The sequence below is a fragment of the Clostridium sp. Marseille-QA1073 genome, from assembly GCF_054863625.1.
The window spans coordinates 1-115,343 of the sequence record NZ_JBSVQM010000012.1; the positions used below are offsets into that span (position 1 = coordinate 1).

General features: G+C 27.6%; 99 protein-coding genes, 2 pseudogenes and 4 other annotated features (1 of these 105 running past the window's edge). Of the genes and pseudogenes, 18 read left to right on the forward strand and 83 right to left on the reverse strand.

The window, feature by feature from the left end; genetic code table 11:
- The 5 genes from ACY1IQ_RS11915 to ACY1IQ_RS11935 form a co-directional block, all read left to right on the forward strand.
- A partial coding sequence (locus tag ACY1IQ_RS11915) for a hypothetical protein (protein WP_461614127.1) occupies positions 1-507 on the forward strand: 507 nt, incomplete at its 5' end.
- Positions 508-581: 74 nt separating this feature from the next.
- Positions 582-1,157 carry a hypothetical protein gene (locus ACY1IQ_RS11920; RefSeq protein WP_461614128.1) on the forward strand — a complete coding sequence of 192 codons (576 nt, stop codon included), beginning with the start codon at positions 582-584 and terminating at the stop codon, positions 1,155-1,157.
- 98 nt (positions 1,158-1,255) lie between these two features.
- Entirely contained in the window at positions 1,256-1,705 is a 450-nt protein-coding gene (locus tag ACY1IQ_RS11925; RefSeq protein ID WP_461614129.1) for a hypothetical protein, read from the forward strand.
- 286 nt (positions 1,706-1,991) lie between these two features.
- Positions 1,992-2,216 carry a hypothetical protein gene (locus ACY1IQ_RS11930; protein WP_461614130.1) on the forward strand — a complete coding sequence of 75 codons (225 nt, stop codon included), beginning with the start codon at positions 1,992-1,994 and terminating at the stop codon, positions 2,214-2,216.
- A 142-nt stretch (positions 2,217-2,358) separates the two neighbouring features.
- Positions 2,359-6,714 carry a hypothetical protein gene (locus ACY1IQ_RS11935; RefSeq protein WP_461614131.1) on the forward strand — a complete coding sequence of 1,452 codons (4,356 nt, stop codon included), beginning with the start codon at positions 2,359-2,361 and terminating at the stop codon, positions 6,712-6,714.
- A gap of 314 nt (positions 6,715-7,028) precedes the next feature.
- On the opposite strand, the gene ACY1IQ_RS11940 is transcribed toward ACY1IQ_RS11935, so the two are convergent.
- The 11 genes from ACY1IQ_RS11940 to ACY1IQ_RS11990 all read right to left on the reverse strand — a co-directional run bounded on the left by ACY1IQ_RS11940 (position 7,029) and on the right by ACY1IQ_RS11990 (position 18,376).
- Positions 7,029-8,036 carry a proline racemase gene (locus tag ACY1IQ_RS11940; RefSeq protein ID WP_461614132.1) on the reverse strand — a complete coding sequence of 336 codons (1,008 nt, stop codon included), beginning with the start codon at positions 8,034-8,036 and terminating at the stop codon, positions 7,029-7,031.
- A gap of 3 nt (positions 8,037-8,039) precedes the next feature.
- Positions 8,040-8,510: a glycine/sarcosine/betaine reductase component B subunit gene (locus ACY1IQ_RS11945; RefSeq protein ID WP_461614133.1), complete on the reverse strand. Its 471-nt coding sequence runs from the start codon at positions 8,508-8,510 to the stop codon at positions 8,040-8,042.
- 20 nt (positions 8,511-8,530) lie between these two features.
- Positions 8,531-9,289, reverse strand: a complete 759-nt coding sequence (prdD, locus tag ACY1IQ_RS11950) for a proline reductase cluster protein PrdD (protein WP_461614134.1) — start codon at positions 9,287-9,289, stop codon at positions 8,531-8,533.
- A 142-nt stretch (positions 9,290-9,431) separates the two neighbouring features.
- Positions 9,432-10,157, reverse strand: coding sequence for a D-proline reductase (dithiol) protein PrdB (prdB, locus tag ACY1IQ_RS11955; protein WP_461614135.1), 726 nt, complete (start codon positions 10,155-10,157; stop codon positions 9,432-9,434).
- A gap of 1 nt (position 10,158) precedes the next feature.
- The gene (locus ACY1IQ_RS11960) at positions 10,159-10,410 is read right to left on the reverse strand and encodes a CBO2463/CBO2479 domain-containing protein (RefSeq protein ID WP_461614136.1); all 252 of its coding nucleotides are present in this window, start codon (positions 10,408-10,410) and stop codon (positions 10,159-10,161) included.
- A gap of 24 nt (positions 10,411-10,434) precedes the next feature.
- Positions 10,435-12,546 carry a D-proline reductase (dithiol) proprotein PrdA gene (prdA, locus tag ACY1IQ_RS11965; RefSeq protein WP_461614137.1) on the reverse strand — a complete coding sequence of 704 codons (2,112 nt, stop codon included), beginning with the start codon at positions 12,544-12,546 and terminating at the stop codon, positions 10,435-10,437.
- A 101-nt stretch (positions 12,547-12,647) separates the two neighbouring features.
- Positions 12,648-13,940: a proline reductase-associated electron transfer protein PrdC gene (gene prdC, locus ACY1IQ_RS11970; RefSeq protein WP_461614138.1), complete on the reverse strand. Its 1,293-nt coding sequence runs from the start codon at positions 13,938-13,940 to the stop codon at positions 12,648-12,650.
- A gap of 261 nt (positions 13,941-14,201) precedes the next feature.
- Positions 14,202-15,983 carry a sigma 54-interacting transcriptional regulator gene (locus ACY1IQ_RS11975; RefSeq protein WP_461614139.1) on the reverse strand — a complete coding sequence of 594 codons (1,782 nt, stop codon included), beginning with the start codon at positions 15,981-15,983 and terminating at the stop codon, positions 14,202-14,204.
- A 275-nt stretch (positions 15,984-16,258) separates the two neighbouring features.
- Positions 16,259-16,798 carry a phosphatase PAP2 family protein gene (locus ACY1IQ_RS11980; protein WP_461614140.1) on the reverse strand — a complete coding sequence of 180 codons (540 nt, stop codon included), beginning with the start codon at positions 16,796-16,798 and terminating at the stop codon, positions 16,259-16,261.
- A gap of 246 nt (positions 16,799-17,044) precedes the next feature.
- Positions 17,045-18,229 carry an SH3 domain-containing protein gene (locus tag ACY1IQ_RS11985; protein ID WP_461614141.1) on the reverse strand — a complete coding sequence of 395 codons (1,185 nt, stop codon included), beginning with the start codon at positions 18,227-18,229 and terminating at the stop codon, positions 17,045-17,047.
- An 18-nt stretch (positions 18,230-18,247) separates the two neighbouring features.
- Positions 18,248-18,376: a hypothetical protein gene (locus ACY1IQ_RS11990; RefSeq protein ID WP_461614142.1), complete on the reverse strand. Its 129-nt coding sequence runs from the start codon at positions 18,374-18,376 to the stop codon at positions 18,248-18,250.
- A gap of 309 nt (positions 18,377-18,685) precedes the next feature.
- Positions 18,686-18,894 (forward strand) — a binding site (T-box leader).
- Between the two features lie 68 nt (positions 18,895-18,962).
- Positions 18,963-19,173: a binding site (T-box leader), on the forward strand.
- Positions 19,174-19,282: 109 nt separating this feature from the next.
- On the opposite strand from ACY1IQ_RS11990, the gene thrS (ACY1IQ_RS11995) reads away from it, so the two are divergent.
- Positions 19,283-21,190: a threonine--tRNA ligase gene (thrS, locus tag ACY1IQ_RS11995; protein ID WP_461614143.1), complete on the forward strand. Its 1,908-nt coding sequence runs from the start codon at positions 19,283-19,285 to the stop codon at positions 21,188-21,190.
- A 172-nt stretch (positions 21,191-21,362) separates the two neighbouring features.
- Positions 21,363-21,572: a binding site (T-box leader), on the forward strand.
- 115 nt (positions 21,573-21,687) lie between these two features.
- The gene (thrS, locus tag ACY1IQ_RS12000; protein WP_461614144.1) at positions 21,688-23,625 is read left to right on the forward strand and encodes a threonine--tRNA ligase; all 1,938 of its coding nucleotides are present in this window, start codon (positions 21,688-21,690) and stop codon (positions 23,623-23,625) included.
- Positions 23,626-23,928: 303 nt separating this feature from the next.
- Here the strand turns inward: thrS (ACY1IQ_RS12000) and ACY1IQ_RS12005 are convergent, their stop codons facing one another.
- The 6 genes from ACY1IQ_RS12005 to ACY1IQ_RS12030 form a co-directional block, all read right to left on the reverse strand.
- Positions 23,929-24,057, reverse strand: a complete 129-nt coding sequence (locus tag ACY1IQ_RS12005; RefSeq protein WP_461614145.1) for a cyclic lactone autoinducer peptide — start codon at positions 24,055-24,057, stop codon at positions 23,929-23,931.
- 21 nt (positions 24,058-24,078) lie between these two features.
- Entirely contained in the window at positions 24,079-24,639 is a 561-nt protein-coding gene (locus ACY1IQ_RS12010; protein ID WP_461614146.1) for an accessory gene regulator ArgB-like protein, read from the reverse strand.
- A 307-nt stretch (positions 24,640-24,946) separates the two neighbouring features.
- Positions 24,947-25,507: an accessory gene regulator B family protein gene (locus ACY1IQ_RS12015; protein ID WP_461614147.1), complete on the reverse strand. Its 561-nt coding sequence runs from the start codon at positions 25,505-25,507 to the stop codon at positions 24,947-24,949.
- Between the two features lie 141 nt (positions 25,508-25,648).
- Complete coding sequence (locus tag ACY1IQ_RS12020; protein WP_461614148.1) at positions 25,649-26,368, reverse strand: sensor histidine kinase; 720 nt, start codon at positions 26,366-26,368, stop codon at positions 25,649-25,651.
- Between the two features lie 145 nt (positions 26,369-26,513).
- Entirely contained in the window at positions 26,514-26,948 is a 435-nt protein-coding gene (locus tag ACY1IQ_RS12025) for a hypothetical protein (RefSeq protein ID WP_461614149.1), read from the reverse strand.
- A gap of 10 nt (positions 26,949-26,958) precedes the next feature.
- Positions 26,959-27,696, reverse strand: a complete 738-nt coding sequence (locus ACY1IQ_RS12030) for a LytR/AlgR family response regulator transcription factor (protein WP_461614150.1) — start codon at positions 27,694-27,696, stop codon at positions 26,959-26,961.
- A 247-nt stretch (positions 27,697-27,943) separates the two neighbouring features.
- On the opposite strand from ACY1IQ_RS12030, the gene ACY1IQ_RS12035 reads away from it, so the two are divergent.
- Entirely contained in the window at positions 27,944-29,401 is a 1,458-nt protein-coding gene (locus ACY1IQ_RS12035) for a Sapep family Mn(2+)-dependent dipeptidase (RefSeq protein WP_461614151.1), read from the forward strand.
- A 99-nt stretch (positions 29,402-29,500) separates the two neighbouring features.
- Here ACY1IQ_RS12035 and ACY1IQ_RS12040 read toward each other — a convergent pair whose 3' ends face one another.
- The 13 genes and pseudogenes from ACY1IQ_RS12040 to yaaA all read right to left on the reverse strand — a co-directional run bounded on the left by ACY1IQ_RS12040 (position 29,501) and on the right by yaaA (position 42,694).
- Positions 29,501-30,775 (reverse strand): L-cysteine desulfidase family protein, encoded by a 1,275-nt coding sequence (locus ACY1IQ_RS12040; protein WP_461614152.1) that lies wholly within the window; start codon positions 30,773-30,775, stop codon positions 29,501-29,503.
- 359 nt (positions 30,776-31,134) lie between these two features.
- Entirely contained in the window at positions 31,135-31,857 is a 723-nt protein-coding gene (locus tag ACY1IQ_RS12045) for a gamma-glutamyl-gamma-aminobutyrate hydrolase family protein (RefSeq protein ID WP_461614153.1), read from the reverse strand.
- A gap of 187 nt (positions 31,858-32,044) precedes the next feature.
- Positions 32,045-32,995 (reverse strand): ABC transporter ATP-binding protein, encoded by a 951-nt coding sequence (locus ACY1IQ_RS12050; RefSeq protein WP_461614154.1) that lies wholly within the window; start codon positions 32,993-32,995, stop codon positions 32,045-32,047.
- 17 nt (positions 32,996-33,012) lie between these two features.
- Positions 33,013-33,984: an ABC transporter ATP-binding protein gene (locus ACY1IQ_RS12055; protein WP_461614155.1), complete on the reverse strand. Its 972-nt coding sequence runs from the start codon at positions 33,982-33,984 to the stop codon at positions 33,013-33,015.
- Positions 33,985-34,008: 24 nt separating this feature from the next.
- Positions 34,009-34,878 carry an ABC transporter permease gene (locus ACY1IQ_RS12060; RefSeq protein ID WP_461614156.1) on the reverse strand — a complete coding sequence of 290 codons (870 nt, stop codon included), beginning with the start codon at positions 34,876-34,878 and terminating at the stop codon, positions 34,009-34,011.
- Between the two features lie 11 nt (positions 34,879-34,889).
- The gene (gene nikB / locus ACY1IQ_RS12065) at positions 34,890-35,819 is read right to left on the reverse strand and encodes a nickel ABC transporter permease (RefSeq protein WP_461614157.1); all 930 of its coding nucleotides are present in this window, start codon (positions 35,817-35,819) and stop codon (positions 34,890-34,892) included.
- Positions 35,820-36,062: 243 nt separating this feature from the next.
- The gene (locus ACY1IQ_RS12070; protein WP_461614158.1) at positions 36,063-37,625 is read right to left on the reverse strand and encodes an ABC transporter substrate-binding protein; all 1,563 of its coding nucleotides are present in this window, start codon (positions 37,623-37,625) and stop codon (positions 36,063-36,065) included.
- Between the two features lie 607 nt (positions 37,626-38,232).
- Entirely contained in the window at positions 38,233-38,400 is a 168-nt protein-coding gene (locus tag ACY1IQ_RS12075) for a hypothetical protein (protein WP_461614159.1), read from the reverse strand.
- A 183-nt stretch (positions 38,401-38,583) separates the two neighbouring features.
- Positions 38,584-39,927: a Na+/H+ antiporter NhaC family protein gene (locus ACY1IQ_RS12080; protein WP_461614160.1), complete on the reverse strand. Its 1,344-nt coding sequence runs from the start codon at positions 39,925-39,927 to the stop codon at positions 38,584-38,586.
- Between the two features lie 15 nt (positions 39,928-39,942).
- Positions 39,943-40,515 carry a 5-formyltetrahydrofolate cyclo-ligase gene (locus tag ACY1IQ_RS12085; RefSeq protein ID WP_461614161.1) on the reverse strand — a complete coding sequence of 191 codons (573 nt, stop codon included), beginning with the start codon at positions 40,513-40,515 and terminating at the stop codon, positions 39,943-39,945.
- Positions 40,516-40,685: 170 nt separating this feature from the next.
- Positions 40,686-40,891 (reverse strand): annotated as a pseudogene (locus ACY1IQ_RS12090) (cold-shock protein).
- Positions 40,892-41,004: 113 nt separating this feature from the next.
- Positions 41,005-41,874: a radical SAM protein gene (locus tag ACY1IQ_RS12095; RefSeq protein ID WP_461614162.1), complete on the reverse strand. Its 870-nt coding sequence runs from the start codon at positions 41,872-41,874 to the stop codon at positions 41,005-41,007.
- Between the two features lie 58 nt (positions 41,875-41,932).
- On the reverse strand, positions 41,933-42,694 hold the full coding sequence (gene yaaA / locus ACY1IQ_RS12100; RefSeq protein WP_461614163.1) for a peroxide stress protein YaaA: 762 nt from the start codon (positions 42,692-42,694) through the stop codon (positions 41,933-41,935).
- Between the two features lie 205 nt (positions 42,695-42,899).
- Between yaaA and adhE the strand changes: the two genes are divergently transcribed.
- Positions 42,900-45,509, forward strand: a complete 2,610-nt coding sequence (gene adhE / locus ACY1IQ_RS12105; RefSeq protein ID WP_461614164.1) for a bifunctional acetaldehyde-CoA/alcohol dehydrogenase — start codon at positions 42,900-42,902, stop codon at positions 45,507-45,509.
- Positions 45,510-45,610: 101 nt separating this feature from the next.
- Here the strand turns inward: adhE and cutA are convergent, their stop codons facing one another.
- The 3 genes from cutA to ACY1IQ_RS12120 form a co-directional block, all read right to left on the reverse strand.
- The gene (cutA, locus tag ACY1IQ_RS12110) at positions 45,611-45,961 is read right to left on the reverse strand and encodes a divalent cation tolerance protein CutA (protein ID WP_461614165.1); all 351 of its coding nucleotides are present in this window, start codon (positions 45,959-45,961) and stop codon (positions 45,611-45,613) included.
- 281 nt (positions 45,962-46,242) lie between these two features.
- Positions 46,243-47,241: a C39 family peptidase gene (locus ACY1IQ_RS12115; protein WP_461614166.1), complete on the reverse strand. Its 999-nt coding sequence runs from the start codon at positions 47,239-47,241 to the stop codon at positions 46,243-46,245.
- A 167-nt stretch (positions 47,242-47,408) separates the two neighbouring features.
- The gene (locus tag ACY1IQ_RS12120; protein WP_291579019.1) at positions 47,409-47,678 is read right to left on the reverse strand and encodes a TIGR04076 family protein; all 270 of its coding nucleotides are present in this window, start codon (positions 47,676-47,678) and stop codon (positions 47,409-47,411) included.
- Positions 47,679-48,535: 857 nt separating this feature from the next.
- Between ACY1IQ_RS12120 and proS the strand changes: the two genes are divergently transcribed.
- Together proS and mscL are read left to right on the forward strand one after the other, a co-directional pair.
- Positions 48,536-49,972, forward strand: coding sequence for a proline--tRNA ligase (gene proS, locus ACY1IQ_RS12125; RefSeq protein ID WP_461614167.1), 1,437 nt, complete (start codon positions 48,536-48,538; stop codon positions 49,970-49,972).
- A 235-nt stretch (positions 49,973-50,207) separates the two neighbouring features.
- Entirely contained in the window at positions 50,208-50,606 is a 399-nt protein-coding gene (gene mscL, locus ACY1IQ_RS12130) for a large-conductance mechanosensitive channel protein MscL (protein WP_461614168.1), read from the forward strand.
- Positions 50,607-50,963: 357 nt separating this feature from the next.
- Here the strand turns inward: mscL and aspS are convergent, their stop codons facing one another.
- Together aspS and abc-f (ACY1IQ_RS12140) are read right to left on the reverse strand one after the other, a co-directional pair.
- On the reverse strand, positions 50,964-52,250 hold the full coding sequence (gene aspS, locus ACY1IQ_RS12135) for an aspartate--tRNA(Asn) ligase (RefSeq protein ID WP_461614169.1): 1,287 nt from the start codon (positions 52,248-52,250) through the stop codon (positions 50,964-50,966).
- 271 nt (positions 52,251-52,521) lie between these two features.
- Positions 52,522-52,853 (reverse strand) — a binding site (T-box leader).
- Between the two features lie 789 nt (positions 52,854-53,642).
- Complete coding sequence (abc-f, locus tag ACY1IQ_RS12140; protein ID WP_461614170.1) at positions 53,643-55,433, reverse strand: ribosomal protection-like ABC-F family protein; 1,791 nt, start codon at positions 55,431-55,433, stop codon at positions 53,643-53,645.
- Between the two features lie 833 nt (positions 55,434-56,266).
- Between abc-f (ACY1IQ_RS12140) and ACY1IQ_RS12145 the strand changes: the two genes are divergently transcribed.
- Positions 56,267-56,818 (forward strand): sugar O-acetyltransferase, encoded by a 552-nt coding sequence (locus ACY1IQ_RS12145; RefSeq protein WP_461614171.1) that lies wholly within the window; start codon positions 56,267-56,269, stop codon positions 56,816-56,818.
- Between the two features lie 92 nt (positions 56,819-56,910).
- On the opposite strand, the gene ACY1IQ_RS12150 is transcribed toward ACY1IQ_RS12145, so the two are convergent.
- The 10 genes from ACY1IQ_RS12150 to ACY1IQ_RS12195 form a co-directional block, all read right to left on the reverse strand.
- On the reverse strand, positions 56,911-57,990 hold the full coding sequence (locus tag ACY1IQ_RS12150; RefSeq protein WP_461614172.1) for an ABC transporter permease: 1,080 nt from the start codon (positions 57,988-57,990) through the stop codon (positions 56,911-56,913).
- A gap of 2 nt (positions 57,991-57,992) precedes the next feature.
- Positions 57,993-59,129 carry an ABC transporter permease gene (locus ACY1IQ_RS12155; protein ID WP_461614173.1) on the reverse strand — a complete coding sequence of 379 codons (1,137 nt, stop codon included), beginning with the start codon at positions 59,127-59,129 and terminating at the stop codon, positions 57,993-57,995.
- A gap of 2 nt (positions 59,130-59,131) precedes the next feature.
- Positions 59,132-60,076: an ABC transporter ATP-binding protein gene (locus tag ACY1IQ_RS12160; RefSeq protein ID WP_461614174.1), complete on the reverse strand. Its 945-nt coding sequence runs from the start codon at positions 60,074-60,076 to the stop codon at positions 59,132-59,134.
- Between the two features lie 249 nt (positions 60,077-60,325).
- Entirely contained in the window at positions 60,326-60,982 is a 657-nt protein-coding gene (locus tag ACY1IQ_RS12165; protein WP_461614175.1) for a response regulator transcription factor, read from the reverse strand.
- Between the two features lie 25 nt (positions 60,983-61,007).
- The gene (locus ACY1IQ_RS12170; protein WP_461614176.1) at positions 61,008-62,174 is read right to left on the reverse strand and encodes a sensor histidine kinase; all 1,167 of its coding nucleotides are present in this window, start codon (positions 62,172-62,174) and stop codon (positions 61,008-61,010) included.
- Positions 62,175-62,196: 22 nt separating this feature from the next.
- Positions 62,197-62,355, reverse strand: coding sequence for a hypothetical protein (locus ACY1IQ_RS12175; protein ID WP_461614177.1), 159 nt, complete (start codon positions 62,353-62,355; stop codon positions 62,197-62,199).
- 4 nt (positions 62,356-62,359) lie between these two features.
- Entirely contained in the window at positions 62,360-62,620 is a 261-nt protein-coding gene (locus ACY1IQ_RS12180) for a TIGR04076 family protein (RefSeq protein ID WP_461614178.1), read from the reverse strand.
- A gap of 201 nt (positions 62,621-62,821) precedes the next feature.
- Complete coding sequence (gene aac(6'), locus ACY1IQ_RS12185; RefSeq protein ID WP_461614179.1) at positions 62,822-63,268, reverse strand: aminoglycoside 6'-N-acetyltransferase; 447 nt, start codon at positions 63,266-63,268, stop codon at positions 62,822-62,824.
- Positions 63,269-63,358: 90 nt separating this feature from the next.
- Positions 63,359-64,354: an aromatic acid exporter family protein gene (locus ACY1IQ_RS12190; RefSeq protein ID WP_461614180.1), complete on the reverse strand. Its 996-nt coding sequence runs from the start codon at positions 64,352-64,354 to the stop codon at positions 63,359-63,361.
- 227 nt (positions 64,355-64,581) lie between these two features.
- A complete protein-coding gene (locus tag ACY1IQ_RS12195) occupies positions 64,582-66,765 on the reverse strand; it encodes a DNA topoisomerase III (RefSeq protein ID WP_461614181.1) in 2,184 nt (727 codons plus the stop codon).
- Between the two features lie 440 nt (positions 66,766-67,205).
- Between ACY1IQ_RS12195 and ACY1IQ_RS12200 the strand changes: the two genes are divergently transcribed.
- Entirely contained in the window at positions 67,206-67,775 is a 570-nt protein-coding gene (locus tag ACY1IQ_RS12200) for a DUF4352 domain-containing protein (protein WP_461614182.1), read from the forward strand.
- 91 nt (positions 67,776-67,866) lie between these two features.
- Here ACY1IQ_RS12200 and ACY1IQ_RS12205 read toward each other — a convergent pair whose 3' ends face one another.
- The 12 genes and pseudogenes from ACY1IQ_RS12205 to rsgA all read right to left on the reverse strand — a co-directional run bounded on the left by ACY1IQ_RS12205 (position 67,867) and on the right by rsgA (position 85,612).
- Complete coding sequence (locus tag ACY1IQ_RS12205) at positions 67,867-69,918, reverse strand: methyl-accepting chemotaxis protein (protein ID WP_461614183.1); 2,052 nt, start codon at positions 69,916-69,918, stop codon at positions 67,867-67,869.
- Between the two features lie 147 nt (positions 69,919-70,065).
- Positions 70,066-71,014: pseudogene (locus ACY1IQ_RS12210) on the reverse strand (IS982 family transposase).
- Between the two features lie 415 nt (positions 71,015-71,429).
- Positions 71,430-74,000 carry an FtsX-like permease family protein gene (locus ACY1IQ_RS12215; RefSeq protein WP_461614184.1) on the reverse strand — a complete coding sequence of 857 codons (2,571 nt, stop codon included), beginning with the start codon at positions 73,998-74,000 and terminating at the stop codon, positions 71,430-71,432.
- Complete coding sequence (locus ACY1IQ_RS12220) at positions 73,997-74,680, reverse strand: ABC transporter ATP-binding protein (protein WP_461614185.1); 684 nt, start codon at positions 74,678-74,680, stop codon at positions 73,997-73,999. Before ACY1IQ_RS12220 ends, ACY1IQ_RS12215 begins: the two co-directional genes overlap by 4 nt.
- Before the next feature lie 132 nt (positions 74,681-74,812).
- Positions 74,813-76,063: a sensor histidine kinase gene (locus ACY1IQ_RS12225; protein ID WP_461614186.1), complete on the reverse strand. Its 1,251-nt coding sequence runs from the start codon at positions 76,061-76,063 to the stop codon at positions 74,813-74,815.
- A gap of 2 nt (positions 76,064-76,065) precedes the next feature.
- The gene (locus ACY1IQ_RS12230) at positions 76,066-76,761 is read right to left on the reverse strand and encodes a response regulator transcription factor (protein ID WP_461614187.1); all 696 of its coding nucleotides are present in this window, start codon (positions 76,759-76,761) and stop codon (positions 76,066-76,068) included.
- Positions 76,762-77,153: 392 nt separating this feature from the next.
- On the reverse strand, positions 77,154-77,813 hold the full coding sequence (locus ACY1IQ_RS12235) for a M15 family metallopeptidase (protein ID WP_461614188.1): 660 nt from the start codon (positions 77,811-77,813) through the stop codon (positions 77,154-77,156).
- A gap of 417 nt (positions 77,814-78,230) precedes the next feature.
- Positions 78,231-78,803 carry a TetR/AcrR family transcriptional regulator gene (locus tag ACY1IQ_RS12240; RefSeq protein ID WP_461614189.1) on the reverse strand — a complete coding sequence of 191 codons (573 nt, stop codon included), beginning with the start codon at positions 78,801-78,803 and terminating at the stop codon, positions 78,231-78,233.
- Positions 78,804-78,858: 55 nt separating this feature from the next.
- Positions 78,859-81,228, reverse strand: coding sequence for a YhgE/Pip domain-containing protein (locus ACY1IQ_RS12245; RefSeq protein WP_461614190.1), 2,370 nt, complete (start codon positions 81,226-81,228; stop codon positions 78,859-78,861).
- 527 nt (positions 81,229-81,755) lie between these two features.
- Positions 81,756-83,504, reverse strand: coding sequence for a ribosomal protection-like ABC-F family protein (gene abc-f, locus ACY1IQ_RS12250; RefSeq protein ID WP_461614191.1), 1,749 nt, complete (start codon positions 83,502-83,504; stop codon positions 81,756-81,758).
- 492 nt (positions 83,505-83,996) lie between these two features.
- Positions 83,997-84,464 carry a methylated-DNA--[protein]-cysteine S-methyltransferase gene (locus ACY1IQ_RS12255; protein WP_461614192.1) on the reverse strand — a complete coding sequence of 156 codons (468 nt, stop codon included), beginning with the start codon at positions 84,462-84,464 and terminating at the stop codon, positions 83,997-83,999.
- A gap of 74 nt (positions 84,465-84,538) precedes the next feature.
- The gene (gene rsgA, locus ACY1IQ_RS12260) at positions 84,539-85,612 is read right to left on the reverse strand and encodes a ribosome small subunit-dependent GTPase A (protein ID WP_461614193.1); all 1,074 of its coding nucleotides are present in this window, start codon (positions 85,610-85,612) and stop codon (positions 84,539-84,541) included.
- A gap of 500 nt (positions 85,613-86,112) precedes the next feature.
- Between rsgA and ACY1IQ_RS12265 the strand changes: the two genes are divergently transcribed.
- Entirely contained in the window at positions 86,113-87,057 is a 945-nt protein-coding gene (locus ACY1IQ_RS12265) for an NAD-dependent epimerase/dehydratase family protein (RefSeq protein WP_461614194.1), read from the forward strand.
- Between the two features lie 138 nt (positions 87,058-87,195).
- Here ACY1IQ_RS12265 and ACY1IQ_RS12270 read toward each other — a convergent pair whose 3' ends face one another.
- From ACY1IQ_RS12270 to ACY1IQ_RS12295, 6 genes are all read right to left on the reverse strand, one after another.
- Entirely contained in the window at positions 87,196-87,663 is a 468-nt protein-coding gene (locus ACY1IQ_RS12270) for a hypothetical protein (RefSeq protein WP_461614195.1), read from the reverse strand.
- Positions 87,664-88,042: 379 nt separating this feature from the next.
- Positions 88,043-90,181: a M1 family metallopeptidase gene (locus ACY1IQ_RS12275; RefSeq protein WP_461614196.1), complete on the reverse strand. Its 2,139-nt coding sequence runs from the start codon at positions 90,179-90,181 to the stop codon at positions 88,043-88,045.
- 223 nt (positions 90,182-90,404) lie between these two features.
- Entirely contained in the window at positions 90,405-90,851 is a 447-nt protein-coding gene (locus ACY1IQ_RS12280; protein WP_461614197.1) for an NUDIX domain-containing protein, read from the reverse strand.
- Between the two features lie 856 nt (positions 90,852-91,707).
- Entirely contained in the window at positions 91,708-92,328 is a 621-nt protein-coding gene (locus ACY1IQ_RS12285; protein ID WP_461614198.1) for a DUF3793 family protein, read from the reverse strand.
- 36 nt (positions 92,329-92,364) lie between these two features.
- On the reverse strand, positions 92,365-92,790 hold the full coding sequence (locus tag ACY1IQ_RS12290) for a flavodoxin (RefSeq protein WP_461614199.1): 426 nt from the start codon (positions 92,788-92,790) through the stop codon (positions 92,365-92,367).
- Positions 92,791-92,943: 153 nt separating this feature from the next.
- Positions 92,944-93,723, reverse strand: a complete 780-nt coding sequence (locus ACY1IQ_RS12295) for a GNAT family N-acetyltransferase (RefSeq protein WP_461614200.1) — start codon at positions 93,721-93,723, stop codon at positions 92,944-92,946.
- A 148-nt stretch (positions 93,724-93,871) separates the two neighbouring features.
- Here ACY1IQ_RS12295 and ACY1IQ_RS12300 point away from each other — a divergent pair, with 148 nt between their 5' ends.
- The 3 genes from ACY1IQ_RS12300 (at position 93,872) to ACY1IQ_RS12310 (ending at position 96,273) form a co-directional block, all read left to right on the forward strand.
- The gene (locus ACY1IQ_RS12300) at positions 93,872-94,768 is read left to right on the forward strand and encodes a hypothetical protein (protein ID WP_461614201.1); all 897 of its coding nucleotides are present in this window, start codon (positions 93,872-93,874) and stop codon (positions 94,766-94,768) included.
- 438 nt (positions 94,769-95,206) lie between these two features.
- Entirely contained in the window at positions 95,207-95,413 is a 207-nt protein-coding gene (locus ACY1IQ_RS12305) for a hypothetical protein (protein WP_461614202.1), read from the forward strand.
- Positions 95,414-95,712: 299 nt separating this feature from the next.
- A complete protein-coding gene (locus ACY1IQ_RS12310; protein WP_461614203.1) occupies positions 95,713-96,273 on the forward strand; it encodes a cob(I)yrinic acid a,c-diamide adenosyltransferase in 561 nt (186 codons plus the stop codon).
- A 121-nt stretch (positions 96,274-96,394) separates the two neighbouring features.
- On the opposite strand, the gene ACY1IQ_RS12315 is transcribed toward ACY1IQ_RS12310, so the two are convergent.
- The 18 genes from ACY1IQ_RS12315 to ACY1IQ_RS12400 form a co-directional block, all read right to left on the reverse strand.
- The gene (locus ACY1IQ_RS12315) at positions 96,395-96,877 is read right to left on the reverse strand and encodes a peptide deformylase (protein WP_461614204.1); all 483 of its coding nucleotides are present in this window, start codon (positions 96,875-96,877) and stop codon (positions 96,395-96,397) included.
- Positions 96,878-96,967: 90 nt separating this feature from the next.
- The gene (locus ACY1IQ_RS12320; protein ID WP_461614205.1) at positions 96,968-97,900 is read right to left on the reverse strand and encodes a hypothetical protein; all 933 of its coding nucleotides are present in this window, start codon (positions 97,898-97,900) and stop codon (positions 96,968-96,970) included.
- A gap of 75 nt (positions 97,901-97,975) precedes the next feature.
- Positions 97,976-99,448: a UDP-N-acetylmuramoyl-L-alanyl-D-glutamate--2,6-diaminopimelate ligase gene (locus ACY1IQ_RS12325; protein WP_461614206.1), complete on the reverse strand. Its 1,473-nt coding sequence runs from the start codon at positions 99,446-99,448 to the stop codon at positions 97,976-97,978.
- A 219-nt stretch (positions 99,449-99,667) separates the two neighbouring features.
- Complete coding sequence (locus ACY1IQ_RS12330) at positions 99,668-100,312, reverse strand: HD domain-containing protein (RefSeq protein WP_461614207.1); 645 nt, start codon at positions 100,310-100,312, stop codon at positions 99,668-99,670.
- Between the two features lie 486 nt (positions 100,313-100,798).
- Positions 100,799-101,722, reverse strand: a complete 924-nt coding sequence (locus ACY1IQ_RS12335) for a transposase (protein ID WP_461614208.1) — start codon at positions 101,720-101,722, stop codon at positions 100,799-100,801.
- A gap of 253 nt (positions 101,723-101,975) precedes the next feature.
- Positions 101,976-102,854, reverse strand: a complete 879-nt coding sequence (locus tag ACY1IQ_RS12340) for a hypothetical protein (protein ID WP_461614209.1) — start codon at positions 102,852-102,854, stop codon at positions 101,976-101,978.
- 101 nt (positions 102,855-102,955) lie between these two features.
- Complete coding sequence (locus tag ACY1IQ_RS12345) at positions 102,956-103,792, reverse strand: hypothetical protein (RefSeq protein WP_461614210.1); 837 nt, start codon at positions 103,790-103,792, stop codon at positions 102,956-102,958.
- Between the two features lie 141 nt (positions 103,793-103,933).
- Entirely contained in the window at positions 103,934-104,764 is an 831-nt protein-coding gene (locus ACY1IQ_RS12350; protein WP_461614211.1) for an ABC transporter permease, read from the reverse strand.
- Positions 104,765-104,778: 14 nt separating this feature from the next.
- Positions 104,779-105,603 (reverse strand): ABC transporter permease, encoded by an 825-nt coding sequence (locus ACY1IQ_RS12355; RefSeq protein WP_461614212.1) that lies wholly within the window; start codon positions 105,601-105,603, stop codon positions 104,779-104,781.
- Positions 105,604-105,611: 8 nt separating this feature from the next.
- A complete protein-coding gene (locus ACY1IQ_RS12360) occupies positions 105,612-106,610 on the reverse strand; it encodes an ABC transporter ATP-binding protein (protein WP_461614213.1) in 999 nt (332 codons plus the stop codon).
- 140 nt (positions 106,611-106,750) lie between these two features.
- Positions 106,751-108,004 (reverse strand): nitrogenase component 1, encoded by a 1,254-nt coding sequence (locus ACY1IQ_RS12365; RefSeq protein WP_461614214.1) that lies wholly within the window; start codon positions 108,002-108,004, stop codon positions 106,751-106,753.
- Positions 107,991-109,316 carry a nitrogenase component 1 gene (locus tag ACY1IQ_RS12370; protein WP_461614215.1) on the reverse strand — a complete coding sequence of 442 codons (1,326 nt, stop codon included), beginning with the start codon at positions 109,314-109,316 and terminating at the stop codon, positions 107,991-107,993. Before ACY1IQ_RS12370 ends, ACY1IQ_RS12365 begins: the two co-directional genes overlap by 14 nt.
- On the reverse strand, positions 109,303-109,587 hold the full coding sequence (locus ACY1IQ_RS12375; protein ID WP_461614216.1) for a hypothetical protein: 285 nt from the start codon (positions 109,585-109,587) through the stop codon (positions 109,303-109,305). The genes ACY1IQ_RS12370 and ACY1IQ_RS12375 overlap by 14 nt, the downstream gene beginning before the upstream one ends.
- A gap of 9 nt (positions 109,588-109,596) precedes the next feature.
- Positions 109,597-110,115 (reverse strand): ABC transporter ATP-binding protein, encoded by a 519-nt coding sequence (locus tag ACY1IQ_RS12380; RefSeq protein WP_461614217.1) that lies wholly within the window; start codon positions 110,113-110,115, stop codon positions 109,597-109,599.
- Entirely contained in the window at positions 110,115-111,107 is a 993-nt protein-coding gene (locus ACY1IQ_RS12385) for a FecCD family ABC transporter permease (protein WP_461614218.1), read from the reverse strand. Before ACY1IQ_RS12385 ends, ACY1IQ_RS12380 begins: the two co-directional genes overlap by 1 nt.
- A gap of 9 nt (positions 111,108-111,116) precedes the next feature.
- On the reverse strand, positions 111,117-112,028 hold the full coding sequence (locus ACY1IQ_RS12390; protein ID WP_461614219.1) for an ABC transporter substrate-binding protein: 912 nt from the start codon (positions 112,026-112,028) through the stop codon (positions 111,117-111,119).
- 4 nt (positions 112,029-112,032) lie between these two features.
- Positions 112,033-112,779 carry a nucleotide-binding protein gene (locus ACY1IQ_RS12395; protein ID WP_461614220.1) on the reverse strand — a complete coding sequence of 249 codons (747 nt, stop codon included), beginning with the start codon at positions 112,777-112,779 and terminating at the stop codon, positions 112,033-112,035.
- The gene (locus ACY1IQ_RS12400) at positions 112,779-113,300 is read right to left on the reverse strand and encodes a flavodoxin family protein (protein ID WP_461614221.1); all 522 of its coding nucleotides are present in this window, start codon (positions 113,298-113,300) and stop codon (positions 112,779-112,781) included. The genes ACY1IQ_RS12395 and ACY1IQ_RS12400 overlap by 1 nt, the downstream gene beginning before the upstream one ends.
- Before the next feature lie 195 nt (positions 113,301-113,495).
- Here ACY1IQ_RS12400 and ACY1IQ_RS12405 point away from each other — a divergent pair, with 195 nt between their 5' ends.
- Positions 113,496-114,212 (forward strand): AraC family transcriptional regulator, encoded by a 717-nt coding sequence (locus tag ACY1IQ_RS12405; protein ID WP_461614222.1) that lies wholly within the window; start codon positions 113,496-113,498, stop codon positions 114,210-114,212.
- A 133-nt stretch (positions 114,213-114,345) separates the two neighbouring features.
- Here ACY1IQ_RS12405 and ACY1IQ_RS12410 read toward each other — a convergent pair whose 3' ends face one another.
- Both ACY1IQ_RS12410 and ACY1IQ_RS12415 read right to left on the reverse strand, forming a co-directional pair.
- On the reverse strand, positions 114,346-114,720 hold the full coding sequence (locus ACY1IQ_RS12410; RefSeq protein WP_461614223.1) for a MazG nucleotide pyrophosphohydrolase domain-containing protein: 375 nt from the start codon (positions 114,718-114,720) through the stop codon (positions 114,346-114,348).
- Between the two features lie 54 nt (positions 114,721-114,774).
- Positions 114,775-115,343 carry the 3' end of a SpoIIE family protein phosphatase gene (locus ACY1IQ_RS12415; RefSeq protein WP_461614224.1) on the reverse strand. 607 nt of this gene lie beyond the right edge of the window, so only the last 569 of its 1,176 coding nucleotides appear in the window; its start codon lies beyond the right edge, outside the window — the gene reads right to left on this strand; its stop codon occupies positions 114,775-114,777.

Below are 115,343 nucleotides of genomic sequence, written 5' to 3' on the forward strand. Positions count from 1 at the left end.
GAAAATTATATTATGAGTACTGAGAAAATGAAAATTGATGAAATAAAACTAGAAATAGGACAAGCTTCTAAAAAAAACCAGGAAAATTTAAGCAATGAAGAAAGAAAAGAAGCTAAACTAGCTGAAAAAAAATTAAAATTAGATAAAGAAAATGAAATAATTATGAACGAGATAAAAGATTCTGTGAAAAAACTTACTGACAAAAAACTTGCACTTGAAAAAGAACTTGCAGAAACTGAAGAAAAGCTAGCAGAGCTAAAAAGAAAAGAAGATGCTTTAAATGAAGAAAATTCAAAATTAGCTAAAGAAAATGAAGATAAATTAATGAAGCAACAACTAAAAGAAGATAAGTTAAATAAGAAAAAACTAAAATTAGATGAAAAAAAAGAAAAGAAATTAATGAAAAAAAGTGAAAAGGAAGATAGATTAAATAAAAAAAGAGAAGAAAAATTAATGAAAGAACAAAAAAAAGAAAATTTATCAGATAAAGATGCTGTAGAGAAGTAATCTAAAATGCGTCAATTGCTTTTAAAATATATGAAATTTAAACTAGGGAAACAATTTTAGGAGGGAATATTAATATGGCTAATAAACAAATAAAAAATTCTGAAAATATAATTGATAAAACAAATCTTGAGATAGAAAAAGATCTTATAGAAACTGAAGAAAAACTAAGAAAATTAAAGAGAGAAGAAGATAAGCTAAATGAAAAAAATTTAAAATTGGCTAAAAAGAATGAAGATAAAATAATGAAACAACAAAGAAAAGAAGAAAAGTTAAATGAAAAAAATCTGAAACTAGATGAAAAAAATAAAAAGAAACTAATGAAAAAAAATGAAAAAGAAGCTAAGTTAAATAAAAAAAATGAAGAGAAGATGTTAAAAGAGCAAAAAAAAGAAGCTAAATTAAATGAAAAGGATAAAGAACAACCAATTAAAGAACAAAAGCCAGAAAAACTCTCAAGCGAAAAAATTAAAGAACAGCCAATTAAAGAGCAAAAACCTGAAACACTCTTAAACGAAAAAATTAAAGAACAACCAATTAAAGAGCAAAAACCTGAAACACTCTCAAACGAAAAAATTAAAGAACAACCAATTAAAGAGCAAAAGCCTGAAAAACTCTCAAACGAAAAAATTAAAGAACAATCAATGAAATAACAAAAATAAGAAAAGTTATTAAATGAAAAATATTTATAAATAATATAAAGCGCAACAGCTAGCTTTAAAATGTATTAAATATTAGGAGGTAATATTAAATGGCTAATAATGAAATAAAAGAAACAAATATTGTTGAAAATAAAAATTCTAAGGATATGGTTAATAATGCAAATCCTGAAATAAATGAAATTCCTATAACCCCTGAAGAAATGCTTAAAATATTAGAAAGAAAAGAAGAAAAATTAAAAGAAAAAATGTTAAAACTAGCTAGAAAAAATGAAGAAAAATTAATGAAACTACAAGGAAAAGAAGAAAATGAAAAAATGCTAAAACTAGCTAAAAAGAATGAAGAAAAATTAGCGAAGCTAAAAAGAAAAGAAGAAGAACTAAAGGAAATGAGAATGAACCTAGATAAAGCAATTAAAGATGGAAATGGCACTGCAAATCAAATCGCTAATTCAAACCCATATAGAAATAAGGCAGCTAATTATCACTCTCACCATTCTCATAATAATCATCATTACAGCAATCAAGATGATTTAGCATAGACCTTATTGATGATTCTAACGTTTATAACTATTCAATTCTAGATAATAGCCATTATGAAAATGGCTATTATAAAACGTAGCCGCTAGCTTTAAAATGTATTAAATATTAGAAGGTAATATTACTCTGGCTAACAATGAAATAAAAATAAAAGAAACAAATATTGATGAAAATAAAAATCCTAAGAATACGGTTAATAATATAAATACTGAAATAGACGAGACTCCTATAACTCCTGAAGAAATGCTAAAAATACTAGAAAGAAGAGAATAAAAATTAAAAGAAAAAATGTTAAAACTAGCTAGAAAGAATGAAGAAAAACTAGTGAAACTAAAAAGAAAAGAAGAAGAACTAAAGAACAAAAAAATGAATCTAGATAAAGAATTTAAAGATGGAAATAACACTGCAAATCAAACTGCTAATTCAAACCCATATAGAAATAAGACGTCTAATCATCACTCTCACTATTCTCATAATAACCATCATTACAGTAATCAAGACGATTTAGAGTAGAGCTTATTGATGACTCTGACGCTTATAGCTATTCATCTTTAGATAATAACCATCATAAAGATGACAATTATAGAGCGTAGCACACTTTAAAGTGTATTAAATTCAAGCTGCGCAAATAATTTATTAGGAGGTAAATATTAATATGGCTAATAATGAAATGAAAATAAAACAAGACGATTTAGCTATAGATCTTATTAATGATTCCGATGTTTATAGCTATTTAGCCTTAGATAGCGGTATGGATAATACCAATGATAATGACACTGGCAATAATAACGACAACCGCAATGATAATGATAACAACAACGAAAATAATAACGACAACGATAATGATAATGACAACCACAACGAAAATGACAACGACAACGATAATGACAACCACAACGAAAATGATAACGACAACGATAATGATAATGACAACCACAACGAAAATGACAACGACAACGATAACGATAATGACAACCATAACGAAAATGACAACGACAACGACAATGATAATGACAACCACAACGAAAATGATAACGACAACGACAACGATAACGATAATGACAACCACAACGAAAATGATAACGACAATGACAATGATAACGACAATGACAACCACAACGAAAATGATAACGACAACGACAACGATAACGATAATGACAACCATAACGAAAATGATAATGACAACGACAACGATAACGATAATGACAACCATAACGAAAATGACAACGACAACGATAACGATAATGACAACGACAATGACAACCATAACGAAAATGATAATGACAACGATAATGACAACAACAACGATAATGACAATGACAATGATAATGACAACCACAACGAAAATGATAACGACAACGATAACAATAATGACAACCACAACGAAAATGATAACGACAACGATAACGATAATGACAACCACAACGAAAATGATAATGACAACGACAATGATAACGATAATGACAACCACAACGAAAATGATAATGACAACGACAATGATAATGACAACCACAACGAAAATGATAACGACAACGATAACGATAATGACAACCATAACGAAAATGATAACGACAACGATAACGACAATGACAACCATAATGAAAATGATAACGACAACGACAATGACAATGATAACGACAACCATAACGAAAATGATAACGACAATGATAATGATAATGACAACCATAATGAAAATGATAACGACAATGACAATGATAATGATAATGACAACCATAACGACAATGATAACGACAACGATAATGACAACCATAACGAAAATGATAACGACAACGACAACGATAACGACAATGACAACCATAATGAAAATGATAACGACAACGACAATGACAATGATAACGACAACCATAACGAAAATGATAACGACAATGATAATGATAATGACAACCATAACGAAAATGATAACGACAATGATAATGACAACCATAACGAAAATGATAACGACAATGATAATGATAATGACAACCATAATGAAAATGATAACGACAATGACAATGATAATGATAATGACAACCATAACGAAAATGATAACGACAATGATAACGACAACGATAATGACAACCATAACGAAAATGATAACGACAATGATAACGACAACGACAATGATAACGACAACCATAATGAAAATGATAATGATAACGACAACGATAATGACAATCATAATGAAAATGATAATGATAACGACAACGATAATGATAACGACAATGACAATGATAATGACAACCATAACGAAAATGATAATGACAATGATAACGACAACGATAATGATAACGACAATGACAATGATAATGATAACGACAATGATAACGATAATGACAACGATAATGATAATGACAATGACAACGATAATGATAACGATAATGACAACGATAATGATAACGACAATGATAATGACAACGACAACGATAACGACAATGATAATGACAACGATAACGACAACGATAATGATAATGACAATGATAACGACAATGATAACGACAATGACAACGACAATGATAACGACAATGATAACGACAATGATAACGACAATGACAACGACAATGATAACGACAATGACAACGATAATGACAACAATAATGATAATGACAATGACAACAATAATGATAATGACAATGACAACGATAATGATAACGACAACGATAATGATAATGACAATGATAATGACAACGATAACGATAATGACAATGATAATGATAATGATAATGACAATGACAATGATAACGATAATGACAACAATAATGATAATGACAACGATAATGATAACGACAACGATAATGACAACCATAACGAAAATGATAACGACAATGACAACGACAATGATAACGACAACGATAATGACAATGATAATGAAAATAAAAACGACAATGATAACGACAATGACAACGATAATGATAACGACAATGATAATGACAATGATAACCATAATGAAAATGATAACGACAACGACAACGATAACGATAATGATAACGACAATGATAATGATAATGACAATGATAACCATAATGAAAATGATAACGACAACGACAATGACAACGATAATGACAATGATAACCATAATGATAATGACAACGACAACGATAATGACAATGATAACCATAATGACAATGATAATGACAATGATAACGACAATGACAATAAAAACGAAAATGATAATGACAACGATAATGACAACGACAACGATAATGACAATGATAACCATAATGAAAATGATAACGACAATGATAATGATAACGACAATGACAATGATAACCATAATGAAAATGATAACGACAACGACAATGATAATGACAACGACAACGATAATGACAACGACAATGATAACCATAATGAAAATGATAACGACAACGACAATGACAATGATAATGACAACCATAACGAAAATGATAACGACAATGACAATAAAAACGAAAATGATAATGACAACGATAATGATAATGACAACGACAACGATAATGACAATGATAACCATAATGAAAATGATAATGATAATGATAACGACAATGACAATGATAACCATAATGAAAATGATAACGACAACGACAATGATAATGACAACGACAACGATAATGACAACGACAATGATAACCATAATGAAAATGATAACGACAACGACAATGACAATGACAATGATAATGACAACGATAATGACAATGATAACGACAATGACAATAAAAACGAAAATGATAATGACAACGATAATGATAATGACAACGACAACGATAATGACAATGATAACCATAATGAAAATGATAACGACAATGACAATGATAACCATAATGAAAATGATAACGACAACGACAATGATAATGACAACGACAACGATAATGACAACGACAACGATAACCATAATGAAAATGATAACGACAACGACAATGACAATGATAATGACAACGATAATGACAATAAAAACGAAAATGATAATGACAACGATAATGATAATGACAACGATAATGACAACGACAACGATAATGACAATGATAATGATAACGACAATGACAATGATAACCATAATGAAAATGATAACGACAACGACAATGATAATGACAACGACAACGATAATGACAACGACAATGATAACCATAATGAAAATGATAACGACAACGACAACGACAATGACAATGACAATGATAATGACAACGATAATGACAATGATAACGACAATGACAATAAAAACGAAAATGATAACGACAACGACAATGACAATGATAATGACAACGATAATGACAATGATAACGACAATGACAATAAAAACGAAAATGATAATGACAACGATAATGATAATGATAACCATAATGAAAATGATAACGACAATGATAATGATAACGACAATGATAATGATAACCATAATGAAAATGATAACGACAACGATAATGATAACGACAACGATAATGACAATGATAACCATAATGAAAATGATAATGACAACGACAACGATAATGACAATGATAATGAAAATAAAAACGAAAATGATAACGACAATGACAACGATAATGATAACGACAACGATAATGACAATGATAACCATAATGAAAATGATAATGACAACGACAACGATAATGACAATGATAATGAAAATAAAAACGAAAATGATAACGACAATGACAACGATAATGATAACGACAACGATAATGACAATGATAACCATAATGAAAATGATAATGACAACGACAACGATAATGACAATGATAATGAAAATAAAAACGAAAATGATAACGACAATGACAACGACAATGACAACGATAATGACAACGATAATGATAATGATAACGATAATGAAAACGACAATGATAACGAAAACGACAATGATATAGATATTAGCAATGACTTTACTGTTACTAACGATAACAATAGTAATATTACCTTTAATCCAGTATTCTCACCAAAAATTATTATTAAAATAAATGGCAAAGATATTGAAGCAGAATGGTCTAAAGATGAGTTTGATAGAGAATATGATGAATATAATCACTTTAAAAAACGTAAAAAAGAATAAAAATTAGTATAATCTAATAATTTTTATAAAACTTCATTAATATTTAACCTCTATTTCTATTTCCATTTCCAAACTTTTGGTATAATATTTTTTTAATTTTATAATTTTAGACATGAAAATAGTCAATATTCTTGTTCTAATATTATTATTGTAAAGTAATAAATTAGAACGGAATATTGACTATATTTATGATTATACTAGTATGGTAACATTAAATTCTAATTAATATTTTAGTATTACATTAAAAAATTCTTATACATGCTTTAGCAAAAGTAGATGTCTTTTTCTTCTACACTTTAATAAAATACCTTCTATTAAGAAAGTTTAAATCCAAATTTTACTGGGTCTTTATCATCAATTACAAAGTGGTTGAATCCTGTAATATATGCACTTGCGGTTATTTCAGGTATTATCGCTGGGTGTTCCCCTACTTTAGTTTCTCCAATAACTTTTCCTCTGAACATAGTTCCTAAAATGCTCTCATATATAAACTCTTCTGACATTTTTAGCTTTCCTTTTGCATATAAAGCTGCCATTTTAGCACTTGTTCCTGTTCCACAAGGAGATCTATCTAACTGACCTTCACCAAATACAACTACATTTTGAAGTGTGGCATTAGGGTTTTTAGGTGGTCCATATATTTCTACTAAATCTACTGTATTTATATGTGGTAAAGTTGGATGCTTTATTTCTACTGTTTTATTGATTATATCTCTTATCATTACCCCCGCTGCACTAAGCTTTGTAGAATTATTAGGACTAATATCTATCCCTAGTTCTTCTGCCTTAACAAGTGCAAAAAAACTTCCTCCAAAAGCTATATTTACTATTACTTTTCCTATTTGTGGCACTTCTATTTCTATTCCTTCTTTATATAGAAATGATGGAACATTAACTATGGAAGTTTCAATAGCCTTTCCATCTTCAACTTTTACCCTTGCTTTAATTAACCCCGCTGGTGCTTCTAAAACTATATCAGTATATGGTTCCTTAATATCAACCATACCTGTTTCAACAGCTATAGTTGCAGCACCTATAGATCCATGACCACACATGTTTAAATATCCTCCAGCATCCATAAATATTATTCCAAGATCAGCTTCTTTAGATACTGGCTGAGTTATTATAGAACCAAACATATCTTTATGTCCTCTTGGTTCAAGCATTATAGCTGTTCTTATGTAATCCATGTGATTTTCTAAATAAGCTTTTTTCTCTGGCATAGTATCCCCTTTTATTACTGGAACTCCACCTACAACTATTCTAGTTGGCTCCCCCATAGTATGAGAGTCTATAGCTTGAATAGATTTTATAAATTTCATGATTTACTCCCCCATTTTTCTCATCTTTAATTTTAAAAAAGCCAATGCTTTTCTACTGTCTAAAGTTGAAACATTATTTTCACCTACAACTTCTGTTTCTATCCCCTCTTTTGACTTATTAAAATCAACTATAGTATCCATATATTTATTAGTAACTACAAATTTAGCTTGAGTTCCAATAAAACTTAATCCTACAACAGGAATATTTCTTTTCCCTATTTCTTCAATGGTATTAGCAAAATCAACATGACTATTCCCCCAGCCATCTACAGAAATTATTGCTCCATCCGCTCTCATAGCTTCTACCCATGTAGCTACCCTTTGCCCAACAAATACTTTATCTTCGTTAGCCTGTGGGGTTCCAACTATAATTATTCCTAGTAAATCTACATCTTCATCATTAGCTATTAAGTCAATTAATGTATCCCTAAAATGATGCAGCGTAGTCTCTTTTGTCGACGGTCCTACTCCCATAATTAAACTCCTCCTAAACATTAATGCATTGCCCTTAAAGCTCCATCTCTATATTCATTAGGTGATACAATTATAGGAATGTTTCCCATATCAATTATTGACCTACCTCCAATTGTTCCACAGGGTTCATTTCCAAATAAACAAGTATCATACATTGCACCTTGTCCAGCAACTTGTTTTATAATTACTACCTTTTTTCTATCTTTTTTGACTTTATCATAATACTCATACCTTTCAGTAGAAAGCCTTCCATTGAGTATTTTTAAACTTTCCCTTATCTCTTGTACTACTAGATCACAACATCTATGAACTTCGGTTATGGACTGCCTATAAGCACCCATGCCAGACTTTAAAATAAAATCCATCTGTATGATAATATCTTCTGTTCTTGGAGTACCAGCTCTATTAAATTTAACTTGTTCATTAAGTATACCTTCTGATGATCCAAACTCTGCAACCTGTACACCTACTTCGTCTACACCATTAACCATAACTATAGTTCCCGTAAGCACGTGAGTTATTCCTTCTCCTATATTACCTAGAACCTTAGTGGCAATTGGAGAAAAATCCATAATAGAATTTACAAAAATATCTCTATCCTGTGGGAGAATTATATTTAATTTTATATCTCTAATGTATTCTTTGTTAAAGGATATATTACTTAGCTCTTCTCTTAAATATAAAATTCCTTCTTCTATATAAGTTCTAGTAGAAAATTTAACTTCTTTAATATGAAAAGTTTTAATTATTAATTTTCTTAATTCTTTATAATCACTCATAAAACTCACCATTTTTAATAATATTAGATTTTAATTATATTTTAAAATCACAACTAAATGAAATTTTTACTTGTCATTCCTTTTTGATACCTTAATTAACTATAAATACCGACTTCCTTAAAAGAAAGTCGGATTTTATATTCTAAACTTTAGCTATATACTCATATGGAAGACTTACTATTTTTCCTGGAGTATCTATAATTATTAACTGTTTTAATGTATCTTTTAATATATTTCTTTGCATTTCTTTATTATTTGGTTCACCAGCATTAGCCCCCATTGGTACAAGTGGAGCCACAGATCTTGGCGTTCCTGTTTGTCTTACAACAGGTGGTAATGCAGCTATACAAATTGTAGGAATCCCTGATTCCTCTATCGCTCTCTGTACTAATACAGCGGAACGATGACAAGTTCCTCAACCTGCAGTTAATACTACAGCGTCTACTCCTTCTTCTTTTAACATTTTTGCTATTGCTGGTCCTGTTTCATTAGAAAACTTCTCTTGATTTCCACCGCCACCCATGAATCCAATGTGTATTGATGAAATTTCTTTTATGAATCCCTCTTCTTTTAATTCTTTTAATCTATCTATAGGAAACATACAGTTTATATCTTTATTAACATCACCATTATCATATCCCCCATGTGATACCATAAGATCAGATGATGAAGTATCTCCTGGTATTATTCTATAAGTAAAATCTCCAGCTAAGTTAAATCTTTTATCTGTCTTTAAGTGAACTCCTGCCGCAGTTGCAAAAGCTATCTTCATATCTTTAAGCTCTTTTGTAACAGGTGACCATACTGGTGGTGGTGTTATAGGTACAAATATTTCTGATTGTAAATTCTTAACAACAGAATAATCCATATTACTTTCCCGCCTTTCTATTTCTTTTCTCAATATTACTTACATATTTTTCATTTGCTTCTTCTGATAAAACCTCTGGAAAACTCATTTTAAACCCAACTTCTTGTCCTAGTTTAAGAGGGTAATTTGTTATAAGCATCCTCATAGGTATCTTCATATAACCAAGCCTTCCTTTTAAATCAATTCCAACGGCTCCATCCTGTATTTCTACTATTATTCCTTGCATTTCAATAATTTTATCTCCGTATTGCATCTTTTACCTCATTACATAAAATCACTATTTTGTAGCATATTTTTCTAGTCTTTTTTGACTCATAGGTATTGAAGTTTCATTTTCTACTCTATCAACTTTTATATCATAAGCTTTTTCAATTTCATCCAAGTTAGATTCCTTAACATTTGGATTCCATTTTCTTTCAGCAGCTTTAACTTCCTCACCGGTCATAGCGGACTTAACCATAGCTAATGCTCTTATGGCATCTTCTTTGCAAAGGGTATTACAGGAGAGAACCTCATTTTCTATTCCTGCTTCTGACTTGTTATTATCAACCATATATTTCATATATTTATTACCAACAACTAGCGCTCCTTGCACAGCACAGAAAGACATACCAACACAAATTACTCCTCTCATTCCAATTTGCTCTATATGAGAAGCAAAATCTATATGATTGTTTCCAAAACCTTCTGTAGTAACTATAGCTCCATCTACATCCATAGACTCTACCATCATTCCTAATCTTTCAGACACATAGAATTTTTCAGAGTTAATTTGTGGAGAGCCTATGAAAATAACCCCTGCCAAATCTATTTCTTCATCTTTCATTGCTTCTATTACTAATGGTTCCCTAAAATAATGCCTTGAACACTCTTTAGATGCTGGCCCTATACAAGTTAATGCATGTATACCTCCATCTAATACTTCCAATGGTGACAACATTACAGGAACATTTCCAAGGTCAACATTTGGTTTCCCTCCAAGAACCCCAACTGGCTCCACTGGCAAAATTAAATTATCATGCATTGCACCTTGTCCCATTATCTCTTTAACTATAACCAATTTTTTCTTTCCTGGTCTTCTATATTGAACTAATTCTTCAGTATTAACTACTAAACTTTCATCTAAATCCTTCAGTGCCATTCTTATTTCTTGAGTTATAAAATCCGTTGCTTTATGTGCTGCTAATGGTCCTGGTCTTTCCATATTAGTACCTCTAGCTATAACTACTTCTGTTTTTATAAAAATTTCACCCTTATCTGGAGCACCTGGCCTTCCCCACATTATATTTTCTTCTAATATACCTTCTGATGAACCAAATTCACCTATTTGTACTCCATCTTCATCAGTTCCAGTAACCATTACAATTACTCCATCTAATATCCTTGTAATCCCTGTACCTAGTTTTGAGTCTCCTTCTTTTGTAGCTATTGGTTGTACGTCCATTATGGTTTCAGAGTAGATATTATATTTTTCTGGAGTTATTATATCTACTTTTATTGATTTAACTAACTCACTTTCATTTGCTGCATCTTCACAAATGTTTTCTCTTATATAAAGAGTTGTCCCTTCAATTTTAGTTTCTTGTCCAAACTTAACTTCATTTATTTTAAAGTGTTTTTTAGTTAGATTTCTTACTTTTTTAGGTTCTAAAATCACTTCTTTTATTTCACATTTATCTTCTATTTTTACTTCCTGTGTTTTAATATTTGATAATTGAGTCTTTGTAGTAGTCATTTTTGCTGGAGATTCTGCCATTGGTGCCATATTTAGCGGAACTTCAATATCAATTCCCTTACCTTCAGCTATTTTAATTTTAAGAACTCCACCATTAAAGCTTGTAATAGTTTCTGATTGATTTGATATTACTGCCTCATCATATCCCTCTAACATGTTTCCTGTAATTGGAGTTAATGCAACTGCATCAACTTTTAATTTTTTTCCTACAACTTCTCCTATAGTTAACACATCTTCTTTCAATCTTATAAGTAATGAATCTTCTAATTGCTCAAAATGCATTGGATTTTCTAAATCATCACTTGAAATAATTTGCCCTGACTTTTTATTAACTTTAAGTACTGCTTTAGCATTTTCATCTATACTTTCTTTTATTTTGCTTTTAGCACCTGTAGATAAGCTTTTAATCCCTTCTAATAAATCTGGAGTTAAAGGTGTTAATGAATCTATAGTTTTAATTAATCTAGCTCCTAACACTTCACCTATTTTAAAACAATTCTTTGGTATATTTAATAATCCTGAATCAACCATATCAGGGAAAATTTCTGGATCTTCTAAATTATCTGCTGAGATTATAGTTCCAGCTTCTGTTCTACAACATACAACCGCAACTTCGTCCTTTAAAGCTTCTGCATGTTCCTTACTCATTGACATAATCAAAGGCCTCCTTTTAATCTACTATTTTAATGTAGTTTTATAATTATGAATATTTAACAAATGTAGTCCTTATAAAATAACAAGTGAAAAATACATAATTAAAGTCTTCTAGTTAATTTGTGATCTACAGTTCTAAATATATGATCTGTATGATGATATACAGCTAAGCCAGCCTTAGGTCCACAGTTCATAACAGTGTTTGAGCAATCACTACAATTAGAAATCAATACTCTCTCCGCTTTAGCCTTTTTAAGGTCTAAAATTACAGCAGCCTGTCCTGGACAATCTCCAGGAGTTTTACATTTATTAGCACCTTTAACATTGACTATATTTTTACATTGTACTACTTTAACAACATTTGATTTCATTTTTTCTGCTAAATCTCTTAATCTTTCTTCATTTGCTCCACAAGCACAGACTAATAATCCTAAATTTCCTTTAAATTCAGGCAATTCTAAAGTTACTATAGCTCCTCCTGATATTTTTGTTACAGTAACTTCTTCAAGATCTTCTGCTTTTCCTGTATATGGTCCACCTATTACAAGTTCACCATATTCACCATCTATTCCACCGCACTGATCAATTAACTCCTTTATAGGAGTTCCTATAGGAATATCAAAAAATACTTTAGATTCTTTACCACTTTTTATCTTCCCAGCTATAGTTATATCTTTATCTATAACAGGTTTCTTATCTTCTACAGCTCTTGTTATATTTGCTAATGTTTCTGTATTCAATACAACACATTTTGCTGCTAACGGAAGCTCTGTTGGTTCTAACCATCTTCCAAAAATGCCATGAATTAAAGCTCTCTCTTCTCCCATAGGATAAATATCTTTAAGTTTTTTTATTTCTATGTTATCAATTCCATTTAGCTCTTTTTCAATAGAGGCAATAACCTTTTCATTTTTAGCCTTTATTCCTATGTATGCACCTTTAGCTTTAGTAGCTTCCATTGCATATTTTATTCCTTTTATAACTATTTGAGGATTTTCCTCTAAAAGTCTTATATTATGTTCTAATAATGGTTCACATTCTACACAGTTAGCTATTATATATCCATCTGGTATTTCAGCTTTAAGTTTTATATGAGTGGGAAATCCTGCTCCACCAGCCCCTACTATCCCAGCTTCAAATACAGTATCAGCAATATTTTTACATTCTTTAATCTTTACATAATCTTTGCTTTGATCTTTATCGCATAAAATTATTATTTCTCTATCTGTTATTTTAAAAATTTCACCATTAACACTACTGTGAATTTTAGCACCTAATCCCTTTGTAGGGTTGGCAATACATTCTCCTCTTTTTACTTTTTGTCCCTCTTTTACAAGAGGTTCACAAGCCTCGCCTACATGCATTTTTAAAGGAAATTTAAACATATTACTCATAGATTCCCCTCCTTTTCCTACTCTAATTTATCAGCAAAAATCATGCCAATATTATTAATATTATAAAAATTTATAGTTAACCATTGGAAAATAGCCCTAATAAATACAAAACACTTCATTAATAAATTTTATCTTTTTTACTTTTAGTCAAAAAACTGACATTTTTCTTGCTACGATTTTGTTAACCCCCTTGCAATATCCCATTATATAAAGATTTTCAATCATTATATATATGTCAAAAAAATAAACACACCTGTCGATTTATCGACAGGTATCTAACATATTATATTGTTTTAATTTATAATATAGTGTGCTTCTTTTTATTTTTAAAATTTCTGCTGCTTTAACTTTATTACCACCAGTAATATTCATAACTTCCCCTATTATTTCACTCTCCAAAGTTTTAACCATTTTTTCTAAGTTGTATTTATCATCTAAATCAATATCTTTATTTACAAAATATTTTTCATCTTCATAACTTAATATATATTTTGGAATACTATCTACTGATATACATTCTCCATTAGATAGTAAAACCATTCTTTGAATTACATTTTTTAGTTCTCTTATATTTCCTTCCCATTTATATGATGATAATATATTATAGATTCTATTATCTATTTCCTTTATCTCTATTCCCTCATTCTTTGATACTTGGCTAATAAATAAATTAATTAAGTCTTTAATATCTTCTTTCCGTTCTCTTAATGAAGGTAACTCAACTTGTACAATTGCTAATCTATAGAATAAATCATTTCTAAAAGTTTCTTCTTTAATAGATTTTTTTAAATCTTTATTAGTAGCTGCTATAATTCTTGCATTAGTATAAATAGGCTTACCGCTACCTAATTTATATATTACACCATCCTGAAGTACTCTTAAAAGTTTACTTTGCATGCCAAGAGGCATGTCCCCAATTTCATCTAAAAATAAAGTTCCGTTATTTGCAAATTCAAACATTCCCATTTTCCCTTTTTTAGTAGCACCAGTAAAAGCCCCTTCTACATAGCCAAAAAGTTCACTTTCTAAAAGATTTTCAGGTATAGCACTACAGTTTATTGCAACAAATTGTCCATTTCTTCCACTGGCTTCGTGAATTGCTTTCGCAAAAACTTCTTTTCCCGTTCCACTTTCTCCAGTAATAAGTACAGAAGCTGAGCTTGGTGCCACTTTTTGACAAAGATTTATGGCCTCAATTATCTTTTTACTCTTTCCTCCTATATAAGAAAAACTATAATTATTAGCAATTTCTTTATTATAGGCATTACTTAACATTTCTACTTTAGCATTAGCGCTTTCTAATTTTCTTGATAGCGATACAACTTCTGTTACATCTCTATCTGTAGATACTACTGCCACCATTTCTTTCTTGGAGTTATATATTGGAATTACACTTAAAATTACGGACTTTCCTTTCATAGGCTCATGCCTTATATTCTCTATAGCTTTTCCTTCTTTCAACACTTTAGGGATTAGCGGATTATTAAAATGTTCTGTAACTTTCAAGCCAATAATATCCTTAGCTTTAACCTTATACAGTTTTTCTGAACTTTTATTCCAATAAGTTACTATTCCATTAATATCACAAATACATACAGCTTCATGAATATTATCTAAAATATTATTTTGGAGATTAAATATCTCATCTACTTTTAAATAAAAACTATCTCTCAAATTATTGTTTGTTATTATTCCAATAATCTTATCCTTCTCCATTACCGGAAGACGTCCAATATTATTTAAGATCATAATATCTCTTGCATCTCTTGCAAATTTATAGGGATTTATAGTAACTACATCTTTTATAGCATAATTTATAATTTTATCTTCTAATAAATCTTTTTTCTCAGTACATATTTTTGCTAAATCTTTTCTAGTAAAAATACCCATTAACTTCTTTTTTTCATTAACTACTATAACTTCATCTAAATTCTGTGCTATCATCATATCTAAAACCTGTTTAACAGTGTCATTATAAAGAACCTCTTTAAATTCTATATTCATTATATCTTTTACTCTATAAAGTAATTCCCCAATGTTCATCTTCTTCTCCTACCACCCTTATAAATTCAATTAGCATTTATATAGTAAATCTATGTCCTTTAGTTACTATACAATACTACTAATTACTTTTAAATTAAAATTAAAAATATTACAATAATTTAACTAGCTTTAAGCTAGTTTTATATAAAATAAAAAATTGAGTAAAATTTATTTTTATATTAAATTAAAAATAAAATTTTATAAATTCGTATACTTAAATAAAATCGTGACAAAGTCACGATTTTATTTAAGCCTCCAAAATTCATAATAATTATTTAAACTTTATCTTTTCTTATTAAATTATACCCTAAAAGTATAATAAAGGCACTTAAAATTCCTACTAACATACCTACAAATACATCACTAGGATAATGAACATATAAATAAATTCTTGAAAAACCTATAAGTACAGCAAGCACTATAGGAATTATTTTGTATTGAGGTAATAATATAAATAATATTGTAGCTACTGCAAAAGATGATGAAGTGTGTCCTGACGGAAAGGAAAAAGATTTAGGTATGTGTATCAACGGATCTGATATAGGATACCTAATAATTGGTCTAACCCTTTCTACCACATTTTTTATTATACCTTCTGTTAAAATAGTACTTAATAATAAAGAACTAAGACAAAGAAGTCCTATATGTCTATAATCTTTTTTTAATAAGCATATTATAGATATAATTATCCATATAGCTCCTCCATCACCTAAATGAGTTATAATTGGCATTAGTTTATCAAATAATGGATTCTTCAATCCATGATGTATAAAATCAATTAGTATTTTATCAATAGCATGAATATTCTTAAGCATATTTAATCTTTTCTCCCATTTAAATTCTCATATAAGGTGTTTGAAAGAAAATAATAAACCAAAGATGTAATATATTTTATATCAAACAAGACATCAAGTTATACTCATAGTAATTCTATAAGTGATTATGACACCCTAGCATGATGCGAAATATACTAACATACTAGCTTGTTATTTTTTTAAGATTTTTAATATAATTTATAGTAAAATATATTATTATTATTTTACTATAAATTCTTAACTATGTTAACCAAAAATTTTTATTGTTTTGATAGCTCTTAAATAATTCTCTCCACCAGAAGTATAAATTAAAGTTAATGGTGTTACTGCAACTCCTTTAGCTGAAATATAGTATAAATCTCCTTTTTTCTCACTACATATTCTAGACACATAAAAACCTATAGTGTCATGTATTATAAAGTACTCATCATGATATTTACCTAAATAAATCACAACATGACCATCTAGATACATAAGACATCCTGGAGTCATCGTATCCAATACTTTTTTCTTTTCTTCAATAGTCATATTTTCTATGCACTTAGTTATTCCTATTGCCTTTTTCTCTTGCTGGGATGTATTTCTAGGAAGCATTAGTCCCATAGTCTTAAATACATCTACTACTAAACTGGAACAGTCTCTTCCAAAAAATTCTCCTCCCCATCCATATCTTTCTCCTAAGCATTTAAAACTTTGCCTTATAATATTCTCTTCTGTATAAGGTAAATATCCATAAGATACATCTTCGCTTCTTGAAATTAGTATTTGTGTAAACTTTAAACTTCCATCATAACACCTTATTGGAAGCCATACCACATAACTTCCGCAAGGATACATATCATAAATAGTTTCTAAAATATCTTCTTCTTTTACTAATGAAAATTTTACTCCCATATCTATAGGAATCATAGATATACTTTCATCAAAAGGATTATATCCAGTATAAATTCTTCTACCTGTAACTACTAAAAATTCCTTAGCTTTTGTATATTTTAATATAGGTTCCTTTTCTCCTATAGCAATATCTTTTCTTTTAATCCATCCTTTATACCCATATGTTTTTATAAAATACCATTCTTTATCTTTACTTTCATGTAAAATTACACAAGGATCGCAAATATTAATCGCCGTTTCCATTAATCTATCTAAGTCATAATCCTTTGGATTTTTAAAAATTCTATCATCTGTAGGATAAGATTTTATATGTGACCTTCTTGTAACCATCCCATACCGTATTAAATTTTTTTCTTTTATAGCTTCTAAATTTAAATTTTTACTTAATTTTAGAAAATATTCTTTTTCTAAAATAAGACCATTTTTATATCTAATTGTAGAATGAGGTTTACTTACAGATAAAATTAGGTTCCTTAATTCTTTCTCTTCGAGAAAATTTTGTAATAAAAATATATCCTCTATTATATTACTTTTCATAGATCTTTCATTATATTTTTATCTTTCATCATCGCATATTATTATTCTCTTTGAAGTATTACTATTATTTATCCAAAATTCAGGATATAACATTTCTGTTTTAACCCTAGCAACTTTTGAAGAAAATTGAGTAAACAGTACACTCACCTCTTTATATACATTTTTATTATATATTGTATTAATTCTTAATGGATTATAAAACCATTAATGGTAGATTAATATTTATTAATCTTAAAATAGATATATCTTTAAGATTGTAATTTATATAAAGAGTATTATTTTGTAATTTTAATTATTACGTACAAATTTTTATTATAGCCCTATATTTATAATATGCTTGCTAATTATGTTTCATGGAAATTGTTATTGACATGAAATTTATAAGTGATATAATATTATAAATATATATTTATAATATACAAATTTTAATATGCATATGATATTATTAAATAAATAATAAATGCAATGAAGAGAAGAGTAAGCTGCCTTACATTTACAGAGAGAGAATACATTAGCTGAAAGTATTCTTAAATAGAATCAGTTGAAAACCACCTCTGAGTGACTTTAATAAAGTCCGGATAAATCCGTTAAAATTTTAAAGTGGTATATCATAATTTTGATATGCAAATTGGGTGGAACCACGGGTATATTATCTCGTCCCTTTTCTAATTATTATAGAAAAGAGGCGTTTTTTTATTTATAAAGCTTTTATAGCTTATGAAAAATTATATATTAAAACACTATGAAGAGAAAAGTAAACTGTCTTACATTTACAGAGAGAGAATACATTAGCTGAAAGTATTCTTAAATAGAACCAGTTGAAGACCACCTCTGAGTGACTCTAATAAAGTCCGGATAAATCCGTTAAAATTTTTTAAAGTGGCATATTATAATATTGATATGCAATTTGGGTGGAACCACGGGAATACTCTCTCGTCCCTTTTCTAATTATTTATAGAAAAGCGACGAGTTTTTTATTTTTAAAAAATCTCATGCTTTGATGAGAATTATTTATAATTATTAATTATCAATTATTTTAGGAGGTAACAAAAAATGATTAGAATTACATTAAAAGACGGTTCAATAAAAGAATATGAAAACTCATTATCAGTTTTAGATATTGCTAAGGATATTTCTGAAGGTCTTGCAAGAGTAGCAACTGCTGGATTTATTGATAACAAAATTGTAGATTTACGTTGTATAGTTGATAAAGATTGTGATTTAAGCATTCTTACTTTTAATGATGTAGAAGGGAAAAATGCTTTTAGACACACAACAGCACATATACTAGCTCAAGCTGTTAAGAGATTATATCCTAATGCTCAACTCGCTATAGGTCCTTCAATTGAAGATGGTTTCTATTATGATTTTGATATAGAAAAACCATTTACTTCTGAAGATGTAGAAAAAATTGAAGATGAAATGAAAAAAATTATTAAGGAAGATTTAAAAATTGAAAGATTTGAGCTTCCTAGAGAGGAAGCACTTAAGTTAATGAATGAAATGAATGAACCTTATAAAGTTGAATTAATTAATGACTTACCTGAAGATTCTATAATTTCATTTTACAAACAAGGTGAATTTATAGATTTATGTGCAGGTCCTCATCTAATGTCTACAAAATATGTTAAAGCTATAAAATTGACAAAAATAGCTGGTGCATATTGGAGAGGAAATGAGAAAAATAAAATGCTTTCTCGTATCTACGGAACTTCTTTCACTAAAAAATCTGACTTAGATGAGTATTTAGAAAGAGTTGAAGAAGCTAAGAAACGTGACCATCGTAAACTTGGTAAAGAGCTTGAACTTTTTACATTGCTAGATGAAGGTCCTGGTTTTCCTTTCTTTTTACCTAAAGGAATGGAACTTAGAAATACACTTATAGACTTTTGGAGAGAAATTCATAAAAAAGCAGGCTATAAAGAAATCTCCACTCCCATTATATTAAATAAGGATTTGTGGATTAGAAGTGGTCATTGGGATCACTATAGAGAAAACATGTACACAACAGAAATAGATGAAATGGATTATGCAATTAAACCAATGAACTGTCCCGGAGGAATGTTAGTATATAAAACAAGTCTTCACTCCTATAGAGATTTACCTCTTCGTATTGGTGAATTAGGTCTTGTACATCGCCATGAGTTATCTGGCGCATTGCACGGATTAATGCGTGTTCGTAACTTTACTCAAGATGATGCTCATATATTTATGCTTCCTGAGCAAATTAAAGATGAGATTAAAGGAGTAATAAGACTAATTGATGAAGTTTATGGAGTATTTGGATTTAAATATCATGTTGAACTATCTACAAGACCAGAAAATAGTATGGGCAGTGATCAAGAATGGAACAGAGCAACTGAGGCTCTTAGAGAAGCTCTTATAGAACTTGGATATAACTATAAGGTTAATGAGGGTGATGGTGCATTTTATGGCCCCAAGATAGATTTTCATCTCGAAGATTGTTTAGGACGTACATGGCAATGTGGTACAATACAACTAGATTTCCAACTTCCAGAAAGATTTGATCTTAATTATATAGGCTCAGATGGTGAAAAACATAGACCAGTTATGATACATCGTGTAGTCTTTGGAAGTATAGAACGTTTTATAGGAATTCTAACTGAACACTTTGCTGGTGCTTTCCCTACTTGGCTTTCACCTATACAAGCAAAAGTTCTTCCTATTTCTGAAAAATACAATAATTATGGTGAAAAGATAATAAATAAATTAAAAAGCTTTGGCATAAAAGTGGAAATGGACGAACGTACTGAAAAAATAGGATATAAAATTAGAGAAGCTCGTAATGAAAGAATTCCTTATATTTTGGTGGTAGGTGAAAAAGAAGCTTCTAAGAAGGAAGTATCTGTTAGAAGTCGTAAAAATGGTGAAGAAGGGAATATTTCTATAGACGATTTCATTGAGAAAGTCCTTAAAGAAATAAATAGTAAAGAGTTATAGAAAAATTTGCTATACAAAATTATCCTCAATTTAGCATTAATAGTTAATAAGATTAAAACAGACTTAATATATCCTAAAAATTATATAATAATTTAAAATACTTCTTTTAAATTTATTTTTATTATTATATAATTTTAGTAGTAATAAATTTATTTAAATATGGTAATAATAGTATAAAGCTGTGAAGAGAAGAGTAAACTGCCTTACATTTACAGAGAGAGAATATATTAGCTGAAAGTATTCTTAAATAGAATCAGTTGAAAACCACCTCTGAGTGACTCTAATAAAGTCCGGATAAATCCGTTAAAATTTTTAAAGTGGTATATCATAATCTTGATATACAAATTGGGTGGAACCACGGGAATATTATCTCGTCCCTTTTCTAATTATTATAGAAAAGAGGCGAGTTTTTATTTTAAAAAATAATTTAAAAACTCTCATGCTTTGATGTGAATTATCATAATTAATTATCAATAGTTTTAAGGAGGTAAATAAAAATGATTAAAGTTACATTAAAAGATGGCTCAATAAAAGAATATGAAAACTCATTATCAGTTTTAGATATTGCTAAAGATATTTCTGATGGTCTTGCAAGAGTAGCAACTGCTGGATTTGTTGATAATAAAACTGTAGATCTACGTTATATAGTTGATAAAGATTGTGAGCTAAGCATTCTTACTTTTAATGATGAAGAAGGAAGAAATGCTTTTAGGCACACAACAGCACATATACTAGCTCAAGCTGTTAAAAGTTTATATCCTAATGCAAAACTTGCCATAGGACCTTCTATTGAAGATGGTTTCTACTATGATTTTGATGTAGAAAAACCATTTACTTTTGAAGATATAGAAAAAATTGAAGCTGAGATGAAAAAAATCGTTAAGCAAGACTTAAAAATTGAAAGATTTGAGCTTCCTAGGGAAGAAGCACTTAAATTAATGAATGAAATGAACGAGCCTTATAAAGTTGAATTAATCAACGACTTACCTGAGGATTCTATAATTTCATTTTATAAACAAGGTGAATTTGTAGATTTATGTGCAGGTCCTCACCTAATGTCCACAAAATATGTTAAAGCTATAAAATTGACAAAAATAGCTGGTGCATATTGGAGAGGAAATGAGAAAAATAAAATGCTTTCCCGTATATACGGAACTTCTTTCACTAAAAAATCTGATTTAGATGAGTATTTAGAAAGAGTTGAGGAAGCTAAAAAACGTGATCATAACAAATTAGGAAGAGAACTTGAATTATTTACAACTGCTGAACCAGTGGGTCAAGGACTTCCACTATTAATGCCAAAAGGAGCTAAAATTGTTCAAACTCTTCAAAGATGGGTAGAAGATGAAGAAGAAAAAAGAGGGTATCTATTAACTAAAACTCCATTTATGGCTAAAAGTGATTTATATAAAATTTCAGGACATTGGGATCATTACAAAGATGGAATGTTTGTTCTTGGAGATGAAGAAAATGACGATGAGGTATTTGCACTTCGTCCAATGACTTGCCCTTTCCAATTTATGATATATAACTCTAAAAAAAAAAGTTATAGAGATTTACCATTAAGATATGGCGAAACTTCAACTCTATTTAGAAATGAATCTTCTGGAGAAATGCATGGATTAATTCGTGTAAGACAATTTACAATTTCTGAAGGTCACTTAATAGTTACTCCAGAGCAATTGGAAGAAGAATTTAGGGGCGTAGTTGATTTAATTAATTATATGTTAGAAACTTTAGGACTAAGAGAAGATATAACTTATAGATTCTCCAAGTGGGATCCAGATAATAAAGCTAAGTATATAGATAAACCAGAAGCTTGGGAAGAAACTCAAGTTATAATGAAACAAATTTTAGATAATTTAGGACTTGACTATAAAGAAGCTGTCGGTGAAGCTGCTTTCTATGGTCCAAAATTAGATCTACAAATTAAGAATGTTCATGGAAAAGAGGATACAATAATCACTGTTCAAATTGATTTCTCACTTGCTGAAAGATTTGGAATGACTTATATTGATAAGGACAGTAAAGAAAGATATCCATATGTAATTCATAGGACTTCAATTGGATGTTATGAGAGAACTCTAGCATTGCTTATAGAAAAATATGCCGGTGCTTTTCCAACTTGGCTAGCACCAGTTCAAGTTAAAGTTCTTCCAATCTCTGAAAAACATCATGATTATGCTGAAGAGGTTGTTAAAACATTTAAAGCAAATAATATAAAAGTTGAAGCTGACTACAGAGCTGAAAAAATAGGTTACAAAATAAGAGAAGCTCGTAATGAAAGAATTCCTTATATCTTAGTTGTAGGTGAAAAAGAAGCTGAAAATAAAGAAGTTGCTGTAAGAAGTAGAAAAAATGGTGAAGAAGGTGCTATAGCACTTGATGTATTTGTTGAAAGAGTATTAACTGAAATTAATAATAAAGAAAGATAAAATAAAATCGTGGCAATTGCCACGATTTTATTTTTTAAAGTTACTTAATAAATATATGATATTTATAATTAATTAATACTAATAATTGCTTAAATAAGGTTGTAAATTTAAATTTTTTAAAATATAATTAATATATGTTAACTTTTTAATAATAATTTATATTCTTAAATTCATTATCTTATAATAAAAAAAAGGTAATAGCATTTTGCTATTACCATCAACAAGCGAAAGTTTATGTGAGGTATGATTTTTTTACTTCGCATTTAAAGCAAGTATATTAAAGGGTATAAATTGGGTATTAAACTATTTTTTTATTTTTTTAGGAACTGCTGGTTGATACCATAATCCCCAACAAGCTGTTCCTGCACTCATTTTAGCAACAGCTAAAGATGCTGTTCCTATGCCTTTAAGAACTAATGAATTTTTTTTCATAATGACTTCCCCCTCTATAAATTATATTAATAAAGATACTGCTTCTATAAATATAGCTGCAGAACCTATATAACAATAAATATTTAAATCTTTATTTAATATAAATAAAGCTATTATAATGGATACTTCAATAAAATATGTTATAAATGTTCTTTTTCTATAAATCCTCTTTTCATCTTCATCTAGAGGCTTATTTTTCGTATCCTTTGGTGCTAATTTAATAAATATTATCAATGCTATTAAAAGCATTCCTATTAATATTATTGGATTTCTTATCAGATTTATATTTTTAAATAAAAATATAGAAACATTACTTAATATTGCAAATGATAGAAAACATCCTAATGGTGTACTAGCATGATATCCTCCTGCTTGCAACCTCATAAAAAAGAATATTGTTGTAAAGACTATCATTTCTTTAAGCCATCCAAATAAAACACCTAATAAAATTAATCCAATTAGCTCTCCTATAGTTACCAGTAACATAGTTAAGCCATACATATAAACTTCTAAATCATCTTCGTTAATTATTTTATTTTGAATTAATGAAGTACATATTTTGCTAGATATTTTATTTACCATAACTTTACCTCATTTATCAAATTTCTTTATTTTTCTATTATTAATATAAGATACTTTTACTTTAAAATAAAGTAGCTTTGCATAATTTGACATTGAAATGTAATAATTGGACAATCTTTTGTAAAAAGTACCTAACAATGTTATAGTTAATAGTTTTTCATATATAGATATTAATATTTTTAAATTAGAATATAAATTAATTCCTTAAAATTATAATTTTAAATATAAAAGATCACCTATATTTATAGGTGACCTTTTATAATCCATAGGTAGTAATGGATTGCTAATTTATGTGGGATTAATTTATTTATAATAAAGTAACTGACTGAATAAAAATAGCAAAAGCTATTGTACAAGAATATGATGATAAATTCTTATTTATCAAAAATAATATTAAAACTACTAAAGCTTGTAAAAAATAAGCTATAAATGTATTTCTTCTAAGCTTTTTTCTCTTTTCTTCAGAATAAGAAGAAAATTTTAACTTATAAGGTGCTTGTTTAAAAAATATTACAAGTGCTATAATCATAAGCACCACAGTAATTATTATATTATTTCCTGATAATTCATTAACTGAGGATATGTAAACACTTATTAATGCTAAAGAAGAAAAGCAAACAAAATTCTTTATATAATTGCTAAGCCAACATCCTCCTGCAAACATCCTCATTATTCTAAATGATATAATAAATAACATCATTTGTGAAAGACAATTAAACAATATCCCAATTAATATAAATCCTATAATATCTAAAATTAACAAAATAATCTTTTGAAGTTTCTTTATATAAGTTTGAAAATCATCAAATTTGATTATATTATTTTTAACTAAGGACTTACATATCTTTACTGATAAAGTGCCTATCATTGTATCACCACTTAATAAAGTATTTACTCTTCAATAGCTATATTAATACATTCATCTAATCTTTAAAATACATTTTGCACATTTTGACTGTTAAATGTAATAATTGGGCTAAATTTTTTAAAATCTTATAAAATACGTTTTTTAACATATCTCTTTCATAGCAATATTTAAAACAAATTCTTCTTTTGATTGTTCAATTTTTAGCAATCCGTCATATTTATCAACAATATATTTTATGTTTTTAAGCCCAAATCCATGGTTTTCTTTATCTATTTTAGTGGTTTCATAACTATTTTCATCAATAAATACATCTTTCTTCTTACTGTTTTTTATTTTTATAATTAAATATTCACCTTTCATATACATATAAAGTTTTATATATTTCTTTTTTAAGTTTTCACAAGCTTCTATGGCATTACTAAGAGAATTACCTAATATAATAGAAATATCCATAGAATTAACTTTTAATTCTTTAGGAATATCTATGTTTAAATCTACTTCTATATCTTTTTCCTTTGCTACTGTTAGATTATTATTTAGTATAGCTAAAATTGTTGAATTTTCTATGTTTACTATATTGTTAACCTCTTGTACATCTTTTAATAATTCTTTTGCATATTTCTTAGCTTCATCAATATTATTTAAGTCTAAAAGCCCATAAATACAACTAATATGATGATTAAAATCATATCTTTGAGCCTTTAACTTATATGTAAGTCTATCTAAACTTTCTATATAATTTTGTTGTCTTTCATACTCTCTCATAAGCAATAGCCATTCTGATTCCTTTTTTGAATATTTAATTATTTGATTTATAACATTTATGACCATTGCAGTAAAAATAATAATTGTTATTGTCATTGTAAATATAGTTGTTAGCTTCAACTATATCTTTATTCTTAAATAAGCTAAATATCATAAATATAAAAAATATATTTATACTTAAAGTCATTATTAATTCATATACATATATCTTTTTTAAATTTTTTTTTGCACTATTTTTATATTACCTGCAAAATCTAATCATTAAATATACTATTGTTCTAGTTAATATAAAATATATTACTGTATATAAATTAGAAGAAACTAATTGATTTTGATTTATACCAAATAACATATAGGTAAATGAAACAAATATAAGTTCTACAAAAGTTATTACAATTATATAAGCTAAATTCCCAAAAATTATTTTTAACAAATCTGAATTAAAAATATATTTATAAGTAATTACATTTGAAAATATTATAAATAAAATCCCTTTTTGACTTCCTAATCCGAAGTAACTATTGCTTAAATAAGTTACTGTAACTTGAAAAATTAATAGAATAATCACTATATGTTTAGGCCTATTGTTTTTATCAAACATAGCCCTCATAAATAAATATCCTAAAATTACTTCTACAACTTTTATAAAAATATTTGAAATTACTACTATATCCACATACCCTCACCTATCCAAATAAATTGTTTGCTAAGCACTGTCTTACTTCTTTAACTGATGCTTTGCTTACAGGAATATCAATATCTAAATCTGAAATATATACACTTTGACTTTTATAGGAGGTTAGTTTACTTTTATTAATTATAAAACTTTGATGGCATTGTACAAAGTAATCCATATCTAATACTTTCTTTAACTCTTTTAAAGAAGCATAATATTCAATAGTTTCCTGTTTTGTTATCACCCTTACTTTCCTTAAATACTTTTCAAAATAATATATATCATCGTATCTAATTCTATAAACTTTATCTTTATTATCTATTACCAATTCTTTAGATTTCTCAATTTTTAAACTTAATATTTCTATTGCTTCCGAAATAACACTATAAAACTTTTCATAAGATATAGGCTTAATAATATAATTAAAACTTCTTATCTCAAATGCATTCAAAGCATAATCTTTAAATCCTGTTATATAAATTATAATTGCTCTTTTATTAACTTCCCTAATTTTGTATCCAAGCTCCATACCATTTAAGCCACTCATTTCAATGTCTAGAAGAAAAATGTCTATATCACTGATTTTTAATGACGAACTATTTTTTGATAGTTTGTCCAAAAGTTCTTCTGCACTATTAAAACTTAAGATATTAAATAAATTATTGCCATCAGAAAATTTATTTAAATATCCATTAATAATCCCCACTTGAATATTATCATCATCACAAATAATAACATTATATGACATCTATATTCCCCCTTCCTAGATAGTCATAATAATACCTATTATAATATCAATTTTCCAATATTCAATTTCTCCTCTTTTCTTTGAGGTTTTTAATTTATAGATAATAATAAAAATTATTGTAAACGATTTAATTAATTGTTTTTATATTTCAAAATTTTAAAACTATATTAAATATTTTTATTGTTATCCTTTTAAATTGGTGTTGCAAATGTTACAATTGTGTTAATTAGGATATCTTTATAATTTTTTGTATAAAATCTTTAAAACTAGGAGGGTTAATAACTATGAAATAAATAAAATTCATAACTTTTTAGAAGAAAATAAACAAAATATAATAAATCATACTAAAGACTTAGTTGAAATTCCAAGTGTATCTGAGAATATAGATAAAGTAAAAGAAGCTTTAAGGCTTGTTATAGATAAATCTTCTAATATGGGCTTTAAAGCTTACACCGTATTAAATGATTCCATAGGAATTATTGAAATGGGAGAAGGTAAAGAAACAATAGGAATATTAACTCATATAGATGTAGTTCCTGCAGATGATTTAGAAGATTGGAAAACCAATCCTTTTGAAATGGTAGAAAAAGACGGACTTTTATTTGGTCGTGGGGTATTAGATGACAAAGGTCCTATAATTTCTGCTTTATATGCTATGGATGCTATTCGTAAATTAAATATGCCTATTAAGAAAAAGGTTCAACTTATAATAGGTACTCAAGAAGAAGTAGAATGGACAGATATGAATGAATATGTAAAGAAATATCCTCTACCAGATTATGGTTTTACTCCTGATGGACAATTTCCTATATGTAACAAAGAAAAAGGATATGCAGATATATCATTTAAATTTGAAGGAAAATGTGAAGATAATATAGGTAATTTTGAAATTTTAGACATACAAAGCGGTAATGCTACAAACTCAGTGCCTGCAGTAGCTAAAGCAACTTTAAAAGGAAACTTAGAAGAACTACAAGCTATAGTTGAAGCCTACATAAAAGAAAATAAAGATGAAAAAATCTCATTAAAGTCAGATGGTGAGAACATCATAGTAACAGCACAAGGAATTGCCTGTCACTCAGCATATCCTCAGCAAGGTGTTAACCCTATAATAATGCTAGGAAAATTTTTAAATACTTTAAATCTAAAAGACAACTCAGGAGCTAGATTGGTTAAATTTATAGCAGAGTCTTGCTATGATTATTTTGGAAAAGGTTTAGGTCTATATAGTGAAAGTGAATATTTAGATGGAGAATATATGCATAGAAATGTTATCTCCCCAACAGTTATTAAAGGTGAAAATGACGTCTATGATATAAATCTAAATATGAGACCAGTATATGGTACTACAGTAGAAGGCTTAAAGGAAATCTTAAATAAAGTATGCAAAAATGCTAACTGTACTTTTGAAATTGAAGATTTCTTAGCTCCAATATTTGTAAGTAAAGAAAAACCATTCTTAAAAATAATGGAAGATACTTATAATGAATTAAGTGGATTAAAAAATGAATTTACATTAGGGCATGGAACCTCTTATGCAAAAGCAATGCCAAACACAGTGGCATGGGGACCTGTATTTTATGATGAAGATGAATGTTGCCATATTGCTAATGAATATATGTCTGTTGAGAAATTGCTAAAAGCAACAGAAATTTATGCTGTAGCGCTAGCAAGAATGGTATCAACTGAAGATTCACTGATATAATGCATATTTAAAAATATATTAACATCTTTAGTTTATTACTTTCTTGTAGATTCTAAAATTAAAAGCCGTAATAGAAGATTACGGCTTTTAATTTTATATCTATTTACAAATCATTATATCTAAAATTACATTATCACAATCACACATACCTTTATTGGCTATACTTGCAAGATTTCTGATTGATTTATCTGCTTCTTTACTTACTATTCCGTCCTTTTCAGATATTTCAACTCCTCTTGTTGAAAGTATAGCAGATTTAACAGCTGCCCCAACTGCTGTTGATAACTTTAATGCACATCCTGGCTTAGCTCCATCGCAAATCATTCCTGAAACGTCACCAATCATATTTTTAATAGTATAACTAACATTGTCCAATTTTCCACCCATCATGTAAGTCATTGCTGAACTTGCCCCTATTGCTGCTCCAACACCACATCCACAAAGTGCTGAAAGTCTGCCTAAATGACTCTTAATATAATAAGTAATTAAATGACTCATCGCTAATGCTCTTACTAATACCTCTTCACCACATTTTAATTTTTCATTTATAGCTACTATAGGTAGTATTGCAGTTAATCCTTGATTTCCACTACCTGCACTACTCATAACTGGTAATATACATCCTGACATTCTGGCATCAGCTCCACAAGCTGTTACTGCCATTGTATAGGACATAATATCGTCTCCAATTAACCCTTCTTTAATGCTCTTCATTAAAGTTTTTCCAACGTTCATACCATAGTCATTTTTTAGTCCTTCTTCTGCAACTTTCCTATTCATCTCAGCACCATCAAGTAAAAACTTAATATCATCAGCATCAACATTTGTTATATAATTATAAATTTTTTCCACCGAAAGTTCCACATTAGAAGTATTAGCTGAAGCAGCCTGCTCATCTTCATCAACTGCAAACAGCACTTTTCCATTTACCTCAATTAATATAATATTTGTATGTTTATCTTGTATCACTACTTTAGCTTGCTCTTCATCTTTTATGCATATAGCTTCTATGTATAGCTTTTCATGCCTATCAGACAAATGTACACTCACATTTTGATCATTAACCATTTTTTTAGCATTTTCTACATCTTTTATGGTAGCATCTCTTAAAACTTCAAGATTCAAATCTGCATTTCCTGCTATAGCTCCCAATGCTGCTGCTATATGTATTCCACTACTCCCTGTTCCCGGTATCCCTACCGACATGGCATTTTTGACTATATTTGTACTTAAATATAGTTCTATGCGTTCTGGTATGCCATCTAAGTAGCTTTTGCCCTTAGCCGTAGCCATTGCTATAGCTATGGGCTCAGTACAGCCTAAAGCTGGTATAACTTCTGTCTTTAATAGCTCAGTAATTAAATCATAATTCATTTAATCTCCCCCTACACCTGTGCAGATATATAATTTTAAGATACAAATTGTAATAATTTTATTGATATAAATTTATAAAAACTGACAAATAAAATCTTTATAATAATTACTTATAACTTAATTTAAACAAAAAAACGCTTTTAGTACAAGTATATTCAACTAATTCTTATTAGAAGAATATACTAATTTTTTGTTTTTTCTTACTATTTAGAAAATTATTCTTAATGACCCTAGTTTTTTAATAACTAATTAATTATGATTATGTTCATTAATAAAAAAGCTATTATCATAAAACTTATGATAATAGCTTTTTTATTAATATCGGTTTCTCCTAACTTTACCTATAATACCACTTGAAATTAAATACAATTGTTAATCAGTTCTTTGAAAAGATTTAACATAATATCACTCTCTGATAACATCATTTCTGGATGCCATTGAACTCCAATAACAAATTTTTTATCTTTTAATTCTATTGCTTCTACAACTCCATCCTTTGACAAAGCTGTCACTTCTAATCCTTCACCTATGTTTTTTAGACATTGATGATGAAAACTATTTACCATAATATTTTCTCCAAATAAATTAAACAATTTACTATTTTCCTTTATTTTTATATTATGACACTGCTCATACCTTCTTGACTTTTGGATATGCATCAATGTTTCCTTTGGATATTCACTTAAATCTTGATATAGATCTCCATTTAAAAATACATTTAAAAGTTGACATCCCTTACAAATGCCTAATATAGGTTTATCTTCTTCTAAAAATATTTTTAATAGCTTAAATTGATATTCATCAATATCCTCTCTCATAAATCCTATTTCTTTATGCGGCTCATCTTTATAAAATTTAGGGTGAATATCATATCCTCCACCAAATATTATTCCATCACAATTTAATAATTGAAGTTTTATTATCTCTTCCTCTGCTACAATAGGTAATATTATAGGTATTCCTCCTGCTTTCTCTACTGCTTTTATATAATCTAAACTAATAGAAAATTTCTCCACTTCTCCTATGTTATCATCATAACTAGTAATAATATTTCCAACTATGCCTATCAAGGGTTTTTTCATCTTTATCCCCCTATACAGAATTAATTAATTTATATTTTATACATCTTTAAAAGTAACTAGTCAATGTATTAGAAACTATTTATGTTTCATTTATTAAGAAGATTCTATTTCACTACTATAAGCAAAACTTATTAATTTGTATAACAGAAAATATTAGTTTCACTTTTCATTAGTTATTTTAGAGGATTTAATCTGCAAAATGACAAGCTACATAGCTTCCATTGCTGCACTTTTTAAATTCTGGTGTAGTTTTATTACATAGATCTTTTTTATACATACATCTTCCATAAAATCTACAGCCATCACTTGGATTTATAGGACTAGGCACATCACCTTCTAATAAAATTCTTTCTCTTTGTATATCTACTTTAGGAATAGGTATGGCAGATAATAATGCCTGAGTATATGGATGCTTAGGACTTGCAAATAAGGTCTTATAATCTGAAAGCTCAACTATTTTTCCTAAGTACATTACGGCAATTCTATCACTAACATGTTTAACTACACTTAAATTATGTGATATAAATAAATAAGTTAAGTTAAATTCCTTTTGAAGATTATTCATTAAATTTAAAATCTGAGCTTGAATACAAACATCTAGTGCTGAAACAGGCTCATCCATAACTATAAACTCAGGATTTAAAGCTAAAGCTCTAGCAATTCCTATTCTCTGTCTTCTCCCACCATCTAGTTCATGAGGATAAGAATTTTCTAACCTTTTTTCTAATCCTACAACCTCCATAACTTCTTTTACTCGTTTCTCTATTTCACTTTTAGTTTTATAAACCTTATTTACATATAGTGGCTCTGAAATAAGCTTGAATACAGACATTCTAGGGTTTAAAGATGAATATGGATCTTGAAAAACTATTTGAAGCTTTCTTCGCATATCTTTCATCTTTTTTGAATTATAACTTACTATATTCTCTCCTCTATATATAATTTCTCCTGCTGTAGGTTCATGTAATCTTAATATTGCTCTTCCAGTGGTAGACTTACCACATCCAGATTCTCCAACTAACCCCAATGTTTCTCCTTTATTTACATAAAAATTAATATCATCAATTGCATGTAGCTTACCTTTTTTAGTATCAAAATACTTTTTTAAATTTTTAACTTCTAACAATCTCTCTCCCATATACAAGCCCCCTTATATTACTTCTCATATAAGAAACATCTTACAAAATGTCCTGAATCGACTTGATACTTTTGAGGAACTTCCCTAGAACATTTTTTCATAGCTTTTCTACATCTTGGGTGAAAAGAACATCCTGATGGTAAATTAGTAGGGTCTGGAGTTAATCCATCTATTGTTTCTAACTCTTCTTGATCCACATTTAAGTCTGGAATAGAGTTAAATAACCCTTTTGTATATGGGTGTAATGGGTTTAAATATAAGCTTCTTTTATCAGAATATTCAACGACGTTTCCTGCATACATTATGGCTACTTTATCACATATTTCCGCAACAATTCCTAAATCATGAGTAATCATAATCATTGAAGTTTTATATTTTTCTTTTAAATCTTTCATAAGTTCTAAAACTTGTGCTTGAATTGTCACATCTAAAGCTGTTGTTGGTTCATCAGCAATTAAAAGACTAGGATTACAAGCCAATGCTATAGCTATAACTACTCTTTGCTTCATACCTCCACTAAATTGATGAGGGTAATCATTAATCCTTTCTTTTCTAATTCCTACTATATCAAGCATTTTTTCTGCCTTTTTTAAGGCCTCTTTTTTATTTACATTCTCATGAAGTTCTATCATTTCAGCTATTTGTTCACCTATAGTTATAACAGGATTTAAGGAAGTCATAGGATCTTGAAATATCATGGCAATTTTACTACCTCTTATATTTCTCATATCCTTTTCTGATTTTTTTAGTAAATTTTCTCCTTCAAAATAAATTTCTCCATTCATTATTTTCCCTGGTGGACTACTAATCAACCTCATAATTGCTAATGCAGTAGTAGTTTTACCTGCACCAGTTTCCCCTACAAACCCTAATGTTTCTCCATAATCTAACTGTAAATCTAAATTTCTTACTGCATTGACTGCTCCATTTTCAGTATTATATTCCACACTTAGATTTTTTATATCTAATAAAATCTCATCTTTTTTCATACTATATTTCTCCTTAATCCTAATTTAGTTTTTTAATTTAGGATCTAATGCATCACGCAAACCATCACCTAATACATTCAGTGCAAATATAATTAAAACAATCGCCAATCCTGGGAAAATAGTCATATAGGAATAATCTCTTATATAGCTTCTTCCTCCCGATAACATTGCTCCCCATTCCGGAGTTGGAGGTTCTATTCCAAGTCCGATAAAACTAAGTCCTGCTACAGTTAAAATTGCTATAGCTACTCCTAAAGTAGCTTGAACAATTATTGGTGCTAAACAATTAGGTAATATATGTGTAATAATTATTCTAAAATCACTTGCTCCCATAGCTTTAGCTGCCTCAATAAATTCATGATCTTTAACAGATAGAACTGAAGCTCTTACTATTCTTGCATATTGTGGAACAGATGAAATACCTACTGCAATCATTAATTTTATAAGTCCTGGTCCTAATGCTGCTACTATAGAAATGGATAATAATATTCCTGGAATTGCAAGTAATATATCCATAAATCGCATTATGACATTATCTATTTTACCTCCATAATATCCAGATATAGCTCCTAGAACTCCACCTATTAATACAGCTATACTAACAGCTATAAACCCAACTTGCAAAGATATCCTAGAACCATATATAATACGACTAAATATATCTCTCCCAAATTCATCAGTACCAAACCAGTGTTCAGAACTTGGTTTTTTAAGTGTTAATTTTAAATTTTGCTCCGCATAATCATAGGATGCAATAAAATCAGCAAATATAGCTACTAAAATTAATATTATAATTATGACTAAACCTACTAAAGCCAATTTATTTTTCTTTAATCTTCCCCAAATTTCAGCTATATTACTTTTCTTCTTCTTATGTATGTTAACTTCTGCCATAAGTCCTCCCCCTAACTATATTGTGATTTTATTCTTGGATCTACATATGCATATAACAAATCAACGCATAAATTTACAATACTAAAAGTTATAGCAATAAATAGAACTCCTCCTTGAACAACTGGAAAATCTCTCATTTTTATTGATTCAACCATTAACCTTCCAACACCAGGTATAGAGAAAATTGATTCTGTTAACAACGCTCCACCTAATAATCCCCCAAATTGTAATCCTATTACAGTTATAATTGGAATAAGTGCATTTTTTAAAGCATGTCTTAAAATAACCTTTCCTTCCTTTTGACCTTTAGCTCTTGCTGTTCTTATATAATCCTGTCTTATTACTTCAAGCATACTAGATCTTGTCATACGAGTAATTACTGCTACTGATTGAGCACCTAAAGCTAGAGATGGCAGTATCATATGTTTAAAACTACTAAATCCCGAAGCTGGAAGCCATCCTAACTTTACAGAAAATAATAGTATTAATAAAAGTCCCAACCAAAACACAGGCATAGATATTCCAATAAGTGCTCCTATCATTGCAATGGTATCAAAAAGAGAATATTGTTTTACACAAGACAATATTCCAATAGGTATACCTATAACTACACCTACAACTATTGATAGTGAGGCTAATTTAAAAGTAGCTGGAAATACAGCCTTTATTTCTTGTAATACTGGTCTTTTAGTTACGTAAGATCTTCCTATATCTTGATGAAAAATTAAATTTTTCATATACCTTCCATACTGAACTAAAAATGGATCATCTAATTTCATTTCTTCTCTTAATTGTAAAACTGCCTCTTCTGTCGCCATTTCCCCTAAAATAATTTTTGCTGGATCACCAGGAGTTATATACATTAATGTAAAGACTATAAAGGTTACTCCTAATATAACAGGGATAAGTAAAGCAATTCTTCTAACTACATATTTTAGCAATTTGATTCTCCTCCCTTATTATTTATAGAATTAATAAATAATGAAGAATTATGGAGAAAGTCAGTTATCAAATGCTTAATTCAAACAAGAACTCTCCAAAATTCTTCATTTAAATTTCTAATTCTAAATTTTTTAAAACATAGTCTATTTATAAACTTTGCTGTTATTAAACACCGAATTTATTGATAAAATTATCAAAGATATAACTGAATATTTTTATACTCCTAGCTATTTTAAATTTTTTTACTCAAATTTTACATTATACAGAGCGTGATATCCTACTGGACTTGTTTTAAATCCAGTAACCTGTTTTGTGGTTCCAACAACTTGTTCTCCATTTTCCATAAATACTGCTGGCGCTTTTTCAACTAAAATCTTTTGAACTTCTTTATATGCTGCTTCTCTTTCTGGAGAATCTAACATTGTTGCACCTTTGCTTAATAACTCATCAACTTTACTATCTTCAAAGAAGGATCTATTTCCCCCAGCACCTTTTGCTGATGAATGATATAATGCATAAAGAGCTGTATGAGGATCTGTAGTTTCTGCTGTCCATCCTAAGAAATACATATCATGCTGAGCATTATCTAGGCCACTTAAGTAAGCTCCCCATTCAAAAACTTTAACATCAATTTCAATTCCAACTTGCTTTAGCTGTTCCTGAATTATTGTAGCCATATCCACTCTTTCTTTTTTCTCATTTGTCCAGATTTCTGCTTTAAATCCATCAGCATATCCAGCTTCTGCTAATAGTTTTTTAGCTTTTTCAACATTATATTCTAAAGGCTGAAGACTATCATTATAATATTTTATAGTTGGAGACATAGGCCCTTTAGCAACTTTACCTATTCCTCTATATGCACTCTCAACAACTGATTCTACATCTATTGCATGAGTTATAGCTTGACGTACTTTTTCATTGTTAAATGGTGCTTTTTGTGTGTTAATTCCTAAATATTGAACTGAATAATCAAATCCTCTTACAAGCTTTAGATTTTCATTCTCTTCAATTCTTTTTAAGTCATTTGCTGAAATTTCATAAGCTATATCTACTCCTCCACTCTCAAGCTCTATAGTTCTATTTGTTGGTTCAGGTATAACTTTTATAGTAATATTTTTTAATGCTGGCTTTTCACTGTAAAAATCATCAAATCTTTCAAGCACTACGTTATCACCTTTAGCCCAACTTACAAATTTGAATGGTCCTGTACCAATTGGACTCATTCCATAATTCTCCCCTGCTTCCGTATATGCTTTCTCATTTAATATAGCTGCTCCTGAGTGTACCAAGCCTGCTAAAAAAGCTGATGAAGGATTTTTAATTTTAAAACTTATAGTGTAATCATCATCAATTACAAAACTATTTATATCGATATCTCCCATAATATGAGCTATAGGAGCTGATTGGGCTGCCTTTGTAAAACTGAATTTTACGTCAGAAGCCTTCATTTCTTCACCATTATGAAATTTTACACCTTTTTTAAGTTTGAATTTAAATGTAGTTTCATCTACCTGTTCAAAAGACTCTGCTAACAATGGTTCTAGTTTTCCGTTATCCCCTTCTTTTATAAGAGTTTGGTAAATTTGCATCATAACATTAGCTGAAGCTACGTCATTTACTGCATAGGGATCTAATGATTTGGCATCATATGCTGTTGCTACAACTAAAGAGTCTTTTTTTGATGAATCAGAGTTATTATTACTACATCCTGTAAATACTCCTATCATAGCAATTGTTAGAATTGTAGCTATTAAAGATTTAAATCTTTTACTTTTATCAATACCAATACCTCCTTTTTTATTCATAAATGAGTACGTTTATAAATTATATATACTTAAAGTTTTATAAATTTATAACTCTATAAAATTCTTTTAATAATTTTACTTGAAAATTTATGAGTTTTTATAAGAAAAAAACTTGAATTTTAATTTTCAAGTTTAGAACAATGTCTTTATTTCTACTTTTCATAAATAATGTTATATTTTGCAAATCATCAATTTACAAGCTTTATGAATATTTGTAAAAATTCAAAAAACTATTTCATAAGTACATATTTTAATAAATAAAAAATGAGACATAAATATGGAATTTTTAAAAATCTTTCTAGGCTTTATTTTTATTAATACTACATTTAAAATATATGAGTTTGATATTACTCCAGATTTTATTGGAATAAGCATTCTTACTAGTGTTGAATTATCGATACTACTAATTCATTAGTACTAATATTTAATTCTTTATTCACAATTCTTTTTAACAGTGATATGTATATGGAATATATAATCATAATTTTTCTAGTTCTTTTTTGAAAAAGTCATAAGAAATTAGATCCACTGCTCATTAAAATTGAACCTTTAAACCTTTAATATTATTAAATCTATATAAAAAACTACTTACTATTTAAAATATAATTTAATAGAAGTGGTCTATTCCAAAAATATATGCAATTATAACAAACATATGTACATCTAAAAATTTATTATTAATTTTACTTAGAACAAATGAAAAATTGCTAAGTGTTCTTTTAATATTTCCTGTAACTTCTATACATAGTGAATTCTCTAAGAAAGGTTTTAGCATTTTATTTTCTATTAACTGCATTTCTTTCCTAAGAAAATAAAAGATGTAAATTATTCTACTAATAAAATTATTTTACAAAATAAATAATTTTCTATGTTTTCATGCAATTATTAAATAATATGTCTTCTATCTCCTTATATTTTATAAGTTAATAAACCAATTTTAATAAACTCAGTTTAGAGCTTATACATTTAGCTCATTAGTATTTTTTAATTCTAGTCTATGTTTAAAATACAATGTAACTAAATTACTTAAAGGTATTAAATACAAATAAATTGCGAATATCAAAGATTTAGAACTCAATTCTAAATTTTGAAGTGGTATCATTGCTGCTATATTCCATGGAATCAATGGTGCTATTACTATAGCAGTATTTTCTAAATCCACTGCAAGAGAGTAATTATCTATACTTCTATCTCTATAACAATTTTTCATAAGTAAATGAGTCATCATTATCGCTAAAGCCTGTGTACATCCAAAAGCTGAAGCACATATGCTAGAAACAATAGTATATAAGAATATCTTAAGACGACTCTCAGCTTTTTTCATAAGCTTTTCAATATAATCAAGCATTTTAGCTCCTTCAAATAGCCCCGCTAACCCTGATGATATCATAACCATAGCACTTGATTTCACCATAGAAATAAGTCCTCCCCCCTTTATAATTCTAGCAAGAGGATCACCCTGTGGAAGATTAAAGCCCATAACTAAATATTTCATAATTTCTTTTACAGAAACACTTTGATAAATCACTGCTATAAATGATGCTATCAATATACTTATGAACATTGATATTTTAACTTTAACTTTGAATACACATAATACAAGTATTGCTATTGCTGGAAGTAGTACTATTAAATTTACATCAAAATACTTTATTATATTATTTAGTACATCTGATTCAGTATAATTTAATGGATAGTTAAGTGATAATACTAAATAAAAAATTATTGATATTCCTAAAGGTAGTATGGATGTCTTTATCATATTCTTTATATTTGTATATAAATCTGTATCAGTTATAGATGCCACAAGGTTTGCACTAGAAGACATGGGAGAGCATCTATCTCCAAAATAGACCCCCGCTATTATGGCACCACCTACCATAAGTTCATTTCCTCTACCAGCTCGTGCCATAACCATTATAGATATACCTATAGTACCTACCGTACCAAAAGAAGTTCCTATAAGTATTGATACTACCGCACTTAGTATAAAAGCTGATAAAATAAATAGATTAGGGTTAATTAAATTAATTCCGTAGTAAACAATAGCAGGTACTGTTCCTGATGCCATCCAAGCAGATATCAATACCCCTATTAAAATAAATACCTCTAGCACTATAAGCGATTTTTTGCTAGAATTAAAAATCATTTTTAAAGTTTCTTTTAAAGTAAATCCTCTTCTTACAGTAATAAAAGTAAAAATTAATAAAACTAATATCAATGGGTAAATTATATCTATGCCAGTTATAACTGCAAATAAAAATAAAATTGCAGAAACAATCATTCTTATTAATACGTCCATGTAATTCTCCTTTTGTTAAAATTTAATTGTCCTTTTCTCTGTAATTATACTGTCAATCTTAATATCATACTCTTCCATAGGTACGTTATCTATAATTTGTAATTCATAAGCAATAGCTATCTTTGGAACAGAATCTTTTACATCACTTAAAAATTTATCATAAAAGCCTCCACCATATCCGATTCTTCCACCCTTTTCATCAAAGACAGCTCCGGGCATTAATATAAAATCTATATTATCTCTATTTATTTTTTCACAACTTTCAATAGGTTCCATTACTCCAAAATATCCACTTTCTAAATCAGAAAGTGAGTGGATTTTAAAAACTTCCATTCCCTCTTCTTTTTTTCTTATTTTAGGTACTCCAATAGTTTTACCTTGTGAAAGAGCATACTCAATAAACTTATGTGTGTTTACTTCACTTTTAAAGCTTACAAAGGCAAAAATAATATTAGCTTTTTTATACTCATCACTACTTATAAGTGTATTAAATATTTCTTCATCCATAAGTTTTTTATCTTTTTCATTTATTGAATCTCTCTTATGTAGAATTTCTTTTCTTATTTCTTTTTTACTTTTTCTATTCATACAAATTCCTACTTTCATATCATAATAAAGCCCTTAAAATGATTTTATCATTTTTCCTATAAATTTACATATAAAAAATTAACTAAAATAAGAGCTAATAATCAAAACTATTAGCTCTTATTTTTATTTCTCTTATAATTAATTTATAAATAAAATTTATAATTTATTTTTTATTCCATTTTTTGAACATTTATAGCTTGTAAACCTTTTTCTTTTTCTATAATATCGAACATTACTGATTCACCTTCATGTAGATCTTTATCATGACTTTTCTCTTTTACTTGAGAATGATGTACAAAAACATCTTTTCCTTCACTGCCTGATAAAAACCATATCCTTTTTTATTATTAAACCACTTTACTATTCCTGTTTCCATTATTAATCCTCCATTTCAAAATATAATATGCATTTAGCTTTTACAATTTTATACTTTTAATACTTTAAAATAGGAGAATAATTTTATAAAGTTTCTTTGGCAATTAATATTTTCTATAATCCTCTTAAAAATTCACTTTTATAACTATTACTATCTTTTAATGCACTATTTATGGTATTTAATATCTTTTCTTTATCTAATGGTAATGTTCCCTTCAAACTTACATAATTAGAAGCATGATTACTTCTAAACACAGTATTTTCTACATTTACATTTTCAATAAAAATTTTTATTTCCTCCATAACTTCCTGTGGGTTTAATAACTTAAAGTCTCCATTTTGCACTTTATCATATAGTTTTGTATCTGGTTCTATCATAAGTGTTAAAAAACCTAAATAGTCAGGATTTACTTCACTTATAACCAGTGCAGATTCTACCCCATGCTCCTCTATATTTTCTTTTCCACCTAATCCAGATATTAAAGTTACTGAAAGTTTAATTCCACACTCCTTAACTTTTTTACCCGCTACTATGATTTCTTGTGATGTTACACCTTTATTTACTTCCTTTAAGATTTTGTCACTACCGCTTTCAATACCTAAATAAACTATTCCTATTCCTAAATCTCTTAATTCCTTTAAATCTTCTACAGATTTAATAAGTATTGATTTGGGCGAACCATATACCCCAACTCTTTGACACTCTGGAAAGATTTCTTTTATAGCTTTCAGTATAATCTTAAGCTTTTTCATAGGAATAATAAGTGCATCTCCATCTGCAAGAAATATTTTTTCTACTTTCTTATATCGGCTTCTCGCAATATGTAAATCTTCAATTACCTCTTCTACTGGTCTTATTCTAAATCTCTTTTCTTTATACATACTACAAAAATTACATTTATTATGAGAACATCCTATAGTAGCTTGAATTATCAAGCTATAGGCCTCACTTGGTGGTCTATAAACAGTACCTTCATATCTCATATAAAACTCGCTCCTTATTTCTTGTTTAATTAAAATACGTAATTTATAATTATAATTTCTATCTTGTAAATATCCATGTATCTTTATTACTTAATTTACTATTAAAACTATATCCATCTATATCAAAATCTTTTATTTCTTCAACTTTATCGATATGGTTTTTTATAATATAAGAAACCATAAGTCCTCTAGCAGCTTTGGCTTTCATTCCTATTACCTTGTATTCACCGTTTCTATTCTCTTTAAAAACTATATTTAAAATTTTACATTCTTCACTCAATTTCTTAAGATCAATACTCTTTGAATATTCTTCTGAAGCAAGATTTACAATAGCCTTTTCATTATGACCTTTAATTTCTTCCTCCAATACAGCTGTTATTTTTTCACCCCAAAATTTATATAAATTATCACCATAAGAATTTTTTAACTTTGTACTCATTTCTAATCTATATTCTTTTATTAAATCTAAGGGTTTGAGTATTCCATAAAGTCCAGACATAATTCTTAAATGATTCTGCGCAAACTCTATTTCTTCTTCTGAGAAATTTATAGGATTCATAGATTTATAAACTTGTCCATTGTAAGCAAATATTGCTTGCTTAGCTTTATTACTTTCTTTAAATTTATTAAATCTTTCTATATTTAAGTCAGCAATATTTTTGCTCACTTTCATTAATTTCATAATCTCGTAAGAATTCATTGTTTTTAGCTTATCTATAAGCTCATTGCACTGAACTAAGAACTTTGGCTCTGTAGATTTCTCCAACATTAAAGTTGAATCAAAATTTAATGACTTTGCTGGAGATATTATTGTTATCATTTTCATCACCTCAATAATAATTATACTAAAAATTATATAAATCTTTAACATTTTTTAATCTCTATTGTATTTACTTAAATTTACTTTTTATACATTTGTCGAAAATATATTGATATTATTTTAACAAAATATATTGCTTTTTTCTTCCTATATGCTACAATATAATTAGTTAAAAAAATAACAAACTATTTGGGGGGTAATTTACATGAGTCAAGCGGAAAACTTAAATGTTACTGAAGAAAAAAATTTAGAAGTTAAAACTCCTAATACACAAGAATCTATAAACTTATTAGTAAATAGGGCTAGAAAAGCTTATAATGAATTTTTAAATCTTAACCAGGAACAAATAGATAATATAGTGAAAAAAATGACCTTGGCTGCTCTTGCAGATCATAGAAAATTAGCAAAAATGGCCGTTGATGAAACTGGAATGGGCATATATGAAGATAAAATAACTAAAAACATTTTCGCATCTGAATATGTATATCATAGCATAAAAAAGATGAAAACTGTTGGAATTATAAGAGATAATGATGAAGAAGATTGTATGGATGTTGCTGAGCCTATCGGTGTTATAGCAGGTGTTACCCCTACTACAAACCCTACATCAACAACAATTTTCAAATCTCTTATTTCTATAAAGACTAGAAATCCTATAATTTTTAGTTTCCATCCTAGAGCTCAACAATGTAGCGCTGAAGCCGCAAGGATAGTTAGAGATGCAGCAATAGAAGCTGGTGCACCTGAGAACTGTATTCAATGGATTGAAGCGCCATCAATTGAAGCTTCTCAGCTATTAATGAATCATTATGGTGTTGATATGATCTTAGCAACAGGCGGTCCAGGAATGGTTAAATCAGCTTATTCCACCGGAAAACCTGCTTTAGGCGTCGGTGCTGGAAACGTTCCATGTTATATTGAAAAAACAGCAAATTTAAAAAGAGCAGTTAACGACTTAGTTATGAGTAAATCCTTTGATAACGGTACAATTTGCGCTTCTGAGCAAGCAGTTATAATTGATAGAGATATTTCAGAAGAAGTTATTCAACTTTTAAAAGAATATAATTGTCATATACTTAACAAAAATGAAATGGATAAATTGGAAAAACTAGCAATTAACCCAAAATCTTGTTCTATGAATGCTGAGATAGTTGGGCAACCAGCAACAAAGATTGCTAAAATGATATCAATTGATATTCCACAAAACACCAAAATATTAATAACTCCATTGGAAGGAGTAGGTCCAGAATATCCACTTTCAAGAGAAAAGTTAAGCCCAATATTATCGATGTATATTGTAGATAGCACTGAGGAAGGAATTAAAAAATGTGAAGAAATGATAGAGTTTGGCGGACTAGGCCACTCTGCTGTAATTCATACATCCAATGAAAAAGTTATAGAAGAATTTTCAAAAAGAGTTAAAGTTGGAAGAATCATTGTAAACTCTCCATCTTCTCAGGGAGCTATAGGTGATATTTATAATACAAATATGCCTTCATTAACTTTAGGCTGTGGTACTATGGGTAGAAATTCAACTACTCAAAATGTTAGTGCACAAAACCTTATAAATATTAAAAAGGTAGCAAAAAGGAGAGTTAATATGCTGTGGTTTAGAGTGCCTGAAAGAATTTATTTTGAACCAGGCTCATTGCAATACTTGGAGAAATTAGAAGGAAAGAAAGCATTTATCGTTGCAGATAAATTTATGGATAAATTAGGATATGTTTCAAAAGTAATGTATCACTTAAAGAAAGCTAATATGGACATTAATGTATTCTTAGACGTTGAACCAGATCCATCAACAGAAACAGTTATGAAAGGTACAGATCAAATGAGAAGTTTTGAACCTGATGTTATCATAGCCCTTGGAGGAGGTTCTGCAATGGATGCTGCTAAGGGAATGTGGTTATTCTATGAAAATCCTAACATTGAATTTGATGGATTAAAACTTAGATTTATGGATATAAGAAAGAGAGCTTTTAAGTTCCCTAAATTAGGTAGAAAAGCTAAAATGGTAGCTATTCCAACCACATCTGGAACTGGTTCTGAAGTTACTGCTTTTGCAGTTATTACAGATAAAGCAAATGGAGTTAAGTATCCATTAGCAGATTACGAGTTAACACCTGACATCGCCATAATCGATCCAGAACTAGTTATGACTGTTCCACCTTCAGTTACTGCTGACACTGGAATGGATGTATTAACTCATGCTATAGAAGCATATGTTTCTGTTATGGCTTCAGATTATACAGATGGATTAGCACTTAAAGCTATAGAATTGGTATTTAAATACCTACCGATAGCTTATAAAGATGGTTCTAATGCACTAGCTAGAGAAAAAATGCACAATGCTTCTTGCATAGCAGGGATGGCATTTACTAATGCCTTCTTAGGTGTTAACCATAGTATAGCTCATAAATTAGGTTCTGAGTTCCATATACCACATGGAAGAGCTAACGCTATAATGCTTCCTCATGTTATTAGGTATAATGGAAGTAATCCAAGCAAGTTAGTATCTTTCCCTAAATATGAATACTATATGGCACCAGAAAAATACAGGCAAATTGCTAAGCACTTAGGGCTTCCATGTTCTACTAAAGAAGAAGGTATTGAAAGTTTAATTAATGCTATAAAAGATTTAATGAATGAACTTAATGTATCTTCTACATTATCAGAATGTGGTGTTACAAAAGATCATTTAGATTCAGTTATCTATAACCTTGCTGATGAGGCCTTTGAAGATCAATGCACAACTGCAAATCCAAGACTTCCATTAGTTAAGGAAATTATAGAATTAATTCAAAATGCATACTAAATAAATTCCCCATGAAAATATTTATTCAAGTATGAGTACTACTCTGTTAAAACTTAAAGAAAAAAGCATGATGAAAAATCATGCTTTTTTTCCATTAATAATTAATTTAAAGTTTCATATATAAGCATTCCATTTATTATAGGAAGTATATTTATCACAGGCACTTCATAAGGATGAAGTTTTTTTACTACTTCTACAACTTTTTTTATTAATTCCCTTTTGCAGCAAAATTCAATCTTTGCTTCTTCTGCTTCACAAACCTCCCCAATTTCACCATTAAAAGGATTGGCACCTTCTAATGGTCTCCATGATCCCACAACCATAGAATAGCTCATACAATTATCATAATTTCCTCCTATAGTTAATGCGCCTATTTCATTTAGTTTATATCTTAATTTATTTATATATTCCTTAGGTATAAATACCTCAACCTTTACTAAAGAAAATTCCATAGTTTTCTCCTTCTATCTTTACTATTAAATTTATAATTATTTTTTTACTTTTCCCATATAATTACCTTTTTATTATGTTTTAGCCTCACTAATAATAAATTTATCAAAATTAACATCCTTAATTTTTTATTTAAAATTGAGCAATTTCTAATTTTATTTGTATCAAAAGAAAAACCTCGAAATTTTTATATGAATTAATCCCTAATTTCAGACCCGTTAAAAAATACGTATCTGAAAAGTAATTACTATTCAATAAATTCCCAGGCTTTCACTTCATTAAACTAATTTGTATAACTAAGGGCTTTACTTCCCATACTAACCCAAACTTTTTTGAAAGTTTCTTTATCAATTTTAGAGTTTTTGCTTTCTTTTAATGGATCATTATAATAAACATAATCCTTATCATATCCAGTTAAAAGCACTGCATGCTGATTAAAATGAACTTCTATAACTTTGTCCCCTTTTTTCCAAGAAGCATCCTTTGAAGGCATAGAGAAATCATTAGTAATCCATGCTATAACAGGTCTTTTCATACTTAGATATGCTTCCAATTCTCTGTAATCGCTTTTAGTTAAATCCACTGGTTTAGGCATTATATATTGCTGCATAAGTGGCATTAATGGCTTAGGATTAACAGAATATCCTGGTGAATATTTTCCAGTAATATCTCCTACAAATCCTTCATCTGGGTCTCCCCATTTGACTATTTTCCCATAGCCATCATACTCTATACTAGTAGTATCCTTTTTGACTTTATTAGCTAAGGTCATTTTATCTATTTTGACTCCCTTATATTGCAAAAGCATAGTTAAAGACGTAACTTCACATCCATTTTTAAGCTCTGGCAACTGACTTATAGGCTCTATATCAAGTATTATTTTTTCAGGTAATTTTTTTTCATTTCCTTTAAGTTCTTTTTCTTGTTTTGCCTTTATAGCCGCCAATTCTTTTTCTCTTTCCGCTTTCATCTTTGCCTCTTTTTCAGCCTTTATTTTAGCTTCTTTTTCAGCCTTTTCCTTAGCTTCTTCTTGTTCCTTCTTTTTTTTCTCTTCCTCTTTCCTCTTTTTTTCCTCTTCCTTTTGCTTTTGTTTTTCTATTTCTTCTTTTTCTATTTTAGTTAAAAAACCTTCACTAATTTGGCCTGAAGACTTTATATTATGTATTTGATCTTTAATTGCACTTTCTTCAGCACTAACATTTATATAGTTGTAGGAAGCTACAGATAATAAGCACAATGAGAGGATAAAAGTTATTATGGGAAATTTTCTCTTTTTCTTCATATAATTCTACCTTTCTCATGTTTTAGACATCTCCAAAATAATATACTGGTCTATTATCTTTTGAAGATGCCTTAAAGAAATAAAAAATACTTCTCTATTGAATATAACGTAATATTACTACATTTCTTTATATTGTACACTGATTATATAAAGATAGTATTAATAAATTAACTATCTATCTTTTCAATTTTAAATACATTAATTACATCTACATCAGGACAGCAAATTAACACTTCACCATTGTCTTTACTTCCTGGAATAGTTCCACCATATCTTAATATGTCTACATAAGGAAAAGCTACATGCATAGCCATAGGACAAAGTTTACCTCTATCACTATCAAAATCAAAACTATCTCCTATTTTATGTCCATAATGGCATCCACATTTTCCTTTTTTATCTACTAAAGTAATCTTAATTTTTGGTCTTTTGCTCATATAAAATCCCCCCCTTACCTTATCTATTTTAATTATAGCAGACAATATAGATCAATTCACAATGCAAAATTCACAATTGAGTAGAAATTATTTTTTAGCAAAATAATTTCTTTAATGTACTTTTTGGCTAGCAATGTAATTGCTAATCATTCATGAAAAGTTACCTTGTAACTTCAAGAAATAATCAATTATAAATTTCTCAGTGGCAACTTAGAAATATCCACAATTGTACATTGTGAACTGTGAATTGTGAATTCAATCGTTTCAGCTATAATACCAAAAATATCAATTATTTTTACATATATTAATTTTAGAGCTGATATATCTATAGCTCTTCTGCTGTGATGAAAATTACATTTATTATATTGAATATAGTTGCTAACTTTCAACTGTATAAGGTTGTAAATTGTATAAGTATTGACAACTATACTATGTTATTCTAACATAACATCATAGATATTTTACGAATATTTGAAATAATAAAATATTCTATAATGCTAAATATATAGATATACTAATTTTGAATTTGATCTATACATTCATATAATTTTGGTATTGAACTATTAGAATTCATATTAGTATAAGATTATTGATAATGAACAATTATGAAAATTTCTTAGTAGTATCTAAGAAATTTCCAAAACTAATTTATTTCTCTAAATATATAATTAATTAATATAAAAAACTAGCAATGAAGTTATTAATAAAAATCAATTATTTTATATCCATTGCTTTTAAGAATAGTTTAGATATATAGATAATTGTATTATTAATAATATAGGCTAAATGTTAATTCTAACAAAATTTCAAATTAAAGTCTATGTATGAAAATAATTAGTAAAGGATGGTTATAAATTATGTCTAAAAATAAAAAGTTCGTTGAAGCCATAACCTCAATGGATGAAGACTTTGCAAAATGGTACACAGATATAGTTAAAAAAGCAGAACTTGTTGACTATTCTAGTGTTAAAGGATGTATGATAATTCGTCCATATGGATATGCCATATGGGAAAACATGCAAAAAATTTTAGATGAAAAACTTAAAGCTACAGGACACGAGAATGTATATATGCCTATGTTTATCCCTGAAAGCTTGCTTCAAAAAGAAAAGGATCATGTTGAGGGATTTGCACCTGAAGTTGCTTGGGTAACTCATGGTGGCTCAGAGGAGTTAACTGAAAGACTTTGTGTTCGTCCTACTTCAGAGACTCTATTTTGTGAACACTATGCTAAAATAGTTCAATCATACAATGATTTACCTAAGCTTTATAACCAATGGTGTTCTGTTGTTAGGTGGGAAAAAACAACACGCCCTTTTTTAAGAACTACAGAATTTTTATGGCAAGAAGGTCATACAATACATGCTACTTATGAAGAAGCTGAAGAAGAAACAATAAATATACTAAATCTCTATGCAGATTTTTGTGAGCAAGTACTTGCTATACCTGTTATAAAAGGAAAGAAAACTGATAAAGAAAAATTTGCAGGTGCTAAATCTACCTATACAATAGAAAGTTTAATGCATGATGGTAAGGCACTTCAAAGTGGTACATCTCATAATTTTGGGGATAATTTTGCTAAAGCTTTTGATATTAGATATAGTGATAAAAATGGAAATCTACAATATGTACATGAAACTTCTTGGGGAACTACCACTAGATTAATAGGTGCATTAATTATGGTTCATGGAGACGATAGCGGTTTAGTTCTACCACCTAAAATAGCTCCAAATCAAATAGTTATAGTTCCTATTGCTCAACATAAAGAAGGAGTTTTAGATAAAGCTAAAGAGCTTGAAAAAAGAATCTCTAATAGCTTTAGAGTTAAACTTGACGCTAGTGATAAAATGCCTGGATGGAAATTTAATGAATATGAAATGAAAGGAGTACCTATAAGACTTGAAATAGGTCCTAAAGATATTGAAAATAATCAAGTTGTTCTAGTTAGAAGAGATACAAGAGAAAAACTTGTAGTTTCTATTGATGAACTTGAAAAGGAACTTTCTAAGCTCCTTGATGCAATTCAGCTAAACTTACTTGAAAAAGCAAAGAATCATAGAGAATCAAAAACTTTCAATGCATTAACTTTAGAAGAATTCAAAGATATCGCTGAAAATAAACCTGGGTTTATAAAAGCAATGTGGTGTGGAGATAAAGCTTGTGAAGATAAATTAAAAGAAGAGGCTGGAGTAACTGCTAGATGTATGCCATTTAAACAAGAATCTATTTCTAATACTTGTATATGCTGCGGAAAAGAAGCAAATTCTTTAGTATATTGGGGAAAAGCTTATTAGAAGAGCTAATTCAAAAAACCGTGATCAAGTTGCGGTTTTTTTGATTAGTTTTTAATCTTTAACAATCCTTATCTTAGACAAAATAAATATTTTGTCTAAGATAAGGATTCATACCACCTTGATACTACTACTATTATATGATTTTATCTTCAAAGCATAATGTAAAAAATCTCCTATATATTTTTTTATAAAATTTGTCTATAATAATAGTTATATTTATTACAGGAGGTATTCTATGATTAAAGAATTTAAAGAGTTTGCACTTAAGGGCAATGTTATGGATTTAGCAATAGGAGTTATTATCGGTGGTGCCTTTGGTAAAATTGTTACTTCCTTAGTAAATGATATAATAATGCCTATATTAGGATTGTTACTTGGTGGAGTTAACTTCACATCTTTAAAATATACAATTAGGCCTGAAAAGGATGGCTTGGTAGCACTTACACTAAACTATGGAATGTTTATTCAAACTGTTATAGATTTCTTAATAATTTCTCTTTCCATTTTTCTATTTATAAAATTTATATCTAAATTTAAACGTAAAGAAGAAGTAGAGGAAAAACTAGCTGTAACTGAAATAAACAAAGAAGAAGCATTGCTTACCGAAATTCGTGATATATTAAAAGAGAAATAAAAAAGCGTGAAATAAATCACGCTTTTTTTTATTTAGGGCATCTGAAAGAAAATAATAGATTAAAGATGTTAGTATATTTTAAGCATATGAAACAAAATAGCTAGTTAAAGATGTGAAATATATTTTGCATCATACAAGAAGACAGGTTTTCATGATAGTTTAACTATCATGAAGTTCTGACGACGCAGTATGATACAAAATAGATGAGCATACTGACTAGTTATTTTTTTGAATATGCCTCATATCAGACAAGGCTTTAGGTTCTGCTCATAGTGGCGCTATGGGTGGGTTCTGACGACGCACTATGATGCAAAATAGGCTAATATACTGGTCTATTATTTTTTTGAAGATGCCTAATTAAGGTGTTATTCTAGTTCTATCTCTTGGGAATAAGGAAGCTTCCCTTACATTTTTAAGCCCTATAAGTTGAGCCGTTAACCTTTCAAGGCCTATAGCTAAACCACCATGAGGAGGCATACCAAATTTGAACACTTCCATATAATTATGAAAATTTTCTGGATTTAACCCTTTTGATATCATATTTTCCATGAGTATTTCGTAATTGTGGATTCTTTGACCTCCTGTAGTTATTTCAAGTCCTCTAAACAGCAAATCAAAACTACGAGTTAAATTATCTTCTTTAGGCATAGTATACATAGGTCTTTTTTCTTTAGGATAATCTGTTAAAAATATAAATTCTGAATTTAATTTTTCTCTAGCATATTGGGAAATGAGTCTTTCTCCTTCTGAGTCTAAATCTCCCTCTAAGTCATTCTTATTATATTTCTTTTTTAATATTTCTATTGCTTCACTAAGTGTTAAAGAAGGGATTTCTTCTCCTATGAAAGGTACTTCTATATTTAATATTTTTAAATATTCTTCTCCTTCTGTTTTTAACTTATTTAGCATATATCTCAAAAGTTCTGTTTCTAATTTCATAATTTCTTTTTCATCCTCAATAAATGCTATTTCAAGGTCCATACTCACATATTCATTTAAATGTCTATTAGTATTATGCTCTTCTGCTCTATAAACACTACCTACTTCAAAGACTCTCTCATAACCTGCGCCAACCATCATTTGTTTATAAAACTGAGGACTTTGAGCTAAATATGCTTTTTTTTCAAAATACTTAATCTCAAAAATTGCAGTTCCTCCTTCTGCACCTTCTGCTACAATTTTAGGAGTAAAAGCCTCAATGAATTCTTCTTTTATAAGATACTCTCTAAAGCCTTGAGCCAATAATGCCTGTATTTTAAAAATTGCATTCAACACTACATTCCTTAGACTTAAAGCTCTATTGTTTAATATGGTATCTAAATTTCCATTAATTTTATCTAAATTTACTTCTATAGGTAAATCTTCTTTTACCTCTGATATAATTTGAATATTATTTGCTTGTATCTCTATAGATGAAATCTTATTATTACTTTTCACTACTAATCCCTCTATAGAAACTACCGCTTCTAACTTAATATTTTTTAAAAGTTCATTATTATCTATAATTACCTGAACCATACCAGACCTATCTCTTATTACTAGAAATGAAATCTTGCTGAGTTTTCTTATTCTATGAACCCAGCCTTTCATAGATACAATTTGATTTTCATAATTTAATAATTCATTTATCATAATTCTTTTCATATAAATCTCTCCTTTAAAATAAATTTTGATTTTAAACTTTAAATTATCTACATATTAAAGCCAATTTCTTTACTAAGTTAAAGAAATTAATGACCTTAAGAAATCAATAATTTATCATAAATGTCCATAATTATTGATATTTATAAAGTCTATTATAAAAGACTAGTTTTTTCTAATTAATCTAATTTACAATTATTTATTCTTAATTTTTATATATTAGTTTACTTGATGAAAGCTTTCTTTTGAAAATTAAAATCCCTTGAGATAAATCTCAAGGGACGAAAAATTCGCGGTACCACCCTAATTAACCTTAATATATAATTAAATTTTAAGCAGCACATTATGAAAATTAAAAAACTCTCACTCATTGTGCATGAGTGAGAGTATAAACTTCACGGTACCATCCTGCTTAACTTCAATTAAAAATTAAAGTCATCTCTAATCCTGTAACGTAGGGATACGTTTTATCCTATTAACTAAAATAGCGTTCAGATAAACTTCTCTGGAATGTCATTCAGCATTGTTTTTCTCATGAGGCTTCCACCATCCCTCATTCGCTTTAGATACTAACCCAATACCTACTCTTTCCTTCATAGAATTTAATAAGATTCTACTACTAAGTATTCAATTTGTCAATATAGTTTTAATATTTAAAAAAATAATTCTTTACTTTCTCCTAAAGTTTTTTAATTTTATTTCATTTACTTTAACTTATTATACAAATTACGTTCCATATAAAATCTATAAATTCCAGAGTATTAAATATGATTTATAATTGCAATATATTTCTTTTAATAATAATCAAATATTTATTTTAAGATTTTTATTACAACTAGTAACGCTCATAATAATATTTTTAATTTTCAAAAAATAAGTTTTATAATCTGTTGACTTTTAATTCTATACATTATATCCTCTAGATAATCTCTAAATTAATTAAGGGGGTATTCAATATGAGGGGCTATGTCTTTTCCAAACGAAATATTACAATCTTTCTTACATCCTTCATAGTAACTACTCTAATGAGGATAAAAGCAGTGAAAACATATCTAATTCCCTTTAATGCTTGTACAGAGAATTTATATGAAGCATGGTGTAGTTATATATCTTGGATGATTAGTCATAATAAACTTTTAGATTATTTTATCATTCTAGTCTTACCTTCGTTATTAATTGCATTGATAATAACTTTTATACTAAATATTTTTCAAAAATAATAAAACCCTATGAGAGCTGTTGTCTTTCATAGGGTTTATTAAAATTATTATTTTATAATACGCTCATTTTAAAATATCATGTTTAAATTTGATGGGTATTATTAAAATATTTTATTTAAGATATCTTTAATTTCTTATTTTACTTGTGTATGTCTTAAATAAATTAGTGATATATTTAGTTTGAATTTATTTTAATCTTATATTCTTTTAATTTTTCTGCTATACGAAAGAATTTCTGTACATCTTCATCTTCCGATTCAATATCTATTTTTCTTCCTTTTAATTTGCTAGATAAAAAAGCCATTTCACATTCTAGTTTAATTATTTCGTCCTTTATGTTTATATATTTATCTCTTAATTTTTCTTTCTTTTTATCTTCTTCTTTTCTCTCCAAATAATATTTATAATTTCCTTCATAGATTTTGATGCTTTGATTTTCTATCTCAAAAATCCTATTTGCAATATTATTTATAAAATATCTATCATGAGATACAAAAATAATAGCTCCACTATAATCTTTAAGGGCTTTTTCAATACTTTCTTTCGATACAATATCCATATGATTAGTGGGTTCATCTAAAATCAGCATATTTATATGAGATATAATAAGTTTTGCAAAAGCGACTCTACATTTTTCTCCCATGCTTAGAAACTCTATTACTTTGAAAACATCTTTCCCACTAAATAAAAATTTTCCTAATAATTTTCTTCCTTCATTTTTATCAATTCCCGTAGAAAGAATCTCTTGTAAAATGGTATTTTTAAAGTTCAAATTTTCTAACTGCTGAGAAAAATATCCTATTTTTAAAGAAGAAGTAATATCAACTGTACCAGAATCTTGTTTTTCTATTCCTAATAGAATTTTTAATAGAGTAGTTTTTCCAGAACCATTCTTACCAATTAAAGCAATTTTATCATTATTTTTTATATTGAAGGCGCCATTGTTAAAAATAATTCTGTTACCAAAACTTTTTTTAAGTCTATTTACTTTGATAAGAAATTTTGGAAGATTATAATCTATATTAGTTTTTTTGTTTATAAAATCAAATGATGCACTTTTAGACTCTTTAGGTACCTCCACTTTATTCTCTTTTAATTTTTTAAGTTGTTTCTCCTTAGAGCGGAGTACAGAAGCATGTTTTGTAGAATTACATTTAAAAGTTCTAGGATTTCCTATCTTAAGCTTTATGCTTTTATCATTAGAAGCTTTTTCATGCCATTTTTCTCTGTCCTCAATAACCTTCTCAAGTTTTTTTATTTCTTTTTCTTGTTTTGCTTTTTTGTTTTTTAAAGATTTTAAACTATGCTCTTTTTGCAATTTGTATGCAGTATAGTTTCCGTTGTATTCTTTAATTCCAGTTCTCTCCATATCAAATATCTTATTAACTGTATTATCTAAAAATAATCTATCATGAGATACTATAAGCATAGTTTTATTAATACTATTTAAGAATTCTTCAAGCCACTTAATACTATCTACATCTAAATTATTAGTTGGCTCATCTAAAACTAACATATCTGGATCTTCTGAAAGTGCTATACACAGTGATAATTTAGTTTTTTCTCCTCCACTCAACTTTGAAATTTTTTTATTTAAATCTCGTTCTTTAAATCCTAATTTTATTAAGGAATCTTTTAGCTTTTTTCCATAATAATAATTATTATTATTATTAGCTCTTGCAGATAGAGCTACAATAAAACTATTCAATTTTTCACTTACAGTATTACTTTCTTCAAATTCATTAAATTGCTTTAAATATCCTATTTTCAAATATTCTGGAGAAATTATCACATTTCCCGAATCAGCAATTTCTTCTCTCATCAATATTTTAATAATTGTTGTTTTTCCAATACCATTAACACCAATAAGCCCAATTTTTTCTCCTTCATGTATTGATAAAGATACATTTCTAAAAATTGTATTACCTTTAAAACTTTTTTCTACTTCTTTTAATATTATTTTCATTATATTAAATCCTCTCTAATAAATTAAAATTCTCCAAAAGAACAACATCATCTAAAGAACTTTTAATCATAGAAAAGATGAAATTTTAGGTATCCAAAATAACCCTTTAAACATACGTTCATTATTTTATCTCATAGACAACTTCAAAATCTGCTAATGATAATATGTTAATGAGATTCGAAAAATATAATATGAAAGAAAATAGAACAATATGCTAATTAGTTATTTTTAAATATACCTTAATAATATTAAAATATAAAACTCTATTTTGATACTTAAATTCCAAGTTAGTATTTACAAATTTAAATTCTATAATAATAAAGTGTAAAAGAAAAAGCTATGTATAGCACACAGCTTTGCGATATCTAAAACATATAAATGGTACTACAAATAAACTATTATATAATAGTTTATTGATTATTAAATATCATGATATATAGCTGATGATGCTGTCCTTCATTTTAAATTTAAAAATTACAACACTAATAAGCCTATAAAAATAAGCTTAAAAACAATTTTTAAATCCTATATTTAGATAAACTAAATATTATAAGAACAGCCATAACGTCATAATCTTATATACCTCCGTAATATTTAAATAATTTACTTTATATTTTTATTATAACTAAAAACAAGAAAAAGCTATCTATTGATGGTGATTAGTGAATATACTTTCCAATTAATATTTATAAATTTCCATCTATATTTTTCTTAATATTAAACTTTCTAATCTCTTATTCTAAAAGTTATTTATATTGTTATAGCTTTCTAAATATTAACATACAATAATCATATATAAGTATTTATAGAACTATAATTAAAGGAGATATTTTATGACAGAAAAAGAAAAAATGATCAAAGGTTATCCTTATATAGCGAATGACCCTGAATTAGTAAAAGAGAGAATGAAAGCTCGAAAATTAACTAGGCTTTTTAATAATTCCACTGAAGATGAAATAGATAAACGTATTTCTATATTAAAAGAACTCTTTGGATCTACAGGAGAATCTCTTTATATAGAGCCTACTTTTCGTTGTGATTATGGATATAACATACATGTAGGAGAAAATTTCTATGCTAACTTTAACTGTGTTATGTTAGATGTTTGTGAAATACGTATAGGACGTAATTGCTTTATAGCTCCTGGCGTACATATATATACAGCCTCTCACCCAATTGATCCTATAGAAAGACTTAAAACTGAGTTTGGAAAACCAGTAACCATAGGAGACAATGTTTGGATAGGTGGCAATTCTACTATAAACCCTGGTGCAACTATAGGTGATAACGTAGTTATTGCTTCTGGCTCTGTTATAGTAAAAGACATACCTAACAATGTAGTTGTTGGAGGCAATCCTGCTAAGATAATAAAAACTATAAAATAATAACTTTTGTAATTATGTATTTATTTAATTGTTTTAATATAGTTACCAAAAAAATATAACCTAATAGAATTATTCTATTAGGTTATATTTTTTTAATCCATAAAATTTTTTGTCTTAAAAGTTCCTGCAGTAAATAAAGCTAATGCAAACAATACTACTATAAATGATAACCAAACATTTCCCGTTTCAATCGATTGTAGTTCCCAATATTGAGGAGTAAATTTTGAAAATACTCTTATACCTTTAGGTAAAAACTCTATAGGCATAAAACTTCCTCCAACAAAGCATGTAAAACATATTATTATTTGCAATACTATAGCTATAAGATTTTCATTTTTAATTATCCTTGTAATAAACACCCCTAAGCTAAGTGCAAGTAATACTAAAAACACTATATTTAATATTATAATAGGTACTCTATTTAGGTAGCTGTTTGAATTTATAAATAAATTTAGTAAAAATATTCCGCTATATCCTAGTGAGGATATTAAAAATAATGCTGTTAGAACTCCTCTAATTATAGTCTTAGGTTTATTTGATGTAGCAAAACTTCTTTTTAAAATATTTTGTCTTTTAAGTTCAAATAACTCCATAGAAATTCCTATAGATCCAAATAGAATAAAGCTTATAATCATATTCAAAGTTATTATATCACCCATTGCTTTTTTATCTTTACCTATTACATTTATATTATTTTTTTCGTAATTTAGAGCTTCTAATGAAATGTCTTTTCCATTATTTTTAAGTTCACTTCTCAAAATCATCTTATTTATTAAGGAACTTGCACTAAACTGAAAGTTTCCTGGCTCTGTACCTTCTTCTATTTTATGTGAAATAATTTGAGGCTTTTCGCCTTTAGATATTAGATCTGAAAATTCTTCTGGAATCTCATAACATAAAGACATTCTTTTCTTCTTAACTCTTTCTATTCCCTCATCTTTTTTATAAATCTTAACTTTACTATTTTTTTGAATTTCCTTTATAAACTCTTCACCATAAACACCTTTGTCGCTATTTATAATTGCATATTCATTATCTGTACCAGTAATTCTATTAAATACAAATCCAAGAGTTAAAATAACTATAGCTGGTAGCAGAAAGTTTGCAATAACAATTTTTTTACTTTTAGTGATTCTTTTTAAATTACTATTTAAAACAATTAAGAATTTCATCATTACTCCTCCCAACTAAATTTAACTCTAATACAACTTATAATTAAAAGCATTAGTGATAACATGGCCATAATTATTATCTGATTTTTAGCTCCATAAATTTCTTGAGCTATAGACAAATTTTTATATGAATTTAATATCAATGAGTTCGGTGAAATATTTGAAAAAAACTTTAAAATCTTAATCTCTATTAAATCAGAGTAAAAAAATACTCCACCAATTACAACTGGTATGAATATAATGATATTCATAATAGAATTTGCTATTTTCTCACTTTTTATAAAAGAAATTATCATTCCTACTACAGCTGTTTGAAGTAAGCTTTGAAATATTATAATTATAACATTCCCTACAAAATTGCCTAAAAACGCTATTCCTAATATTATATTTATAGCTACATAAATAAAATTTATAATTAATGCTAAGATAAAACAGGAACTTAAATATCCCAAAAGGTAACTTATCTCACTATTTGGCGTAGAAAAACTTCTTCTAACTACTCCTTGTTTCTTCTCTTTATAAAACTCTTTTATTAGAACTATAACAAGCATTATTGATGTAAAACTAAACATTGAAATTGTATAATACTCTCTAGCTCCTAAACTTTTATAGCCTTCTACCAACTGCTCTTTTATTAGTGGTTTTTTATTATTTTCTTGTAATTTAAGTAGTAGCTTATTTATTAATTCCCCTTTTTCTACAGATGTTAAATTTAATTTATTTACATTATCTACTACTATATTATATTGATTTATATTTTCATTAAAGATTTCCATAAATTCTTTCACCATGTCTACTTGAGCATCTGATCCCTTTAATTTTTCAATATCTATGCTTTTAAAATCATCACTTATGGTTACTTTACATTGGGACTCTTCATCTGCTACAACAGTTATAAAGCTTTTCATTTCTTTGTCATTTAGTATTGCTGTTAAAACTTCTCCTTCTTTTGAGAATTTATCACAATTAAAAATAACCTTTATTGGTTCAAAATGACTTTTTCCTTGAAACATGTCTTCTTGCATTGCTCCGTATATATAAGCCATTATCATTGGAAAAAGCAAAAAACAAATAATTGTAATTTTACCTTCTCTTAAAAATGATATTAAGTTCTTTTTAATCTGAGGAAATATTTGCATTTTTATTCCTCCTTATCTCTTAATTTTTTACCAGTTAAAGTTAAGAAGACTTCTTCTAAAGTTGGTTCTTCTATACCTATATTTTTGACATCTACTTTATTTTTTGAAATTTCGTTAAATAATTCATTAAGGGTTATCTTTTCATTGGCTATTATTTTAAGCTCTTCCCCTTTTATTTCTACTCCTCTTATAGTAGAAAGCTTCTTTATATCAAACATAAGTTTTTCTAGCTCTCCTTGAGCTTTTATTTTTATTACCTTATCGCTTATAACCATTCTTTTTAATTCTTCTTTACTCCCATACGCAACTTCTTTTCCTAAATCAAGAATAAATATATTGTCACAGAGTGCTTCTATTTCCTCCATATAATGGGAAGTATATATTATTGTTGAATTATATTCTTTATTCATTTTCTTAACTACTTCAAAAATATGATTTCTTGACTGAGGATCTATTCCTACTGTAGGCTCGTCCATAATCAAAACCTCTGGATGATGCATCATAGCCGCAGCTATATTAAGTCTTCTTTTCATTCCTCCAGAATATTTTCTTACAGGCTTTTTTATATATTCCTGTAAAGCTGCTATTTCTAAAGCTTCATTTATTCTCTCTCTTAACATAGCTCCTCTTAGTCCATAAAGGCCTCCCCAATATTCTAAATTTTCTTTAGCATTTAGGTTTTCAAAAAGAGCTATTTCTTGGGGAACTAGTCCTATTTTCTCCTTTGCTTTTAAAGGTTCTTTTGATATATTGTATCCCCCTATAACTACTTCTCCTCTATCTATTTTTAAAAGTCCAACCATCAAATTAATTAAGGTAGATTTACCAGCTCCATTAGGACCAAGTAATCCAAAAATTTCACCCTTTTCTATTCCTAAAGAAACATTATCTATAACAAGTTTATCATTAAATCTTTTTGTTAAGTTTTTAGTTTCTATAAACTTCATACTAATTACCTCCATTAACCTTATAAGTCAATTATAAATTAATTTTGTCATTCTACCTATTAGCCCAGGTCATCACATTAAATGACTTAAGTCATTTAATATAGTGCTAAAAGCAAAAGAGGCTGATTATAATCAACCTCTTTGAACGTAAATATTTTATAAATTATTTCAATTCTTAATTTAATATTTATTTTTATTGCCAATTATTTTAAATTTGAATGTTAACCTAAAAACTATCAGATTATAATATTACTGAGCCAAGTTATTTTTAAAAGCAAATATAGCTATCTGAGTTCTATCTCTGAGGGAGAGCTTTGAAAGTATGGTGGTTATATTGTTTTTTATAGTTCCTTCAGTTAAAAACATTTTTTCTCCTATTTCTTTATTTGATAATCCTTTAGCTATTTCCTTAATTATAGTTAGTTCTCTTTCTGTTAATCCTGTTTCTTTTTTTATATACTCTGTTTTTAACTGTTCGCGCTGTGTTTCTTCTCTTACCATAAGCTTTGTAATAATCTCTGGATGAACTACTACATTCCCTCCATGAACTGCTTTAATTCCGCCGTATATTAAATCATAGGAACTATCTTTAAGAAGATATCCTGAAGCACCATTTTTAAGAGCCTCCTCAATATACTCTCCATCTTTAAAGGTAGTTAAAACTAAAACTTTCGTATTAGGTGTAGTTTCCTTAATTAGCTTTGTTCCAAGCACTCCGTCACATTCTTCCATCCTTATATCCATCAAAACCACGTCAACAGTATTTTCTCTGCAGAATTCATAGGCAACTCTTCCATTTTCACATATAGACAAAACCTCAATATCTTCATAGGTGGAAAGTATTATTTTTAACCCTTCTCTAATTAATTTTTCATCATCAACTATTATTATTTTTATTTTATCCATTTATTTCGCTCTCCTATAATAAAAATTATACTCCATCTAAACTAAGCTTGACCTTATCCATTGTTACTACAAGCTCAAAGCCTTGCCCTTCTTTAGTAAAATACTCTATATTACCTCCCCAAGTTGCAACTCTTTCTTTTATGCTTTGAAGTCCAATTCCTGGTATAACCTTAGAACATCCCACTCCATTATCTTTTAAATGGATTCTTAAATGAGTTTCTAAAAAATTTAAGAATATTTTTACCTCTGTTGACTTACCATGTCTCACAGCATTAGATAAAAATTCTTGAATTATTCTATATATAACTATGGTCTGATCTGAATTTAATTTCCAAACGCTATCTGACACTCTTAATTTTACTTCTACCCCTGTAAGCTTCTGAAAGTTCTTTATCATTTCTGATATAGCTATTACACCTTCATACTCCTCAAATTCTCTAGGCTTCATAGCCCTCACAGCTCCTCTAACTCTTTCCATGCTTTCTTTTGTAAAATCACCTAAATTCTTAGCCATAATTGAAGCTGTTTCTCCATCACTTTTGCATATTTTCTCAATAGCTCCTAATTGGATTATTATTGTAGATAATGCATGTCCAACATTATCATGTATTTCCCTTGATATTCTATTTCTTTCTCTTAAAATAGTAATTTCTTCTATAGTATTAGCGTAAACTTCCAATTCTTTATTTACTCTTTTTAACTCTTCATCTTTCTCTCTTAACTTATCATATAAATTTTGAGCCTCTAACTTTCTTCCTTCTTCATCTTTTACTTTTACTAATAATAAAAATATAGGTAAAGCTGCTATAAGCCAACTTATCAGCAGTTCTAAATTCTTTTGAGTAATTATCAATATTGTTATTCCTAATATATATATTAGTGTGTACACTTTTTTAAACATATAAATAATATCTATTAACGACAAAACAAATATTAATCCACCAAAGTTTCCAGCTAAAATATATAATTTATAACCTAACAATATTTCAACTATCAGTGACGGCACTATGAAAGTATTTTCCTTAGGCAATACAAAATATCTTAATTGATTATTTATAATATAAGTTAGCAAAATTATAATTTCTATTGAACCTATATTTTTATACTCTTTACCAAAAGACAGCACAAAAAGTAATATATATCCATACCTTAAAAATATCATATATTTTTGTTGTTGTACTTTTCTAAACATGTTTCCCCCTTAATAAATTTATTTAATAAAGTTTTAATTCTTCATAGTTTATTATATATAATACAAATCTATCCTCACTCATTATTTTACAATAATAATCTATTGCTGCAAAACAAAAAGAACCACTTTCTATAAGTAGTTCTATATTTTCTCCTTCTCTTTTAATAAGCAATATAATCACATTGTTATTTAAATTCACTTTCTTCTACTTCTCCATAAATAACAACTCTACCATTATCAGGACATTTCATTTTAAATTTTTTCTCTTTATAATTACCATAGTCTAATGTAGCACCATTTAGAAGAGCGTATACGCTTGGGCATATACTATTCCAAAGTTCATGGCAAATAGGTGGACATATGTCTTCAACAATAAAACTATCACTATTTTTATAATATCCACATCTGCATTTACTTTCTTTTATTGTTAATTTCACTTTTGCCATAATTTTTTCACCCCTTAAATGCCCATAAATTACAACAGTTGTATACTAAATTATAGATTATCTATATAATAAATACATTTTCAAATCACCGATATAATAATATTATTGTCTTAAAATTTTCTTTTAAAAAATTAATTTTACAATTATAACTCAATAAATAACAGCTTCTTTTTAATTATTGAATCATTAAATCTAAAATGATTAGCCTATATTCGTTAAAAAGCATATTATTCTATTAACTTCCGTATATCCTATTTTTTTATGAAAGTTATAGCTCTCTACATTGTGAAATTCAACATCGGCCCCCATTTGTGTACATCCTCTTGATTTTGCCCATTCTTCACCACTTCTAACTAATATTTTACCAATACCTTTTTCTCTGTGATTTTCTTTTACAAATATACCTTCTATAAATCCAACAGGACTAGAGTTTGATCCCTCTACATAATCATGCCTTATAGCAACATGATTAAATCCAATAAATTCATTTTCTAGTTTGTATAAAAGTATTATTTCTTTTTCATTATTCAAAACTTCAGTTAGCTCTTCTCTTAGTCCATCATAAGTATTATCAGGCCATAATTGTAAAGCCATAAGTAAGATATCATCTATATTTTCTAAGCTTGCAAATACAACATTTTTATTCATAAATTCCTCTCACTTCACTAAATATTTAATTGAGTTAAACTATAATATTCAAACAATAATGTTCTTATTTCAGTAACTTTTCTAACTATACTACTTTTCACTTGGCCAGAAATATCCAATTTCTTCTCTATCTAAATTATTTTTAAAATCTCGTTTTACTTCTAATAGATACTCTAAATCATTTAGAAATTGAAATAATATTGCCCTGCTCTCAAATTCTTCTCTAGTCTTTGGTAGCTCTTGAATACGACAGGCTTCTAAAACTAATTTAAATTCTTCTAATAACTCTTCCGCACTATTATATTCATGTAGCTCTAACGCAATTTTTTCTGCAAAATTTGCCACAATCTCCGTTTGAGTTGGCGTCATTTCAAACTTAACAATATGTTTACGCATATGTTCTAATATTGTAAATTGAGTAGTTCTCATTTCCATATATTGCACATAGTATTTTACTTCATGCATAATATAATTATCTAAATGCCGTCTTGCACGCTCATTTGCTTCTTCTAATCGTTTTTTTAACTCCTGAAAAATTTTCTCTTCATCTATATAAACAGAATGACTTCTTAAGGTATGAGCCATATTTAATAAAATCTTACGTATACTCTCTTCAATATAACGTTGATCTTCTTTAATCTCACCTTCTATTTTAGGCATATAAGCATTTAATAAAATTCCAATTCCTGCACCCACTATCATCAATAATATTTCATTTTTCATCCAGTAAAATGAAATAGATTCTTCAACTAATAAATGGGTTACTAAAACAGAACTAACTACTATACCATCTGTCAAATTAAACTTCACTGTAAATGGGATAAAAATAAGTAAAAATACTCCAAAAGATATAGCATTATAACCAAATACAGTAAATAAAATAGCTGCTATTCCTAGTGCCATTACTGTAGATTCAAATCTTTGGAAAGCTAAAGTAATTGATTTTTTCTTTGTGTTTTGAATAGTTAAAATAGTAATGACTCCTGCCGATACAGCATATTGCAGTCCTATTGCCTTAGCTAAAATTATAGCAAGTGTTGCTCCAATGGCAGTCTTTAATACTCTAAGCCCAATAAATCTTCCCATAAACTCCTCCTTTATCTATAATACTACTATTTGCTTTAATTCATATACTATATAGTATCGTAAAATTTCACCATTTTATATATAATTTTATCAATCTCATAAAAGATAAGTAAGCTATAATAAAATATATATTATAACTTCTTAGGTAGATTAAAACCCCAGTGAAATCTCTTTCCTCTGGGGTGTTTATAATAGTAATAAAAATTGATTTCAATTAAAACAATTTTTTAAAACTTTAATTTTGATAAAGCATCTGCTAGTGCAGAATTTATAGGTTCATTATTTTCTTTTTGCTGCTGTCTTAAGTATCTATTTACTTCTTGTTTAGTAACTTTTTTGTTACTCTCTTGCTTTCTATTTTTAAACTCCGACATTTTTTCTCTATAATTACAATTTGGACATACAAATATTTGCTTTTCTCCCTGTCCTCTTAACTCTAACTTTTTATGACATTCTGGACATCTTGAGTTAGTCACTCTTGCTATTCCTTTTCTATATCCACAGGCTCTATCCTGACATACAAGCATCTTTCCTTTTTTGCCATTTACCTCTAGTAGATATTTACCACAATCAGGACATTTTTCTCTAGTCATGTTATCATGAACATATTTTGTATTACTACCTGCTACTGTCTTAACAAGCTCTGCAGAATATCTTCTCATTTCCTCTACAAAATCTTTAGGATTCGCACTTCCTTTGCTTATTAAGTTTAAAGTTTGCTCCCATTTTGCTGTAAGCTTAGGAGATTTTAAATCTTCTGGTGCTAAATCTATAAGCTGAATTCCTTTAGAAGTAGGATGTATTTCCTTTCCTTTTCTCTCTACATAAAATGTAGAAAATAATTTTTCAATGATATCTGCTCTTGTAGCTGGAGTTCCTAGTCCCCCTGCTTCATTTATAGCTTCTTTTAAGGCTTTATTGTCTTCCATAAACTTTTGAGGATTTTCCATAGCTGAAAGCAATGTAGCCTCTGTATACCTTGCTGGCGGTTTAGTTTGTAGAGTTCTTAATGAAATTCCTTCCACTTTCAATTTATCTCCAGCATTAATACTTGGCAGATTTTGCTCTTTTTCATCCTCATCTTCTTTATCATTAACCACATTTCCACTGATTTCTTTCCATCCTAAAGATTTAACAACTTTTCCTTTAGCTCTTACAATATGATTATTACACTCTCCCTTAACTGTAATTTGTTCATATTCAAAAGCTGGAGATAAAACCTCTAAAAATCTTTTAACAACTAAATCATATATATTTCTTTCCTCAAAACTTAAAGAAGATAAATTAACATGTTGTTCAGTAGGAATAATAGCATGATGATCTGATACTTTAGAGTTATCAACTAACCTTTTAGTAGTATTAATTTTTCCTCTTAATATTTTTCTTACAGCTTCACTATAAGGGCCTACATTTACTGCTTTAAGTCTATCACTTAAAGTAGAAACCATATCACTAGTTAAATACCTTGAATCTGTTCTAGGATAAGTTAATAACTTATGATTTTCATATAATCTTTGCATAAGCTGAAGAGTTTGCTTTGCAGAATAACCATATCTTCTATTAGCATCCCTTTGAAGTTCTGTTAAATCATAGGCTAATGGTGGAAGTTCCTTTTTATTCTCACTTTTAACCTCACTAATTGCTATAGTGCCATTTTTAAAATCGCTTGCTATAATATCGGCCTTTTTCTTATCGAAAATTCTATTATTATTATTATTTTTATCCACATAACTTAAATTAAAACCTTTAGTTTTCACATCTATACTGTAATAATCCACAGGCTTAAATTTTTTAATTTCCTCTTCTCTTTTTACTATCATATAAAGGGTTGGTGTTTGCACACGGCCTGCTGATAATTGTGCATTAAACTTACTTGTCAGTGCTCTAGTTACGTTTAAACCTACAAGCCAATCTGCCTCAGCTCTACATTGTGCCGCCTTATATAAATTATCGTAAGCCCTTCCATCTTTCAAATTATTAAATCCATCTTTTATAGCTTTTTCCGTTTGAGAAGAGATCCAAAGTCTTTTAAAAGGCTTTCTAAAATTAGCTTTTTCCATAATCCATCTCGCTACAAGCTCCCCTTCTCTTCCAGCATCAGTAGCTATAATAAGACTTCCAACATCCTCTCGTTTCATAAGATTTTTAACAATACTAAACTGTTTTCCACCTTGTTTAATTACCACTAGTTCCATCTTTTTAGGAAGCATAGGTAAAGTTTCTAAACTCCAAACCTTATATTTATTATCGTAAGCTTCTGGGTCGGCTAGTGTAACTAAATGTCCAAGTGCCCAAGTAACTATGTATTTATTTCCTTCTAAATATCCATTATTAACTTTATTACAACCTAAAACCTTCCCTAACTCCTTACCAACAGAAGGCTTTTCAGCTAAAACCAATATTTTTGACATCTCATATCTCCAATCTAAATTTATATAGTAATATTTATTATACCACTAAAAAGAAAAATCGTGATAAAATCACTATTCCTAATGAAAAATTTATATTCTACTTATTATTTATGTCAATATATTTATTCACTTAATTCTTTATAAAAAAATCTTATTATTTATTTTTTTAATCATAAAATTTTTTTATTTGAATATACATATATTTGGATAATAGAATGACATCCTTTTATTGCTTATTACTCTAAACTAAGTATTTAACATATTAATTCTATAAAAGTCATCACAATATTATTAAATTCAAATTTTATATTATTATGGCAAACATTTAATATTTTACTTAAAACAACAAAATAATTCATTAAATTTACATAAATATAATTTTATGCTATAATTTTCATGGTCAAATTATATTTATATAATTTTATGGGAGGGTTAAAATTATGATGAGTAAAAAATTTAGATTAATTTGTGCTTCTTTAGCTGCTGTTTCTATTTTTACTTTTGTAGGCTGTTCATCAGATAATAAAAAAGCTGATGAAAATACAAATAAACCTGCTGCAGAAGAAAAGAAAGAAGAGAAAAAAGAAACTAAAGAAGAGGAGAAAAAAGAAGAAAATAAAGAACTTAAAGTTGGAGATACTTTCGATCAAGATGGCTTTAAAGTCACTGTAAATAAAGTTAGAGAAGTAAAGCCTACAAATGATTTACTTAAACCTGCTGAAGGAAATAAGTGGGTTGCAGCAGACGTTACAATTGAAAACACAGGAAATGAAGATGCAACTATAAGTTCAGCATTAGGTTTTAAATTACTTGATAAAGATGGAAGAAGTTTTGATATGGCTATTGTAACTGATTTAAATGGTAGTTTAAATGGTTCACTCGCTGCTGGAAGAAAAATGACTGGCGAAACTGCATTCTCTGTTCCTGTTGATACTCAAGATGTAGAACTAGAAGTTAAACTTAAATTAACAGGAAAACCAAATTACGTAAAAGCAACTATTGAACAATAATAAAAACAAAATAAATAAGAGCTTCTTTATAAATATTTTTAAGATATCTATAAAGAAGCTCTTATTTGTTTCAAAATTATATTATAATAGGCTATAATTTAAATTTAGTTAAATCTGATTGTAGCTCAAACGCCATGTTTGAAAGTTCTTCTGATGCATGTGAAACTTCCTGCATAAGAGCAGATTGTTCTTCACTTGAAGCTGCTACACTTTGTGAATTTAAAGCGGTCTGTTTTGAAATTTGAGCATTTTCATCTATAGATTTAACCATTACTTTAGTACTTGATAAAACACTATTTATCACTTCTGAAACACTCTTCATATTATTAGAAACATTTTCAATTTCACTTAATATATCTTTAAATGATTCTCCTGCATTTTCAACCAGAATCATTCCTTCATCAACAGCTTTATTTCCCTCATTCATTGAGGTTATAGTAAATGAAATTTCATTTTGAATTTCATTTATTATTGAAGAAATATTATTTGATGCATTGGCAGATTGCTCTGCTAATTTTCTTATTTCATCAGCAACAACTGCAAATCCTCTTCCCTGTTCTCCAGCTCTTGCAGCTTCTATGGCTGCATTTAATGCAAGTAGATTAGTTCGTGAAGATATATCTGTTATTAAGGATATTATCTCTCCTATTTTACTTGATTTTTCTCCTAAAGAATTTATCATTTTAGATGAAGTATATACTTTAGAATTTATCTCATTCATTTGATTTATTGTTCCTACTATGACATCATTTCCATCAAAAGCTTTATTATAAGCAGTAATTGAAGAGTTTGTAGCAGTATTTATATCACTTGCTATTTTATCTACGCCTTTAAACACCTGCTCACTTTCCTCTGACACAATATCATATGATGAAGATTGTAAATCACTACCGTTAGCTATTTCTTGTATAGAAACAGCTATTTGATCTGCTGCTTCTCTAGTTTGTCCTGCACTAGCAGTTAATTCTTCTGAAGTAGCAACTACTTGTTCTAATCCGTCAGACACACTTTTTATTATATTCTTCAAATTATTATTCATCTTATTAAGATAAATTCCCATTTCTCCCAACTCATCATTATTAGTAATTTCTATTTTATTTGTTAAATCTCCAGAAGATATAGCTTCTGCTAATTTGTTAACCTTAGATATCCTATTTTTTATATTGTTAACTATGAGCATTATGATTAAAACTATAAGCAATATAGTTCCTGTCATAGTTATTAATACTTTATATAATAAGCTTCTCAGTGGAGATAAAAGTTCTTTTTCTGGAATAGACAAAACTAATTTCCAATCTACATGTGGTATCTTTGAGAAAAATATGATATTTTTACCATTAGAGTCAGTAAAAGAGTCTATACCATTTTCATTTTCTAATATATTTTTACTTATAGAAGATAAACTTTCATTTGAATCACTTGAAATATTGGCTTTCATTATTTTCTCTTCATCTATATCAGAAAGATATGTTCCATCTTTATTTAATAAAAATGCTCTTCCACCTTCACCTACTTTTATGTTTTTTATCATTTCTTGTATATTGGATAAATTTATATCTGCTGTAGTAACACCTATACGGTTCTTTTTATCATCTAAGATAGGCACTGTTGTAGTTATCATAGTTGTATTTGTAACGTCATCTATATATGGCTCTGACCAACTTAAACCTTTATCTGTATTTTCACCTAGCTTGTACCAATGACTAGAAGTGTAATCTGTCTTACTGTATTCATTTGTATAAGTTACTACGCCATCTTTTTTATAAGCATATGGACCAAAGAATTTTACAGCATTTTTATATTTAAAAGGTTCATACCATATTCCAACTCCGAAGGTTTGATCATTAGAATTTACATATGATTTTACTAAATTTTCATAGTTTTTTTCACTTAAAGTATCTCTACTTGCTTCCACTGTTCTTGCTAAAGTAAATGGAATTTTTGAATGATTCTCTAAACTTTTAGATATATTTTCAATAACTGCATCAGTTTGATACTTCATTTTTTCATTAATTTCACTATCTATTGTTTTCTTTGCAGTAACATAAGATAATGATGATAACATAAGCATTGATATTATAGTTACTGGTAATATCATAACTAACATTTTACTTTTTATGCTTTTAGATCTTAATTTTGCCATCTTATTCTCCTTCTAACTATAGTGATTTTTTTAAAGATTGTAATTTATTATGATAAATTACATAAAATTAACCTGTTGTGCTAAAAGATAATTTTTCATTAATAGGATTATTATTCCATAGTACATTGGCATAGTAATCCTAAGAATTTAAAATGTTCTTTTAAAAGTTTTATCAAATATTAAATCCTTGATTTTTGCAATATTAGGATTAATATTTAAGATTTTATTTATGAAAAAACAAAGATTATAGGCTAAAATTTTATTTGTTATTCTAGAAACTAGTCCCCACATAGATTTTGCTAAAACTCTTTGGATATTTAATTGTCCAGAAAGCTGAGAAAAAGTTTCAACTCTTCATGAGCTTTAAAAATCATTCTCCTGAACTGTTTTGAAACTTTAACTTTAGAGTTAGTACGCTTTATAGTTACTAGGTTTATGTGATTTTCAGATTTCAAATGTAAAGCTAGGCTTTCTCAATATAACCTTTATCTCAATAACTGTTGTAAATGGAGCGGTAGCTGTTAAGTCCATATTGCGACTCTATCGTCTGTATCAGCTGGAGTTAAGATGAAATCTGATATATATCCATCTAGAGCTATGATAGCATGTAATTTAAACCCATAGTAAGTTTGTTTCTTGAAGCACATTTACCGTAGGCAGCCTCCGGCTTAAAGATCTGTGAAAGTGTGCCCTCCAAAGCGCATACTGGTATAGGCATACTATCTATGATTCTAACCTGATCATGTTGATAGTTAAGGAAACTTGTTAGTTCCTTACGAATAACTTCAACTACTTTAAAAAGAATTTTCTAGTTCTATGAAATCTTGTTCTAGTACAAAATTTAGAAATAAATCTCTTAGATTTTTTCGAGAAAATCCAAACCATGCTTTTCAGAATCAATAGTTAAAAGTTCACCTACTAAGGATAGAGTTATAATTTCACTATCTGACATTATTGCTTTATCAATGTTGCAGCGATACTTTATGTATGCTGGAGTTACTTTTTGGTAAATATCATCAATTATAACATAAATGACAGTAATAAAATCTTTTAAGTTGTTTATTGTTATGGTAGAATTTTTATTAAGCTCTAGCATATTGCTTTCCTCCTATCATTGATTGTTGGTTCTTTTGATGATAGATTAGCAAAAATGCTAGAGTTTTTCTATTTGTAAATATTGCTAATGATTAACTAGCACAACGAGTAAAATTATATAACTTATATTCGTTAAAAACCTAAGAAAACTTTAGGCTTTTCACCTGTTAACTATTTATCAATAAAGATATCTTTCAGTGGTCAATTTTATTATAAAAATTTACTTCTGAGAAATAATAAGTTTTATCATCAAAATAAAGTTTTACTTATATAATAGTTTAGTAAATATTAACCTAATTTTATTTCAAAATATAAAGAAAAACCTAAAAAATCATGACAAAGTCATGATTTTTTAATATTATCTAAACTAATATTTTTATTTAAAAGTCTAAACAGATTGTAAGTTATCTAAGACATTATTCTTCTGCCCTAATGCTATCCATTATGTTTATTTTACTCATCTTTCTTAAAGATATCATTGATGCTATAATTACTATTACTATAGAACCTATAAATGCCATTACTGTTGAACTCCAAGGTATATTCCATTCATAAGCTCTCAATTCACTCATTAATCTATAAAGAATATAGGACAATGGCATTCCCATCAATATTCCATAAAATGATGCAATAATAGCATAGTATACACTTTCTAAAACTATCATCTTTTTAATTTGCTTTTCTGCCATACCTATAGATTTAAAAGTTGCTAATTCTCTTTTTCTAAGTAATAAATTTGTATTTATGGTGTTTATTATATTTATAGAGCTAATCAAGGTAACTACTGTTATAAATCCATAAATAAATACCATTATTTGTATCATCATACTTTTATCTCTCTTTGCTGATTCCACATTATCAAATATATACATATTATTTTCATTAACAATAGTTTCTAGCTTTTCTTTAATTACCTTATGATCGGCGTCCTTTCCAGTCCTTATATTTAAATTGTTAGATCTCAGTTCTCCAAATATATCTTTATATACTTTTTCTGTACTTATAAATCTTAAACTGCCCCCTTCCCAGCTATCTTCAAATACAGCATCTTCTTCAAGAATTCCTAAGACTTTAACCTTAATCTTTCCTACATGATTTAATAAATTTTCATCTGTATCTCCAGCAATTGATGAAGGTATAATTGATATTTCATCTCCAACTTTATAATTAGTAACATTAATATTAGCCCTTTTTTTATCTTTAGTTTTGATATGAGCATTTTGGATTATTATAACTCCATTTTCTTCATTTAATTTTTTCTCATTTATTTCTCCTGCTATAATATTTTTCTTGCTCTTTTCGAAAGATTTACTATTATAAGCATAAAATGGACTATAGACAAAGGCGTAATTCCCATCCATAAAATTATAAAAATTTGTTTCCGTTAAATCTTCATACTCTTTATTAAGCTTATCCTTTTCAATAGCTATGGCTGGGAGCTTATGTATTTCTTTATACACTAAATCTATTCCCTGTATTTTCTCTATATCCTCGCAAAATTTTGATAGAGTGCTTTCTTCTACTTCATCACTGCTTAGCATAACTCTATATTCAGGTTCCGTCGCCATTGCAACTTTTTCTACTTTTTTTATGTCATAAGCAAAGGAATTAAATACAATAAACAATACAATGCTTATAACCATTGAAAAAATAGTTATCCTAAACCTTGTTTTATTTCTTCTTAAATTTTTATAAGCAACTTGTCCTTCTATACCCAAAATCTTTCCTGCCACAATTCCACTTTTAACCTTTTTAAGATCTTCCTTCTTTACACTTCCACTATTTTTAATAGCTTCTAATGGAGATACTTTAGCAGCTAATTTTGCTGGTCCCTTTGATGATATATATATAGTTATAAGACCTAAAACTGCACTTCCTAATAATATTATTGGATTTATAGTTATTTTAAAGCCTTCAAACATAGAGAAAGCAAGTGAACCTAATATCATAATTACAATTTTTAAGGCCACTAATCCTAAAACTAATCCAATTGGAATTGATATAATTGCTAAAATCATAGCTTCTTTCATTACAATTCTCTTTATTTGATTTTTAGATGCTCCTACAGAACGCAATATTCCAAATTGAGATACTCTTTCCATAACAGACATATGAAAAGAATTATAAATTACCGAAATAGTTGCTACAATAACTAAAATTATAAAAAATACTGCAATCAAACCTATTACTCTATTTTCACTATCATCTAAACTCTTTAGCATAAGTCTTAAAAGCTCTTCATTATACCAAACACTGTCTTCATTTAAATTTAGTTCTTCTGTAATTTGTTTGCCTATAGCTTGAACTTGTTTTTTTAAATTTACATTGGCATAAATATCGTACTCTCCATCTTTATTTAAAAAACTTTCTTCCGATAAATAACTTATTCCATTTCCATATGTTGATTTCTCCATTAATCCACATATGATATATTCCTTAGAGTTCTTCTCTTTAAATTTTATATCTTCATAATTAATTTTTTCACCATTGCCTTCATCTTCTGGGTATATTACCTCCCCTAATTTTAAGGCTATCTTATCCCCAACTTTAGCATTTAGTGCTTCCATAGCCCAAGGTTCAAGAATAATTTCATCTTCCTTTTGCGGAAGGCGTCCTTCTCTTAATTTAATATTTTTTAACTCAAGCTTTTCTTTATTATCAGACTCTATATAAAGTTCTACATTTCTACCGCTTTTTTTATTTTTATCGATGATGCTTACTCCATCATATCTAACTATTCCCAATTTTTCTATATCCTTATGAGCTTCAAAATAAGGTATATGCCCACCATTTACATTTTTGAAAAGTATATGAAAATCTCCTGAATTCTCCTTTACTTGTCTTATCCTATTGTCCTGAAAGCTTTTAAACATTGTAGCAATAGAAGTTATAAGTGCTACTGAAAGTACTATCCCTATTATAGTCAGAATAGTCCTCTTTTTTTGTACCTTTAAATATCTTCCTGTAATTTCACTGTAGCTTTTCATCTTCTTATCACCTCATCACTTACCACCTTACCATCCTCTAAAGTAATAACTCTATCTGCTTGAGAAGCAATATTTACGTCATGAGTAATCATTATAAGTGTTTGATTATACTTTTTAACTGAAAGTTTTAATAGCTCTAATATTTCTTTTGAATTTTTTGAGTCCAAATTTCCTGTTGGCTCATCCGCTAATATTATAGATGGTTTGTAAGCTAACGCTCTTCCTATAGAAACTCTTTGTTGTTGTCCTCCTGAAAGCTCAGAGGGAAGATGATGTAGTCTATCTTTTATACCTAAAATATTAATTAGGTCCTCAAGATAATTTTTATCTTCTTTTTTATAATCTAAAAGAAGAGGAAGCTTTATATTTTCTTCTGCAGTAAGTACAGGTATTAAGTTATAAAACTGAAATATAAATCCTACTTTCCTTCTTCTAAATACCGCAAGCTGATTTTCATTTAAATTATATACATCTACATTATCTACAATGACATTTCCTGAAGTAGGTTTATCTACCCCTCCTAACAAATGTAATAATGTACTTTTCCCCGAACCACTTGCCCCTACTATTGCAACAAACTCACCTTGATTTATAGAAAGATTAATATCCTTTAATGCTTCAACTTTAATTTCTCCTTCACCATAACTTTTACAAAGAGAAACGGTTTTTAATATCTCCATAGTGTTTCCTCCTAGTTTCTTAATTTATATCTTAAGTATACTTTCCTATTCTTACTCTATAGTGAATTTTATTCTTACAAAATAGAAAGATTATAAGGCATTTGAAATCTTCTACAAGATTAACATTGCATTTTATACTATACTTTTCAAAAATGTTATAACGAACTCCGTTCCTTCTCCTTCTATACTTTTCACTGAAATACTACCACCATTACTTTCAATTATGGATTTAGATAGTGTGAGACCTATTCCTATACTAATAGGCTTTACTTCATGCTTTCCTTTATAAAACCTTTCAAAAATATGTGGTAATTCTTCTTTTTTTATTCCATTACCATTATCTTTAATAATAATACTTACAAGCAGTGGTGATTCTTTTATTGCTATAGATATAGTTCCGTATTCTTCTGTATGTTCAATAGCATTTTTTATTATATTTCCTATAGCTTCAGTCATCCAATCACTATCATGATTTAAACAAACATCTCTTTTTTCTTCTATAATGATATTTTGTTTTTTAGCCTTAGCTTTTTCTTTTAATGGAGAAAATGCTTTATTTATAGTTATAATTAAAGGTTGATTTCTCATTTTATAATTAATAGCTCCAGCTTCTACTCTAGCTATCTTTAACAAATTAATTATAAGCCATTCCATACGAGTAAGTTGTTCGCTAGTTTTATTAAGAAATTTCACCTTTGTTTCTTCATCCATATCATCTTTACTAATCATTAGCTCATTGAGCATGATTATAGATGATAGTGGAGTTTTTAGTTGATGAGAAATATCTGAAATAATATTCTTTAAAAACTCTTTCTCCTTCTTTAATTTTTCCATGTTTTCAATTAATCTATTTACTAGTAAGTTTAATTGATTATATAAAATAGAAAACTCTCCCTCTTCTCCTCCTTCAAGGGTCATATCATATTCTCCTTCTAAAACTCTTTCAACACTACTAGATACGATATTTATTTTAGATAGAATTTTTTTATAATCAAGCAAGATTATAAAAAAGATTGTAATAAAAAATATAATATTAATAGTTAAAATGTTAAATAATAAGTTCTTTGAAGATTCTCTAATCAAAGGAATATCTGCTGGTTTTAATGTTTCATTATAACTGTATTTCTCTAAAATAGTTAATCCACTCTTAATTTGATCTTCTGATACTCCTTTAGTAAAATATCCTACTATATTTTTTTCTAATTCAGGATTTTCTTCTAATACTATGCCTAATACTGCTGCATTTTGTCTTATGACTTTTTTATTTATATTATTTATACCTATATTCATAGTCACCAACGTAAATATTAAAAATACAAAACAAAGTATCACAATTTTAATAGTGATACTTTTAATTTCCGGATTTCTATATAATTTTTCCATAGCTATTCCCTCGTTTCCTTATTCCATTTATATCCTACTGCTCTTATCGTAATTATGTATTCTGGTTTTGCTGGATCATCTTCAATCTTTTCTCTAAGTCTCCTTACATATACAGAGAGAGTATTATCATCGACGAATTCTCCACCTACATCCCATATTTTTTCTAGTATTTGACTTCTGCTAAGTACTACTTTAGGGTTTTGTATTAGAGATATAAGTAATTTATATTCTAATGATGTCAATATAATTTCTACATCGTTTTTCATAACTCTATTGCTTAAAAGTTCAATAGTAATATCTCCTGAATGTAATTTATTACTTCTATAACCTGAATCCTTCTCATATCTTCTTAAAACTGCTTTAATTCTTGAAATTAATTCACCAATCCTAACAGGTTTAGAAATATAGTCATCACCGCCCATATCTAGCCCCATAACTACATTGGCTTCCTCATCAGAGGCAGTTAAAAAAATTATAGGAGTATTGCTTTTTTTTCTTAATTCTCTACAAAGTTCATAACCACTTCCATCTGGTAACATTAAGTCTAGTAATACTAAATCTACACTACAATTTTCTATACTTTCTCTTGCTTCTTTTAAAGTTGATGCAACTGTAATATCAAAACCTTCATTTTTTAAAGTATATTCCATTCCCATAGCCAAGGTAGCATCATCTTCAACTAATAAAATTTTAACCATATTTCCTCCTTTTTATCGATGTTTTAATACTTAAATTCTATTATACAAATAATTTTTTATATATTAAATCCCTCATTTTTTACCTATTGAATAATATTTATAATATACTTATTATAAAGTTATAATAAATAAAAGAAAATAACTATTCAAAGTTACAATTATACTTTCTATAATATAAAATGATATGTTCCAATAGTCGTTAGGTTATCTTTGGATTCTTACGACTCATATTCCACAAAATATATAAATATATGACTAGTTATTTTTTAATATGACTAAATATGTTATAACATTAGTATAACCTTCAAATTCTATATATAAGTTAAAGCTTTTATATTAGCAACTGGTATGACTTATATAAATGTAAATTAAAAATTATATAATTTTACAATTTATTTTATATACTCCTCTAAAACCAAATTATTATTATAAATTTCTTCTGCTGCTTTTTTTCCTACATATCTAATATGCCACGGTTCATAATCATATCCAGTTATATGTTCTTTATTTCTAGGATATCTTATTATAAACCCAAATCTATGAGCATTTTCCCTAATCCATATTCCTTCAGTGGTTTTTCCAAAATCATCATTTAAAAATTTATTTAATCCTTCCCTATTAGTTAAGTCCATTGCTAATCCTGTTTGATGTTCACTATGTCCAGCCTTAGCTACATATTTATCAGCTTCTTCCCTACCTAATATTTTAACTCTATGTTTATAAAGATTATTCTGTGTATTATAGTAGCGATAGCCTGATATTGCATAAAGTATTATACCCTCCTCCTTTTCAGCTGCTAACATTAATTCTTCTAAAGCCTTGCCGCTTTCCTTAGTCATAAGCTTTTCTTCCTTTAGCATATTATCTGAAAATCTAATATTTGGTTCTTGCAATTCTTTTGGAATATACTTATTAGAAAGTTTATATTTTCTATTTACTAAAACTAATTTATTATCTACTTCTAATACTTCAGAATAATCTTTATATGGATTAAATGCGAATATGAATACCATTCCTAGTATTGCCCAAAATATTTCACTGGTTTTTTTCATTCTACTCTCCCCCTCATTTTATAAATCTATTATAAATATTCAATCTTACAGTTAAATGAATTTTAGACTTACAAAATAGTAAGAGATAAATCAAACTAAGATTTTATAGGATTCCTTAATTAAAATTTAACTTATGCATGATTTTAATTTCCATAATAAAACTTTTACTATGAATTAAAAATTAAGAATGAAGAATCATGGTTAGAACTCCACTGTCAAAGTCTTTGGAGTTTTTCAAAATAAATTTCATCCTAAATTTTTCATTTTTAATTATTAATCCTTAATTTCTAAGAATTTAAACTATTTTTATAAAAAATTTATTTTCCACAGTATATATTAAGTTTTCACATTGTATCCCTATAATCTAAAAAATACCCCTAGGATATTATCTAATTTAGTTAATATCCTAGAGGTATTTTATTTATTTAAGCTTATTCCTTTTGATATATACGCTATAAGTTTTTCAGTTAATTCATTTACATCATATTTGTCTTCATTGATTATATCATATATAGCTAGAGTACATAGTCCTCCAAAGAAGGTATATGTTAAAAACTCAGAATCATTTTTTTCTATTACTCCAGCTTCTATAGCTTTTTTAATATGATTCGATAAATATTCTATGTGTTCTTTAATGGTAATTCTAAGATCTTTTTGTCTTTCTTCATTTCCCCATAGCTCACTTAGCGCAACTCTAAAAAAATCTTTATACTCATGTACTATTTCTAATTGTATTTTAATTAATGCTCTTATCTTGTCAATAGGTTCTTGTTCAAGAGATAATACGCTTGAGCTTTTTTCTTCCATACTTTTTATGCCTTCATCTATAACATATTTAAAAAGCTCTTCTTTACTTTTAAAATGGTAATATAATGTTCCTTTGGCTACTCCTCCAACAATGGCTACGTCATCCATTGTGGCTCCATCATAACCTTTTGTCGAAAAAACCTTTATTGCAGAGTTTAAGATAGTTTCCTTTGTCTTACTCATATTCTCCTCCCAAAATCCCAATGGATAATTTAACATTAATTATACTACATAAGTACTAATCCATTAAAGCTTCTTCAACCCCATCTTTTACTTTTTCACTTAATTTATCTTTAAAGATTATTGTTAGCAGAATAAATCCAATTAAAAATGCTCCTAAGATAAGTGAATCTTTAATAACTATACTCATATTTGGTCCTGCTAATACTTCTCTTAATAAATCAACAGCATAAGTGAATGGTACAAATGGATGTATTACTGAAAATATCTTTGGTAAAGTTTCAACAGCAAATGTTCCTGAACAACTTACTAATTGCACAACTAAGGCTACTATACCTAAAAATTTTCCTATATCTCCAAATGTAAATATTAAGAATTGAAGTGCTGCCATAAATGTTAATGAAAGTAAGGCATTTAAGGAATAGTATAAAGCTATATTATCTGGTCTTATTCCTAGCACTAAAAGCATTGTACTAAGTATTACTGACTGTACTATACCTATTAAAGCATAGGACATAAATTTTCCTAAAACTATTGATACTTTACTAGTACCTTTTAAATCTTCATCTACTTTCTCTTTTACTAAGAAGAAACTAACTAACGCTCCTACCCATAATGATAATGGAATTAAATATGGTGCTAATCCTTCACCATAAGTTTCAACATTTCCTAAGAATGTTTTCTCTACCTTTGCTGGTTCTTCCATAAATTTTGAAAGTTCTTCGCTATTATGAATTAAAACTTTATCAGACTCTTTTACACCATCTTCTAACTCAGTAGCTAGTTTTTTAGATCCATCTTTAATTTTTGTTGATCCATCATATAGCTCAGATGTTCCCCCTGATAATTTATTTACACTTTCTAGTGCTGAAGGAATCTTATTATACATTGATTCAACACCTGTTCTTAATTTATTAGATCCTTCACTAAACATATCAAGTTTTTCTGACAAACTTGGTAATAGTGCTAAATATTCTTTACCTTGTGCTACTGCATGTTTTGCAGCTTGTATATTTCCTTGGTTCTTTTCAATATCTGATTTTATTTCATTAACTTGTGGTATTAAAGATTTTACAGCTGATAAATTACTCATGTTTTCTGGTGATAACATTGGTGCTATAGCATTAAGTGAACCTTTAGCATTTACCAATGTATCATTTATTTTTTGTATATCTTGAGGATTGATATTCAATCCATTAATTGTCTTTGAAATTGATTCTAAATTACCTGCTTCATTATTAACAGTACTAGTTACCATAACAGAACCCATAAGTAATTTTCCTTGTTCTTCTGTTATAGCTCCATTTGCTTGAAGTGATCCTATCAGTTTTAGTAATCCATCTTTATTATTTGCTATTGCTGCTGTTTGATTTAATATTCCTGAAGATTGTATTTGATTTAACTTTTCTCCTACTGAAGAAAGAGTTTGCATAGCATTAGCAACTTCTGAACTGTTAGTTATAGCTAAAATCTTATCAATTTTATTATTTAATTCATTAACTTCACTTTGCAATTCTTCCGGGTCACTTAACATTTTTTGAATCATTGGATTTGATAATGTAGCATTTATTTTTTCCATATCAATTTGTGCTAATCCATTTTCAAGTTGATAAGCATCATTTATTAATTTATCTAAACTTGCTTTATCTATTGAATCTAAATTTTCATTTAACATATATTCTACATTTTTAAATTTCTTATTTAGCATAGCAATGTTGTCATCTATAAGAACTACACCATTATATAAATTTTCTACCCCTTCTTTTACTTCAGGAACTTTTCCTGTTAAAAGATCTGTACCATCTTTTATCTTCTTAACTCCTTCATTAAGGCCTTCCATTCCCTTATTTAATTCTTTGCTACCGTCAACTGCTTTTATCAATTTGTCTTTAGTGTCATATACTTTATCTACAACTCTAGCAGTAGCCTTAAGAGATACGGATTGATTCAAATTCTTTTGTACTGTGTCCATTGCCACATCTACTGTTTTATTTGAAACATATCCTTTTTTCTTATTAGAAGTAAAATATATTACTGGTTCTTTCACTTCTTTGCTGTCAATGGGAGTAAACATGTCTTTTGAGAAGTTTTCAGGTATTTGAATCATAGCATAATATTTTTTATCTTCCATACCTTTATTTGCTTCTTCTAAAGATACAAACTGCCAATCTAAATTTTTATCTTCATTTAGCTTGTCAATTAAATCTTGTCCAAAATTATATCTTTTATCTTCTCTCATATAACCATTGTCTTCATTTACTACAGCAACCTTCATTTTATCTAAATTATTATATGGATCCCATGATCCAGCTAAATAAGTAAATCCATAAATAACAGGAATAACACAAATTCCTAAGGCTACTAAAATTTTAAAGACATTCTTGTTTATTTTGTTAAGATCTCTTTTAGTTACCTCTGTAACTTTCATGCAATCACCTCTCCGTAGTTTATTGTACTGACTAGTCAGTATTGTATTATAATACACTCATAGTTTTTAAAAATCAACCTTTTTTGACAAAAAACACGTCAATTTTATAACTTTTTTAGAGAAAAGTTCATGTAATTGTATACAAACAAAAAATAAAAATCATATTATATACATATATGTAACTAATAGTAATTAACGTAAAAATGTAAAATCTCATAAATTATTCTAATAAACAAAAAAAAGAATCTAATAGTAATTTTTATATTTACCACTAAACTCCATAGATTTTTAATTTTATATAAATTTTTTTCAAAAATAGCTAGTCAATATACTAATATGTTCTAGAGCTTTAAAAATATTTTTTTCTAACTATAATAATTTTAAAATTTTTAATATTTAATTCATATCTATTCTATTAACTTATAATACTCTTTTAATATAACCTAAAACCCTTTTAGCCTTAATACATAAAATAGTGATAGATTTTAATTAAAATCTATCACTATTTTCATGCTCTTTAACTATAATTATTTACTTTTAATTCTATCCGTTAATATAGATTTTTCCTTTAGAAGAATATTAAACTGTTGTTCCAGTTCTAAATATTTTTCATCTTTATTTGCAATCATACTTAATTTTCCTAACACTTCAGCAATTTTATTTTCAATTACCATAAGATTTGCTTTTAATTTATCTTCAGATAAGTCATTATTATTTTTTCTTAAATTTATATCTCTAATGTTTTTCTCATATCTTTTAATCATTTTATTTTCAATTACTATTATCTTATTACAAACTCTTTCCATCATATATCTATCATGAGAAACAATTATTATTGTACCTTCATAATTTATCAATGCTTCTTCTAATTGCTCTCTACTTAGTAGATCAATATGATTTTCCGGTTCATCTAAAATAATTAATGGATAATTTTTCAATATAAATCCCGCTAGCTTTACTTTCATTTTCTCCCCAAAGCTTAAATATTTTATTTTTGTATCTAAAATTCTATTACTTAAACCCATATTAAATAACATAGTTCTTACCTTCCCCATATCTTCTCTGGGAAGTTCACCTATTAATTCTAAGGGAGTAATTTCAATATCTAAATCTACTACATTTTGGCTTAAATATGCAATTTCAAGTGAGTCGCTAATCCACATTTCTCCGTTATTTAACTTTTCTTCACCAATTATTATTTTTATAAGAGTACTTTTACCGGTGCCATTTTCACCAAAAATTCCTATCTTTTCTCCTCTATTAATATAAAAGCTAGAATTATTAAATAATACATTTTTCTCAAAAGCCTTGCTTACATTTTTAAATTCTAAAAGTCTCTTTCCTCCTTTTGCATTAGAGTTAAATTCAAAATATATTTTTTTATCTTCTTTAGGTTTTTCCACACCGTCTACTTTTAATTTTTCTAATTTTTTAATTTTAGATTTAACTTGCACATCTTTCTTTTTAGCTTTAACTCTAAAATACTCTTTTCCTCCCATCTTATTTCCCGTTGCAAGTGCTTTTTTTCTAGATTCTCTATGAGCCTTTTCTGACCAATTCTTTAAATTATCAATATCTTCCTCAATCTTTTCTCTATAACTTTGTTCTTCCTTATACTGTTTAAGTTGTGCCTTAAATCTACGTTCTTTTTCTTCCTTGTAGAAACTATAGTTCCCCTGAAAAATTATAGACTTTCCATCTTCTATTTCTAGAATTTCATCCACAGCTTTATCTAAAAAGTATCTATCATGAGATATGATAATTACTGATCCATTAAATTTTTCAAGTTCACTTAAAAGCCAGTTAACTCCTTTGAAATCCATATTATTTGTAGGTTCATCTAAAATTAAAAGCTGTGGCTTAAAATTCCAAATATTAGCTAAAGATACTTTAGTTCTCTCTCCCCCACTTAAATTGTCAAGCCTAACATTATCCCAAGTATAAAATTTTTCAAGTCCCAATTCACTAGTATATTTAAGCATACTATAATTTAAAGTTATATCTTTATCATTTCTACTATTTGTCTTACATAATATATTAAGTTCATAAGAACCATTCTGTCTAAGATAAGCTGCTTTAATTTCTAGCTGGTGAAAAAGTATCTTTCCCTCATCTTTTTCTGATAGTCCAAAAATAATATCAACTAAAGTGCTCTTTCCTGCACCGTTTCTTCCTACAATCCCTAATATTTTATTTTTCTTTATATCTAAACTAACATCTTTTAATACTTCTACATTATCAAAATCTTTTTTTATATTTTTAAAAGATAACAACATAAATATTCCTCCTCAAAGCTATACATCTTCAAAAGATGCTTTATCTTTGGCTATTAAGAACATCTTGTTTTTAATTCTAAATCTATAATTAATACATACTAATAATAAACTTTTATTAAGTTAATTATTAATAAAAATCATTCTTACTCAAATATAAATATATTTTTCTTCATTTAGAAATAAAAAAAGTCATAAATAAACATACGTCTACTTATGACTTATTATGCTTTAATAAATTTTAAATTTAGAGCATAATATTCTTAAAATCATTATAAACCTCTGTTCTTAACAACCTAACCTAAAAGAATACATAATAAATAACCCCTTATTTAAGGCATCTAAAAAAAGATACCCAAGGTACTTTTATAAATTATTCTTTTAGAAAATATTAAATTTGGTTAGTTAAAAACAGAAATTCTCATTTTAGATATTACCTCCGAAATTTCATAAATATTTACACTATTATTATATCATTAATTTGGTCATTTAATACTAAAGATTTTTCTTTTCAAAATCTAAAAGCCACTGTTTCCTCCAAAGTTCTCCACCATATCCAACTAAATTGCCGTTACTTCCAATTATTCTATGGCATGGAACAATTATACTATGAGGATTTTTATTATTTGCTCCTCCTACAGCTCTTACTGCTTTAGGGTTATCTATTTTTTCTGCTATATCTTTATAGGAAGCAGTAGTTCCATAACTAACAGTAGTTAAAGCAGTCCATACTTTTTTTTGAAATTCTGTACCATTAACTATTAGTTTTAATTTAAAGTCCTTTCTCTTGCCACTAAAATATTCATCTAATTGAGTTAAACATTCTAACATTACTTCAGATAAGTTTTCATCATCTTCTCTACTTTCATCTAAAAAGTTTATATATATTATACCTTCCTCATTTCCCTGAACTGATATAACTCCTATAGGAGATTGATAATATGCTGTATATAAAGTTTCCATTTTCTCCTCCATTAATTTAGAATCTTTAGTTTTTCATTTTCTTTGCAGATGCCTAAAATTTATAATTATAACTATTAGTGTTTTCTTTTTTCATTATAAAACTTTTTACTTGCCTTAATCATATTTTTCTTATAATTTAATGCTTCAGATCTTTTTACCTTTCTTTCCATAAACTCCGCTTCTCTTTTTAATTTTAAATAACTATTAAATCTCTCAATAGTTAAGCTTCCGTCCTCTAAAGCTTTTCTAATTTGGCATCCTGGCTCGGTATCATGATTACAGTCTGAAAATTTGCACTTTGCTGCTAACTCCTCTATATCACTAAAACTAATACTAACCCCTTGAGAAGAATCATAGATTTGAAGCTCTCTCATTCCGGGAGTATCTATTACTACTCCTCCATTAGGAAGCAATATCAATTCTCTATGAGTTGTAGTATGCCTTCCTTTGTCGTCGCCTTCTCTAATATCACTAGTCTTTAGCTTTTCATCACCTAATAAGCTATTTATTAAAGTAGATTTCCCTACTCCTGAAGAACCTAAAAAAGCAACAGTTTTACCTTTTTTAACGTACTTTTTAACCTCTTCTATTCCTAAATTTAAAATTGAACTTATAACTATAGTATCTGTTCCTAAAGCTACTGATGATACTTCTAAGAGCTTTTCCTCTACATTATCACATAAATCTGCTTTTGTAAGTATAACCACTACTCCTGCACCACTATCATAGGCTACAGAAATATATCTTTCTAACTTTCTTATATTAAAATCATTATTAAGTGACATACAAATAAACACATAATCTATATTTACTGCTACTATTTGCTCTTCTATTTTTCTATCTGGAACCTTCCTTGAAAATTTACTTTTTCGACTTAGTATACCATAAATAATGGCTTCTCCATTCTTATCAGTATCTCTATCTAATACAACCCAATCTCCTACTGCTGGATAATCAGTCCTTCCATTAGAGTTATAAATTAATTTTCCTAAAACTTTAGCTATAACTGTATTTTCTTCCGTTATAACCTTATATAATCCCTTACTTTCAAAAGCAACTCTTCCTATATAAAAATCACTATATTTTTCTTCTATCTCTTTTATTAGTTCTTCATTTAGCCCTAAGTCATATAATCTTTTATAATTCATTTATTTCCTCCCAAATTTTAACTTTGGGTATAAAAATACCCTGAAATAGTGTTATAAACTACTCCAGGGAACTGTTCAAATTTATAATGTATAGCTAAATAAATATTGTATATATCATACCACAACATAAGAATATTAAAATTTTTTTAAATCTCTCAGTGATTCAAACTTTTAATATGCTAAGAAACCATACATACCTTGGAGTAGTTTTTATTAAAATTTAACTTTGCAAATAAAATTCTCTTTTTCATAAAACACCACTCCTTTCAAAATATTCTGTATTTATTTTATCACAATAAAATTTCTTAATTCAATAGTTTAATTACTCTTAGCTAAAATAACTATTCAAAGATAGTGTGTTATCTAATTATCTTATAGCTATTCATAATTATAATATGGTAAAAATACTAGATTGTCATAATTATGTAACATTCATAGAATATATTTATAATAAAATTACTATTAGTCCATAATGAAAACATTTAAGGAGCGATAGATTAATGTATAATGTTTTAATTTTAGGAGGTACAAACTTTGTAAGTAGTAACTTATGTAAACATTTAATATGCAAAGGTTATAATATAGATATACTTACAAGAGGCCTTAGAAAAATAAACTATCATGGATATAAAAACCATTTAATTTGCGACAGAAAAAATATTGATGAATTAAGAAAAGTGCTTTTAGGAAAAACCTATGATTATATATTAGATATAAGTGGATATACAAAAGAAGATGTAGAAAATATAATAGAAACTATAGATAGTAGTAAACTAAAAAAATATATTTTTTGTTCCTCAGGCGCTGTTTATAAAGAAAATCAAGACTTAATTTCCGAAGATTTTAAAAGAGGAGAAAACAAAAATTTTGGTGATTATGGGTTAAATAAAAAACTGGCAGAAGATTATTTGTTAGAAAAATCTAAAAAAGATAACTATCCTATTATAATTTTTAGGCCTACATATATTTATGGTGAAGAAAATAATTTATATAGAGAAGCTTATTTTTTTGATAAAATTTTAGATCAAGAACCTATTCCTATACCGTATGGCAATGTTAAAACTCAATTTATCCATATTGATGATTTGGTTAGAGCCTTTGAAAGTGCTATGAAGAGTAATGTAGTAGGAAAAGCTTATAATATTACTCATCCTAGAATAATAACCTTTAAAGAACTAGTAAAAACTTGTGGAAAAGTAATGAGAAAAACACCTATAATACGAGAAGTAAATACAGAAGAGTTTCCTTTTAGTCCTCGTTCATATTTTCCTTTTAGGAATATAAATTATATGCTTGATATTACTGAACTTATAAAAGATAATATATATATTCCTAAAATTGATTTAGAAGAAGGACTTAAAAAATCATTTTGTTGGTACTTAAATTCTACTGTAAAATTAGAGGATAATACCATGATCAATATAGATAAAGTGATTCTAGCGTAAAATATAAAATTTTAATATATATTTAAGAAATATATATTGAAAAATCGTGACTTTTAGTCACGATTTTTTAATTTCATCTTATAACTATAATTAAATTAATAATTATTAAAATTCATTTTAAATCTATTTTATAATCTATTATTCTAAAGTCTTCTTAAAGACTTTACCAATCATTATTTTTATAAAATAGCTTATTATTGTCACAAAAAATGATTCTAAAATAAAAGTTAGCACAAAACTTATTCTAAGATCTTGTGGATATAGTATTCTAAACCCATCTTTAGCAATTGCATAAGTAATTATAGATATGAATATTCCTATGATTATACTTTCTTTAAATAAGCTTAATTTTATCCTTTTAACTTCATTTATTTTTTTGGTTTTCATTATTATACCGTTTCCCCATAACTTTATAGAAAGATATAACATTCCTATTACAAGAGTAAAAAATGATATGGCAAACTCATAAAATGGCTTTTGTAATATAAAGAACTTATAAACTACATCTAAAAACAACCCTATTACTAATATAAAAATTGTATGCATTTCATAATTAGCAATTTCGCTTATAGTTTTTTCTTCTTCTTTAATCTCCTTATTATTCATAAATATAATCCTCCGATGTAAGTCATATTTAAAAATCAGTTAGTGTCAGTATGCTTTCATTATAATACATTATGAGAACCCAATAGTTCAAAAAATATATTTTTCTTTTCTGACACAGAATATATTTGGCATTTAAAATTAGTTATTTTCTTCATATAACTTAATAGAATTTAAGATAATATAATTGTAATATATTTCCTCAACTATTGTAACCCTATATAGTAAAATTGTAAACTAATTCACAGTTAATAAAGGGTATTTTCTAACTATTTTTATATTAAATTAAATCTTATTATTTATAAAGTAAATACTTCTCAAATCTATAAATATAATTTTAGAGACTATAAAAATGACGTAAGCATTGCTTACGCCATTTAAACTAATCCATTTGTAGGAAATCTGAATATGGATTTTTCTCTTTTTTATCTAGTAATCTTTCTCCATTATTAGAGTATACAATATATTCATAAAAGTTTGATCCAAATGAGGTACTTTTAGTAACTATATCTTGAGAAGTCTTCTCAAAATTTTCATCATCTAATATTTCACCATTCCAGAAAATTACTTCTGCTAAGTATTTTTCATTTTCAGGATTTTTATCTATAAATGCTCCAAATATATTTTCATTTTTTACATTTTTATCTGAAGTAAAGCCCTCTTTTGTAACTTTTTTATTTATTTTATTCTCTATTTTCTTATAAAAAGAGTTACTCCATGAATTTCCTAATATTATTAAGTTACTATTTTTTATCGTATTATCATCAACTTTATTATCTTCTACAACTTCAAAATTCACATTATTCATTTCATATTGTAAAGTAAGTTTTTCAATTAATTTATTTTGTGCTATATTTTCTTTTTCTGAAACGTCTGTTGCTTTTACTAATGTGACTTTTTCTTCATTTAATCTTCTATGCATAATTCTAGCTAAAGAAAGTTCTGGAGTACTTTCCATCTGAAATAAATTATCATATAATTCTTTTATACTTTTAGCTTGTAATTCTGCCTGTCTTTCTGGTGATAATTTATATTCATCACTTAAATCAAAATTAGGATCGTTTATTATATCATTAAAATGGTCTGCCACATCTTTACCACAAACTTCTTCTATTGTTTCTGTTAATCCTTTTATAGTAGCGTTTTTAAACTCATATTTATTGAAATAAGTTTGCATAAGCTTATCAAATTTTTCTTCACCAACTTTTTTGTAAAGTTCATATATTGCTGTTCTTCCTCTATCATAATAAACTTGGTTAGACATTCCATCAACTTCTTTATTAGTAGAAGTAATTTTTTTATTTGCTGGACCACTCTCATAAAGTAACATACTTTCAAAGCCATTTTCACTACCTTGAGTCTTATCTAAATAATAGTATGTTGAAAAGTCTGCAAAGCCTTCATCTAAGAAAGACTCTGTCTCTGAATTATTTCCAATAATACCATGGAACCATTGGTGAGCTATTTCATGAATAAATACTGAATTCTTTTTAGGATCATTCCCATCTACATTAAATCTTCCTAATTGTATTGCTCCTGTATATTCTATAGCAACTCCTTCGACATATGATTCAAATACATCAAATTCCTTATATGGATACTTACCAAATTTCTTACCAAAGAACTCAATAGCGTTAAAAGCTTCATCTATATATTCATTCATTAATTTATCCTTTTTCTCATCTTCACTTAAATAATGAATATTTACAGTAATACCATCTTTAGTTTTACTAGCTTTTTTGTAATCTTTACTAGCAAAGAAAACAAACTCTCTTGTATTTTCAGCCTTAGCTGAAACTATTTTTCTGTCTCCTTCTATTTTTTCTGTTTCAGTTCCTGTAATACCTACATTAAAATCTTTAGGGACATTTAAATTCACTTCATAATTTGAGGACTCGAAATAGTCTGTCTCAAAATCTTTACTATAAGGAATCTCATTCCACTTCTTTTCTTTCTCGTCATATACTGCAACTACTGGATACCAGTGAACTGCTGAAAAAACATCATTGTAATATGACAATCTATTCATTCCAAAAGGAATTTTTACCTCAAACTCTATATCAAAAGAAACTTCTTCTGAGTTTTTCAATGCTTTTTCTAGTTCTACCTTTAATACTTGATTTTCTTTTGTGAACTTTAATTCTTTTTCATCGCTGCTTTTAATAGATTTTATATCTATTCCCCCTAAAAAGTCTTCCGGCTTTTTATCTGGATTCTCCTTTGCTATCTTTTCATTACTATTTCTAAACATTTCAGTTTGTGTTTCTTTTTTATTATAAGCATCAGCAAAAACATTAAATGATATCTCTTTTAACTCATCTTTATATACATTTTTAAATTTAACATTTTGTTTTGCTGTTATAGTTTGATCTTTTTCATTTAAATTTGCATCTATTTTATAATTTATAAAACTGTTAAAATTATCAGCTTTACTTCCTGTAATATTTCCACATCCAACTAGCATTCCTGATATTATCATTGACGCTATTGCTAAAGATACAAGTTTTTTTGTACTTTTCATTTCCATTGCCTCCTAAAACTTTGCCTCATATATAAATTAAATTTACTCATTTATATTCTACTATAATTTTATATTTATAGTATTTTTTAGTCCATTCATCAGACTTACATTTTAAAAGTCCAATCTTACAATATTGTAACAAAATAAAGAGAATTAATTTCTCAGAATTAATTCCCTTTATAATTTCTAATCTCTTAATAAATATTAACCATTAAAAATTAAGCTATTTTTTATAATGTTCAATTAAATTTCTTAATTTTTCATACCATATTGGATAATAATTTAAGGCTTTACACTTCTTCTCTAGAAAAATAAAATATTTTATATCTATATCCTTAAAACTTTCATAATCATCTAGTGAAATATACTTTATATCCTCTAATGTCCTTTCCGGAAATTCCAAGTCATCCTCTTCTTGAGAAATATAACCTAAAATCGGAATTTGATTTCCTATATCTATTAAATAAGTATTGTCAACTATATTAAAAATGATTTTCCCATCTACATTAGCTTCCTCCCTCAGTTCTCTAATTACAGCTTCTTCTGGGGTTTCTCCCTCCTGTATTTTTCCACTAATAAAAAAGTGTCTAATTTGCCCATTAATTTTACCAATACCAAGTAACACGCTATCTTCTTCAATTATAACTACTTGTGCTCTTTCCTTTGACATATTATCACCTATCTTTATTAATATATTTAGTAAAAATCACATTTTAGGCAGATATGTTTAAAGCTATGTGAAATTTAAATTTATTTCTTACTTTAATTAATTCTCACAATCAAACTTTACAATATAAAATAATTAAATATATATTGAAAATTTTTCTATTATATATCAACTAAAATGTAATTTGCCTTTTATTATACCTTTTTATTATGTTTTTTCAAAATTTCATTAAATTTTAATTCATCAGCAACATATCTAAAGGATTTCATTTCAAAAATCTATTCATCAAAAAATTTAGATAAATTCACTTCTGTTCTTTTTTCTATAAAGTTATTAAATATATCAAAATCTACTTTTTCTTTACATTTATTATAAATTCTTTAATAGAATTAACTATATTATAAAGTACATACTAGCTTTATAAAGGAATAGCTATTGTATATATTGATTATTGTTTTAAACTATAATTAGTAACTTTAGGCAATACCATATTATTTCCCTACATTACACTTTTATACCCCTACTAATTGATATACATCTTAATATACTTTTATATAATTAGCTATAGATTTATTTAATTTCCATTTAAATTATATTGAAAATATAATTAATAAAACTTACATTATATTTCTACAAACTTTTCAAATTCCCTCTATAATTCATATAAATCCAAAAGATGGTTGCTTAGCCTACTAAATAAAATCTTATATTGAAAGCTATTTATATTTTTCAATTTATTTAAAATAAAATCCACAGCTTTAACTAATTTTTAGATAAAACTGTGGATTTTATAAGTTTGTTTGTATATCATGTACTAAAAAATATTATATATTTAAAGAAGATTGTTTTATCGATTTTCCTATGAGGCTATAGATAATACTTCTATAGCCTCGAATAGTTTTTTACCCTGACAAATGCTATTTACTATTTCTAGTTTTGCTTCATCAAAGTATTTAAAAGTTTGTAAGGCAGAGTCTTTATCATAATACACTTTCCAATATCCACAAAGTAAACATTCCTTATGTGGACTTTCTATAAATGTTTGTACATCCTGTAGTGGAAATCCTAAAAATATTCCCATTTCATGAGGACAAATTGAAACATCATATCTTTTTTTCAATACTTCTAGCTTTTCATCTATAGACATATTTGGTTCATAACCAAACTGTACTAAAAAATTTGTAACTCTTTTATCTTGTAATCTATTATTTAATAATTCTTCATTATAAAACAGCACTACTACTGCATTATTTGTTTCTTTTAATTCAAAGGCTTTCACCTTTAATCTATTTAATAATTCATGCTTATAACTTTTCCAGTTATTACACATGTTTTTATCATGGTTACATAGGGTTACAGTGGTAGCAGCCTTAAGCCTTTTAATTGTAGGGGCAATGTTATAGGCTATCACATTAAACATATATTCCACATCATTTAAAGTATTTATTTTTTCTCTAAAAGCTTTAACTGCTAACTTCACTGTAATCACTCCCTTAATATTTTGATGATGTTAAAACTACTTTGCTAATTCTTTACCAAGCTCTAAACACTCTTGTTCTTTATCTGAATCTGGTGTATAGTTAGCAATTAATCCTTCATTTACCACAATTGCACCATAACCAGTCATTCTTTCTTCCCAGTCTCTCATCCATTTTCCATCTCCCCATCCGTATGAACCAAACAGGGCTATTTTTTTTCCTTTTACAGCAGTTTCTATTGATTCAATAAAAGGTTCCATTTCTGATTCTTCTAAAACTTCATCTCCCATTGAAGGGCATCCTAAAGCAATCACGTCTGCACTATCTATATCACTAGCAGCTGCATTTGAAACAGCTTTTACTTCAACTTCTGCTCCTTCACTTTTAGCACCTTCTGCAATGAAGTTAGCCATAGATTCTGTATTTCCTGTACCACTCCAATAAATTATTGAAACTTTATTCATAATAACACTCCCTTTACGAAAATCACATTTAACTGAAAATGATTATCATTACCATCTATTTATATTATATTTGTTAATTTTGGGTTTGTCAACATCAAAAACCACATTTTTCATAAAAAAATGAAAAATGTGGTTTACTCAATAAATATATTTTTAAAAATTAACTATAACCCATACTGCTATATCCTCAAATCCTAAGTTTTTATATATGTTTTTTGCTTTAGGATTATCATAAAATAAGCAAGGAGTCCTTCCTTCATCTATAAGCTCTCTACATATCTTATAAACACAACTCATTGCATATCCCTTATTCCTATGATTATTGTGAGTCATAACAGAAACTATCATTGCTAATTGTTTACTTTCTGCTGTAGTCGCTGCAGAAGCTAAAATTTTATTATTCTCTTTAATGCAATATACTCTTCCAAAACCGCTATTAATTGCTGCTTTAATACTAGCAGGTGATGTTTTAAAATCATCAAATTCCTCTATGGTCTTTCTAAGACTATAAATTTCTTCTGCATCCTCCAGATTTGCTTTTATCACTGAAACATTTTCTTTTATTAATAATAAATTATCTAAATATGCAAATTGATTAAACTTTACTTTATCATAAGTTAATACAGATAATAACTTAGTTATAGAAATAAGTTCTCCCCAAATCTGCTCTTTATCTTTATAGCCATTTATAATCTTACAAAATCCTTCTGCATCGTAATCTTCTATTATAGAGTGAAAATAAAATTGAGTATTATGTTTTAATAGTATAGCTATATAATTGTAATTTTCATCAAATTCAGCCCATATCTCTTGTAACCTATCATCAAAACCAAATTTTTCTAAGCATCCTATAATACAAACATTAATTTCTTTATTTTTGTTTAGAAACTCTTCTAATTTTTCACTATGGCCTTCATTTAACTTTACAATCAAGTTGATTTCCTCCATAAAATTTCTAATATATAAATATATTCTATGAAATTAACATTTATGATTATAAAATTTATTTGAAAATAAGAATAATTAGGCCTTTATACTTCATATAATCTAACGATATCTCCATTTTGAAAGGAGCGTTTTTATGAAGTATTCTTTTAAACATATATTTTTATCAGTCATAAGTAAAAATAATACTGAAAAAACCTTAGACACTTTAAAGGAATATAATAGAATATTAGAAAATGCAAAAATTGAAACCTCTATTAAATTAAATAGATTTAAATATTTATGCTTAAACTGTAAATATATACATGAAATACTGTGTAGTGATCTTTCTTATATTTCTTTAGAAGAGATTGTGTCTAAAGATATTTTAGATAGTATTCATTTAGCAAATATCAACTATCCTACTGAAGATACTATTATAGAGCAGTTATTTATAAGCAATAAAATAATTCAAAATATAGAAAATAATTGTAAAAACTATAATAAATATATAAATGTAGTAAAGGATTTAAATAAATTTTTAAGGGATTGTAACATTAATTGCTCAAATGTAGAAAGACCGTATTTTCACTTCTCTAAAGATAAAAAGGGAAGTCCTATAGCCTTTTTTTGCCATATAAATTCACCAGACTTTTCTTATACTACAAATAATTTTAAAATTTATGGTTTTTATGGTGAGTATAAATCTCTATCACAAAAAGGTAATTATCTTCAAATGACTTTAGGATATAGCAATAATTTTACTTCTGTACTTGAGCTTAAAACTTTAGAAATTGGAAAAGAAAAAGATTCAGACAGAGGTGCAACTGCACTTCAATATTTAATTAAAACTTTAATTCCTGAGCTTAACCATATATTAGATAAAAAACTCAAAGAAGGAAATTTATCTTTAAGCAAGGAATTTAAAACTCAAATGCTTTATAGTAGAAATAATTCTATTTCTGAAGAAGATATTAATGATGATAGAATAAATTTTTATAAAAATAATGGTTTTACTATAAAAGGTAATAACTTTTATTTAAAACTTCAATAACCTTATATTTATACTGTATTTAACTTTACTAAAATATAAATATTAATTAATAGAGAAACAATATTATAAATTTACTTAAATATTTATAATATTACAATATTCATACAATTAAACCCCTTTTACAGAGAAAGGATATGAATTTATCACATCCTTTCTTTTTGTTGATTATATCGTATTTTTTTCATTATATAACATCTTAACTATTTATTTTCTAATTAATATCATATATCTACTCTTTTAATATATACATTATGAAATCAAGAAAATTATATATTAATCTAGTTTTTTTATTATATATATTTTTTATAATAATGCTTTCTTAATCACAATTTTTGATAATATTTATATATTATAAATAGGAGTAATTATAGATGGACAAGCCATTGATAAATTTGACATTAAAGATAATAATTATAAATTAGTTGGGGGTAATTAATTGTGAGTAATCAAGATTTATTTGGATCTTTTGGTTCTAACGACTGTTGGGATAGAGAAAGAAGATGTAGAAGAGAGTGCAGAAGAAGATGTGAAAGAAGATGCGAAAGATGTTGTAGAAGATGTTGTAGAAGAGACGACTGGAGTAATGATTGGGGTAATGGAGAAGATGACCTACTTGCTTTATTACTTCTTTTCGCCTTATTATAATCTTGTTTCTATTAAAGCAATATAGCGTTTTATAATAATACGCTTACTGAGATTAAGTAATAAAATTTTATATATTATAAATAATTTATAATTCTCTAGGATTGGTATTTAAATACCAATCCTTTTTAAGATTCTATTGATTGTTTAAAATATTTAGCAATAATCATTCAACTTACTTAATTACCTTTATCAACTAATAATCTTTCTCTCCTCTACAATTTAGTGTATAATTAAGATATAATCAAATACATACTAAAATAGATTAATAATATAAATATATAATTTCAGAGGTGATAACTATGGGTATTTATACAAAAGGTGGAGACAAAGGTTCAACTTCTAACCTAGCTGGAAACAGACTATTAAAATGTGACTTGTTAATTGATGTTCAAGGACATATAGATGAATTAAATAGTCATGTAGGATATTTAAATTCTATACTTTATTTAAATCAAGGTATTAAACCTTCTGCTAGAAAAGAAATTTCAACTTTCTTAGAAGAAATTCAACATAAACTATATGTAACTGGTGTGGAAATCTCCTTAGAATTTAAAGAACCTAAAATTAAATCAGAGGATGTTACTGCTCTTGAAGAAGCTATTGATAAAATGACTAATTCAATGCCGCCACAAACTCACTTTATTTTATACAGCGGCTCTCCAGAAGGGACTTATGCACATGTAGCAAGGGCTATAACTAGAAGAGCTGAAAGAGCTTTCGTTGAATTAATTCATGAGAGAAATATAAATGTAGGAGATAGCTATAAATATATAAATAGATTATCTGACTATTTCTTTACGCTATCTAGGTATTTAAATCATCTACAAGGTAAAAAAGAAACTATAATGGAACTAAAATAAAATATAATTTATAACATTATAAAAATGAGATTAAAATTTATAATTAATCTTAATCTCATTTTTTATCCTCAGTTCACAGTTAAGGGTGATGTTAAACTGTGAAGTGTTTTAATGCTATAATCTATATTTCTATCTTAAGTGATTTATCATTAATTGCTCTTTGTACAGCTAGTATCCCATCTAAATGATCATATTCATGTTGTAATAATTCTGATAAATCATCAGAAAGCAACATTTCACAATCATTCCATAATAAATCTTTATAAGAAATTTTACATTTTTTATATCTTGAAACTCTAACCTTTAGTTTTGGAAAACTCATACAATCATCCCAAAGTTCAAATTTTTCTTCATCAACAAACTGCAGTTTAGGATTAATAAATACTACTGGTTTATCAATATACATGTAAATAATTCTTTTAAATACATCAATTTGTGGTGCTGCTATTGCTCTTCCACATTTATATTTTTTTCTAAAATCTATTAAAGTATCGTGCAAATCTTCAGCTATTTTTTTCACTTCTTCTAATTCTTCTTCTCTTACTTCACTTGATACTTGATATAATTTTTCATTACCTAATAATAAGATTTCTCTTATAGCCATATGTTACTCCCCCTAAAACTATAATTTTTTTCATAAAGTTATGCTTTTTATAATAATTATATAAACTTAGATTCTTTAAATAAATATTCTTTATCTTAAAAATCCAAAATAATAACTTTCACCTTTTTCGATTATTTCTTTATTATCTTTCAATGTTTTATTACTAATAACAACTTTTATAACATCATTAATCATAGTTTCTTTTGCAATACTAATTAAATAGGCTGATCTACTAATCTTTCCTTTATCTTCATAGTATAAAAAGTCTTCAACTTCTCTAAATGCAACTATTTTTTGTTCCATATCGCCAATATAAATTTTTATATCTTCTTCACTTACTTTTGGCCAAATATTATTATTTTTATCCGATTCATTAATTACATACTTCATATTTTCTAATACTTTTGTTAAAGATATTGGAATAAAATGTATATTAACACTATGTTCACCATACCATCCGTGCAACCTATAAATTTCAAATTTATCTATTCTTACGTCTAACTCTATATCTTCAATTAAATTAACATCATATAGCCAGCATTCTAAGGCTTCTTTAGAATAATCTTTATTAAATATTGCTATATACTCCTCTTTCTCAGCTAAACATAATTCATAGTATCCTTCTTCATTTCCTATAACTTTAATATCATTATTGGTCAAAATCACTGGGTTTTTTACTGGTGTCCCATCAAAATAAGTAACTCTTCCATAAAGTTTTTTTAACTGTACTGGAATATTGTATTCGTCTCTATCTATAATTACTTTAATGTTAGTCATACTTTGAAATATTTCTTTTAAATCAACTTTTAAATTAAAAGTATTTTTTTTCACTAAAACAATACTTTTTATTAAAAGTTCATCATCACAATATACTTCGATATTCTTTTGTCCATCTTGAAAGTCTTCTCCACTTACTTTTATATATGGGTTATTATCTATATCCCAAACTTCTTTTTTTACTATACTTTCTATTGCAGTTTTAAATTTTGGATTATTATTAATAAATACTCTTAACTCTCCCATACCCTAAATTCCCCATCTTACTATATTAATTTATATAAAATATTTTTCCAACCCTAATTTCCTAGCTTTAAATTTTTATTTAAAACCAACTTTCTTTTTTAAATATTCTTTTACTACTTCCATATCATCAAATTTGATAGTTCTATCCTTTAAAATTTGATAAGTCTCATGACCTTTTCCAGCTATAACAATTACATCTCCAGGTTTTGCATTATCCATTGCAAAATGTATAGCTTCTTTTCTATCTAAAATTTTTTCATATGAACATTGAGTTTCTTTTATTCCCTCTTCAATATTATAGAGAATTTGTAATGGCTCTTCCGTTCTAGGATTATCGGATGTTATTACACAAAATTGTGAATTTTCGTCTGCTATTTTCCCCATTATAGGACGTTTGGTTTTGTCTCTATCACCACCACAGCCAAACACTGTAATAACTTTACCTTTTGCAAATCCCTTAACAGTAGTTAAAATATTCTTTAATGCATCTGGACTATGTGCATAATCAACAATTACAGTATATCTCTCTTCTGTATTTATTGCTTCTGCCCTTCCCCTTACAGTTTTTATATCTTGTATTGCTAAAATTATATCGTCAACTGTTAATCCTAAATGAAGACAAACTGCAATAGCTGCTAAAGAATTATAAACACTAAATAAGCCTGGAATTTTAATAACTACATCTTTTTCTTCCTTATTAAAACTTATTTTAAATCTTACTCCATCAGCTGATAAACTTATATCCTTTGCCATTAAATCTGCACTATTATTAATTCCATAGGTAAATATTTCAGCTGTAGCAGTATTTATTATATCTTTTGATGTACTATCATCTATATTTACTATAGCATATTTACATTTAGTAAATAACTTTAGTTTTGCATTTTTATAATTTTCCATAGTTTTATGGTCATCTAAATGGTCTTGGCTTAAATTTGTAAAAACCCCTATATCAAATATGCAATTATCTACTCGATGTAATTCTAATGCCATTGAGGATACTTCCATAATTACATCTTGAACTTTCTCCTCTACCATTTTTCTAAGTAGCATTTGAAGTTCTAAAGATTCTGGTGTTGTAGGTGTATTCTTTTCTACTTCTAAAATTTTATTTCCTATTCTATTATCGATAGTACCAATTGTACCAACTTTATGACCTAGATTTTCCAATATATTTGAAATCATAATAGATACTGAAGTCTTCCCATTAGTACCAGTTATTCCAACTAAATTTAATTCTTTTGACGGCTCATCATAAAATATACTTGATATTTTAGATAATACTTTCCTTATATTTTTAACCTTAATTACATTTACATCTTCAGAATTTATTTTTATTTCCTTTTCAACTAATATAGAAGTAGCACCATTTTTAATAGCGTCATCTATAAATTTATGACCATCCTCTTTAAACCCTTCTATACATACAAATAATGAATTTTTCTTTGTAATTCTTCTTGAATCATATGCAATTTCGCATACCTCTGCATTATCATTACCTTTTAGAATATCATATTCTATTTTGAATAATAACTCTTTTATATTCATAAAATTTCTCCTATTCTTTTTTAATTAATGGAGATCTATTTCTTTAATTAGTTCTATTAAATAATTTTTATAATCATTTTATGATAATATCCTTAATATACAAAGGGACGGTTCATTCTTTTTTTAATATATTATCTTTTATCTATTTAATATATTTTTTGATGAACCGTCCCTAAGAGCTTAAAATAAACATAAAATTTATTTACATATTTTTTAGCATTATTTAAATGTACTATCAACTACATCTGGTAATACATTATAAATGGATTTTTTCATTTTTTCTTCAAAATAATCTTTTAATTGAAAAGTAGCTTTCCATTTTGGTATTGTAAGTTCATTTACCCCATATCTTAAAGCTACATCAACCATTCTCTTTTCTAAAAGACAAAATCCACTTGGCAAAGCTAATGCATCACATAGCTGTATTAATTTATCATAATCATCAAATTCTACTTCTTCCAGATATTTTTTAAGAAAATTAAAATTCTCTTCAGTACTATCCCATTCATCCAAAATTATATTTATATTTTTATAAGGAAAAGAATGTGTAATGCAAATCCTTGCTAATGAACTATATCCTTTTTCCATAGCGTAATTATATCCGTCTATACTATGTCTTATTTTATATACCCCTACTCTTCTTCCAATATCATGAAGCATTCCTAATACTTCTGCAACTTCTGAATTTAAACCTTCTATATTCTCCGCTATTAATCTAGCAGCTTGTCCAGTATATTTAGAGTGTTCTACCCATGGACCTGGATTTAAACTTTCTGCTTCTTTTAAAATTAACTTTGCCTCTTCTAAAGTCGGAACTCCACTTAATATATTATTTTTCATAATTTCACCCTTACTCTTTAGCATGATCATTCTCTATAAATAATCATCTGCATATTTATTTACTTATATTTATACTATTATGTAAAACTTAATTAGCCTTTAATTATATTAAATATCTACATTTATTTTAAATTATAGACTATTGTAATAATTATATTTAGCTAATATAACAGATTCTATATGAAAATTATACCATATGTTTTCAATATCAGTATTACGGCTTCTACATTTACAGTTTTCATCTCAATGATGGATAATACGACTATTTATATTTATAAATTTTAATATAATATAAGGGACGGTTCATTATATATTTATAAAATTATTAGCAATTGATATCAAAAAATAATGAACCGTCCCTACTTACAGAACTCTTTTTATATAAAAAGTTAATTGTTCTATTATATAGCAATCAAACTTTAACACAGATTTCTATAATTTTAATAGCTTGTCCATTAAAATTATAGAAATATTACCTTTTAAATCAAATTTTATTTTTTTATCACTGTCTTAGCATGCTATCACTTTGCTATTCATTTCTATAAATTTATCTAATAAATTTTTATGAAATTTATCTTTTAAAATTAATTCAATACCATCGCTACACAGTTTAGATATATTGGATTGCGTTACATTTCCTATTAAACTACATATATCCTTAGCTTTCTTACCTGCAAATTGTATTAAAAACACTACATAAAGTGCCTTTGCTTTTCGACTTTTTCTTCTATATTTTAGATTGAGTTCTATTTCTTTTGTATTAGTTTTCTTACATATAAAATTTCGTATTTGTTCATCACTTAAATTTCTAAGTAAAATTACTTTTTCACTCCTATATTCTGATTTTTCAACTTCAAATTCTATTTCTTTAATTTTTTCATTTGTTATCCTAAACATAGTTTTATAATAATTTTCTCTTGCTTTTTTCTTTGTTTTACCAAATAATCTCATAATAAAAGCTTCATCACATATTTGGAAATTATCTTTTTTAAATCCTAGGTATAGTGATAAACTAGAGAATTCATAAGTTTCCGGCTTATCTTTATACCCTATAATATCCACTGCATTTCTATGTATATATTTTGAAACTTCTATTAAATAAGCATCATTTTTTATAGGTTTACTTTTATATCTATCTCTAAACACAGGTCCTTCATGTTTTTTGCTTTTTCTAAGGTATCCTCCATATCTTAAATTAAATTTTTTCATAACTTTTCCTAATTCTCCACCATTAATATCAATTAGAAAATGTGTATGATTATCCATTAAACAATAGGCATATATTTTAAAATTTTCTTCTATCTGCAGTTTTCTTAAAATTTTTAGCATAACTTCTTTATCTTTATCGTTATAAAATAAAAGTTTCTTTGGAAAACTTCTCGTCATAACATGATATATTCCTGTATCGCATAATTCTCTTGCTTTTCTTGCCATGTAAAAATTCCTCCAATAATTATAATTTGTTATAATTATTGACAAATCTATGAAGCAATAAGCTAAATTTAATTAAATCAAAGGGACGGTTCACTATTTATTAGATCTTATGCTGACTAATCTAATAAATCTAATGAACCGTCCCTTTGTTATAGTTTAAAAATAAATAAAATAGTAGTAAATTTAAAGAAACTATTATATTTCCTTACACAATATATTTTCTCTGAATAAACATATCCGTAGTAGAGATATTTTATTTATAAATGTATTCATTTAACATATTCTGCATTTCTGGAATTTCTGAAATAATATCATTTATCAACCACTTGCCATCAATACGTACATAATCTTCATGATCAGCATAAAATACCCAATCCATAGCATTAGATGAAAAAATTTTTTCTCTATTTATCTTCTCATAAGGATTAAAAATAGAAGTATCTTCTCTGCTTATTTTTCCATAGGGATTAAAAATAGAAACATCTATTTCAAGATAAGCTTCCCTAGAAGTATCTATTTCATATAATTTTTTTATTCCATGACTTACAAATATATTTCTTAAAATCTGGGGTGGGACTTTTTTATCTATAAAAAAATAATCACCAAATAGTGAATCATTTTCAGCTTTACGAAATTTTCTACGAGCTTCTAATAAACAATTTTTTATTCTATTACCCTCTTCCATCCCTAAAACTCTTCTGTAAAATAAAGGCTCTGCATATTTTAGCCTTTTTTCATTTAAAGATATTATAAAATCCTTAAACTCTTTCTTTTCATCTTCTATAGCTCTATACATTATTTCTTCCTTTTCAAATGAATAAGAGTCCATACAGTATTTATCTACATCGATATGTGCATTTTCATAAGAATACATAATATACTTTTTTAATTCCTCTGTTGTTTTAAAATCTTCTAGTATAGTTTTTTCAATTTCCTTTAATATACTACTTAAAATTTTTTCTCTAGCCAATGCGTTATTTAATGCTTCAAGTTCATACTCAGCATACATCTTTGTTTTATAATCTCTATATTCAACTCTGTTAAATAAATAAAAATACTCTTTAAGCCAAAAAGAACTATGATACATACAGTATCTTCTACATTCATTATGTAAATTTCTTATAATATCCAATGCCTTAATTACCTCTCTTTAAAAATAATAAATATTATTATTTAGTATATAAATACCCATATTGCTACTGTTCTCCGTACAGCTAAATATTATAATACTTTTTATCTGTACACATAGTCATTTAACATATTGTGAGCCTTAGGAACCTCTGAAGTAATATCCTCTATTAACCAGTCACCACGAATGTATATAGATTCTTCATGATCGGCAAAAATTACCCAGTCCATATCACAGGATGACCAATATCTATCACTTTGACTTACATCATAAGGATCAAAGATAGAAACATCTATTTCATGATAGATGTTTCTACCTATATGCATCTCGTATAATTTTCTTATTCCACGATTAATAAATATCTTTCTTAAAATTTGAGGCGGTAATTCTTTATCTATATAAAGACAATTACCACATAATACATCTTTTTTACTGCAAGTAAGTTTTTTGTAAGTCTCAATTAAAGATTTTTTAATTGTCTTACCTTCTTCCTCAGAAAAAACTCTTCTATAAAATAAAGGTTTAACATTCTGCAAATTCTCTTCATCTAAAGACATTATAAAATTCTTGAATTTTTCTTTTTCGTCTTCTATAGCATTATACAATACTTTTTTCATTTCAACTTTATAAGGCCCAAATATATATTTTTTTTCATTAATCTTTGCATTTTTTGAAGTACATATAATATATTCTTTGAGCTCTTCTATTGTTTTAAAGTTTTCAGGTATTATCTTTTCAATTTCATTTAATATAGTTCTTAAAATCTCTTCTCTAAAAGATGCATTACTTGTTTCTTCAGCTTGATAAAGAATAAATTCTTTTGTTTTTCTATACCTATATATATTTTTTTCTCCTAATTCAGAACCTTGCCTATCCCAAAAAGCACTATTATATATACAATACCTTCTGGATTCATTATATAAATTTGTTATTATATTCAATGCTTTAACCACCTCTCTTAAAAACTCATAGGTCAACAAATTTTCTTTTGCTGACTACTAATTAAAGGGATAATTCATTATTTTTCAAATTATATCTTGATTAATCTAATAAATCTAATGAACCGTCCCTTTAATAGATAATTAATGTGTTCCTAATATTCCCTTAGTTCTACATCTTTTTTCTATAGTATTAAATACTAATGATCCTATTAAGCAAAATCCAAACATGGAACATAGTAATAGTAAAAATTCTTTAGATAGTGGCATTATTGAATTTTGCTCTAAAAGTATTGCTCTTGTACTATCATACATATAGGTTAATGGTATCATTGAAGATATAAACAATGCCCATTTTGGAAGCACTTTTAGTGGAAAATATCCTCCTGAAAATCCTATAACTAAGTTATTTCCTATATCAATAATTGTATTTGCTTCTTTTAACAATAGTACTGCGGAAGAGATTGCTAAGCCTAGTCCAAGTAATCCTATAACTCCAGGAGTGATAAATAATAATGCTTTTAATATATTAGCATTTACAGTAAATCCAAATACAAAGTAGCAAGATATTCCTGTTAATATAATTTCAAAAGTTGCTACACAAAATTGAAAAGCACTTTTACTTATTAACAGTCCTATTCTACTTACAGGTGCACTCCAATTTGATTCTAAAACTCCTTGAGTCATTTCCTCTTTTAGCGCAAAGCCCATACTCCACGATACCGTCCAAACATAAGTAGATACCATAAATCCTAAAATTACAAATCCCATATAATCAGAGTTTCCCGCATATTTTTCAAAACCTGGAAACTTTCCATTTAGGCTAAAACACTTACTCATAAAATAAATTGGCGCAAGCCATATAATAGGATCAATTAAAGTCATAAAAAAATTTATAGGGTATCTAAAATATATCTTCATTTGCATTATAAATACTGCTCTAAAAATATTTAGCCCTCTTTTTATTTTCTCCATATAACCCTCTCCCCCTAAAATCTTTCTAAAGAACCTACTTCTCTTACTTTTCTTTCAGTAAACCCAAAGGCTATTCTACCTAATATCAATATTATTACACCTTGAATTAAACAAATCATAATACTTTTACTTGCAGTAACTAAATTTCCCCCAGTAACCATAACTGTTCTGGCTGCTTCTATACCATGAGTAAAAGGTAGTAGTTTAGATAAAAACTGCAAAGAATTTGGCATTACAGTTATAGGAAAGCTTATTCCACAAAGTATCATTACCGCTCCTCTTATTACATTTATTGTAGCATTGGCTTGTTTAAGCCATAATATTAAACTTGCAAATAGCATTCCTATTCCAAAAGTAGCTGGCATAATTATTAGAAAAAGCACTACCCATTCTAAAACATTACCAGTAAAAGTAATACCATAAATCAATTTATACTCTAGTACAGAAATTATTGCTTGAAAAATAAGCATTAGCATAGAAATTAGTCCTCCGCCAATTAAAATGTCAAATCGGTTTATAGGACAAAGCCATGTAGACTCTAAAGTTCCTTTATTTTGTTCATTTCTTAAATAGTTTCCAAAACTCCACATAATCATATTAACTGCCATCCATACCATAGTACCTATAACTATATAACTAACTACATTATCTGCACCTGTGGCACTTTCAAAAATAGCCATACTTTCACTGTCATTACCTCCCATACCTACTGCCGACAATATATACATCAGTGGCATGATTAATGGCCATATTATCAGATTTATATACCAAGTAGAATATCTTAAAGTTTGTCGAAGATCTTTCTTAAATATTGCAAAAATAACTCTTAATCTATTCATGCTATCACCTACTCTCTAAGACTTTTGCCAGTTAAATGAATAAATACATCTTCAAGAGACGGTTCTAGTACATTAATATTAATAACCTTAAGATCATTATTAGATATACATTCTAAAAGGTTTTGCATTATTCCATTATCACTATGATGTTGAATAGTAATTTCATAGATTCTTTTATCTTCTATATAAGTAGAAATAACTTTATCTACCTCTTCTATATTTCTTGCACATTCTAAGAACTCTTCACTACAACTATTCAACTCTACTTTTATAGATTTAGTATCATTTAGTCTGCTCTTTAAATTATCTGGAGTATCTAAAGCAATAATTTTTCCCCCATCCATTATTGCAATTCTATCACTTAAAAAATCGGCTTCCTCCATATAGTGAGTAGTTAAAAGCACAGTTCTTCCTTCATTTTTTATATCTAAGATAATTTCTCTTAGATTTAATGCTGATTGTGGATCTAATCCTAAAGTAGGTTCATCTAATAAGACTATAGGAGCATTAGGCATTAATGCTTTTCCAAGGGCAACCTTTTGCTTCATTCCTGTAGAATACTTTTCTACTAGTTCATCAGCTTTATCAACTAATCCTAGCTTTTTTAATATTTCATCTGCTCTTTTAGCTGCTTCTTTTTTATTTAATCCATAAAGAGCTCCAAAGTATTCTAAATTTTCTCTAGCAGTAAGTTTCCAGTATATACTTCTATCTCCTGCTAATACTGTTCCCAAATTTCTTAATGCTTCAATAGAGTTCTTATCCACATCTAAACCTTTAATTTTTATTTGTCCACTAGTAGGTCTTAATAAGCCTGTTATCATTTTTATTACAGTAGTTTTCCCTGCACCATTAGGTCCTAATAATCCAAAAACTTCACCCTTATTAATTTCAAAGCTGACCCCATCAACAGCCTTAAACTCTTTTTTTTCAACAACTCTAAAAAATTTCTTCTTTTTGCTATAAAAATATTTTTTAACATTGTCAACTTTCACAATTGCTTCCATAAAATATAAAGCCTCCTTATTCCCTTTTTATGTAATATAAAAGTATTTTAATTGTAACATAACATTGTTACGCTGTAAATAATAAAAAAAGAATTTAGTGAATAATATAAAAATTTTTTCACTAAACTCTATAAACAAAACTAATAACTATTTTTGATTTTTTCTAGTTCAAATAAACATTGTATTATATAAAGAGCGCCATTGAACCCTACAAAAGGAGTATATGGATAAATACTATGTTTTAGAAGATTAGGGTTTGATATTTGAAATTGAAGCTTACTTTTATGATTTAATTTTAAAGTAGCTCCATCAGCTAACAGTAAATAAATTGAAGAAGTATTTAAGTAAGTTTCTATTTCTTCTTCAATTAAATTAAACTCAATTACATCTTTCCATTTTTCAAGTATAAAATCTTTGACATTTTTACATAAATTATGTTTTACTATAAGTTTTTTTACCTTTAATCCTAGCTCCTCCATAAAAGAAGCCAATCCTATAATTACATCGTAATCCCCTACTAGTACCACAGATTTGTTTTCAATTTCCCTAATCATAAATTTATAACTAATTAAATTTTTCCTTATCTGTGATATTTTCTTGTTTAAATATTCTTCATTTACCTTTATTCCTAAAGCTTCTTCTACTCCTCTTATCCAAGCGACAGTCCCTTCTAATCCATAAGGTCTTCCATAATAATAAGATATATTATGCTCTTTTTCTAAAGCTTTCGCTGCTTTTATTCCCTCACCTCTAAGTACTAAATTTAGCTGACCTTCTGAAGAATTTTCTATTTCTTCAACAGACGTATAAGCTGCAAAAACTGTATTTATTTCAGCATTAAAGCTCTCCTTCATTATAGATTTAATTTCTTCAGCATCAGATAAGAAGTTAAACATGTCCACGTTATTACCTATAATATTATAGGTATTTATTTTTTTTTTTTCTGTTTCTTTTACTATTTCCTTGCATAGCATATAAAGTGTTTTCTCTATCCCTAATGTATGGTCTCCGTTATATCCCCCCGTAGTTATAGGAATTAATTTAGCTTGTATCTTGGGTTGCATTTCATAACATATACTTTCTATATCTGTCCCTATGATTGCTGATATAGAGGATGCCATTATAAACATAACCTTAGGATTATAATTTTCATCTACTTCCATTATTGCTTTTTCTAATCTTTCATGAGTTCCAAAAGAAATATCTGTCTCATTTATATGAGTAGTATATATATTTGCCCTATGCTCTCCATTAAGCTGCATCATTCCCTCTATTGCGAAATGAGTTGTACCCGCTGGACCAAATTCAATAACATAAGCATCTTTTATTGAACTTAAAGTCCAAATAGTTCCCATTCTATCAGAAGGCATCGGAAAAAACCTATAAAACTCCATGTTTCATACCTCCTTTTGAAGTCATAGCAATCATTTTCTTTTTCATATCATCTTGTTGTTTATAGCATAATAATATTTTCTTTATAGCATCTATAGGTATTTCATACCCTAGCTTCTTAGTTACTTCATCTAAGGTAACTTGTACAATATTTCTTTTCGCTAAATTCATAGGGTTTTCATGTCCCAAATAAAAATTAGGTTTTAACTCGTCATATACATATTGCATAGGTGCAATATTAGCTATTTTGCTTATATATGGATTAAATTTATATTTTTTAATTTCCTCTATGTAAATGGCATCATTTTCATATAATTCTCTAACTTGAATAAGTATTGGCTTCAATCCTAGGTCACATAAAAAACTTGAAACTTCAAGAGCCATCATAGGAGTATTTCCATATATAAAAGTCTTTCCTTTTAAAACTTCTCTTGCTTCTTCTATAAGAGAAATTAATTCTTTTTCCTTATCTCTAAGTTTATCCAATAGATTTACAGATAAAATTTCTTCAATTTTTTTATAACGATTTTTAATTCTTTCTAAGGATAAATGTTTATCAAAATATGCATAAGGTGTTCCAAATTTATTTTCCATTTTTTTAGCCATAGGTAAAGCTACAAAATCTGTCACTATATTTAATTTGGCCTTAGGCGCAGTTTTTAACTGTTCAATTGTACATTTTGATGGAATAACAGAATTTATATTAATACCTTCTGATATTAATAATTTCATGAGCTCTGTATTTTCAACTCCATGTTGTCTATGTCCTAAAATATTTACACTATTTTCTTCTACTTTACATTTTTCCATAAGTACTGTAAGCTCTTCTAGTGCTCTTTCCATTCCAGGTATATGGCTATTGCATTTAAAGTGTTCAGTAGACACTACTAAAATCTTTGCATTAACCTCATTCTCAACAGACTTTCCTAATGCCTTAAAATCCTCACCTATAAGTTCTAAAACACAAGTACTTACAATCATTATAGCTTTAGGCTTAAACTTTTTATCTATTTCAGTAATCACATCTTTTATTTTTCTTTCGCAGCCAAAAGTAATATCATGCTTATTAGTAACTACAGAATAAAAATTATCCTTTCCCTTTTGTCTTTCATAGACAAAGTCCTTAGCATAATAAGTACATTCTTGTGTCCCTGCTACTAAAACTACTAGATCTTCTATAAATGAAGCTATCATTGCCACTCCAAATAATGGACAATGAGTTCCAGGAAATATAGCATAAGATAAAGATTTTATATCTTCATTTTCATTTACCTCATTTAATTTTGCCAGTTTATCTAAATTAAAATTTTTCATGGTTACACCTCTTTTCACAGCTCTTACATACCCCAATAGGATGTATCATAAACTCTCCATTTAAGATATCTTTTCTTATACAGGTTTCTACATTATAAACCTCTTTTATTAGTTCTTCTGTTAAAATCTTATGAGGATTACCTTCTGCAACTAAATTTCCATCTTTAATAACCACAATCTTATGGCTATATTTAGCTGCTTGACTTAAATCATGTAATACCATTATCACTGTAAGATTTAAGCTTTTATTAAGTTCCCTAACAAGTTCCATTACTTCTAATTAATGGCATATATCGAGATATGTAGTAGGTTCATCTAATAACAAAATTTTAGGCTTTTGCGCTAGAGCCATGGCAATCCATACTCTTTGTCTCTCTCCTCCTGAAAGTTCTATTACCTTTTTATTTTCATAACCTTGAAGAGAAGTATGGCTAATTGCCCAATTTATTATTTTTTCATCCTCACTATTTCTTCTTTCAAGCCACTTTTTATGAGGCATTCTTCCATAATAAATTAATTCTTTTACTACCAAGTCTTCAGGACTTTTATTATGTTGAGATAATGTAGACATTTTTTGAGCTACTTTTTTTATATTCATTAAATTCATATCTTCTTTTTCAAGATAAACTACTCCACTTTTCTTTTTAAGAAATCTTGATATAGCCTTAAGCAAAGTAGACTTTCCTGAACCATTAGGTCCAATTATTGATACCATTTGTCCTTCCTCTACACTGAAGGAAAAGTCTTCTATAACAATTTTATTTTCATAAGCTATACATAAGTTCTTAGTTTCTATCATTAAGCCTGTCCCCTCCTTAACAAGTATAGGAAAAATGGGCCTCCTATAACTGCCATAATAACACCTACTGGAAGTTCTATAGGATTAACTACTGTTCTTGCAAAAGTATCTCCTAAAAGTAATAAACTGCTTCCTAAAGTTACGCTTAATGGCAATAGATATTTATAATCTGAACCAATTAAAAGTCTAGCTATATGAGGTACTATAAGACCTACAAAACCTATGATCCCCACAATAGCTGTTGATATTCCGGCTAAAAATACAGCTACTAATGAGATAATAATTCTATATTTATTTATATCTACTCCTAAGTTCGTAGACATTTCATCTCCTAATTGAAGAATATTAGCTTTCCTTATACAAAGCATTGCAAAAAATAATCCTACGGCACTATATATAGCTAATACTCTTACATCTCCCCATGTCTTACCACTTATACTTCCATTTACCCATAACAATACTCCTTGAATTTTATCACTATTTAAAGTTGACAATAAAGATGTTCCTCCACCTAATATGGCATTAACCGCTACCCCTGCTAATATAATTCTCATAGGCTTAATTCCATTTTTCCAAGCTAACCCATATACTAATCCACATGCTAATGCACCACCTAAAAATGATACAAAGGGTACTAAATAACTATATTGCGGGAAAAGTAGCATAATTATTATCGCCATTAAGCTTGCTCCAGAAGAAACCCCAGTTAAACCAGGGTCTGCTAATGGATTTTGCATTACTGCTTGTAAAAGCGCACCTGCTATAGATAAATTTGCTCCTACTATAGCTGCAATTAAAATTCTAGGTAATCTTATATTCATGAGGACATTTTTATCTGAAGTCATCTTACTGTTAAATAAAATTCTAAATATATCTGAAAAATTATAATCAACACTTCCCATCCTAATTGAAAGTATCCCTATAAATATTAAAAGTAAAAATGAAATTACTATGGCAAGATGTTTTTTCTCTTTAAAAAACTCTACCTTCATAAAACTCTCCTACTTATATAATATTTCTGACATCTTTTCTAAAGCTTCAACAGCTTTTATATTAGCTGAAACTCCAAAGTAGTTAGGATCTAAATCATAAACTTTATTATTTTTTACTGCATCTAAATTAACCCATAACCCTTTTGAAAATTCCTTTTCAAAAGCTTCTTTACTAGCTTCTGGTTCCATATGAGTTAATCTTAAAATTATATCTGGATTTAAGTTTGCCACTGCTTCTAAACTAAATGGCACATAAGGAGTAGATTTATCTTTAGATAATTCATCAGTAACATTTTTTCCGCCTAGTTTCTCTACTAAACTTCCTGCATAAGAATGCTTTGTTGCTAGCATAAAGCTTTCTGTAGTTCCAAATATAACTAATACTTTAGGTGCTTCTTTTCCTTTAACTGAATCTAGAATTCTCTCTTCTTCTTTCTTCATTTTTGAAACTAAATCCTTAGTTTTTTCTTCCTTTTCAAAATATTTTCCTAAGTCTTCTATGTTTTTAATAACATCCTCATAGGAATTATTGTTTAGAAATAATGTATTTATATTTTTCTCCTTAAACAATTCTTCTATATTTCCTTTTAAATTTCCATCAGATATATAAAGATCAGGATTTAGTGATACTACTTTTTCTAAATCTGGTTTCATAGGTGAACCTATCTCAGGTAAATCTTTAAATCTCTCAGGAAGCTCTTTCTTAGTTGAAAGTACTCCTACTGCATCTACATCAATTAAATCTAATAATTCTGCAGACATAGTTGTACCTGCTATTACTTTTTTATCTGTAACTTCCTTTTTTTGCTCTACCGCTGTTTCACTTTTATTTTCCTCTTTTGTTGTAGCATTACTTCTGCATCCTACAAGTAATGTTGTTGCACATAATGATAATGCCATTATTTCTTTTATTTTTTTCATATTTTTACTCCTCCATTATTTTTTTAGCTAAATTCCTATATATTTCACTCATATCAGAATCAGGAAAAGCCTCTATTACAGTTCTTCCCGTATTCTCTGCTTCTTGTATAAGAGAATTTCTAGGTACATAATGAAAAACATTAGTATCAATTTCTTCGCAGAGTTTGTCCACTAACTCTTCTTCCTTCTCTACATTTTTAGCATTTAATATTAATCCTTTAAGCTTTGCATATCCTCTGGATTTAAACTGCATAACCGCACGAGATATATTAGAAGCAGCATACATAGACATCATTTCTCCTGAAGTAACAATATACACTTCTTTGGCATATTGATTTCTAATAGGCATAGCAAATCCACCACAAACTACATCGCCTAATACATCATAGATAACAATATCTGGCTTATAAGTTTCAAAAGCTTCTAATTCCTCAAGCTTTTCAAAAGCAGTTATAATTCCTCTTCCTGCACATCCTATACCAGGTGTAGGACCCCCAGCTTCCACGCATAAAACTCCATTGTATCCTTCAAAAACTATATCCTCAAGCTCAATATCTTCACCGTTATCTTTTAAAACATTTAGCACAGTAGGTATAAATTTACCTTTCATAAGATTTTTAGTTGAATCTGCTTTAGGATCACATCCTATTTGCATTACTTTATATCCAAGCTTTGATAGTGCTGCGGATAAATTAGATACAGTAGTAGATTTTCCTATACCACCTTTACCATATACAGCAATTTTTTTCATTAGTATTCCCCCTTACTATATTTATCTAAAGCAGCTTTTATAAAATCTCTTGCTGCTTTAAAATCTTCTTCATTTGGATGTTTTAAAGCTTCTTCATGTCTTTTTAATCTTTCTTCTGTCATTGCATGTGGTCCATTTGCTCCCATCTTCTTAAACATCTCTGTTATTTTAGGATCAATTTTTCCCTGACAAAGAAAATTTCCTAAAACAATATTATTTTTTTCTAAAATTTCACTAACATTATTTTTAGTTATACTCCCATGCTCAGAATTAGGATTAGCTCCTAGTGTACCAAAAGTAGCTATAATCTTACCTTCTAAGTTATTCATAAATTCTAGCATCTCTTTATTAGGTTTAGCTCTATCTACCCAATAACCTAAAACTAAAAACTTTTCTTCTATTTCATGATTTAATTCTTTCAAATCATATATTTTTGTATCTTTTGGCATCTCCTTTAATATTTCATAAGCCACCTTTTTTGTATTTCCTGTTAATGATGAAAATATTACAGCAGTTTTCATTTGAAACATCTCCTTAAATGATAATTTATATCAATTAAATTCATATCTAGATATTACTCTATATATTTTAAAGTTTTTTCTAATATATTTTTATTTTTTACATTTTATTTTGGAGTTTTTAAATTTCTCTGCTATAATAAACATATAATTTTATTAATTAATAATGATTATCATTTTTAAAAAGGAGTATTTATTATGATTACTAATATATATTTTCCTAAACAAAATATTGATGAATTTTATAGACATTATGAGTTTGAGATTATTTTAATAGATAAGATATTAAATGGTGAGGTAATTGAAGCATTAAAAACATATGAAGATTTTGTTTATAATAAATGTTTCTATGATTTATCAGAAAAATGTGAAGTTCGCTCTATTAAAAATCATATGATTTCTCTCTCTGTACTTCTTTGTCATAATATAATAAAAAAAGGTATTTCACCTTATAGTGCAAAAGCTAAAAATCAAGCCTTCATTAAGCTTATTGAAAATAGTAAATCTACTAAAGAAATTTTCGAATTGGGAAGATCTATGATTAAAGGTTATAGCATGCAAATTAATACTAATTTAATTGAGGTAAATAATATTTATATTACAAAAGCACTTAATTATATTCATAATAATCTTGGTGAGCCTTTAACCTTAGAAAAAGTTGCAGATCACGTACATTTAAGTAAATGCTATTTTTGTACACAATTTAAAAAAGAAACACAAATGTGTTTCACAAACTACATAACTCATGCTCGTATAGAAAAAAGTAAGTTCTTACTTTCCCACTCAGATAAATCTATTTTAGATATTGCTATATTATTAGGATTTAACAATCAAAATTATTTTACTACTAAATTTAAAGATTTTACTGGACTTACTCCTAAAGAATTTAGAACTAAAAAAATTAAATATCTATAAAAAATATACTCTTTATCTACAATAATTAAATAAGATGTCTTTTAGTGGACACTTTTCAAAAAATCAAATTTAATTCCTACTTATTTCGAAAAGTGTCCAAAAACTTTTTCTATCATTTCATTATGTGTTATCATCACTTATTTGTAATAAAGTCTTTATATTGTTTTTCATAATTTCTATCCATATTACTAATATATTTATTTAAATATATTTTAGAGAATTCTTCACTGGTGACATTAAATCTATTAAGTACATCTATATAATACATTAAAACATCCCCCATCTCTTCAATAAATCTTTCTCTAACTTCATTATTATCCATAATTTCATTTTCACCTTTTTTCTTTATTATGGATATAACTTCCCCTATTTCTTCTATCATGTATAATATAAAACTCTTACCATATTTAGGTTCCATAGGGGACCAATTATCCTTATTCTTCTCCCATAAAGTTTTTGAAAACTTAAGCATTTCGGAAATTCTTAAATCCTCTATATCTCTGTCCATTTTAAATCTCCTTCTTATATCTTATTTTTACTTATAAATAATCTAATTAAGTTTTTATATATAACTTATCTCTACATATTTTCCTAATTCCTTTAAATATTTTTCTAATTCTTTAACTACCTTTATTTTTAAGTTGAAATCTGAAGGAAATAGTGGATTTTGATGAGCAGGATTTATAGCTTGGCCTACCCAAATGTGAATATGAGTTCCTTCTTCTATAAGCATTTTAGAAAGTTTTGATGCTCCATCATCTCCTTCAATAGGCGAAGTTATTACTTTATTTTTCTTTTGACTTATATATTCATCTATTATTTCAGCAGTTTTATTTAGTGTTAATAGTCCTTCAGTAACTAAGTCCATTCCTTTCATATATCCCATTGGAGGGACTTCCTTGCTAAAACTTTCCAAGTCTATATCTATTTTTCTCTTTAATTCTCTAGCTACTATATTTGCAGTAGTACCACCACAAATAACTTTTTTACCTTTGCTTTCTAAAAGTTTTTTAATCATATACTTATCATCTTCTATATTTTTAGGCGGCCCTGTAAATATATCTATATACTCTTCTGGTTTTAGTTTTATAGTTACTACAGTTGTATCATCCCCTGGCTTATTATCATAAA

Coding starts and splice junctions, on each gene's coding strand:
- ACY1IQ_RS11920 (WP_461614128.1), top strand. CDS start 582: ATGGCTAATAAACAAATAAAAAATTCTGAAAATATAATTGATAAAACA.
- ACY1IQ_RS11925 (WP_461614129.1), top strand. CDS start 1,256: ATGGCTAATAATGAAATAAAAGAAACAAATATTGTTGAAAATAAAAAT.
- ACY1IQ_RS11930 (WP_461614130.1), top strand. CDS start 1,992: ATGTTAAAACTAGCTAGAAAGAATGAAGAAAAACTAGTGAAACTAAAA.
- ACY1IQ_RS11935 (WP_461614131.1), top strand. CDS start 2,359: ATGGCTAATAATGAAATGAAAATAAAACAAGACGATTTAGCTATAGAT.
- ACY1IQ_RS11940 (WP_461614132.1), bottom strand. CDS start 8,036: ATGAAATTTATAAAATCTATTCAAGCTATAGACTCTCATACTATGGGG.
- ACY1IQ_RS11945 (WP_461614133.1), bottom strand. CDS start 8,510: ATGGGAGTAGGACCGTCGACAAAAGAGACTACGCTGCATCATTTTAGG.
- prdD (WP_461614134.1), bottom strand. CDS start 9,289: ATGAGTGATTATAAAGAATTAAGAAAATTAATAATTAAAACTTTTCAT.
- ACY1IQ_RS11960 (WP_461614136.1), bottom strand. CDS start 10,410: ATGCAATACGGAGATAAAATTATTGAAATGCAAGGAATAATAGTAGAA.
- prdA (WP_461614137.1), bottom strand. CDS start 12,546: ATGTCAATGAGTAAGGAACATGCAGAAGCTTTAAAGGACGAAGTTGCG.
- prdC (WP_461614138.1), bottom strand. CDS start 13,940: ATGAGTAATATGTTTAAATTTCCTTTAAAAATGCATGTAGGCGAGGCT.
- ACY1IQ_RS11975 (WP_461614139.1), bottom strand. CDS start 15,983: ATGAACATTGGGGAATTACTTTATAGAGTAAAAGATATAATGAATATA.
- ACY1IQ_RS11980 (WP_461614140.1), bottom strand. CDS start 16,798: ATGCTTAAGAATATTCATGCTATTGATAAAATACTAATTGATTTTATA.
- ACY1IQ_RS11985 (WP_461614141.1), bottom strand. CDS start 18,229: ATGAAAAGTAATATAATAGAGGATATATTTTTATTACAAAATTTTCTC.
- thrS (WP_461614143.1), top strand. CDS start 19,283: ATGATTAGAATTACATTAAAAGACGGTTCAATAAAAGAATATGAAAAC.
- thrS (WP_461614144.1), top strand. CDS start 21,688: ATGATTAAAGTTACATTAAAAGATGGCTCAATAAAAGAATATGAAAAC.
- ACY1IQ_RS12005 (WP_461614145.1), bottom strand. CDS start 24,057: ATGAAAAAAAATTCATTAGTTCTTAAAGGCATAGGAACAGCATCTTTA.
- ACY1IQ_RS12010 (WP_461614146.1), bottom strand. CDS start 24,639: ATGGTAAATAAAATATCTAGCAAAATATGTACTTCATTAATTCAAAAT.
- ACY1IQ_RS12015 (WP_461614147.1), bottom strand. CDS start 25,507: ATGATAGGCACTTTATCAGTAAAGATATGTAAGTCCTTAGTTAAAAAT.
- ACY1IQ_RS12020 (WP_461614148.1), bottom strand. CDS start 26,368: ATGACAATAACAATTATTATTTTTACTGCAATGGTCATAAATGTTATA.
- ACY1IQ_RS12030 (WP_461614150.1), bottom strand. CDS start 27,696: ATGTCATATAATGTTATTATTTGTGATGATGATAATATTCAAGTGGGG.
- ACY1IQ_RS12040 (WP_461614152.1), bottom strand. CDS start 30,775: ATGAATTATGATTTAATTACTGAGCTATTAAAGACAGAAGTTATACCA.
- ACY1IQ_RS12045 (WP_461614153.1), bottom strand. CDS start 31,857: ATGAAAAAACCCTTGATAGGCATAGTTGGAAATATTATTACTAGTTAT.
- ACY1IQ_RS12050 (WP_461614154.1), bottom strand. CDS start 32,995: ATGGGAGAGAGATTGTTAGAAGTTAAAAATTTAAAAAAGTATTTTGAT.
- ACY1IQ_RS12055 (WP_461614155.1), bottom strand. CDS start 33,984: ATGAAAAAAGATGAGATTTTATTAGATATAAAAAATCTAAGTGTGGAA.
- ACY1IQ_RS12060 (WP_461614156.1), bottom strand. CDS start 34,878: ATGGCAGAAGTTAACATACATAAGAAGAAGAAAAGTAATATAGCTGAA.
- ACY1IQ_RS12070 (WP_461614158.1), bottom strand. CDS start 37,625: ATGAATAAAAAAGGAGGTATTGGTATTGATAAAAGTAAAAGATTTAAA.
- ACY1IQ_RS12075 (WP_461614159.1), bottom strand. CDS start 38,400: ATGCTAAAACCTTTCTTAGAGAATTCACTATGTATAGAAGTTACAGGA.
- ACY1IQ_RS12080 (WP_461614160.1), bottom strand. CDS start 39,927: ATGGACGTATTAATAAGAATGATTGTTTCTGCAATTTTATTTTTATTT.
- ACY1IQ_RS12085 (WP_461614161.1), bottom strand. CDS start 40,515: ATGAATAGAAAAAGTAAAAAAGAAATAAGAAAAGAAATTCTACATAAG.
- ACY1IQ_RS12095 (WP_461614162.1), bottom strand. CDS start 41,874: ATGAGATATGAAGGTACTGTTTATAGACCACCAAGTGAGGCCTATAGC.
- yaaA (WP_461614163.1), bottom strand. CDS start 42,694: ATGATAACAATAATATCTCCAGCAAAGTCATTAAATTTTGATTCAACT.
- adhE (WP_461614164.1), top strand. CDS start 42,900: ATGAGTCAAGCGGAAAACTTAAATGTTACTGAAGAAAAAAATTTAGAA.
- cutA (WP_461614165.1), bottom strand. CDS start 45,961: ATGGAATTTTCTTTAGTAAAGGTTGAGGTATTTATACCTAAGGAATAT.
- ACY1IQ_RS12115 (WP_461614166.1), bottom strand. CDS start 47,241: ATGAAGAAAAAGAGAAAATTTCCCATAATAACTTTTATCCTCTCATTG.
- ACY1IQ_RS12120 (WP_291579019.1), bottom strand. CDS start 47,678: ATGAGCAAAAGACCAAAAATTAAGATTACTTTAGTAGATAAAAAAGGA.
- proS (WP_461614167.1), top strand. CDS start 48,536: ATGTCTAAAAATAAAAAGTTCGTTGAAGCCATAACCTCAATGGATGAA.
- mscL (WP_461614168.1), top strand. CDS start 50,208: ATGATTAAAGAATTTAAAGAGTTTGCACTTAAGGGCAATGTTATGGAT.
- aspS (WP_461614169.1), bottom strand. CDS start 52,250: ATGAAAAGAATTATGATAAATGAATTATTAAATTATGAAAATCAAATT.
- abc-f (WP_461614170.1), bottom strand. CDS start 55,433: ATGAAAATAATATTAAAAGAAGTAGAAAAAAGTTTTAAAGGTAATACA.
- ACY1IQ_RS12145 (WP_461614171.1), top strand. CDS start 56,267: ATGACAGAAAAAGAAAAAATGATCAAAGGTTATCCTTATATAGCGAAT.
- ACY1IQ_RS12150 (WP_461614172.1), bottom strand. CDS start 57,990: ATGAAATTCTTAATTGTTTTAAATAGTAATTTAAAAAGAATCACTAAA.
- ACY1IQ_RS12155 (WP_461614173.1), bottom strand. CDS start 59,129: ATGCAAATATTTCCTCAGATTAAAAAGAACTTAATATCATTTTTAAGA.
- ACY1IQ_RS12160 (WP_461614174.1), bottom strand. CDS start 60,076: ATGAAGTTTATAGAAACTAAAAACTTAACAAAAAGATTTAATGATAAA.
- ACY1IQ_RS12165 (WP_461614175.1), bottom strand. CDS start 60,982: ATGGATAAAATAAAAATAATAATAGTTGATGATGAAAAATTAATTAGA.
- ACY1IQ_RS12170 (WP_461614176.1), bottom strand. CDS start 62,174: ATGTTTAGAAAAGTACAACAACAAAAATATATGATATTTTTAAGGTAT.
- ACY1IQ_RS12180 (WP_461614178.1), bottom strand. CDS start 62,620: ATGGCAAAAGTGAAATTAACAATAAAAGAAAGTAAATGCAGATGTGGA.
- ACY1IQ_RS12190 (WP_461614180.1), bottom strand. CDS start 64,354: ATGGGAAGATTTATTGGGCTTAGAGTATTAAAGACTGCCATTGGAGCA.
- ACY1IQ_RS12195 (WP_461614181.1), bottom strand. CDS start 66,765: ATGTCAAAAATATTGGTTTTAGCTGAAAAGCCTTCTGTTGGTAAGGAG.
- ACY1IQ_RS12200 (WP_461614182.1), top strand. CDS start 67,206: ATGATGAGTAAAAAATTTAGATTAATTTGTGCTTCTTTAGCTGCTGTT.
- ACY1IQ_RS12205 (WP_461614183.1), bottom strand. CDS start 69,918: ATGGCAAAATTAAGATCTAAAAGCATAAAAAGTAAAATGTTAGTTATG.
- ACY1IQ_RS12215 (WP_461614184.1), bottom strand. CDS start 74,000: ATGAAAAGCTACAGTGAAATTACAGGAAGATATTTAAAGGTACAAAAA.
- ACY1IQ_RS12220 (WP_461614185.1), bottom strand. CDS start 74,680: ATGGAGATATTAAAAACCGTTTCTCTTTGTAAAAGTTATGGTGAAGGA.
- ACY1IQ_RS12225 (WP_461614186.1), bottom strand. CDS start 76,063: ATGGAAAAATTATATAGAAATCCGGAAATTAAAAGTATCACTATTAAA.
- ACY1IQ_RS12230 (WP_461614187.1), bottom strand. CDS start 76,761: ATGGTTAAAATTTTATTAGTTGAAGATGATGCTACCTTGGCTATGGGA.
- ACY1IQ_RS12235 (WP_461614188.1), bottom strand. CDS start 77,813: ATGAAAAAAACCAGTGAAATATTTTGGGCAATACTAGGAATGGTATTC.
- ACY1IQ_RS12240 (WP_461614189.1), bottom strand. CDS start 78,803: ATGAGTAAGACAAAGGAAACTATCTTAAACTCTGCAATAAAGGTTTTT.
- ACY1IQ_RS12245 (WP_461614190.1), bottom strand. CDS start 81,228: ATGAAAGTTACAGAGGTAACTAAAAGAGATCTTAACAAAATAAACAAG.
- abc-f (WP_461614191.1), bottom strand. CDS start 83,504: ATGTTGTTATCTTTTAAAAATATAAAAAAAGATTTTGATAATGTAGAA.
- ACY1IQ_RS12255 (WP_461614192.1), bottom strand. CDS start 84,464: ATGGAAACTTTATATACAGCATATTATCAATCTCCTATAGGAGTTATA.
- rsgA (WP_461614193.1), bottom strand. CDS start 85,612: ATGAATTATAAAAGATTATATGACTTAGGGCTAAATGAAGAACTAATA.
- ACY1IQ_RS12265 (WP_461614194.1), top strand. CDS start 86,113: ATGTATAATGTTTTAATTTTAGGAGGTACAAACTTTGTAAGTAGTAAC.
- ACY1IQ_RS12270 (WP_461614195.1), bottom strand. CDS start 87,663: ATGAATAATAAGGAGATTAAAGAAGAAGAAAAAACTATAAGCGAAATT.
- ACY1IQ_RS12275 (WP_461614196.1), bottom strand. CDS start 90,181: ATGAAAAGTACAAAAAAACTTGTATCTTTAGCAATAGCGTCAATGATA.
- ACY1IQ_RS12280 (WP_461614197.1), bottom strand. CDS start 90,851: ATGTCAAAGGAAAGAGCACAAGTAGTTATAATTGAAGAAGATAGCGTG.
- ACY1IQ_RS12290 (WP_461614199.1), bottom strand. CDS start 92,790: ATGAATAAAGTTTCAATAATTTATTGGAGTGGTACAGGAAATACAGAA.
- ACY1IQ_RS12300 (WP_461614201.1), top strand. CDS start 93,872: ATGAAGTATTCTTTTAAACATATATTTTTATCAGTCATAAGTAAAAAT.
- ACY1IQ_RS12310 (WP_461614203.1), top strand. CDS start 95,713: ATGGGTATTTATACAAAAGGTGGAGACAAAGGTTCAACTTCTAACCTA.
- ACY1IQ_RS12315 (WP_461614204.1), bottom strand. CDS start 96,877: ATGGCTATAAGAGAAATCTTATTATTAGGTAATGAAAAATTATATCAA.
- ACY1IQ_RS12320 (WP_461614205.1), bottom strand. CDS start 97,900: ATGGGAGAGTTAAGAGTATTTATTAATAATAATCCAAAATTTAAAACT.
- ACY1IQ_RS12325 (WP_461614206.1), bottom strand. CDS start 99,448: ATGAATATAAAAGAGTTATTATTCAAAATAGAATATGATATTCTAAAA.
- ACY1IQ_RS12330 (WP_461614207.1), bottom strand. CDS start 100,312: ATGCTAAAGAGTAAGGGTGAAATTATGAAAAATAATATATTAAGTGGA.
- ACY1IQ_RS12335 (WP_461614208.1), bottom strand. CDS start 101,722: ATGGCAAGAAAAGCAAGAGAATTATGCGATACAGGAATATATCATGTT.
- ACY1IQ_RS12350 (WP_461614211.1), bottom strand. CDS start 104,764: ATGGAGAAAATAAAAAGAGGGCTAAATATTTTTAGAGCAGTATTTATA.
- ACY1IQ_RS12355 (WP_461614212.1), bottom strand. CDS start 105,603: ATGAATAGATTAAGAGTTATTTTTGCAATATTTAAGAAAGATCTTCGA.
- ACY1IQ_RS12360 (WP_461614213.1), bottom strand. CDS start 106,610: ATGGAAGCAATTGTGAAAGTTGACAATGTTAAAAAATATTTTTATAGC.
- ACY1IQ_RS12365 (WP_461614214.1), bottom strand. CDS start 108,004: ATGGAGTTTTATAGGTTTTTTCCGATGCCTTCTGATAGAATGGGAACT.
- ACY1IQ_RS12370 (WP_461614215.1), bottom strand. CDS start 109,316: ATGAAAAATTTTAATTTAGATAAACTGGCAAAATTAAATGAGGTAAAT.
- ACY1IQ_RS12375 (WP_461614216.1), bottom strand. CDS start 109,587: ATGGAACTTGTTAGGGAACTTAATAAAAGCTTAAATCTTACAGTGATA.
- ACY1IQ_RS12380 (WP_461614217.1), bottom strand. CDS start 110,115: ATGATAGAAACTAAGAACTTATGTATAGCTTATGAAAATAAAATTGTT.
- ACY1IQ_RS12385 (WP_461614218.1), bottom strand. CDS start 111,107: ATGAAGGTAGAGTTTTTTAAAGAGAAAAAACATCTTGCCATAGTAATT.
- ACY1IQ_RS12390 (WP_461614219.1), bottom strand. CDS start 112,028: ATGAAAAAAATAAAAGAAATAATGGCATTATCATTATGTGCAACAACA.
- ACY1IQ_RS12395 (WP_461614220.1), bottom strand. CDS start 112,779: ATGAAAAAAATTGCTGTATATGGTAAAGGTGGTATAGGAAAATCTACT.
- ACY1IQ_RS12400 (WP_461614221.1), bottom strand. CDS start 113,300: ATGAAAACTGCTGTAATATTTTCATCATTAACAGGAAATACAAAAAAG.
- ACY1IQ_RS12405 (WP_461614222.1), top strand. CDS start 113,496: ATGATTACTAATATATATTTTCCTAAACAAAATATTGATGAATTTTAT.
- ACY1IQ_RS12410 (WP_461614223.1), bottom strand. CDS start 114,720: ATGGACAGAGATATAGAGGATTTAAGAATTTCCGAAATGCTTAAGTTT.